Source organism: Bacillus sp. TCT6, assembly GCF_056033845.1.
Genome location: NZ_JBVYHX010000001.1, coordinates 325,172 through 440,514, shown reverse-complemented (window position 1 = coordinate 440,514; position 115,343 = coordinate 325,172). Strand labels below are relative to the sequence as shown.

The window sequence follows — 115,343 nt, the reverse complement described above, 5'->3', positions numbered from 1 at the left end:
TCAGCGATACAACTAGAAAGAGAACAACAAAGAAAAAAGAAACATCCTCCAGGTTTATACTTACTCTTCTTTACAGAAATGTGGGAAAGATTTAGTTACTATGGATTACGAGGATTATTAACATTATATTTAACGACAGCTTTAGTAAGCGGTGGTCTTGGGTTTAGTCCCGCATGGGCACTCTCTATTTACGGATTTTATACTGGAGCCTGTTATTTCACACCAATGATTGGTGGATACTTAACAGACCGTTTTCTAGGTAGACGAAAAGCAATCACAATTGGTGGTATAACAATGGCAATCGGTAACCTTACACTATTTGCCTTGCAAAACCAATTAGGCCTATACCTCGGATTAGCGCTTATTATTATCGGTAACGGATTCTTCAAACCGAACATCTCTACACTGGTTGGAGAATTATACGAAGAGAACGATCCAAAACGTGATAGTGCATTTACCATTTTCTATATGGGTATTAACGTCGGGTCATTTTTAGCTCCACTCGTTTGCGGGTTTTTATCAGAAAATTTATTCAAAACAACAGTTGATGGCGTTGTACATTACGGATTCCGTTACGGTTTCTTAGCCGCTTCAATCGGAATGATTATTGGACAAATTTTATTTACAACATTATCAAATCGCTTCCTTGGTGATATCGGTAAAAAACCAACTCGCGCTTTACAAACAACAGATGGACAACCATCAGTAGGAGATACACCGTTAACAAAAAAAGAAAAACAACGTACCGCAGTTATCGTCATTTTAACATGCTTCGTTGTCTTCTTCTGGGCTGGCTTTGAACAAGCTGGTAGCTCGTTAACATTATATACAAACAAATTTGTAGACCGCTCTGTGTTCGGATGGGAAGTTCCAACATCTTGGTTCCAATCGGTCAATCCATTATTTATTATTTTACTTGCTCCAGTCATTTCTGCATTATGGGCAAAACTTGCAACTCGCAAGCGCGGTGATTTAAAAATCCCAACTAAAATGGGACTTGGTATGATCTTGCTTGGTATCGGTTATATCATTCTCGTTATCGCTACATTAAAAACAGGTAGTGATGAACATAACATTACAGAAAAAGCAAACTTACTATTTATCGTCTTTACGTATCTTTTCCATACGTTAGGTGAGCTATTCTTATCACCTGTCGGACTATCAATGGTTAGTGCGCTTGCTCCGGTAAAATTAGCATCTTTACTAATGGGTGTATGGCTAGCAAGTTCAGGTATCGCCAACATTTTAGGCGGACAACTTGCAAGCTTCACAACCTCACTTGGATACGCTGAAGTATTCACAGTTATTGGCGCTGTGGCAATTGTATTAGGTTGTGTTTTATTACTAATTTCTAAGAAATTAGTGAAATGGATGGATTAAAAAAGATGAGGAATTTCTCCTCATCTTTTTTTATGCCGTTTTACCTTTTTCTATTGCTTGTTCGTACAGCTCTTTATGTTCTTTATATTCACTTGGTACGAAACTCTTATAGAAGAATGAGAACCAGCTGTCTCCCTTTTTATACCCTTCTTCTCGAATTTCTGCTGCTTTTTTATTCAATTTAAACCCTTCAGTAAACCATTTCTTTAACAATTCATTTCTTTCATACTTAGCAGGAACTTTTAAATTATAGTTTTCAAATGCATACTTATAGCCAGCCTTTTCTACTGCCTTTTTTGTAGACTTATAGCCTTTTTCATACGCTGTTTCATATGCCTTCACGTATACTTCTTTCTCTCTATTTCCAGGATTCTTTTCAGCAAGTTCTTTCCCTGTCTTTTCTCCTAATTCAGCTTGTTCTTTTTCAATTTTTTCTGTTCTTTCTTTATTCCCTACTTTGAACCCGTCTACAAAGTTTACCTTAAACTCTGGAGCAACTTGACTATCGTCCATCGTCTCTTGTGCTAAACCTTGTTCTTTTCCTTTTTCAAAATGCGTTTTCTTCTGCTCTTCTAAAGACCATGCGGCTGCATAAGTCGCTTTAAACGCTTGTTTATATGCATCAGATTTTCCAGCTACATGCACTTCTGCATCATTTTTTCCTGCTTTAAAATCAGTTTCTCCATTCTTTTGACCTTCAAGTTGACCTTTTTCCATATCAGCTTGGCGCTGCGCTTCCTCTTGCTTACGTGCCTCTTCAGCTTTTCTTTGTTCTTCAGCTACACGTTGTCTCTCTTCTTCAGTTTTACGCTGTGCTTCTGCATTACGTTGTTTTTCAGCCTCAGCGTTGCGCTGTGCTTCTGCAGCACGTTGTTTTTCAGCCTCAGTATTGCGCTGTGCTTCTGCTTGTCTCTCAGCTTCTACAGCACTATTATTATTCTGGCTAGGAGCTGGGCTCGTTGCACCACTACTAGAAGCTGGTTTATTGTGATAATGATATTCCCCGTACTGTAATCCCCATTTCTCACAATTTGTACGACACGTATGTCCGCCGTTAGCATCTGTACGCCCTGGATGCCCATAAGCTGAAATTGGAGCTACCAATAACGCTATACTCGTTGTTAAAAGAAGTTTCTTCACCTGTTGTCTCACTCTTGTTCCTCCCAAAATATAGAATTATAACTTTATTATACATAAATAGAAGAATACTTAAATACAAACCAAAACATTCTATTTTTTCTCAACATTAGTAAAAAAGAAGGTGAACTCTTTAAAGAGTTCACCTTCTTTTTTACTTCTTCGCCTTCGTTCCTACTAAATCACCAGCAACAACATAACGCTTAGAATTATCCTTTACAGATACACATGTAATAAGCGTTATCTCATCTTTCCCATGATCCTCCACAACTTCCCACTTATCAGGAGTTACTTCAGATACACCAGTAACCGCATACTCATATTCATTTTCATTGTCATACAAATAAATTTTATCGCCTTTTTTCAAAGAAGCTATATCACTAAATAAAACACCTTTTTTAGACATGTTATGTCCTGCTAGTGCGTAATTTCCTTTTCCCATAACTTGATTCTCTTTTACTGTCGCTGCACCTGTTAATAAGTTTTTTTCAGTAGAAGCTTTCAAAACAGGCAGTTCTACTGAAACACTTGGAATCGAAATACGACCAATTACTTGTTTCTTATCTAATGATGCATTCGCTACTTCCGCCAAGTCTGGTTGATTAATTTTGGAAGCATCTACAAATTCCGTCTCATGCTTTTCATAATCCATCTTTTGAACAGCCTGCACATTTTCAGTCTGTTTCTTTTCAGCCTGATATCCATCATAAAATGGCTTTCCAATTAACACCCCACCTACAACAAATAGCAGGATTGCTACTATACTATAAATTCTTTGCTTATTCATATACAATTCCTTTCCCTTACAAAATCTTACTCTATATAAAATGATAAAATAATATCGCCATATGTACAAGTATTAGCTGAAAAGAAACCTTCTTGCCGGTGCAAGAAGGTTTCTTTTCAAGCTAATTTATTTCGGTATAGTGATACGTGAAAGATCGTCATCTGAATAAAGAAGATACTAAATGCAATATATATCGGATATGCAGGAACATATAGAATAACAATTGGAGAAAGAGTTAAAAAACCAACTGCACAAGGCAACACATACCATAATGACATAAATGTAGTACGACAAGCCTTTTCTGTAATTGCCTTTTCACGCTCATCTTCTTGAGGAAATAATAGTGGAAACATCCAATACGAGAGCTCTTTATATTTTTTCTTTTGAATTTTATAAATAACGGTCGATACAATACCAAATGTTAAAAGTAACCCGAGCGGTATTAAACTTATTGAAATTTCGAATGGTACTCTCTTCGTTTGAATAAAATTAGCGACTTCAATAGTAAAATAATATAACTCAATAAAAGCCCAGCCTGCTAATACCATTAAAAGTACATTTAGCATATAGGAAAATACGAGTCTATTCATCCTCTTCCCCCTCCTTATTTAAAACAAACACATCTTCCATCTTTAACTGGAACACATCACAAATCATAAGCGCTAATAACAACGAAGGGACGTAATCCCCTTTTTCAATTGCTGCAATTGTTTGTCTCGTTACTCCAACCTTTTCTGCTAATACACTTTGCGAAAAATTAAATCTTGCTCTTAATTCTTTTACTCTATTTAAAATGGTCAAATTTACCACCTCTCACCATTATTGTATGCTTCCCTTAACAAAATGTAAACTCAACTTAACATTAATATTATAAAAAAATCCAACTTTACATTGTAAAGTTGGATTTTATGTTAGTTTAAAATTGTCACTTTAACATTTTTTCTGCCCCAATTACTAGATGAAGCTTTATCTGGCATTAAAACATCGATTTTGTGACCTTTAATTGCGCCACCAGTATCTGCTGCAATTGCTTGCCCATAACCTTCAACATATACAATAGAACCTAATGGAATAACACTTGGATCTACAGCAATTAATTTCATTCCTGGGTTTGCAGTTAAATTATAAGGTTTACCACCTGGTCCCCATGCAGAGTATACTTGTTGACCTGATCCATAACCATTTTCAGATGGATCTGCTGTATAAGCTGTTGCGTGTACATAAAGTTCTTTCCCACCAGCAGCTGGTTTCGAAGGTTGTTCAGGCTCTACCTTCGAATTATTACTAACAACAGGTTCAGCTGGTTTAGCTGGTTTACTAGCTTTTTCTTGCTTTTGCTTTTCAGCAATTTCCGCTTGTGCTTTCGCTAAAGCTTCTTGCTCAGCCTTTGCAGCCGCTTCTGCTTTTGCACGCTCTTCCGCTGCGATTCTTGCTGCTTCTTGCTCACGAGCAATCGTTTCTTGTACTGCCTTCATATTTGACTCAATTTTAGCTTTCTCTTCCGTAGCTAAATTAAGTTGACTTGCAACCTCATTATATTTAGCTTGAACTGCTTGTAAGTTATCTTGACGTTTTTTCAAGTTATCTTGCAGTTCAGCTTGTGCTTTTGCTAATTTTTGTTTGTCTACTACTAAAGATGCTTCTTTTTCGTCAATTGTTTTCTTATCTTCTTCAATTTGACGAAGATCTTGTTCTTGTAGACGTAAAATTTCTTTATCAGCTTCTAGAATAGTAGAAACTGCATTCATACGTTGTAAGAAGTCTGCAAAGTTTTTTGACTCTACCACAACTTCTACTACTAAACTTGTATTTGAACTGTTTTGAACAGAAACCATACGTTTTCTCATAATATCTTTACGAGCAAGGACTTTATCCTCTAAAACGACAATTTCTTGCTTTTTTTGCTCAATCTGCTTATGTGTTTCATCGATTTTACGTTGAATAGCAGCTTGATCCTCTTTATTTTTTGCAATTGTATTATTTAAATTATGTAGTTCGTTTTCAATACCTTTAATTTCTTTACTAACAGCTTGCTTCTCTTGCTCTTTCTTTTGCATTTCTGCATCGTTTTGTTGCAATTGCTGTTGCATGTTGTTAAGTTTCTCGTCGTTTGACTCTGCTTTTACAGCGACTGTACTAGAAAGAACGATAATTCCTGCTAATACTAGACTACTGATTCGCTTAAAATAGTTCATAATCCGACTCCCTTCTTATACAGTTATACATGATTTATTTTACAGTTTGTTTACAAAACGATTAAATACAGTTTATTTTTCGTGACGAAAAAAAGAGAATTATGAATAAAATGTAATAGATTCTTAAATATTTAACAATTCCTATATTTAAAAAATACAAAAGATGCTAAAATCCAAATATAGAGAAAATATAACTTTTGAAGGCGGTTGAAATAAATATATGTTTACTCAAAAGAAATCACTCCAACATACAATTGCTCAATTAGAAGAGCGTATACAAGAATTAGAAGCAGAATTGAAACAAAAAGATATTGAAAAACAAGAGACTATTTCGACTATCCACGATCGTGTACAAAGCGTTGTACAAGAGCATCAACTTGTAAATAACCAACACAATACACTCCAAAATTTAGTTCAACAATTAAGTTCATGTTTCGAAAATGTTTCAACACGTACGACACATTCCAATGAGTTAAATAATGAAATGTTGCAAAAGGAACAAAGCTTAATTCAGTCTATTGCAGAAATTATTGACTGCTCTAATGAAGGAAAAGAATCCGTTCACCGCTTACTTATTGTAATTAATAAATTAGGTGAACAATCTCAACGCACGTCTAATAGTATGAATCATCTAAGCGAACGCTCAAAGGAAATCGAGCAAATTGTAGAAGTCATTCAAAACATTGCAGCACAAACAAATTTACTTGCCTTAAATGCGAGTATTGAAGCCGCACGTGCTGGAGAGCACGGTAAAGGATTCGCTGTCGTTGCCAATGAAGTAAGAAAACTAGCGGAAAGTACAGCAGAAAGCACAAAAAACATCGGCAACTTAACGAAAAAAATTCAAGAAGAAATTGAAAAAGCATACGATAATACAAAAGATAATTTACATTTAGTCGATGAAGGTGTAGAAATGAGCGCCGATACAAACGCTAGAATTGAAAATATTTTAGTTATGATTCAAACGTTACAAAATGGCGCTACAAATGTTATTAAGGCTATTGAAAACCAAAAGTCTTGTAATGATGACATATTACGAGAATTCGCTAACACACAACAAATGTTCCAAAAATTAAATACTACTATTATGAATCATATTCATGATGCTGAAAAAGTCGATGTTCAATTGTCTAAAAGTCTTCAAGGAACAGTAACTTCTTAATTAAAAATAAAAATCCCTTATACTGCTATAAGGGATTTTTATTTTATTTCGAATATTTATTTCTTTTCAATATTCATCCATATCTTTGTTATAATGGAAAAGTTGTTTCTTTCAACTAATAAACAAGGAGGTTATTATGGAACAATTTTACTACGTTTTAAAATATTTAATTCTCGGTCTGTTCCAAGGACTAACAGAACCAATTCCGATTTCTTCAAGTGGTCACCTCGTTTTAGCACAACATTTGCTAGAACTAAAAATAGAAGGATTTAGCTTCGAACTACTTGTTAATTCAGCTTCATTATTAGCTGTATTACTTATTTATAGAAATGATTTAATTCGTCTGACGAAGAATGGTCTCTCTTATATATTTACAAGAGCAGAAGACGCGAAATCAGATTTCTTCTTTATTATTTATCTTGTTATTGCAACCATTCCAGCAGGTGTTATTGGTGTTTTATTTAAAGATTACATCGATCAGTACTTAAAAGGTGTGAAGATGGTTGGGATTTCCCTTCTTATTACTGCTGTCGGCCTTTGGATTATTAGAAATTTACGCGGTCGTAAAAATGATGGCGACCTTTCTATGAAAGATGCAATCATCGTCGGATTAGCACAAGCTTGCGCACTGATTCCTGGAATAAGCCGATCTGGTGCCACAATCGTAGCAGCAATGTTACTTGGTATGAAGCAAGAAACAGCTCTTCGCTTCTCATTCTTACTATACATTCCTGTTAGCTTAGGTGGCTTATTGTTAAGCATTACAGACATTGCAAATGATCCAAATCTAGACACATTATTCGTACCATATGTCGTTGCATTCATCGCAACATTTATCATGACGTATATTTCACTAAAATGGTTTATGAACATTATGGCAAAAGGAAATTTAAAGTATTTCTCTTTCTATTGTATTATCGTAGGTGTACTTACTCTTATTTTCTTATAAAGTGAAACTTACAAATCGAAAGCGAGTCATTCTGTTACACTAGATGACTCGCTTTTTTATACCTTTATTAAGTTAAAACCTATCATTTACTTCGAATTTACAGAATAGTATAATAACTATCAAGTTCACTATTATAGTAATTCTATCTTTCCTACTATTATCGTAAAAGAGGTGTTTATATGCTTATAGTTACTAAACTCATTCACATTAAGTACGGATATGAAAGTGAGCTACTTTGTGAGCTTAAACAATATTATCCTTCCCCTGGAACGAACGGTTTTATTAACATAGAGTTTTCACATGTTCATCGTACAAATGATAAGACAGAATATATGTTTCGTATGTTATGGAAAACACAACAAGATTACCATACATGGCTTTCTCAAAGAGAAGGCCATGTAACTTTGAAGTACAAAATACAAGGCTATATCCTTTCTTCCAAATCAAATGCTACCTATGTGCATTAACTCTTCTCTTTTTATTCCTTGCGAGGAGAAAAATGATAAAGTGAAACTTTAATCCTCACCAATCGTGCTTCCCACAAATAGCGGGATAAAGAGCCCTCTTACTTTTCATACTGTAAGAGGGCTTCTCTTATGCATACACTTTCTTTTCTTGACAATACAAACGAATAACATGTTTATTTTGTTGAAATACATCATGCGTCAGACGAATAATAATAAAGTTTCGTTTTGTTTGATCATCATGAACAAAAATCTGTTCTCCCTCCTGAAAACGCCATGCACTTTCAAAAGTCGTAATATGATCCCCACTTACAGAAAAAAGTTCATATCGCATCTCTTGTACCCTCTCTCAACTTACATAATCATAATATCCTTATATTAAATTTATTATAACTTAATTCCTATAAAATTAGTAATTATTTCTATTTCGAAAGATTTTAACTTTGTATTTAAATATTTTTAGCGCTATAATGATAAACGAATTTTTATTGAAAGGAGTTTCACTTTGACTGCATATTTATTTCCAGTAAAAACAGCATTTATTTTATTTCCTTTTTTAGCAATGTTTCTTTTAATCCCTTTTCTAATATTTAATTATCGAAAATACGGTTATTTAAATAAATGGCGCTCATTTATTTTATACTCATTATTACTTTACTTATTAAATGCCTATTTTCTTGTTATTTTGCCGTTGCCACAAACGTTTGATACTTGTAGCCTACAATCGGCTAATACACAACACATGCAACTCTCACCATTTTATTTCATACAAGAGATTAGTAGTCATACATCGGCAGTTTTAACGAAACCGGCTACTTATTTCTACTTATTAAAAGAGTCTGCTTTTTTACAAGTTGCATTTAATGTTCTATTAACTGTTCCATTCGGTATTTACTTACGTTATTATTTCCGACGTAGTTTCCTACAAACAATTTGCATTTCCTTTTTCCTTTCACTATTTTTCGAGCTAACACAAGTGACTGGATTATACGGTATATACAATTGTGCATACCGATTATTTGATATCGATGATTTGTTTTTAAATACATTAGGTGGCGTAATTGGTTTTATCATTGCACCAATATTTACGTACTTCCTTCCAAAAACAAACGAGTTAGATAGTCATATTGATTTGGAAACGAAACCAGTCGGATTCATTCGTCGTCTTATCGCGATGCAAATTGATTGGATTTTCTTATCTATCGTTGTACCTGTCATTAAAAACAAAGGAAATTCTTTCTTCGTTTCTAATATGCAATCTTACACCAATATGTATGAACTCATTTTCATTACGTGTTCAATCCTTATTTACTTTATTATTATTCCATACTTTACGAATGGAAAAACAATTGGGAAAGCATTGCTTCGCATTCACCTGAAAGGAAAATCAGATCGTATTACATTAAAAGAACTATTTATTCGATACGGTATATTTTATTTTGCGTTAGGCGGAATCAATTATATTCTTTCTAGTAGTTCTATGTTAAATCATACAGAACCTTTAGTATTACTCGTTACATTGTTATTCCTATTCATCATTAACGGCCTGTTTATTATTCATGTTTTACTGCATGTATTTAGCCGTGATAAACTACTATTTTATGAGCATATTAGTCATACAAGAAATGCAATTACACTAAAAAAAGCTGACAAATAATTATTTGTCAGCTTTTTCATATACATAATGTGAAACTTTAATCAACCCTCCCAAAACGAGCGGTTATCTCCCACCGAATTTTGAGATGGGAGTATTACTGCCCGTTAATGCGGGATAAATAACTTTTCTCCATAAGGATTAAAAAACATTCCAAGTTCATCTAGAGACTTCCTCGCCTGTAAAAACGAATGAAACTCTGGATATATATCTTGTAATTGCTCATACGATAATGTATGCATTTTCCCCCAATGCGGACGCCCTTCATACTTCAGAAAAATTTTTTCCACTTCGCCAAAGTAAGCAGCATATTTCATACCTTTATACATATGAACAGCGATATACGCTGAATCTCTTCCATAGGCTGGACTAAGCCATATATCATCACCTTTCACATAGCGGCATTCGATCGGGAAGTGCACCTTATACTTTTTCTTTTCAATAAGATTTGAGATTTCTTCTACCACAGTCCTCATATACTTTGAAGGAATGCTATACTCCATTTCATAAAATGGTACCGTACGTGATGTAGCAAATACTTCATAGCTCGGGCCAATTATTTTTGTGTTTGGTACAGCCTTAGCTGATAATCGACTCACTCCTTTACTTATAGAAGGAAACCATTTACACCCTTTAGATAGTAAAGAGAACATCCTATTTTCAAGTAACTCCACCTTTAGTTTATGCCATTTCAAATCACTGCCTGTATTCGTTGTTTCGTTCGTAAGTTTTACTTGTACTTCATCAGAATAAGGAAAAACGAAAAATTCAAAGTGACGATGCTTCTTATACTCTTCTAGTTTGTTCATTACAGTAGATAATGACTGTTTTTCACTTTCATAAACGAGTGAATACGCTGGAATAACCTTCAATTTTATCTTTACAATGATACCTAACATTCCAAGTGACAACTGAAACGCTCTCCAATATTTTACGTTCTCAGCTTCCGAACAAACTATACTCTCACCATTAGATAAAACTGCCGTAATCTCTATAACTTGTGTTGATAAGCTCCCAAAGGTAATACCCGTTCCATGAGTCCCCGTACTAATCGCTCCTGCAATAGATTGCGAATCAATATCCCCTAAATTTTCTTGCGCATAACCTTTTTCCTCAAGTAACTTCCCTAAATCATATAACTTTGTTCCTGCCCACACTTCAGCGACCATCTTCTCTTCATCAATATTCACAATGCCCTTCAATTCATCTAAAGAAACTAAAACTTCTTCCGTTTGCACAAGGGGTGTAAACGAGTGTCCTGAACCAACAACACGAATTTTCTGCCCCTTTTTTCGTGCAACCCCCACTACTTCTACTACATCTTGTATACTTTCTGGATACATCGTATAATGCGGCGTTCCTTCTACATTCCCTGTCCAATTCCTCCACCTTTGTCCCTTTATAGAAAGCATTGGCCATCCCCCCGATATGTTGAATACTCCCCAACAATCTCTCCTTGTTTAACACGATACAAAAAAGGAAAGCGTTCACATAATTCACCAGCCTTACTATGACGAAACAAAATGGACTCTCCTATGTCCACTCGTTCCTCGCCGTTATAAAAAATTGGCGTTTGTACCTCGCCAGCACCTTCTAAAGCTAATAGTTTTGCACCCTTTGGTCTCCAAACTTCAGGCTCTTTATCTTTTCCAACTGCTCCTGAAGCAATATATCCACCACCTAGGCAAGTGTAAATAAACGGGACTGGTTTACGCACAACTGATAAGGCAAATCCGATCGCTGGATGAAATTTCACCTCTTTATAATAATCAAACAGCTTCGGAGAATAAAAAGCAGAACCTATTGTAATCTCTGAAACTGAATTATCTTTCTCAGTTGTTTTTATGCTTCCTGTTCCGCCTCCATTTACAAACCTTAGCTCAATACCAAGGTTTTGTATTGCTTTTACAATATGTTCTCTTCTTTCTTTAACTTCTAACACTGATTTCTTCTTTAAATACGAAATCACCTTACTTTTCAGCCATTGATTTGGTATACGATCGCCTACCCCAGCAATTTGAGCTTCATAACCCATCACACCATCTAACATTAAATATGATGACCTTCTCACCTTTTCTACTACTTTCAACGCATCCTGCACATTTTTTACTGGGGATCTTTGTACACCAAAATGAAATTGAAAGAAACGACTACTCATATCAATATCCAAACAAACACGAAAACATCCTTTAGATTTCTCAGCAATTTTTTCTAAATACACAATATGCTCTTCACAATCCACCATACAAGTTATAATGAAACCTTTCTTTGTTAGCAAACTAATTTCATACAAAGCTCTTTCATCATAAGCAGGATATCCAAGCAATAAATCATTAAATCCTTGTTCTATTAAAAATAAAGTCTCTCTAGGTGAAAAGCACATAATACCTTGAAATCGATCATTTGCAGCTAAAATCTTTTGCATAATCGGAACAGAACGTAACGATTTACTCGCTATACGAATCTTCTTATTTCCACTTAACTCTATAATTGATTGAATATTTCTATCTAAAGCCACTTCATCCAAAAATGCACACGGTAATGGAACTTCTTTAAAAATTCCTCGATCCACATTTTTCTCTCCTCTTCTCAATATGTCTTATACATATTGGAAAGAAAGTGTGATTTTCCTGTTTGCAAATAAAAAAAGTTTCTTCTTTACGAAGAAACTTTTTGAAACTACTTCATAGAAATAGTCGCCTCTACTGGATAATGATCAGAGTAATCATTATACGTATATTTTTGGAACCATGATGTAACAGTCCATTGTGGAGATTTCGGCTGTAACACCTTATTCTCTATATACGGTGGGTTCGCATGGTCTTTACTTGCAATAATATAATCTAAATACTCAGCAGGACTATCAGGGAAATTATATTTTGCAATACTGTTTGTCGTTGCATCCCAAGTCGCTGTATGTCCAGTATAAGATGGTACAGAAGCGTTCAATGTTTTAAACATAGATGCATACTCTGAATCATTCTTGTTCTCTGTATTTATTTTATTTACGTTCATATCACCACCAATTAACACATACTCATTATTTGGTATATTTTTATTTTTAATAAAATCTTGAATTTCTTTTAATTGGTTCGTACGTACAGATGCTGGTGAAGTTTTTCCGCACATACTATCTTCCGCCTGCAAATGCGTCCCAATTACGTGAACGAAGCGATCATTTTTCTTAATTTTCGTATATACAAATCCTTTATTCGATAAATTATCTGGCCCGCATCCTTTTGCAAATACATATTGAATCTTTTCAGCGATTGGCCATTTGCTGACAATCGCAACGCCACCATCTTCAGGAGTTGAAGATGAATAGTTCCCTAACGTTTTATCCCATTCGCTTCCACTACTACGACCTAATACTGCTGTTTGATTTGGATATTCTTTCTTCAAATTGCCTAATAAACGATCTGATGCGCTATTATCAAACACTTCATTTAATATAACAACATCTTGATTCTTTATATAATCTGCCGCCCCAATTAAATCAGCACGCTCAGTTTGTCCCCAGTTTGGATATAAGTTTGTTGATAGCATATATACATTATGCGTCATCACTTTTAATGTATCATTTTGATTTGTAGATGCTTCTGCTTGAGCTGACGTTCCGCTATATAAAGCTCCTAAACCAACACCTAAGCTAAGTACACCTTTTAGCAATTTACCTTTCACGTTTCATACCTCCATGTATTGTATAGTGATAAAAAGGCCAAATACTCTATTCTGAGATTTGACCTTCTTCAAATACTTAACGATTTCCGTACGTATCAAACCAAAGCTGAATATATCCAGCAGTAACACGTTGTGCATCCATTAAACGCTTACCTGTCATTGGTGTAACTTCAGCGCGCCATTTATCTGCATATTCTTGTGATACAGCTGCTCTTACGAACCAATCTTTCGTATTATCATTTACAATGCCAGCATAATCTTGCTTCGCAACTACTGCCGCTCCATGAATCCAATCTTCTGGATTCGTACCTTTCCAGTTCCAATACCCATTTCCATCCGTTACTTTATAATTATCTTTTATCGTATCTACAAAGTTTTCATATTTAGAATGGAATCCTTGTGGATACGAAAGATTCGTAAAGTTTGCCGCATGCATCGGTTGGTTTACATCACCTAAATAATGAAGAGATAATCCTAAATAGAAGAATGCTTGTTTCATATCTTTATTTTTGTAAGACTCACCAGCTAATTTAAAATATTTAGCTCCAGTTTCCTTTGCCTGCTTTGCATACGGAATATAAGTTTTCCCATTGTCAGGGTCATAGAAATGTGAAGCAAATGTGCTATTATCATAATAAGGATTTTCATAGTCAGCAGCATAAATACCGTTCTCTAACTCAGTACGCCATTCATTTAATAGTGCAACTCGATCTTGTTTTACAAGTGTTGTATTACGAGACATAATATCAATTGCACGATTTACAATCCATAAATGAGAATTCACGCCTTCTTTATGTTTATCTTCAGCAGACCAGCGCGGAATAACTCCAAATCTCTGTCCCCCATCATTTTCATGAGCAAATGCAACACTTTGTAATGGAGCAACTAATGTAATAGCTGCCGCTAAAGCAAGTACTTTCTTTTTCATATAAAATCCTCCATTTTATAATTGAATTATTGTAAACATTTTGTTAGGATCCTATGATGTCATCCGGTTAACCTATGACTAGAATATCCCACCTTTCATGAAAATTCTATCACTAAATCAAAATATGCAAATGTTCATATCATTATAACTTTATACACAGTGAATATAATGAATGAATACACTTTCATTTTAATAAACTATTATTAAGGCTTGTCTAAACTAATGTAAAAAAAGAGTAAAGCATCTGAATGCTTTACTCTTTTTTTCTATTTGATAATATCGTTGGTAATTGTACATTAGTTGCCAGCTTACGAATAAATCCAAACACTAATCCCATTCCAATAAATATATATAATATCGTGAAAACCTTTCCAAAATCTGTCTGAGGACTAAAATCTTTATCTCCTACAGTTGTCAATGTCACAACACTAAAATATAACGCATCTAAAGGACGTAACCCTTCAACCGTACTATAAAAAATCGTACCCGATATTAAAGTCAAAATTGTTAATACGAATAATACTTGAAATTCTTTATCTTTCCACGCTCGTAAACAGGCTCTTAACATTCGCTTTAAAGTTAACAAAAATGAAAGCATTAGATTCTCCCTTCCAAACAAAAATACATTTAGTCAAAGGAAAGTCTATCACCTTTCAGTATAGAAAAAAAGTAGCCCTCTTCTATTTCTAGAAAAGGGCTACTCTTTTCGATTCTATCTTATTTAGGTGAAACAAGAATTTTCACTTGTGTTTTATCTTTTACAAGTGCTTCAAATCCTTCTTCAACAACTTGATCCACTGTAATTTTTTTCGTAATTAATTTCTCTGCTTGAATTTGACCAGAGCTAATTAATTTAATAACAGCTGGGAAGATGTGACGGTATCCTAAAATACCAATAACTTCTTTTTCTTTTAATACTAAATTATTCGGAGTAATTGTTGCGTCTTTTTCCCATACACTAACAATTACAGTTTGTCCTTCGAAGCTTGTACTTTCAATCGCTTGGCGTAATACAACTTCAACACCTGTTACTTCAAAGCTAACATTTACACCTAAACCATTTGTTAAGTTACGAATTTCAGCTAGCACATCTTGAGTTGCTGGATTTAATACATAGTCTGCACCTGCTAATTTCGCTAACTCTTGACGTTCTTTAGAAAGTTCAACTGCAATAACAGGAGTTGCTCCTGCTGCTTTAGCTGCTTGGATAACAAGAAGTCCAATTGGACCGCAACCAAATACTGCTACAGCTTCCCCTTCTTTTAATTTACTTTGACGTACTGCATGAACTGCTACTGCTGCTGGTTCTACAAGCGCACCTTGTTCATACGTCATTTCATCTGGAATGTGATGAACCATATCTTCTGGTACTACTGTATATTCAGAGAAACCGCCGCCTTCTCCGCCAAGACCGTGGAAAACAAGTTGTTCACAAACATTGTAATGTCCATGTTTACAAGCTTCACATTTACCACAAGAATAAATTGGTTCTACAACAACGCGGTCTCCCACTTTATGAGATGTAACTCCTTCACCAATCTCTATTACCTCACCACTAAACTCATGACCTAAAATAACAGGTGCTTTCACATGTGTTAATGGATGTTCTTCTGTTGGAATAAAAATAGGCCCTGCTAAATATTCATGCAAGTCTGTCCCACAAATACCACACCATTTAACTTTGATTTTCACTGTTCCTGGTTTTACTGTTGGTTCTGGTACTTCTTCTACTCGTACATCACGTTGATTATGCCAAAGTAGTGCTTTCATTTTATACATCCCTCTCTATGTATATACTTAACCTGGTGAAGTTTACAAATCTATTATAATACTTCTATCCATATATTTCAAAAAAACAATCACATTCCTACTAATTTTTTACAAATAACGTTCAATATTTTGTCACTTTGTACTTTTTTCCACATCTGTTAATTCAATTTCATTGCAGGTGAAATTAGCATTGTGCCATAATAGCATTGGAGAGGTGAATATCGCTTGAAATATTTTATTTACTTTATCGTTATCGTGGCATTTTTAGATACATTTTCACAATTACCTATTATGAGTACTTTCGCTCAAAGCCTTGGAGGAACTCCTCTTATTATCGGGCTAGTTGTCGGTATGTACTCATTCGCTAATATGATTGGTAATATTATTGCTGGAGCCGCTGTCGATAAATTTGGTGCAAAAAAAATCCTTTATATAAGCATGGGAATTACGAGTTTCATAGTCTTGTTATACACCGTTGTTCAAAGTGGTGAACAACTATTAGTTGTGCGCTTTATGCATGGATTTAGTGATGGCTTTTTAATTCCTGCTGCCTTTACATTTTTATCAAAACAAACAAATGCAAAAAGACAAGGAAAAGCAATGGCTCTATCTGGTGCTGCTGTTGGAACAGCGGCAATCGTAGGACCTGCTTTCAGCGGTATTATGAAAGCAACAGCTGGCGTAGAATGGGTCTTCATTACTATTTCTATTTTAATGGCTCTTGGTACGATCGTATCTCTATTCTTCTTACCAAATAACGTATCAAGAAAAGATACATCAAGAACGCAAATGATGAACAAAGAAGATATGATTGAACTGTTAAAATCAGAACCGTTATTACAAGCATATATTGGTGCTTTCACATTAATGTTTTCACAAGGAATTGTCACTTATATGTTACCAGTAAAAGTTGAGGCATTAGCGCTTAAAGCATCTACAACAGGCATGATGTTAAGTGTATTTGGTATTACTGCTATCCTCTTCTTCTTGCTTCCAACAAATCGTATTTACGATCGATTTAATCGTTCGAAACTAATGCTAATCGGAATTGCAGTTATGGCATTCGCATTATCTTTACTCGGATTATTTGCTACAAAAGGTATGCTCTTTATTGTAATGATGATTTATGGAATTGGATTCGCAATCCTCTTTCCGTCTATTAACGCTTTACTCGTTGAAAATACTACAGACGATAATCGCGGAAAGGCATTCGGATTATTTTATGCCTTCTTCTCATTAGGAGTTGTTGCTGGCTCCTTTACAGTCGGCGCAATCGGAGCATCACCTAGCATCAGCTTCATTATCGGGACAGCATTTTTATTAACATTTGCTGGGATGATTTATGTAAGAAGCAAAGTAAAAAAGACAATGATGGGATAATCCATCGTTGTCTTTTTTAAAATGCATATTGATATAATCCGTAATATAATGGAAGCGTTGGAATAATGCCAATTAATTTAAATATAAAAGGTAATGGCTCATCTCGCTCTTCATATAAACGAAAAACAAAAACTGCAGTTAAAGTCCAAATGACGCTAAACAAGAAGATACATTTCCAAACAATCGAGGTTAATATTTGTATATCAAATACAAAACCAAAGAGCCCTATCCACGTAATAATAGATACTACAAAGTCAAACTTTTGAATTGGTGTTTGAAACATACCCCTTACTAACGAAATAATAGCTAACATTGCTACAATAACTAAATATATTTTCCAAAGCATAATGATAATCTCCTATTCAATTCAACTTTTAACTTTCAGCAAACCATATTTAATAAACAATATAGCATTATATTTTTCATAGAAATAATACAATGGATAACAAAATAAAAAGAAAATAAGTACAGTTGGTACATTGTCTACAATAGAAAAATATTTTACTAGTAATTCCTTAATACTCTCTCCAATAATAATAAACAATGGAATTATACAAATCATCGCTAATATTAAACATGACGTTACCCTTATTTCTTTCAACTTCACCTTACAATGTGGACACCTTAATGAAAAAGGATGTGGGAGATCAATAATATGTTGTACAGTAATATCCCCTTCACACTGTGGACATCCAATAACTTCTTTCATTTATCGCTTACTCCTTTCTATCTATAAAAAGAGCCCTATTGAATAGAACTCTTTTTTGCCCAATATATTACTTTTGTGTATAACCAAATAACAATGTAAATAAATTGAGCCGTAAAGGCAATAATACATTACTTCTTTTAAAAAGAAAGTTTATAAATAACGACGATACTTCGACAATTTCCTCGGAAATATTTCCTTTCCCCACATAATTTGATACACTACACATGAATAAACACTTGTATTACATAAACTAAAATAATAACTTACTGTACAAATTAAAAAGCACACTCTTCATATGAAGAATGTGCTTTTATGTTATTAACGTTTAATCCAAACAGCGCCTGCCGATTTATCTTCTGCCTGTCCAACAACTTGGAATTTAAGTCCAAGGTTTGGAACTTTTCTTCCTGCGTCTGCAATTTGCTTGTTACTATATACTTTTGAATCATCAAAAGTTGTAACACCTTGTAATCCAGAATAGTTAAACTGACCACGTGTTAATGAATTTACACTCCATGCTGGTGTTTTATCAAATGAAAATGCAGCATCTGCAATTTGCATGCCCGTATTACCGTATGCTGGTTTTCCGTTTAAATTACCAACTAGCGCTTCTGGATGAGAATCTACAACACCAAGGAATCCTTCACCTGGATGCACCCCCACCCAGTTATCTTTAAAGCTATCATCTGCATACCAAACGACAAGACCTGTATTATACACTGGACCTTTTCCTGCTTTTAAACCATTATCTGATCCCGCATAGTTTCTCCATTCTAAGTAGTAATAATGAGCTTTCTTCTCTGTCCCATCAGAAACAACAAAACCATTTAAATTCATTTTAGACTGTCCTTCTGCATCATCAGAAAATACAACTTGTCCATCAACAGTTACATTTACATCGTCCATCGCAAAACCTTTATATGTTACAGCCGGATCTGTAATATAGTCGAATTGTAGTTTCACTTTTTTGCCTTTAAATTGACTTAAATCATATGATTTATCAATCCATTTCCCATCTGTTGTATCTTTATCTCCTTGGACTACTTTTTCTCCAAGTCTATCAATTAACGTCTTCGTTCCATCTTCTGTTACTGCATGTACTTCGACGAAATCGCACTCTGCTTCTAACTCATAATTTGCTTTATAATCGAATTTTGCATTTGTTCCTTTTGTTAAATCAAAGAAAGGTGTCTCTAACGTTGTATGCATATCATCGCCTCTTGTACTATAATATGCATGCTTTCCAAACTCCGGTTTAATCGTTTCAACACTTTTACCTGGTAAGTTAACACGTACAACGCCTGGACGATTTGATTTCGTAACACTTTGATCAATATAGGTAGGAACTCCCACACCACTCTTAATTTTATCGTAATCTACTTCTAATATTTTTGCCCAGTTGCCACCCATATTCTTTTGTAAGAAGTCTTTATTTTGTGGTGAAAAACTTGTCGGCTCCGTTCCTGCGATTTTTCCTGTCCAACTACCTCCACTCATTAATGACCAAGCTTCGACAGGTGAACCATTTCCAGTATATTTCGTGTCATATTCATCTGGTAATCCAAGATCATGTCCAAATTCATGCGCAAACACACCTACAGCTCCATCTTCTGGTTCAATTGTGTAATCATGTGCTGCTACTTTTCCACCAAAGTAATCTACTTTTGATTTTGTACCTTCAATCGCTACTGGATCTACTGCTAATTTTGAACGATGTGACCAGATCGCATCATCACCTAATTTACCACCACCTGCTTCTTGACCAACACCAGCATGGATTACCATTAAATGATCAATTACACCGTCAGGTTCATTTTGATTCCCATCCCCGTTTGTATCATACCTATCAAACTGATCAAACTGAGATAAATCTAGTCCTTTCTCAGCAGCTGCATGCAAAGCTTCTTTCACTAAATCACGTGCACCTTTCGGACCTTTATTATCGTGACCACTGCTACCATCAGCTCCATAATCAGATGCTTTTCCTGGAACTGTTAGCCACTCCGTTACATATCCGTCTGTCGTATAACTACCACCAGACTGCTCTTCATAGTATTGTTTAAACGTTTTTACTTTTGAACCATCAAATAATGTATAAGGCTCCTTACCGAACAACATCTTTTGATAATGTTCTCTACTAAAGTCTTTCGAATACATATAACCTGGTGTTTGATCAATATTATTATGTTTATAATCACTAAATTCAACGAGTAGCACTAATACTTTATCTGATCGAACAGATCCTTTATATGGAGCTTGCTTTGCTTTTGAAGTTGGAACTTGCCCATTCAATTGCTTTTTATTTGGTTCTGGCTTTTGCTCAAGATTAATATTTTTTTCAGTCTTTTTTACATTTTCCTTTTCTTCCATCTTTTTCTCTTTTACTTTTTTTGTGAAATCAGACGTTTCTTGTGAGTGAGCATCTGGAAGAATTTCTTTGTTCGCCTGATCTCCTTGTTTCTTTTCAATATATTGCTCGACAGCCTTTTTCGTCTCTTCTTTAGAAGATGCTGGATTAATTGTTCCTCTTTCTTTCAAAGCTTCCGCTAAACGATCTTCTTGAATTAAATTGTAATCAATTGGCGTTGTAGACACATTCTCTTTCTCTTTTGCTGGCGTTTCTGCATATGCTAACGGCGCACTCATTACAGATGTGCATCCGATAATTGCTGCAATTGCTAATGATGACAACACTTTAAATGGGGCTTTTCTTCTCATTCCATTTCTCTCCTTTTATAAAACTTAAAATTCAGATAAATCGGTGCGTTTTTGTCGAAATCTCTGTTTACTACCCTCCCTATATAAAAAGACATAATTCTATAAACATTAAACTTTCTGTTATAGAATCATGCCCTCCAGTTTTCTGGTCAGACCCTCTATCTGTTTATCCCTTGGTTCAACTAATAATCAGTGTGCTGATGAACAAAGCCCCCACTTATTAACGTTTCACTTTATATCGAAATATGAAAAATAAAGAGTTATGTGATATATATTAAATATCTTATATAACAAATTTAAAAGACAATATGCAAAATTGCATGAAAATTCTTTTAAATAAAAAAGAATCCTAGTCAATTAAACTAGGATTCTTGATTTTCTATTATTTCTCTTGTGTTTTTTCCCAATCAGCTAAGAATTTCTCAATTCCTTGATCTGTTAATGGGTGCTTCACTAATGAAGCAATTACGTTTGCTGGGATTGTTGCAATATGTGCACCGTTTAATGCTGCATCAGTTACGTGAACGCTGTGACGTACAGATGCTGCAATGATTTCTGTTTCGATGCCATGAATTGCAAAGATTTCTGCGATTTGACGAATTAAATCCATACCGTTATGACCGATATCATCTAAACGACCTAAGAATGGTGAAACATATGTTGCACCAGCGCGAGCTGCAAGTAATGCTTGCACTGCTGAGAATACTAATGTAACGTTTGTACGAATTCCTAAATCAGAGAACGCTTTTACTGCTTTTAAACCTTCTGTTGTCATTGGAACTTTTACAACAACGTTTGGAGCAATCTTCGCTAATTCTTTTCCTTCTTCAATCATTTTATCAGCTTCTAAGCTAATTACTTCTGCACTTACAGGTCCTTCTATAAAGCTGCAAATTTCACGAATACGCTCATGGAAATCTACGCCTTCTTTTGCTACAAGTGATGGGTTTGTCGTTACTCCAGCTACTACGCCTAATGCATTTGCCTCTTTAATTTCGTTAATGTTTGCTGTATCAATAAAAAATTTCATTTGTTATTCTTCCTTCCTAATTTTCATTTTATATTTATTTATTTTTCTTAATAAGCTCTAATTCAATCGGAATAGATTTGTCCACTTTTTTACCTTGTGTTATCTCTTTTGCTGTTTGCATCGCCTTCTCTCCGATTAATTCCGGTTTTTGAGCGACTGTTGCAGCCATACGCCCATCGTTAACCGCTTTCACAGCATCTTCAGTTGCATCAAATCCAACAACGACTACATCTGTTTTTCCAGCAGACTTCAATGCTTCAAGTGCACCTAATGCCATCTCGTCGTTATGCGCAAACACGGCTTTAATATCGCTATTTGCTTGCAAAATGTTTTCCATAACAGATAATCCTTTCGCTCTATCAAAATCAGCCGCTTGTTTGGCAACTACTTTTAAAGACTTATCGGCTACGTTATGGAATCCTTTCCCACGTTCACGAGCAGCAGACGATCCAGGGATTCCTTCTAACTCAGCAACGTTTGCTCCTTCGCCGACTAATTCACGAATGTAATCACTAGCCATTTGACCACCTTCGATATTGTTAGAAGCAATGTGAGAAACAACCTTACCTGAATTTGCAACGCGGTCTACTGTAATAACAGGAACATTTGCTGCATTTGCCGCACTTACCGCTGAAGCAACAGCATCTGAATCGGTCGGATTAATAACAACTACATCGACACCCTTTTGAATTAAATCTTCAACATCGTTCGTTTGCTTTGCTGCATCATTTTGCGCATCAACAGCAATCAATTCGATGCCGCTATCTTTCGCTTTCTTTTCTGCACCCTTTTTCAAAGTTACAAAGAAGGGATTATTTAAAGTTGAAACAGAGAATCCAACTTTAATAGTTTTATTTCGACCTTTATCGCTAGAATCCTTTGCCCATTCTGGTGGTTCCATTGAACAACCAGCAGTAATGACCATAATACATGCAACGAGTATAAGTAACCATTTCTTCATGAACTGTCCCTCCATTATGCTTCTTTTCGGCGATCAATTAATACAGCTAGTAAGATTACAAGTCCTTTTACAACTTGTTGGAAGAAAGAAGATACACCTAATAAATTTAAACCGTTATTTAGTACACCGATAATTAGTACACCGATGAATGTACCAACAATCCATCCTCTTCCCCCAGAAAGACTTGTTCCACCTAATACAACTGCTGCAATTGCATCTAATTCGTAAGAAGTACCTGCAGTCGGCTGTGCAGAATCTAGTCGTGATGTTAAGACAATACCTGCAAGCGCTGCCAAAATTCCAGAAAGACCGTAAATCATTACTTTAATTCTCGTAACATTAATACCTGATAGTGCTGCTGCTTCTTCATTTCCACCAATTGCAAATGTACGACGGCCAAATGTCGTTTTCTTCAAAATGAAGTACAGTACTGCGAAAGCGATCATCATTGTAACAGCTGGTACCGGAATACCAAGAAAATAACCGCGGCCAAACATTTGGAACATTAAATGATCACCAAGACCGGTGATCGGACGTCCGTCCATATAAACAAGCGTCAACCCACGAAAAATAGTCATTGTTGCTAAAGTTGCAATAAATGGAGCTACTTTTCCTTTCGCAATGATAATACCGTTTACAATTCCCATTACAAGACCTGCTAATAGTCCAACTGCCATTGCAAGGAACGGATCCATGCCACTTGCCATCATTCCAGCAACAAGTGCACTTGATAATGCTAAAATAGAACCTACCGATAAGTCAATACCCCCTGTTAAAATTACGAAGGTCATTCCGAATGCAATAAGCGCATTAATCGATACTTGACGCAGTATATTAAATAAATTTGGAATTTCAATGAATGCTGGATTTAAAGCTGTAATTACGACGATAATTAATACTAAACCGATTAAAGAACCGAGTTGTTGTAATACATTCCCCTTCTTAGCCATCCTTACTCTCCCCCTGTAGCTAGTGCCATAATAGACTCTTGTGATGTCTCATCTTTCCCTAAAATGCCGCCGACTTTTCCTTCATGAATGACAAGAACTCGATCACTCATCCCTAAAACTTCCGGAAGCTCAGATGATACCATAATAACGGCATCGCCTTGCTCTGTAAGCTTATTCATGATAGAGTAAATTTCTTTTTTCGCTCCAACATCTACACCTCTTGTTGGCTCATCTAAAATAAGTAATTGCGGATGAATGCCTAGCCATTTTGCGATTACAATCTTTTGCTGATTTCCACCAGAAAGAGATTTCACTGCCTGCTCCCCGCTAGATGCTTTCACATTAAGAAGCTTCATCATATCTTCTGTAAACTGCTGTTCTAGCTCGTTGCTCAGAACACTTCCTTTTGAAAGACTTTCTAAATTCGGTAACGATAAGTTTTCGCGAATAGAGAAATCTAACACTAATCCTTCAGATTTTCTATCTTCTGTAATGAAAGCAATTCTCTGTCTAATTGCATCTATCGGACTATCAATTTTTACTTCTTGTCCATTTATAAAAATTTGTCCAGAATCTAAAGGTTCATAACCAAATATCGCTTTCATAATATCAGTGCGTCCAGCTCCCATCAAACCAGCAACACCAAGGATTTCACCTTTTCTTACTTGAAACGAAACATTTTCAAATTTCCCTTTCTTCGTTCCGTTACGCATTTCAAAAATGACATCACCAATTTGACTATTTCGCTCTGGGTAACGTTCACCAATGCTGCGCCCCACCATCATACTCACTACTTCATCAAATGATGTTTCTGGAATTAATCTCTTTCCGACGTATTCTCCATCACGCAAAATCGTAATGGCATCACATATCGAGAAAATCTCTTCCATACGATGCGAAATGTACACGAATGAAACACCTTCTTTACGTAACTTATTGATTACTATAAAGAGCGTTTCGATTTCACGATCCGTCAGTGCCGCAGTAGGTTCATCCATAATAATAACGCTCGCGTTTGTCATTAATGCTTTCGCAATTTCGATAATTTGCTGTTGTCCAACCGATAGTTCCTCTGCTAACATAGCGCCTCTTACATGCAATCCTAGCTCTGCTAGTTGCTGCTGCGCAATCGCGTTCATTTGTCGAGTGCGTAAAATACCTGTTTTCCCATACATTAACTCTTTACCGAGAAACATATTTTCAGCTACTGTTAAATTCGGCAATATGTTTAGTTCTTGATGTATAAATGCTATGCCGTACTCTTCAGCTTCTTTCGCATTTTTAAAGGTGCGCTCTTGCCCATCAATCGTGATTGTCCCACCATCTTTTTTGTATACACCTGTTAAAATCTTCATGAGCGTTGATTTACCCGCTCCATTTTCCCCCATCAATGCATGGACTTCTCCTGTTTCAATCATAAACTGTGCATTCTTCAAAACAGAATTGCCATTGAACGCTTTTGAAATGTTTTTCATTTCAATATGCATTCCCATCACTTCCCTTTATTAAAAAATCACGCCTGCATGTAAAATTACATTTGCATAAGGCGTAGCCTCGCCTGTACGAATAATCGCCTTCGCTTTCTTTGTATGCTCTTTAAATTGTTCATGAGATACATACTCAAATGCTGGCTCTATTAATTTCTGCTCGATCTCTTTATTTACTTCCGCATTATTTATAATGACTTCTTCTGCTAACGTCACTTTTTCGATTGCCATATCATCAGCTACAACTTGTAACACCTCTAAAAAACTCGGTTTTCCAATCTCAACAGCTAAATCAATTCGTTTTACTCCATACGGAATCGGTAACCCGCAATCAGCAATTACAACCGTATCTGTATGCCCAAGTGAAGCAAGGACTGCCGCGATTTCACTGTTTAATACACCATGCTTTTTCATCCAACAATCACCTGCACTTCACGTACTCGATCTCTCGTTGGCATACCGCCCTGTGCTCCAAGTTTCGTTACAGAAAGACCACCGGCAATATTCGCGAAACGAATTGCTTTTTGAAGTGTCTCTCCTTCAGAAAGTGCAACTGCTAACGCACCATTAAATGTATCACCAGCTCCAGTTGTATCCACTACATCAACAGCAATGCTAGGAACATGTACAATCTCCGTGCCATTGTGGAAACGAACACCGTTAGAACCTTCTGTCATCAATAGTTTATTTGGATATTTAGCCAGTAAATCTTCAATTGGTGATTTAAAATCATCTAATACGATGCGGCACTCATGTTCATTTGGCGTAATATAAGTTGCTTTTTCTAAAATTTCTTCTGATAAAACTTGTGCTGGCGCTGGATTCAACATAACAGGAATATTATGTTCCTCACAAATAGCCAATACATATTTTACTGTTTCAAGTGGAATTTCTAGTTGAAGAACAACCATATCCGCTTTTACAAGAAGGTCTTTGGAGCGATCTACAACTGACTTATTTACAAGAGCATTTGCCCCTTGTACGACAACAATACTGTTATCTTCTTCTGCTAAAACGATATGAGCAATTCCTGTCGTTCTATCTGTAACCGGTACCACATAATCGATAAAAATGCGTTCGTTCTCTAAATTTTTTCTAACTACTGTTCCATAATCATCATTTCCTACCGCTCCAACCATTGCTACATTTGCTCCTAACCTAGCTGCAGCAACTGCTTGGTTTGCCCCTTTCCCTCCTGGGATTGTATGAAACGCTTCACCAATTACTGTTTCTCCTGCTTTCGGCCGTTTTTTTGAAACAGCCACTAAGTCCATTGAAATGCTTCCTACTACTGCAATATTTGGCATCTGTTTCATCTCCTTACTTCGTTGTATTTCGTTCTATAATTTCAATCGGCAAACGATAGTGTTTCTCTTCTAATGTATTTCCTTCCATTTGTTCTAACAACAACTCTGTTGCAATTTTCCCCATTTCATATATCGGTTGTGCAACTGTTGTAATAGATGGATACATCATTTCTGTTAAAGAAATTCCATCAAATCCAATAATTTGTAAATCATCTGGAATGGCAATCCCCTTTTGAAGTGCAGCCTTTACAATACCAATCGCAATTAAATCATTCCCAGCAACAATACCATCAATATGCGGGTATTCTTCTAATAATTCCATCGCTACACGCTCACTATTTGCTGGATCAAACGTACTCTCTGCAATCATATACGAAAGATTATTTTGCGTAATAACGTCTACAAAACCTTCAAAACGTTCATTTGCAGTACTCACATCACGTGGACCGCGAATATGTGCAATATGTTTACATCCTTTATCTAGTAACAACTTTGTCGCAGCCTGACTTCCTGCATAGTTATCTGCATATACAGTAGGAATACGCTCATTAAACATACGGTCAATCGCAACAACCGGGACAGATAAATTCATGTAATTAACACTATTTTGTGGATTCGTTGCTACAATAAATCCATCTACATTATTTTGTCTAAGTACATCAATGTATTGTTTCTCTTTTTCTAAACTTTCATCAGAGTTACAAAGGACAACTGTGTAACCTTGTTTATGTGCTACATCTTCTACGGCACGTGCAACTTCTGGAAAGAACGGATTCACGATATTTGGAACAACTAAGCCAATTAAACGAGACTTTTTATTATACAGTGAACGCGCTACTGTACTAGGCTTATAATCTAACATCTCAATTGCACGCTCTACCTTTTTTAATGTATCTTCGTGAACATATCCATTTTTATTTAAAACTCTGGAAACGGTCGCAACAGATACTCCCGCTAATTTCGCAACGTCTTTAATCGTACTCATTCTCTTTTCTCCTCATTTCATGTAACCGTTTACAGAAAATAATATAACGTATTTCTAAAAATACGTCAATCATTTCTCACTAAAAAGCTTTTAAGGTTATACTCAAAAAAAACACCACCATAAGGCGATGCTTCTTCATTACGAGTATGATACAGTTTTTTCTTTTTCTTCTACAGCAGGCTCTTTAGCATCTTTTTTACGATCTGATAATTTAATTTTTTGTAAGAAAATCGTAAAGATGGCACCTACTACGATAAATACTAATCCTGTTAAGAATACAGTATGAAGCGAGTCTACTAAAGAGTTTTTCAAAATAGGTACAATGCTGTTAGCGAACGCTTCTGGCATTTGTTTTAATGCCTCTGGGCTAAATAGCATCGAATATAAACCTTGTGGATCTGTGTGAATCATATCTTTAAATTTCGTTACCATTTGTCCCGCTTCTTTCGGGAATGTATCTAATACAGGTACTAATTTATTTGTTAACGTTGTACCTGAAGTGTTATTCATAATTGATCCTAAAATTGTAATACCAAATGTTCCACCAATTTGACGGAAGAACTGACTTGATGACGTTACGACACCAAGGTCTTTTTTCGGGAAGCTTTCTTGTAACGCTAATGTTAATGTCGGCATTACAAGACCCATTCCTAAACCGATAACCATCATATAAGAAGTAGCTGTAAGCTTCGTTGTGTGCATATCCATCGTTGTTAATAACCAGAAACCACCCGCCATAATAAGCATACCTGCGATAATTTGTGGTTTTACACCAACTTTTAATACAAGTTGCCCACCGATAATACTCATTACAATCATTGTAATCATCATTGGAGTCATAATTGTTCCTGATTCAGCAGCACTTACTCCTACAATACCTTGCATGAAGAATGGTACGAACATAATCGCGCCGAACATTCCAATACTCATAAAGAATCCAATCGCATTCAGTATTGTAAATGTGTGATTTTTAAAGAAATGCATTGGTAAAATCGGCTCTTCAGCTTTCGTTTCAACAATAACAAAGCTAACGATACCAATTACAGCTAGTGCAAATAAACCGATAATTTGCCAAGAGTCCCATGCATAATCTTTTCCGCCAAACGTTAGCGCAAGTAATAAACTTACAACACCTAGAATCATCGTAAAGATTCCAGCGATATCAATTTTAATTGGTCCTGTTTGTTTATGTGATTTTAATCCCATTGCAATAAAGATTGTTGCTAAAATACCAACCGGTAAGTTAATGTAGAATACCCATCTCCAGTTCACTGCATCTACAATCCACCCACCAACTTGTGGTCCAATTACAGAAGCAAGACCGTATAACGCACCAAAAATACCTTGCCATTTCGCACGTTCTTTTCCCGTGAACATATCTCCAATAATAATCATAGCCATTGGCATCATAATACCGCCACCAAGACCTTGAATACCACGGAAAATAATTAATTCTGTCATACCATTCGCCATACCACATAACGCCGAACCAATCATGAAAATAACTAGCCCTGTTATATATACGTTACGACGACCAAGTAAATCCGCTAATTTACCTGCAATTGGTACAACTGTCGTTGATGTTAACATATAAGCTGTCGTTAACCATGTCATTAAACTTAATCCGCCTAGGTCACCGACGATACGTGGCATTGCTGTACCAACAATTGTTCCATCTAATGCAGCAAATAGCATCGCTATTACTAAACCGATTAACAACAACTTTCTATTTTGATTTTCTTGTTGCTCCATGTAATCTCCTCAATTCCTCTTAGTTATTCTCTTTTTTCTCTTGTGTCCCGCAAATAATGGTTTCTAACTTCTCAAAGAGACGTAATAAATCTTCTCTTTCTTGCAACTCTAAATGTGAAAAGTATTTTGCAATATGCTCGTTGCGAGCTGTCATTGCCTCTTCTACTCTAGCTTTCCCCTTTTTCGTTAACTCGATGATGACAACACGACGGTCATCTTTGTCGTGATAGCGTTCTACAAGTTCTTGATCGATTAGACGATCAATCATCACTGTAATCGCGCTAGGCTTCACATACATCTTTTTTGCTAATGTTGTCGCTCTTGAAGCCCCATAATGATCTAGAATCTTTAAAATATAAAACTGCGGTGGTGTAAGTCCTGTTGCTTGCATTTGTTCTAATAACTCCGTCTGCATTTTCTTTCCAATCGAAAAGGCTAGAGCTTGAATTTTATCGATATGCGTCATATCATTTGGCATGTTATCCACCTCTTATTTAAACAATAAAATATTTAACGTATTTAAATATTAATCCCACGAACAAAATCCGTCAATACTTTTATTCATAAAAACGTTTACATTTTTGTCACAAAGTTGTATAATTTTCGACGAAGTTAATATTGACAGTCACGGAGAAACGGAGTACACGGCTATGAATCATAAAAAAGGAAACTTTTTTATATTTCATGGCCTTTTTATATTCTCTGTCTTAAAACGCTTCGAATTAATTAGGGGAGGATTTTCATTTTATGTTTTTCACACAATTATTTAAACCTGCGCCCCACGCGGAACGCTTACCAGCTGATCGCGTTGATAGCGAATACCGTAAATTACGTTTACAAGTATTCTTAGGTATCTTCATTGGTTATGCAGGTTACTACTTTGTTCGAAAAAACTTTTCACTAGCAATGCCATACTTAATCGAGCAAGGATTTAGTAAAGGGGAACTTGGGGTTATCCTTTCAGCAGTATCTATCGCTTACGGATTAAGTAAATTTCTTATGGGTATCGTATCCGACCGTTGTAATCCTCGCTACTTTTTAGCAGCTGGGCTATTTTTATCAGGTATCATTAATATTATTTTCGGCTCATTTTCTTTCATTACAACGAGCATTATACTTATGTTTGTACTTCAGTTTTTAAATGGATGGGTACAAGGCATGGGATGGCCTCCTTGTGGTCGTACGATGGTTCACTGGTTCTCTATTAGCGAACGTGGTACAAAAATGTCTATTTGGAACGTCGCTCATAATGTCGGCGGCGCGCTGATGCCTTCTCTTGTAACATTAGGCTTATACTTCTTTGCAAATGACTGGCATAGTATTTTTTACTTCCCAGGTATTCTTTCAATTTTAGTTGGTATTTATGTACTAATTACAATGAAAGATACACCTCAATCTTGTGGACTACCTTCTATTGAAGAGCATACTGGAGAATATCCACCAGATGAGAAAATAAAAGATCGCGAACGCGAACTTTCGGCAAAGGAAATTTTATTTAAATACGTACTAAACAATAAATTTTTATGGTACATCGCTATTGCGAACGTTTTCGTGTATTTCGTACGTTACGGCGTTGTAGACTGGGCTCCTACTTATTTAGTAGAAGAAAAAAGCTTTACTCATAGTAGCTCACGTACTGCTTACGCTCTATATGAATGGGCTGGTATTCCAGGTACACTTCTTTGCGGATGGATGAGTGATAAACTATTTAAAGGACGTCGTGCACCTGCTGGTATTTTATTTATGATTGGTGTATTTATCGCAGTTCTTGTTTACTGGTTAAATCCTCCTGGTAATCCAATGGTTGATAGTATCGCTCTTGTCGCAATTGGATTTTTAATTTACGGACCGGTTATGTTAATTGGTCTACACGCTCTTGACTTAGCACCAAAGAAAGCTGCTGGAACTGCAGCAGGCTTAACTGGATTCTTCGGTTACTTAGGCGGAGCTGCTTTCGCTAGTGCCGCTATGGGCTTTATCGTAGATGCATTCGGGTGGGATGGCGGATTCATCTTATTACTTGCATCTTGCATACTTGCAATGTTCTTCCTTGCCCTTACTTTAAATACAGGGTCAGTAAAATCAAAACAAGCTTAAATAACATATAAAAATCATAAAAATAGCTCTTAGCATCTACATACATGCTAAGAGCTATTTTTTATTTTCATTGCTGTTCCTACTAATGATAACAACCAATTCCTTCCCTACTCTAATATTAAAAAATTTGATGAAACACCTTTATTAAAACAGCTAACGTAACAGATGCAGCAAATCCCCCTAGACAAATTAAGCTTACCCCTTGACTATATGACAAATTTTGAAATGATTTCATTGCTTCCATCCTCCCTATCTCCCCTGTGATACTTTTATTTTACCAATGGGAAAAATTTCATAACATCGATTTCTCTAACAACTAACTTACAAATTTGTAAGTTAACATCTTTTCAACTTATATATCTAGTATTTCCACAAATAAGAGTTATTTATACATAAAAAAGACCTCAGTTATACTAAGGTCTTCATTACATTCTATTTTATTTTATAATCATCACCGGACATTTCACTCGTTTTGCTATTTTATGACTGACACTACCAAGCACCATTTCTTGCAGTGTATTTAGCCCTCTGCTTCCAGCGATAACAAGATCTATATCTCCTGTATTTACATATTGAACAATTGTATCTCCAGGATCACCATGTAATATCGTAATTGTATAAGAAATGTTCTCTTTCTTTAATAGACCTTCAATCTCTTTTAATTTATCTTTTCGACTAGCTGATATTGTTTCTAAGTCTGTTTGACCTTGTATAATATCTGATTTTGCCGTTCTATTATCTACTACGTACACAACTTCAACATTTGTTTCTTCGCTACATTTCGCAATATATGTTGCATGTTCCGCTGCTCGAAGTGCATGTTCAGAACCGTCACATGCTAATATAATTTGTTTGTACATATGCTGAATCCCCTTTTCGTTATCCTACTCGTATTATATAATAAAGCCCCCTAAAAAGGAGGCTTTTAACTAGCAATTCTTTTATTATAAGTAGCCAAATTTGCAACAAGTTTTGAGCTACGTTCATTTAATCCTGTTATACTTACTTTCACACCACTTTGCTCATACTTCATGATAACTTTATCAATTGATGCCACTGCTGAATCATCCCATACGTGCGCATGAGTAAAATTCATTTCAATTTCTTTTACATCTTCATTAAATGAAAAATTATTTATGAAATCGGCTGTAGATGCAAAGAAAAGTTGACCGTGAATTTCGTATATTTTCTTATTTTCAATATATAAATGTTTCACGTGAATCTTTGCCATATTGAATGCAAATAACACCGCACTAATTACTGTTCCGATAATTACACCTAATGCTAAATTATGTGTAATTAAGACAATCACAACTGTTACAATCATAACAAATGCGTTTCCTTTTGGTACTTTATGAATCGTTGTTACAGAGTTCCAATCAAACGTTCCGATTGAAACCATAATCATAACCGCAACTAAAGCTGCCATCGGAATATGAACGACATAATTCCCTAAAACGAATAGTAATACGATTAAAAATCCGCCCGCTACAAATGTTGATAGGCGACCTCGTCCACCTGATTTAATATTAATAACAGATTGACCGATCATTGCACATCCTGCCATTCCTCCGAAAAATCCAGCAACGATGTTTGCGATCCCTTGTCCGCGTGCCTCTTTATGCTTATTACTTTCTGTATGCGTCATATCATCTAAAACTGAAGCTGTTAATAAAGACTCTAGTAAACCAATGATTGCAAGCATAACTGCATAAGGTAAAATAATCCCTAATGTTTCTAATGTAAATGGCACATCAGGAATACTAAAGAACGGTAATTCTTTCGGTAGGCTTCCCATATCCCCTACTGTTTTCAACTGTAATCCGCTCATAAGTGCAATACTCGTCACAATAATAATTGAAATAAGCGTAGAAGGTACAGCCGTTGTAATACGTGGAAATAAATATATAATTGCAAGTCCTAATACAACGAGTGCATACATTTGCCAAGTTGCATTTTTAAAATGCGGTAATTGCGCTGTAAAAACTAAAATTCCAAGTGAATTTAAAAAACCACTCATAACAGATTTCGGAACAAACTTCATAAATGAGCTCAGTTTGAACACGCCAAAAATAATTTGGACGATACCTGTTAATATTGTTGTAGCAAATAAATATTGCAAACCATGATCTTTAACAAGCGTTACCATTAATAATGCCATTGCACCTGTTGCAGCTGAAATCATTCCAGTTCTTCCGCCAACAAATGAAATGGTAACCGCAATACAAAAGGCTGCGTATAGTCCAACTGTCGGATCCACGCCTGCAATAACAGAGAAGGCTATCGCTTCAGGGATTAATGCTAAAGCAACGACAATTCCTGATAACACGTCCCCTCTCACATTAGAAAACCAGTCATTTTTTATCGTTTGAAACAAAATACCACTCCTCTACTCCTTTATAATTTGATTTTCTCCATAAGAAAATCTAGCCGACTGCACGAAAGCTATTATATAACGAGTAGAAGATTTTTTGCTATGTAAAAGTTTCCTAAAAAAGATGTTACCTTCGTAGCTTCTTTTCCTAGAATATCAGGAAGACTTTAAATATACTATCACCTATTGTTGATTTAACGTACAACGATTTCGGATTCTACCGTATGTCAAATGAAGAGAACTTTGTTTGGATGGATGAAAAATGCACATGTAATTCAGCTCATTTAATTGAGTAGTCCAAGGATCAAGATATTAGCTACTCAAGGAATTCATTTACATTTCTATGGATATTTCCACTTCATATATGAGGTTTAGGATTAGAGGAGTTTATGCTAATTTAATGAAATTAGTAAAAGCACTCTTTCGAGTGCTCATTTTATGCAGATACAGTTGCTTTATCCTTACGGAATATGCCCATTAATCCACCGATTAATAATAATACGCCTGGTAATAAGTAAATTATAGAAATACAAATAAATCCACCGATAGCAGCCACAGTCATCATAATACCGCCAACCTTCGCTTTACTTCTTACCATAACAGATCCAACAATTCCTAAGATTGATAGAGCCACAGCTCCCCAACCTAAGCCAATAACAGTATTTGCTCCATCAGCTTCAAAAGCAGCTCCCATACCGCCGATTAATAAAGCAACAAATGCACAAATAATACCAAAAATACCTCCAATAAGACCTAATACAAATTCAGCTGTTCTTTTCATCTTAATCTCTCCTTATTTAGCAACTTCAAATTCAAATTTCACTGATTTCTCGTCAAATGTAAATGTAGGTTTAAATGTACCAACAAACTTATCGCCTTCTGGTACATCAAATAACATTTTGTTTGTAATTTGGTTACCTGGCGCAATATTTTCGTTTATAAACGTATTTTCCCCACCAAAGTACTCTTTGAATTGGTTGCCGTTAGTATCAGCAATTTTTAATTCAGAAGTTCCAAAATATATATCTTTTTTGCCATTATTTTTAGCATTAAAAGCGATTTCTAGTACTTTCCCTTTTTCAGCTTTTACGTATTCGTTAGGCTCAACGAATTTAGCTGAACTGAAAGTAAGTTGTAGGCCATTAACTTCTACCGTATCTCCAATTTTATAAATCTTGCTTTCAGCTTTTTCCTTTTTATCTTTCTTTTCAGCCTGTTTAGGAGCATCGTTTTTACTCACTTCTTTAACTTCAGTTTCACCACAAGCAGCTAAACTAAAAGCAAGTGCACCTGTTAAAGCGATAGTACCCAATTTTTTATACATTTCTTTTCCTCCGATTATGTAAAATGTAAGATTTCCGAAACTATCATAACAGAAACAGTTACAACTTTTTTGTCATATTTTGTCGAGGGAAATAAAAAAAGACGCTATATCAGTAGCGTCTTTTCTCATTTTATTAATGTCCACCGTGTCCTTGACCACTTTCCTGAACAATTTCTAACCTCTCATCTAGTATTCCTTGTGTTTCAAATGAAATATCACTCGTACTTCCTAATAAGAAGCCATGATTATATGGTCCAAGTGTTGGATCATCTTTAAACTTCGGCTGAATAGTAGCAAGGAAGTCATACACTGGTTGTGAAGCTTTCCCTTCTTCTAACAAGACAACAGGTGCGTGTTTACCCATATGTGAAAAAGGTGCTCCAGCAACTGCTAAATCTGGTGTTTTGCTTGAAACAAATGATAAACCGTGACCAGGTTTTGTGAATCCCCAGCCAAATTTTGTTTTTTCATCTTTAAATTTAGCGAACGCAATCGAGTTTTCTGTAGGGGTCTCTCCACTAATACGCGTTACTTTCCCGTATTTGCTTAACTCTTTTTCTACTTCTTTTGAAACAATTTTTTCTGGCCCTAATACATATATATTTGCTTTATCTTTTCTCATTTTTAATGCCTCTATTGTCGCTTCTGGCACTTTATTCTTTTCTGTATAGAGTAGTGGTTCCGGCATATGAGAAATCCAATTTACAGCGGGTGTTGTATATAAACGTCCTTCTTCTGCAGACGAACCGATAATAACACTATTTGGGTAGCTTCCTGTTATATCGGCATACTCCTTATCAACATCCTTCGCAAATATAGCTGGGTCCGTTTCTTTTATTTGTTTTACTTTATAACCTTTCAATTGTTCAAGCGCGCTAGTACCTACATCTCCCATCACCATAATTTGTGTTCCATCTTTCGTTCCGATTGGATTTAATCGTTTTATTTCTTTTAACGTCATTTCCGGTATCTTTTCTTTTTCTATAAATAAAATCGGCCCGTTATTCGGATGATGAATAAGGTCTGCACTCGCAATACCTAATTGCCACTCGCTTGCTGGTACTAAAATAACAGCACCTGGCTGGTTCTCTTTATGGGTTGCTGGCCATATCGTTTGCGAAGTTAACACTGCCATTTTTAGGGGGTCATTTGTATTTAACCTCGTTACATTTTTTAGACTTGTCGTTAATAAATCATTCGATGCCCCTTCGTTCATTTCTTTTGGCGCGGTTACTTCCTGATTCATTTTCATTTCCTTTTGCTCTGTTTTCTTCTCTTTTGTAGATTCATGATTTTTATGGTCTGTATTCGTTTGCCCACATGCAGCAAGACCAACTGCTGTAATTATTGTTATCCCAAAAATTCGGGTCATTTTTTTCACTATACCGCCTCCGTATTAATCATTTTTGAGCCAATATGATTACCTAAAATGTAATTTCAACTCCACAATAACAAGCAATTCTGAAGAAATTATGCAGACACATCATAATCTGCACCATTTCTTCATGATTTTGCATTACACTTTAAGTAACGATTATAAATATGGAGGGCTCTCTATGATTGATATACTGCTCGTAGACGATGAACCGAGAATGCTTGAATTATTAACGCTTTATCTTACTCCAATTGGATATAACTGCGTATGTGCGACTTCCGGAGAAGAAGCTATTTTACATATAGAAAATCGAAACTTTAAATTTGTTTTACTCGATATTATGATGCCAAAGATGGACGGATGGGAAACGTGCAAAAGAATCCGTTCATTTAGTAACGTTCCTATTATTATGGTTACCGCTCGTGATCAAACAGTAGATGTCATCCAAGGATTAAAACTCGGAGCGGATGATTACGTAACGAAACCTTTCCATGAAGAAGAACTTTTCGCAAGAATTGAAGCCGTTTTAAGACGTACAAATGAACATAAACAAATCCAATATCACGGTATTGTATGGGATGAAACAAAACACTTCGCTTCTGTACATAATGAAGAACTTCTTCTCACACCGATCGAATTCTCTTTACTCGGGTTATTTTTACGCCATGTGAATTATGTATTAAGCCGTGATCAGCTCATTGAACGAATTTGGGGATTAAACACAAATACAGAAGATCGCACAGTCGATTCACATATTCGTAATTTGCGTGATAAATTGCGAAAAGCAAATTTCCCTATTGATCATCATTTAAAAACCGTGTATGGAGTAGGTTATCGATGGATTGATACCGAACATTAAGGAGCAAAGTGATGAAACGAATCTCTATTCAATTCGGATTTTATTTTTTAATTGTCACACTTTTAATTGAAAGTGTTCTATTTGTATTGCTCTATTATAGTCTCGTAAACACTAGAGTAAATGAAGAAATGACTGCTTTATTAAAACGTGGAAACAGTCATCGTGATGTACTTGAAAAATATTATGATAAGCAAACAATCTCTCACGTAGCACTAATGGAATCTGAAGCTGAAACAACTGTCGTTATTACAAATACAAATAAAGAAATACTAGCTAAATCTAACGAAATAAACACGACTATAAACGATCATATTAGTAAAATGCAAACTCGAACAGACCATAATGGAGCGATTATAGAAAATCATTGGAAAACATCTAATTATATATGTACAGTTAGCCCTATTGTAGTCGATGGAAAACATGAAGGCTATGTGTACATGTTTCTTGGAACAGAATCAATTGAAAAGTTGGTTAATGGATTAACGAAACAATTCATTATTGCTGGTGCCATCACGTTTCTACTCACAGTCATCACAATTTTCCTATTATCACGTTTATTAACAAAGCCATTGTTACACATGAAACATGCAACTGAAAAAATGAGTAAAGGCGATTTGTCCGTTTCATTAACGACTACTCGAAATGATGAAATTGGTGAACTAGCATCATCTATTCAAACGCTCGCAAATGATTTACATTATATGAAAACAGAGCGAAGTGAATTTCTAGCAAGTGTTGCTCACGAATTACGAACACCGTTAACATACGTACGAGGTTATGCTGACATTGCTTTAAAAGAAAGCACCCCTCCTGAACAACGTTTGCGATATTTATCAATTATAAAAGACGAGTCTGATTACATTACAAACTTAGTTCAAGATTTATTTTCACTTGCACAAATAGAACAACATAGCTTTTCTATTCAAGTAAAGGAAGTGCATTTACACACCTTCCTTACTCGCATAGCTGAAAAAGTAAACGCCATGTATAAAGAAAGATACATTAAAGTTTCTTTCTCTTGTTCTCCTACATTGCTAGTAAACTTAGATGAACAGCGATTCGAACAAGTGATAGTGAACATTTTAAATAACGCTTATAGACATTCAAAAGAACATTCTCATATAAACATTTCTATTACAGACGAACATAAACGTATCTCCATTACAATTGAAGATGAAGGCGAAGGTATTCCACCTGAAGACCTCCCTCACATTTTTGACCGCTTTTACCGTGTCGATAAAGCAAGATCACGATCTACAGGCGGAACTGGTTTAGGACTCTCTATCGTGAAGGAAATTGTAGAACTACACGGCGGAAATATTACTGTAACGAGCGAAGTCGATTACGGGTCTTGCTTTATAGTTTCATTACCATCCATAAAGAAACACGACTATCATCAATAGTCGTGTTTTTTTATCCCGCATTAACGGGCAGTAAGACCCCTACATCAAAATTCAGCGGAAGCAAAGAAGTTAGGTGGAGGATCAACTGCCCGTAAAAGCCCGATTGGTTCAACTAATAATCAGTGGGAGATGAACAAAACCCCCACTGATTAAAGTTTCACTTTATCATTTTACTTTATAATATAAATTTACAAATTGCCCAAAACGTTTCGTATCCGTTAAAGTTAAATTAATTTCTGGATTCTTGTCTTGAAATAACGGAACTCCAGAACCTAATATATGCGGTGTAATTGTAACAACATATTCATCAATTAAATTATTCTTAAAGAACTCTCTCAGTAGACTCCCTCCACCGACCATCCATATTTTAGATCCTTCTTGCTCTTTCAACCTTTTCGTAAACTCCACTACCTCTTCATTTACAAAATCCACGTGTTCATTTGAACCTTTTTGTGAGTTAGAAAAAACATAACATTTTTTATCTAAATACGGGAATGTTTCCATATGCTCTACTACATAATCGTACGTTCTTTTTCCCATAATTATTGTATCAATCGTTTCGTACATTTCTGTATAACCGTTATCTCCCTCTCCTTCGGTTTCCATTAACCACTGTAAATCATCATCTTCTTTCGCAATATATCCATCCAAGCTAGCGGCTATAAATAAAACTATTTCACGTGACATATTTTTTCCTCCTTACATCTCATCTTGATAACATTATGCTGTAAACAATATACTAACAATAAAACACGACAATTTATGTCATGTTTAAAAAGAAAAAAGGTGATACATTTGTCAAAAGCTAAACGCTTATTAGATATTCTTATATTTGCTTCTGCAAAAAAAGCATTTACAGCTCAAGAAATAGCCGATGAATTTAATATTTCCGTTCGTACTGTCCATAGATATATTTTAGATTTAAGTGATATGGGATTACCCATTTACGCTGAACAAGGTCGCAACGGAGGATATAAAGTATTAACGAATAGAGTAATTCCGCCTATTTTATTTACCGAAGAAGAAGCAGTCTCCATCTTTTTTGCCTTTCAATCTTTAAGCTACTACAGAGACTTACCTTTTAACACAGCAATAAATTCCGTTACACATAAACTATATAGCTCCCTACAACATGATGCGAAAGCGAAAGTTGATAAAATACGTTCTTATATCGCTTTTTGGAATCCGAAGAGAACAATTGATACACCTCTATTAAACGCAGTGTTAAGTGCGGCTATTGAAAATAAAAATTTACACTTTCAATACGAATCTAAATCGGGGATAAAAACAAAACATGTTCATCCTATCGGTGTATACGCTCATGATGGGCTATGGTACTTACCATCCTATGACTTCAGGAGAAAAAAAGTATTACTGTATCGTGTTGATCGTATTCTTTCTATATTATCAACAGAAAAAAATGAAAGTACGTTCATGAATTTAGAAGAATGGTTTACCTCTAGCTCTAACGTAGTGCACATTCCTACCCAATTACATGTTTTACTAACGACAGAAGGCGTGCGCCAATGTAAAAGTGTTCCTTACCTTGAAGAATTCGTGGTAATAAACGAAGACGGGACAGGATATATACATTCAACAATTGATAAAGGCGAAATCAACTTTATTACCCCTTTATTTTATAGACTTGGAAAAGATGCACGAATTTTAGAACCGAAAGAATTGATAGATGGTTTACTTATGCGTGCGAAAGAAGTTTTACATATGTATGAAGACGAAAAAAGCTGCTAAATATAAGCAGCTTTTTTCGTCCCGTTGTTCCTATTGTTTTATTATTGACGAATGTCAAACCACCAACGATTTTTCGAATTCATATTCTCAGTTCCACTAAAACCACTGTAACGGAAAGCATCAAGGAAAATTGAATCTAGTTTATCCTCATCCACAAAATAACCTAAATTAACTTTCATCGTTTGGCCAGGTAGGATACTGCCAATATTGTAAAAGCTTTTTCCATCTCCGTGAGGTTCTAAATAATCGACTTCGCCCGTCATAATATTTTTTTCCGCAATTCCATCTCTTTCAGCGTAATTCCATACATTACCTTTACCTTTAAGCACTTGTATGGATGGAGTCATATAGATTTCTTCTGTCGCCTGTTTACCAATATTTTTCACTGTTGTTGTCAGGTAGACAAATTTAGGACGAATTAATTTTGACTCTACTAATGTATCAATTGAATCTTTACCATTTCCAACTTTATATTCATCCCGTCTATATGGTATCAATTGTCCCGCTTGATCCAAAGCTTGATTCTCGCTTAGTCTTCCTAATCCCATTTCATTAAAGTTTTCTTGCTTAAAATCTTTGATTGAATCAAAAGTTTCAACTTTTTCTATCACATATTCAATTTGGCTCTGATCCATAGATATCTTTACTGGAACCTTTTGCCCTATATGAAATAGTCGTTTGCTATCTTTTTTCAAAGGAATCACCTTAGTTGTTTTACCTTCTTGGCTAAAATACTTTTTATCATAATCGCTTATATGTGATGACTTTTCTTTTGACGTGGGCTCAAGTGAAATGCTCCCTAACACATCTATCATTTGCTCTTCGTTTATATCGTTTCCAATATAACTTTGTAACATAATTCCCTCTTCCTCAAAATAGAGAAAAATCACTCTATTAAACATTAAATCTTTATTACCAGTTTCTCTATGGACAATTACTGCCTTCTTACCATTTATCTCTTTTTCTTCATAACTTTTCGAGTACAGAGTTGGAAAATCTGAATTCTCCCCTACTCTCCAAAGTGCGAATGAAAATCCACCCATTGCGTAGTTATCTTTAAACGAATATTTCATAGCAGAGTCATCAATTGCCTCCATATTTTCTGGTAATTTATCAATTTTCAGCTTATACCACTTATCAGCCTTTTTCGTGTCCTTATTTGTTACCGACACATTTACTTCATAATTTTGTTTTTGAACAATCATATTATAGACTTTTACTGCACCAAAAACGGTTGTCGGCATACCAATCAATAAGCAGGCAGCAGCGATTAACATACGATGTCTTTTACTCTTTTTCTGTGGTCGCTCGCCCTTCAGCTTCATTTCCTCCATAAACAGTTTCTTTTTGCGCGTATATGTATGTGAAAATTCATGTTGTTCTTCGGATTTATCAAAATCATCTAAAGCAATTTTTTCAGCAAGTTCATATATTTCTTTGGAGTTCTTTGAATTCGTCATGTTGTATACCTCCTATCATATTTTGGACTCGTTTTCGAGCGCGTTCAAACTGCTTGCGGACATTAGCCTCCGTAATCCCCATTACACTTGAAATTTCTTGATACGTTAAGTTATAGAAGACTTTGTACTTAAACACCTGTCTGTTAGATTCATTTAACTCTTTTAGCAATGTATCAATTTGAACCTCAGACATTTTACGTTTTTCCCACTCTTCAATATTTTCATCCACTGCTTCTATTGATTCTCTTTCATATTCTTCTAAAAATGTTTCATGTCGTTTATTTTTCCGGTAACTATCAATCGCCTTGTTTTTCGCGATCCTCAAAATATAGCGTTTAAGCTCTTCAGTGCTCAAGCTATGGAGCTTTTCCAAGTTCTTATAAAGAGTAATAAACGTCTCTTGAACCGCATCTTCAGCCTGTTGAATATTATTTAAAATAGAATACGCTACATAATAAATTTTTTGTTCGTACAACTCGTATAGCTCTTCCATCTTTTCATAATCGTTATTTGTAACTTTCATATAATTCCTCCTCTCACTCTATATAACGAATGAGCACTGTACTTTGTGACACTGCAAAATCTTTTTATAGATAAAATTTAATAATAGAATAAACAAAAGCCCAATTTCTCTATTGTAACTGAGAAATTGGGCTTTTTAATATTAGAATTTTCCTGACTGTATCTCTAAGAAAAATTCTTTTACACCTTTTCAATATGCAGTATTTGCTCTATCGCTTCTTTTAACAAATTCTTTGTCTCTTCAAAGTTATGATTCTTCTTTTCCTCCGGTTGCACCGTATAAAACTCAGCAAACGAACGCTCTTTATATCTTGGTACGACATGCATATGGTAATGTGTTAACTCGTTAAATACTCCACCATTTTGACAAACTGTAATTCCATCTGGTTTATATAATGCCTTAATCGCTTTTGCAATCAGCTTAGAAGCATCCATAATTGATCTTGCTACAACGTCATCTAATTCTTCTACTTCTACAACATGTTGCTTTGGCACAATTAAAGTATGTCCTGGGTAGAAAGGCGCATGATCTAAAAAGCAAGTTACATAATCATCTTCATATACTTTATATATTTTTTCCTCTTCGTTTGCTAATTTACAACCTAAACAGTCCACTACACTTTCCCCTCTTTCTAAAAACATAAAAACGTGAGAATACGGCTCTCACGTTTTTATGTTTCATTTTATTAGTTCAATTGTTTCCGTAACCTTTATACTATCTTTTACAGATTGAACAATCGTACAATTTTTCACTGCAAGCTGCAATGCTTTGTCCAACTGCTCTTCTGTAATGTTTTCCGCTTTAATTTTATATTGCAAATGAACACTTTCAACTGGTTTGGATAAAGCTTCACTTCTACCAATTTCAGTTTCGATCGTAAACGTATCGTATGTAATACGTTTCTTTTCTAAAATTGTTCGAAAGACAATTGCACTACATCCTGCGATAGAAGAAACGAGTAATTGTAACGGTGAATACCCGTTTTCTTTTCCAATCGCTAATTGAGCGTACGATAAATCTGCCTTTATATCATCGTGTTTGATTGTTAGTTTCATTTGTTTTGTCCATCTCCACTTTCATCGGTTTCTGCTGTTTCTTACTCATATAATAATAATATATATAGCAGAAAATGATAAATGGAATACCGCAGTATAACGCCATTCTTTGTTCAGGAATAAACGCTAAACTAATAACAACGATGCTATTTGTAATTAAAGCTAAAATTGGAACAATCGGATATAGTGGTGTTCTATACTTTAAGTCCTCTAACTTTCCTCCGCCTTTTATATACTGACTTCTAAAGCGAAGTTGCGATAGAGCAATAATGATCCAACTTGAAACAGCCGATAAACCAGCTATCGATAATAAGTACATGTATACTGTATCTTCTGCAAGGAAACTTGTGAATAGGGATAATCCAGCTACCGCAATCGTTACGACTAGCGCTGTAATTGGAATACCACGTTTATTTACTTTCTTGAAAGAAGTTGGTGCCATTCCTTCATTTGCAAGTGACCATAATATACGTGTCGCTGCATATAATCCAGAGTTCGCTACAGATAATAACGCAGTAATAATAACAAAGTTCATAATATCAGCTGCATATGGAATACCGATTTTATCAAATACAACTACGAATGGACTTTCAATTACGCCTGCTTCCTTCCAAGAAATTAATCCTACTAAAATTGTCATTGTTAAAATGAAGAATAACATAATGCGCCATACTGTATTACGGATCGCACGTGGAATTGTTTTTTCTGGATTTTCACTTTCTCCCGCTGCAATCCCGATTAACTCTGTTCCTTGGAACGAGAAGTTAACTGTAATCATTGTAAGTAATACGGCAGCTAGTCCATTCGGGAAAAGTCCACCATCGCTTACAAAGTTAGAGAAAAGAGGTGCTGCTTCTTTTCCGTCATATGATATAAATCCTAATAATGCACTACCACCAAGAACAACAAATGCAAGGATTGTAATTACTTTAATACTAGAAAACCAAAATTCTAATTCAGCGTAGCTTTTCGCTGAGATAGCATTTGACGCATATAGAATAACGCCGAATACAAGGCACCATACCCAAACATCAACATTTGGAAACCATCTTTTCATCATTAAACCTATTGACGTTAATTCTAGACCCACTGTTACTGCCCAGCCGAGCCAGTATAACCAACCAATCATAAAGCCTGTTCCTGGTCCAATAAACTTCGTTGCATACTTTTGGAAAGATCCCGAAACCGGCATTGCTACCGTTAACTCTCCAAGACAAAGCATTGTTAAATACATAATAAATCCGCCTACTAAATATGAAAGGATGGCCCCCCCTGGTCCAGCCTGATTAATGGTGTAACCCGAACCTAAGAAAAAACCAGTTCCAATTACACCACCAAGTGCGATCATAAATAAATGTCTACTCTTCATCGTACGATGTAATTTCTCATTCGTTGGTTGCTGCATCTAAATCCTCCCCCTACAAATACCCCTATATCTTGTTAAAATTTTCTGATAATAAAAATATACACGAAAGCGATTACATTTTCTATATAAAATTAAAACTTTTCTGATAAAATAATATAAAAAATCTAATTATAGCTAGATTTAGATTCTATTTAGAGGAAAATAAGGAGAAACAAGGAAAAACCCTTACATATATTGTAAGGGTTAACGAAGTTCTAATCTTCTGGATAAAATTGATAAACTATAATTTACGATAAAGTACATACAAGCTACTACCATAAACGTTGGAATCATATAATTCACATTTTGCCCGCTAATAATTTGAGCATTATGCATAAGCTCTGGCAGTGATATAACAACTGCTAATGCTGTATCTTTCAGCAATGAAATAAATTGACTGACAAGCGGTGGAACCATTCTTCTTAATGCTTGTGGTAAAATGATATGCCAAAGCGCTTGCACATACGTTAATCCTGAAGATCTTGCGGCCTCAATTTGTCCTTTTTCAATCGATAATAGACCACTTCGAACAATTTCAGATATCATTGCTGCTTCAAATATTGTTAAAGCAACAATTACAGCTGTTATAATTTCTAATTTCAAGCCTGCTTCTGGTAGTGCAAAATACGTGAAAAATATAATCAAAAGTAGTGGTAAATTTCGAATTACTTCAACGATAATTCCTAATACTTGTGAGACGACAGGTATTTTCATGTAGCGCAATATCCCTATTACACTACCAATAATAAAGCTAAGTACAATTGCTACGAGCGCTACCTCTAACGTTATAAGTAATCCTTTTAATAAAAATAGAATATGATCCCCTGTAATTGCTCCCTTAAAATCCATTTACACCGCCTCCTTTGCTAAGCGTTTTTCTAAATAACGCACTAGCATACTGAGCGGAATTGTTAATATTAAATAAAACATCCCGACAAATATATATACATCAAACGTAACAAACGTCTTCGTTGAAATTAAATCTCCTTGATACATTAAATCAGTACCAGCAATAATTCCAAGTATTGAGGAGTTTTTAACTAAATTGAGAAACTGGTTTCCTAAAGGGGGAATTACAATTTTCATAGCTTGAGGTAAAACGACATGGTACATTGCTTGCGTATAAGTCAATCCTGAGGAACGTGCTGCTTCCATCTGACCTTTCTCGACTGATAGAATACCAGCGCGAATAACTTCCGCAATAAACGCTGCTGTATATACGGTAAGCGTAACTGTTCCTGCTACAAAACCATTTAAAGTAATTCCTATTACAGGTAACGCGAAATAAAATATAAATGCAATTAATACGAGTGGAATATTTCTTACAAACTCTACAAAAGCTGAACCTACCCAATTTAAAATACGAATCGGTGCGATGCGCATTACTGCCAAAATTACTCCTAAAATAAAACTGCCTATCAATGCAATTACACTAGACATAACTGTATATTTAAATCCTTCTAAATACATATCAATGTTATTCGTTAATATAGAAAAATCAGGCACATATTCTCCCCTCTTTCTTTACAAGAAGAGGATGAGCACTCTCATCCTCTCACTTTTACTATTTATCAAGAAAAATAAAGTTTCACTTTACTTCTCTTGTTTTTGACCGATCCATTTTTCATACAATTTATCGTATTCCCCGCTCGCCTTCATATCTTTTAGTAAGTTATTAATCTCTTTCGTTAAATCGTCTGCACCTTTTTGCACTGCAATTCCGTACGGTTCATCTGTAAAAATTTTTCCTACTACTTCATAATTAGAATCTTGTTTTGCCATTCCGTAAAGGATTGCATTATCTGTCGTTAACACATCACCTTTACCTGCCTTTAACGCTGTAAATGCCTCACTATAATTTTCAAATTCTAATACAGTCGCTTCTGGTGACTTTTGACGAATGTTATTTGTAGATGTTGATCCTTTTACAGCTAATACTTTAACGCCTTGTTTTATATCATCGATGCTCTTAATATTGCTTCCTTTTTTCACAAGTAACGATTGTCCGGCTTTAAAATATACATCTGAGAAATCCACTTCTTTTTTGCGCTCTTCCGTAATTGTCATTGTCGCAATAATTGCATCAATATCACCATTTTTCAGCATTGGAATACGTGTTTTAGACGTTACTTCTTTCAGCTCTAGCTTCTTTTCATCTCCAAGAATTTTTTTCGCAAGTGCCTTCGCAACATCAACATCGAATCCTTCTACTTGCCCTGTTGAAGGATTTTTTAATCCAAATAAATTCGTATCATTCTTCACCCCGACTACTAATTTTCCTCGTTTCTTAATTTGCTCAACAGCCCCGCCTTGCTTCGTATTTGTTTCCTTTGCCTCATCTTTCTTACTTCCGCATCCAGCAACAACAAGCACGAATAAACATGAAAATACGATTAAAGTAAATAACTTTTTCATTTTAAGCATGAAATTCCTCCTCTAATGATTTAGCACCCGACTTAAAAATAAACGAGCTCTTTCTTGTTCAGGATTTGCAAAAAATTGCGCCGGTGTCGTATCTTCAATAATTTGACCATCATCCATAAATAAAATCCGATCTGCTACTTCTCGCGCAAATCCCATTTCATGCGTGACAACGACCATTGTCATCCCTTCTTTAGCTAGCGTTTTCATAACATCAAGTACTTCCCCGATCATCTCCGGATCAAGAGCAGACGTAGGCTCATCGAACAGCATAATTTCCGGCTGCATCGTAAGTCCTCTAGCAATTGCTACTCTTTGCTGTTGTCCTCCGGATAATTGATGCGGATATACATTAGCCTTCTCCGGGATTCCTACTTTCTCTAAATAAAACATCGCTGTTTTCTCTGCTTCTTCTTTGGAAACTTTATTTACTTTAATCGGTGCTAGTGTAATATTTTGCAGAACTGTTTTATGTGGGTATAAATAAAAATGTTGAAAGACCATCCCAATATTTCGCCGCAATTCATTCATGTCCGTCTTTTTATTGTGTACCTCTGTATTTTGTACAATTAATTCTCCATCTGTAATTGCCTCTAATTGATTTATACATCGAAGCAATGTACTTTTTCCTGATCCTGAAGGCCCGACAACTACTACCACTTCTCCTTTTTTCACTTGCACATTAATATTTTTCAAAACTTGAAAATTACCATAATATTTATTTACATTACGAAATTCTATCAACATACTCCCCCTTCCCCTAACAACGCATGTACATTCTTTTTATATTCAAAAATAGTCCCAAAAATAACTTTCAGCTTCAATTTGTCCATAAAAAAAGCAAAGGGTTTCCCCTTTGCTTCTTCATTTCTATTCTATTAAGATACTTCTTCTTTCTTATCTTTCCCGTATTCATGCTCCCAAAAATCAGCATTTTTAATTCCTAATGGCTGCGGATCGAATACTGGATCTTTTCCTTCTTTTTTCTGTTTTTCATAATCCTTTAATGCGACTAATGCAGGTTTTTGTAATAATAAAATCGCAATGATATTTACCCATGCCATAATTCCTACACCGATATCACCTAAAGCCCACGCCGTTGCTGCTGTTTTAATACAGCCGTAGAATACAGCTCCTAAAAAAACAAATTTTAGTACAATAGACAACCAAGGACGGTCTTTATCACGATTTAAGTACGCGATATTCGTTTCTGCAATGTAGTAATACGCCATAATTGTTGTAAACGCGAAGAATAATAACGAGATTGCAACGAAACCGTTTCCAAATCCAGGGAAAACAGATTCTACCGCCGCCTGTGTATATCCTGGTCCTGGCTGAGCGCCATTTAATTTATTAACGATAAAGTTTTTTCCGCTTGCATCAAATACGTTATACATGCCTGTAATAATCATCATAAATGCTGTTGCTGAACAAACAAATAATGTATCAATGTAAACGGAAAATGCTTGCACTAAACCTTGCTTAGCTGGATGTGATACTTCAGCTGCTGCTGCTGCATGTGGTCCAGTTCCTTGCCCTGCTTCATTGGAATAAATACCTCGTTTTACTCCCCAAGAAATTGCTAAACCGATAATACCACCGAAAGCCGCTTCTAATGCAAAAGCACTTCTTATAATTAGCATAAATGCTTCTGGCAACTTTTCAATATTCATAGCAACAATAACGCAAGCTACTAAAATATAACCAACTGCCATAAACGGTACGACAACTTGTGCAACGTTAACAATTCGCTTTACTCCACCGAAGATGATAATAGCTAGTACAACAACTAATAAAGCCCCTGATACGGTAGTGTTAATTCCAAAAGCTGTTTCTAAACTTACAGCAATACTATTTGCCTGCACACCTGGCAGTAAAAGCCCCGTTGCAAGAATTGTCGCTGCAACGAATACTAATGCATACCATTTCACACCTAAACCTTTTTCAATGTAATAAGCAGGTCCACCACGAAACTGTCCTTGATGTTTCGTCTTATATATTTGCGCTAATGTAGATTCTATATAAGCTGATCCTGCTCCTAAAAAGGCCACTGCCCACATCCAAAATACAGCTCCTGGTCCACCGAAGGCAACCGCTGTTGCTACCCCAGCTATATTCCCCGTCCCAACGCGTCCTGATAACGAAAGTGCTAACGCTTGAAATGAAGAAACACCAGCCTCTGATTTTTCACCTTGAAATGTCAGCTTCACCATTTCTCCTACATGCCTTACTTGTAAAAACCTCGTTCGAATGGAAAAATATAAACCTACTCCTAAACATAAATAAACAAGTGCTGGACTCCAAACAATATTATTTAACCAATTCACGAAAGCTTCCAACATTCCCCCTCCTTCTTTATAAAGAATATTCAGAATATATATAAAATTATAAGTGTATACTGAATCTAGGACAATATTATTTTAATAAAGTAAACATATTTTTGTATAAAAAAACAAAGTATATATTTGTTTTATATACTTTGTTTCGAACTAAATGTATTATATATTCACAATTGCTTCTCTTTTTATAATTCTTTCATATAGCTCTTCTGATAATTCTCGGAAGTTATCTGGCATACCTTTCCCCTTAAACTTCTTTTGAAGTGTACCGTATAAACCAACATCACGTAGACGTAAAAACAACGGTAACGATTCATACCAACTATCCGCCAGTCTGTGCTCATGCTCATAGCCTTTTCGTAACACTTGTAGCTGTTTACGAGCAAAGTCTGTCTTCTCTTCCGCTGTCCATGGTGTAAATAAAATAGAGTAATAGAGAACCATCGCTAAATCATGTATAAAGTAATTATAAGCCGCATCATCAAAATCAAAGATTGTTAGCTCTTTACCATCATAATGAAAATTACCGGGATGGATATCACCGTGCATAAGACCGAACGTTTCTCTTTCAACTGGAAGGGCCTTAATCTCATCCATTAATACCGCTGCAATCTTTTTCACTTGATCATCTTCTAATTCATTAACAATTCCACTTTCGTCTTCTTCCCACGTATCACGATAGTCTGTTTTAGGATAGCTCATTGTTAGGCGATGCAGTTGTCCAATCGCTTTTCCCCATGCTTCAAAATAATCATCTCCCCAATAAGGCGATCCTTCCCCTTTTACTTGCTCACCTTTTGCATATGTAAATAAAGAAGCAAAAAAGAAAGTGCCATCTTCCGCTCCAATTTCTTCTACAAGATTTTGAGAAGTTGAGTTAAGAGGTCCTGCTACCTTTGCCCCATGCTCCGCAACATACCGTAAAAAATCTAGTTCAGCTTCGACTTCTTTTTTTGAACGATGAGAAGAGTGGGTTAAACGTAATACGTAATCTTCACCACGATCGCCCTTCGCCTTAAAAATATAATTTTCAAAATCTCCAAGTGGTTTTTCTTCCACTGCTACATGAAACAAACTCGCCGCTCTTTTTAAAATCTCTTTTGTAAAAACACGTTCTACAGCTATTTCCATATGTATCCCTCCTATATATCTTCTTAATTCGACACAAATGTTAAAAGTACTGCTATGAAATTAAATAGTGCGTGGGCAATTATAGCTGATAAAATAGAATTTGTTTTCTCATATAACCACGCAAATACTACTCCACTAAAAAAATTCACTGGTAATGTGTTATATGTTGGAATATGAACAACGGTAAATATTATAGAACTTATAAGCACTCCACCCCATATACCATATCTATCACGAAAAAATGTATAAAAAACACCTCGATATAAAATCTCTTCATAAATTGGTGATATAACTGCTGCTCCAATTACCGCGATACAGAACGAATATATTGATTTATCATTTTGAACCGTCTCCGTTTTACTATTTTCAAAAGAAATACCCATTTTCTCCATTATCATTAATACAGCAACACTAACTACAATTAAGGTAATCAATGCTATAACTGTCCATAAAAAATCTTTCCATGAAAGCTTTCGAATTCCAATATCTTTCCAAGACAGTTGATATCTTTTTATACAAAAAAGATAAACTACAGTAGTAAATATCACCGCCATTATAAATCCCATTAATACTCCCGCATATAATGAGTTCCCTATTATTTTTAAAGCATATTCATAAAAAAGAGATTCAACTGTTATTGGGACAATAAGAAATACGAAAACTAATAAATATAAAATTTCTTTCCATCCCCACATATGCCTCAAAGTCATCTATATCATCCCCTATATCCTATTTTCTACAGTATAAAAGATGACGTAACGTAACTTTCAAGCTACTTTTTTAAAAATAATCCAAGCATAAATTTCTCACAAAAAGAAAAAATTAACAGAAGTAACTTTATTCTAAAAGAGGTGGAAATTATGACAGAGCAAAAAGAACAACAAGAGAGTAAAAACCAAAAGCATATGTTTCCATCACTTCCGGAAAACATTAATTACATTGAAAATAAGCTCTGTCACTCAGATGATATAAAAAAATTAGATATCCCTTTTCAAAATGGAAAAGGGACAATCTTATATATCGAATCTTTAGCAGACCCAAATTTAATTCATCAATTAGCTCTTGAGCCATTATTAACGCGGTCAGATTTGTCTTTAGATAAAGCTTTTTCCACATTAAATATGAAAAAAGAAACAAATTTAAATTATGGTGTACAGCTCTTATTACAAGGTAAATCATTATATTTCCATGAACATGTCGACAGTTTTTGTATTTTCGAAACAGCTTTATCTTTAAAAAGAGATATAACCGAACCTGATAATGAGGGAGTTGTCCGTGGACCGCATAACGGTTTTGTAGAAGATTTAGCAACTAATTTAACCTCTATTCGCAAACTCATTAAGAGTCCAAATTTAGTTGTTAAGTATTTTACAATCGGTGAAGAAATGCACACGAAAGTGGCAATTGCTTATATGCAAAATATAGCGAATGACGATTTAGTTACAGAAGTGAAAAGAAGATTAGAAACGATTAAAACGGATGCACTTATGTCACCAGGATACATACAAGAATTTATAGAAGATACGTCTTTCTCGCCATTTCCGCAGCAATTAAATACAGAGCGTCCAGATAGAGTCGCAGCAAATTTAATGGAAGGACGAGTTGCTATTTTATCTGACGGAGATCCAACAGCACTTATCGTACCTGTTACGTTATTCGCTTTCTATCAATCACCAGATGATTATAATAACCGCTGGATTGTCGGTTCTTTCGTCCGAATGATTCGTTTAGTAAGTTTTTTAATTGCCTTTCTCTTACCAGCTTTCTATATTGCAACTGTCGCTTTTCATCCTGATGTGTTGCCGCTCGAACTTGTGTACACAATTAAAGCTTCATTAGAGAAAGTACCACTCCCACCTATTTTTGAAGCTCTCTTAATGGAGTTAATTTTCGAATTATTACGGGAAGCTGGTATTCGTCTACCGAGCCGCGTTGGACAAACAATCGGTATTGTAGGTGGTTTAGTAATTGGTGATGCAATTGTAAAAGCCGGCCTCGTTTCTTATACAATGATTATCGTTGTAGCTTTAACTGCAATCTCATCTTTTCTCGTTCCATCAAATGATATGAGTTCCGCCGTTCGGATTCTTCGTTTTCCGTTAATGCTCCTTGCTGCTATATTCGGATATGTAGGAATATCATTCGGTCTAATTATAACTTTCGTTCACTTATGTCAGCTTCATTCTTTTCATACACCATATCTTTCTCCCCTTGCACCAATGCGGATAAAGGATATGAAAGATTCTTTCGTAAGACTTCCAATTTGGTCATTTTGGGAACGACCACATGATCCAAAACCGAAAAAAATGCAGCGCCAACATGTAACGAGAGAGGATGAGGACGGTGACAAACACGCAAAGTAAAATCTCGCTAGTTCAATTTACCTTTTTCGTTATTCAATGCCAAATCGGTGTCGGCATACTTTCTCTACCAAACCGTCTTCACCCAATTGCTAAAGGTGGTGGATGGATTTCTGCACTCATCGCTGGATTGGCAATTCAACTTATCATTTTACTTATGTGGCTTTTCTTAAAACGATTTCCTGATGCTGATATGTATGAAAGTGTTTGTATGCTATTTGGTAATAAGTTTGGAAAACTATTAGGTTTTGCTTATGTTTTTTATTTTACCCTTATCGGTATGACGGTTATGTTAAATGTTTGTAATGTCATTAAAGTGTGGATATTACAAGCAACTCCGTGGTATGCCATTCTTATGCTATTTACAATAGCTTGTTGTTATGTAGCTTATAATACGTTTAAAGTCATCGTACGATTTTATGTCATGGCCTCTATTCTCATTTTACCTATGGCGCTTTTAATTGCCCTAGGGCTTACACGAGCTGATTTTTCTTATATTTTTCCCATTACAGAGGCTGGATGGTGGAATATTATTCAAGCATCCAAAGAAACAATTACAGCCATGTATGGTTTTGAAATTATTCTTATCGCTTTCCCAAAAGTAAATGGGAATTCTGTGGAAAAACTAAAGGCCATTTCTATCGCTAATGGATTTGTAACTCTTTTTTATACTTTTACTGTTTGGATTTGCTTTATCGTATTTAGTCCAAAACAAATTGAACTTATTCCAGAACCAGTTGCTTACTTATTACGCTCCTTGCATATCGGGATTATAGACCGGACTGATTTACTATTCATTCCAATATGGATGATAACAGTTGTGGCTTCTATTGCTAGTTATTATTATGCTGCTTCAATCGGAATTGGCCATATATTCAACCTTGCTAATCATAAAAAGGCTGTTCCAATCGTTGGTATTATTGCTTTTAGTGTAGCCTTATTTATAGATACACCTGAAGAATTAAAAGTAATTGCAACTTTCACTGATAAGTTCACCTATATTTTCATCGTTGTCCTCCCTTTTTTATTTCTACTTTATTCAGTAATAAGAAAGAAGAAAGGAGAACAGTATGTTCAAAAAAAGAGTTAAATTACTTTTTATATTATGTACTAGTTCCCTCCTTTCTGGCTGTTGGGATCAAGAACCATTAAGAGAAGCAAGGTTAGCTTATAGTATTGGATCTGATATTACGGAAGAGAATAAACTCCAGCAAACAATCGAGCTCGTAAAAAGTTCGAGCGGAGAGCAATCTTCATTCGAAAATGAAATACATTCAGCAACCGGGCATAATATAAGGGATACAAGCGATGCCATAAAAAAAAATGTGACTGGAAACATTCGCTATTTCAAATATGGTGTTCAATTACTAGGAACCAAAATTCTAAAAAAAGGTATGCTACCCTATTTAGATGTCAGCTTTCGTGACCCAACAAACCCAACTGCTTTAGTAAAACTTATTGCAGTAGATGGTGAAACATCCGAGATACTAGAAAAAAAGAAAGTAGGAAATTTACTAATTGGAGATTTTCTAAAGAAAAAAGTGAAAAGCTTAGAAGATATGAGTGTATTTCCAAAAGAAACTTTAGAAACAGCCGCTACAAAAATGTTAGATCCTGGTAAAGATTTCACCCTCCCTTCTATAAAAATAAAAGGAAAAGAAGTAATTACAAACGGATTAGCTTTATTTAACGATGATAAATTAACTGGGCATTTACCTTTGAAACACTCTGTTTTATTCGTGTTATTAACCGGAAAAATGGGAACAAGTGCCCGTATAACCCAAAAACTTACTAGCGATGAATCAGAGAAGACATCTGATTATTTAACGATGGAAATTAGCAATCGAAAGTTAAAACGAGACTTAAAAATAACAACGGATAAAAAAGGAAATGTTTATGCTCACATTAAGCTTCAATTAAAAGTTATAGCGCTTGAAGCTCCGAGAGATAATCTTTACAAAATGGATGAAAGAGCCAAACTAAACAAAGAATTGTCTAAACAGCTTACGAAAGAAGCTAAAAAGATAACGAAAAAGTTACAAAAAGCAAATTGTGATGCTTTCGGTATTGGAAGACATCTTATCGCTTATCATCCTGACTTATGGAAGAAAAAAAATTGGAATAAAGATTATGCAAAAGTAAAATTCAAACCTGAGGTAGAAGTAAGCATTTTGTATAGTGGTGTCTTAAAATAAAAGGTTGTATGCCACGTGGGCATACAACCTTTTATTTCGTATATCGATAGACAATTGATTCATATGGTCTTAAGTTAAGTTTTGTAATATCCTTGCTGGAATCTTTATAATTCGACAGTAGTATTTCTTGTTTCATTCCATCTAATTGAACTTGTGTTGGTACAGAGTACGTTATTTCTTCTCCATAGAAGTTATTTATAACAAGTAGTACTTCACTTTCTGTAGTACGAGTATATGCCCAAATTTTAGGATCATTTTTATCCAAAATAGCATATTCTCCTTCTGTAATTACATCATATGTTTTTCTAAGTTCTATTAACTTTTTATAATGATAAAATACGGACTCTTTATCTTCTAATGCCTTCTCTACGTTTATTTCTGTAAAGTTTTCAGCCACTGAAATCCAAGGTGTACTTGTTGTAAAACCACTGTTCATCTCTTCATTCCACTGCATCGGAGTGCGAGAGTTGTCACGAGATTTCTGCTTTAAAATCCCTATAATCTCTTCTTTTGATAGCCCTTCTTTTAGCTTTATATCATATATATTTAACGATTCCACATCACGATATTGCTCGATGGATTCAAATTTAGGATTCGTCATACCGATTTCTTCCCCTTGATAAATATAAGGCGTTCCTTGCAGCATGTGCATGGCTGTCGCTAACATTTTTGCAGATTCGTTTCGGTATTTTCCATCATCACCAAAGCGTGACACGATGCGAGGCTGGTCATGATTACACCAAAATAACGCATTCCATCCTCCGCCCTTTTGCATTTCAATTTGCCAGTTAGACATAATCTCTTTTAATTTAATAAAATCAAACTCTGCTTTCGTCCACTTATCACCATTCGGATAATCTACTTTTAAATGATGGAAACTAAACGTCATGCTCAGTTCATTACGCTCAGGATTAGAATATTTAATACAATTATCAATTGTCGTAGATGACATTTCTCCAACTGTAATTACATCTTTTCCTGCAAAAACTTTTCGGTTCATCTCTTGTAAATATTCATGAACACGCGGACCATCTGTATAATACTTGCGTCCATCACTTGTCGCAGTATTACCTTCATCGTTTAAGAAACATTGGTCTTTTGAAATTAAGTTAATGACATCTAATCGGAATCCTGTTACCCCTTTATCCAGCCAAAAACGCATCATATCATATACTTCTTCGCGAAGTTGTTCATTTTCCCAATTTAAATCAGCTTGTGTTTCATCAAATAAATGTAAATAATATTGCTCCGTCTTCTCATCATATTTCCAAGCAGATCCACCAAACTTAGACTGCCAATTATTTTTTTCATCACGCCAAATATAGTAATTACGATATGGACTATTTTTATCTTCCTTCGCTTCTTTAAACCACTTATGTTCAGTCGAACTATGATTTACAACAATATCAAGCATAATTTCAATGTTACGTACTTTCGCTTCTGCTAAAAGTTCCTCAAACTCTTCCATCGTTCCGTAAGATGGATCAATGCTGTAGTAATCACTTACATCATATCCATTATCATTTTGTGGTGATTGGTATATCGGTGTTAACCAAATATAATCCACTCCGAGTTCTTTTAAATAATCTAGTTTCTCTGTAACCCCTTTTATATCACCGGTTTCTTTATTGTAATAGCTATTAAAGCTCTTCGGATAAATTTGATAGACTACACTTTTATGCCAATCCTTCATGTTTAACTTCCTCCTACTTCTGTTTGACTCTTTTTGCAAATAACCATGTTAAAGTAAATGGGATTACAACTGCAATAATCATTCCTACAATAAACATTGGAATCGATTTCGGAATGATAGAAATAAATGCTGGCAATCCGCCAATTCCGATAGCAGGTGCTAATACACCATTTAATGTAATGAATATCGCTGCCACAGCAGACCCTATAATCGCTGCATAGAACGGGAACTTATTTCGTAAATTCACACCAAACATCGCTGGTTCTGTAATACCGAAGTATGCTGAAATGGCTGATGTTGATGCCATACTTTTATCATTTTGATTTTTAGAAATCCAGAACATTGCAAGTGCCGCACTACCTTGCGCAATGTTAGAAAGAGCAATCATTGGCCAAATGAATGTGCCACCGTGCTGTGCAATCAATTGTAAATCAATTGCAATAAACATATGATGCATACCTGTAATTACAAGCGGTGCATATAATGCTCCAAACAATACTGCTCCAACTACTGGTACTGTTTCATATACACCTACTAATCCTACTGTTAATAAATCTCCAATATGACGTGTAACCGGACCGATAATTCCTAATGCTAACACACCTGTCACAACGATTGTTGTAATTGGTACAACTAATAATTGAATTGCATTTGGTACATGTTTCTTTAAGAAAATTTCCACTTTACTTAATACAAAAGCTGCTACTAAAACAGGTAAAATTTGTCCTTGATATCCTACCTTCTCAATTTGGAACAGTCCTAAAATATTGAAGTACTCAATCTTTTGACCCTCTAAACCAGTCGCTGCTTTTCCATAGTCCCAAGCGTTTAATAAGGCCGGGTGCACAAGCATTAATCCCATAACAATCCCTAGTATTGGACTACCACCAAAACGCTTCGTTGCTGACCACCCGACAAGTGCTGGTAAGAATACGAATGCTGTATTGGCCATCATATTAATTAAATCCCAAAGCCCGCCTAAGTTCGGATAAACATCTAATAAATTTTTCCCATCAAAAAATAAGTCCTTTGCCCCTAATAGATTGTTAATACCCATTAGTAAACCAGCTGTTACGATCGCTGGTAATATCGGCATAAATACATCCGAAAATATTTTCACAAACTTTTGAGCTGGATTTAACTTCTGATTTCCAGAATCTTTTACGTCAGCTACAGTCGATTCTTCCATACCTGCAAGCGTTATCAATTCAGCATAAACACGATCTACATCCCCTGGACCAATTACAACTTGAAATATACCAGCGTTATGAAACGCTCCTTTCACTAATGAAACAGACTGTAATTTATCATTATCTATTTTACTTTCATCTTTTAAAGCGATACGGAGCCTCGTCACACAATGTGCAGCTTGTTCAATATTGTCTTTCCCACCAATATACTGCAACACTTCCTCTGCTGTTTTACGATAGTCTTTCCCCATATTCCCGTCCCTCTTTTCTTTTTTTGATACCGTTTACAATTACATATTAACTCGTATATATAAGTTAGTCAACACTCGTATATACGAGTTTGTGTTTTTTTTTTATAAAAAAAGAGATGAAACAATATTTTGTTCCACCTCTTTACTTCCTGCGTGCCACATCCGAAAAGTGAAAAATATCTAAACGGTGGCGTGATTCTGTGTATTCAAACTGACTTCCATCATACAAATGTGTAAAGTTTTTCACAACGACAACATAGTCTGTTCCATTTAAATCTAAATACTTTCTGTCATCCTCTGTACACGGCTGTACTTCAATTACCCTCTGCGAATAACTAATATGTAGCCCAAGCTCTTTCTCAATGTATTTATAAATCGATGCAGTTGCAATTTCTTTCGTTAATCCTGGAATAAACTCAGATACAAAATGATTTATATCTAAAATTACTTTTTCTCCATCAATATTTCGTACACGTTTAATATGATCAATCTCTGTTTTTTCTTTTACATTTAATAATTTCGCAATTTCTTTTGTGGCTTTTTCTTTGTCCATTTCCACAACTTCCGTAATACAATGACGTCCTAAACGTTCATTTTCTTCTTGGAAACTTACAATACCGCCAAAATTAAATTCAATATTTTTTCGCTTTAAAACAAAAACACCTTTTCCATGAATTTTTTGCACATATCCACGCTCTTGCAGTAAATCTACAGCTTTTCTTACCGTGCCTCGGCTTGCCTCATACTGCTTCATTAATTCTGTTTCTGATGGGATTTTGCATCCCTCTTTTAATTGTTTATTATCAATAGATTTACTGATTTCTGTATAAATTTGTTCATACTTACTCATCATCTACAATAGCCCCTTGTCACCTTCTAATTCTATATGTATTATAACATGCTTCACTCTTCTGCCAATCTCTCACTTATTTTCCAGTACAAGAAAAATATAGGTAAATATTTAATCTTTAAAACGTATTTTTATAAAAATTTTTATATTTTTCTTTTCATTCAAAAAAACATGTAGTATACTAACTTCAAAATCAGAGGAGAAAGGGAGCAAAGAACTATGCTTACTTATACAACAACTGTAGTTTCATTTGCACAAAAACATCATCATCATACGTAACCCTTGAAACCTAGCGGAAAAATTACGCGTAGGTACAAGGGTTATTCCCGTTGTACCTACGCTTTGGCGAAAGAGCCATGTAGGTATTTTTTTATCTACATGGCTCTTTTTTTATTGTCAAAAAGCTAGTAAAAAATGATGTTTAAGCAAAACTTACTACAAAGGAGTTAACAAAAATGGAAACGAAAAAATGGGGATTATGGGTTTTAACAGCATTTGTTATCGGGAATATGGTTGGCGGTGGCGTATTTATGCTTCCAGCAAATTTAGCACAAGTATCAGGGCCAATGGGTTCTACACTCGCATGGAGTATTACAGGCCTTGGCGTATTTATGATTGCACTTGTATTTGGAAATTTAGCGATTCGGAAACCAGAATTAAAAGCTGGACCACAAAGCTACGCTCAAGCGATGTTTCCTTCAAAAAAAGCTGGTAAAGTTGCGGGATATAGTATGGCATGGGGATATTGGGCTGCTAACTGGGCTGCAACAGCATCTGTTATTATTTCCTTTGCTGGATATTTATCAACATTCTTTCCAGTTTTACAAAGTAAGCAAATTCTTTTTTCAATAAACGGATTTTCACTAGAACTCGGAAAAGGATTAACTTTCCTCGTATGTAGCCTTATGCTGTGGGGAATTCAATATATTCTTTCTCAAAATATTGATCGAGCTGGAAATATGAATCTACTTGCTACCATTGCAAAAATTATCGGATTTACAATGTTTATTGTAATTACATTATTCATTTTCAATGCCTCTAATTTCGGAGACGGTCAAACCTTTATGAATGAAGCAGGACAATCCATCTCGTTAGGTGGACAAATCAATTCAGCTGCTATTGCAACACTCTGGGCATTTATCGGTATTGAATCAGCAGTTATGCTTTCTAATCGTGCAAAATCACAGCGCGATGTAAAAAAAGCTACGATTTTCGGATTAATTATCGCTCTTCTTATTTACATGTCAATTACTTTACTTACAATGGGAGCTCTTCCGCAAGATGCTTTAAAAGAGTCTCAAAAACCATTAGTAGACGCATTAAATTTAGCAATTGGAAATAAAGGCGCATATATCATGGCTTTACTCGCTCTTATATCTTTATTTGGATCTACAGTTGGTTGGATTGTTGTTAGTTCAGAAGTACCTTACCAGGCAGCAAAGAATGGACTTTTCCCTAAGTTTTTCGGGAAAACAAATAAAAAAGGTAGTCCTTCAAAATCATTATTGATTACAAATGTAATGACGCAAATTTTCTTATTTTCAACGATTTCTGGTACTGTTTCAGAAGCGTATAGTTTCGCTATTGTCGTAGCAACATTAGCCTATTTAATTCCATACCTAGTTTCTACTCTGTACCAATTCAAACTGGTTATTACAGGAGAAACGTATGATATAATGCCTGGTTCTCGAATAAAGGACGGGATCATCACTACATTAGCATTTGTATACTCAATTTGGGTTATCAAAACGGGAACTGCTGATTTAAAAACGTTCTTCTTAGGAATTGGATTGTTCGTATTAGGTCTTATTCTTTATCCAGTACTAATGAAAGACTCACAAAAAACGGATTAAATAAAGAGAAGCTGCTGGCTTCTCTTTTTTATTAAAAATCTGTAATTAACTTTTCTTTTAACTCTCCTACAGATAAAGGTTTCGCATAATAAAATCCCTGTACATAATCACAGCTCATTGATTGTAACAAACTCTCTTGCTCTACTGTTTCTACCCCTTCAGCAACTACTGCTAAATTTAAACTATGAGCAATTTCAATAACAGATTTTACAATTGTTCGTTCTGGTTGCGCGTGATCATAATGAAATTCACGAATAAAATTACGATCAATTTTCACAATATCCAGTGGTAGTTGTTTTAAATAATATAAGGAAGAATAGCCAGTTCCGAAATCATCCAAAGCAATTAAAACACCCATATTTCTTAATTCTTGTAATGTAGCAATAATATAATCAAAATGGCGGACTGCAATGCTTTCCGTTATTTCTAATATTAAACGGTTCGGAGGAAAACCAGTTCTCTTTAAAATGCTACGTACAGACAAAATAAAACGTTTCTGCATTAATTGTTGTATAGATAAATTCACAGATAACTTTAGTCCTTCTTGATAATTTGGCAATGTTTTAAACAATCGGCACGATTTTTCTAATACCCAGTCTCCTAGCTTTATAATAAGTCCAGACTCTTCAGCTACCGGGATAAATTCGCTTGGTGCAATGGGGCCGTCTTCTGTCATACAGCGTACTAAAGCTTCTATACCAGAATATCTCTTCGTTTTCAAATCAATAATAGGCTGCAATGCTACATCTAACTCTTCATCACGAATTGCCTTTTGCAAAGCAAACTCAACTTTCATTCTACGATTTATTTTCGCCCGTAGCTCATCTGTAAAGAAACATGCAGCGTTTCTACCTTGTTCTTTTGCACTATACATAGCTAAGTCAGAGTTTTTCAATAACGTTTCCACGTCTAGTCCGTCTTGTGGATAAGAACAAAGTCCTAGACTAGCTGAAATGTATACTTCATGGCCTTCCAACATAAATGGTGCCTGAAAACATGACAACACAGATGTCGCTAACTGACTCATATCATCTTGCCTATGATTTTTTGTTAACAGCACAAATTCGTCGCCACCTAGCCTAGCCAGAACATCTTTCTCTCCTAGTACATAATGCAACCGTGAAGCGACTTCGCTTAAAAGTAAGTCCCCTATCATATGACCTAACGTATCATTTACTAATTTAAAACGGTCCAAATCAAAGTAAATCATACCAAATTCTTTTTTATCTGCAATCAATTTATTAACGGTTGTTATTAATTGCAAACGGTTCGGCAAACTGGTTAAAGCATCATGATAGGCAAGTTCCCTATAACGACTTTCACTTAGCCGCAATCTATGTTCTGCTTCTTTTCTACTACTAATATCATTTCGAATTGCGATAAACTGGTATGGCTCTCCTTTTTCATTTAAAAATGGAACAATTGTTGTTTTGACCCAATAATATGTACCATCTTTTGCTCGATTCCGAATCTCACCTGTCCATACTTTCCCATTCAAAATACGTTTCCATAAGTTTTGAAAAAAGGTTTTCGGATGATGTCCTGAATTTAAAATACGGTGATCTTTTCCAATTAATTCTTCTCTTTTGTATTTAGAGATTTCACAAAATTTATCATTTACATATGTAATAAGACCTTTTCGATCTGTAATTGCAACAATTGAAGACTCATCTAATGCTAACTTTAAATCTCGCAATGAAGAGTCATATAATGCATGACCTCTCTGTTCTAGCATGCGCATCTCTCCTTGCTTCCTATCTGACTAAAACACAACCTGTTTCTCTTCATAGAAATAGAGATATTTCATTTTCTAATACTAGCCCATTACATAAATTATCTTTTTAAATAGACCGATTAAAATAACATAATATTATTTGTAATAAAAAGCAATATTATACCGTTTCAATTATAACTAGTAGCTTCTCATCTCCCTAATTATTTCGCACCTTATTATACTGCAATCCTTTTAAGTGGCTCTATCCAAGCCCTGTTTCTAACTAATACCATTCACATCTGATCTCTTTACTCTTTAATAACAAAATAGAAATTAGACCATACTACATAACTATTCACGAATAATAATATGAAAATCTACATTAATGTATATGTTTTTGAATTACAATAACAAAATATTAACATATTTTCACCTTAATTTTGGAAGTATTTTATAAATAAATACCGTATTAAACTAAAAAAGAGGGTAGCCTCTTTTTTAGTTTAATACGAATATGGTATTTGCTGATAACCTGGGTATGGCATTGGATACGTTACAGGGTATGGTGATGGATAAGTTACTGGATATGGCGCTGGATAATACCCTCCACTTGCTGCACCCGTTAATGCGCCAGCTGTCAGTCCACCTAACACTCCTCCTGCAAAGCTTCCAGGGAAAAATCCGCCTCCCCATGAACTACCCCCCCAGCCCCATCCGCCTCCGTGATGATGATGGTGATCATGGTGATTGTGTCCTCCATGGTGATGATGTCCGCCGTTATGATTGTGCCCACCATGATTGTGTCCTCCATGATGATGATTCCGATAATAAAATCCATTATTTTCTATATAATTCATGTTTCTCCGCTCCTTTTCGATTTTTTCATTTTCATATGCATTAAGAGTGGGATAAAAATGTGATAGTACACTGTATGTAGGACAAATGCGGAAAGTATAGGTGAAATGTCTATATTTTGTAAAAAAAGCAAAACACCTTATAATAAAGATGTCATATTACATCTTCTATTTAAGAAATCTATATTGAAAAAAGATTAGGGGAATTATATAGAAATGAAGAAGCCTATCGTTCAGTTACTATTAATATTTACAATTGTATCTATCGTTCTGTTCCTATTAAATACATCGTATATTTCGTTATATACATTTGTCGGTGCTCTATGGTCCATCACAATCGTAGGAATTTCATTCGTTATCTTTATAGAAAATAGATCTCCACAAAGCACATTGGCATGGTTTTTAGTATTAGCACTTCTTCCTATTATAGGTGTGCTTTTATACGCTATTTTCGGGCGCAGCCGCTGGAGAAGAAAAAAACATCTCCATCGTTCAGAAGAACAAAGAAAATTATTCCGTGAAATATTAGAAGGAAGAAGACTAGAGTTATTACTCACAGTCCCACTAAATGAACGTTCCATACATTTAACAGAAGTCATACAAAAATTTGGAGGCGGTCCTGCCGCAGATAAAACAACTACAAAACTTTTAACAAACGGAGATCAAACATTTTCAGAAATTTTGCGAGCTATAGAGCAGGCAAAACATCATATACATATTCAATACTACATTTATAAATCTGATGAAATTGGTACAAAAGTTCGAGATGCTTTAATACAAAAAGCAAAAGATGGTGTTATTGTACGCTTCCTTTATGATGGTCTTGGAAGTAACACGTTAAGAAGACGATTTTTGCAACCTATGAAAGAAGCTGGGATTGAAATTGTAGAATTTGACCCTATTTTTTCAGCTTGGTTACTTGAAACTGTCAATTATCGTAACCATCGAAAAATTGTTATTGTAGATGGAGAAATTGGTTTTACCGGAGGACTCAATGTCGGTGATGAATATCTTGGCCGTTCAAAGAAATTTCCTGTTTGGCGTGATAGTCATCTAAAAATAGAAGGAAAAGCATTATATAAATTACAAGCAATCTTTCTAGAAGACTGGCTCTATGCCTCTAGTGGTTTAAATACTTATTCCTGGGATCAATTCATGAATAGACAATACTTCCCAGGTAAAGAGATTTCACATGCAGAAGGTGCTGTTCAAATCGTAGCAAGCGGACCAAGCTCCGATGATAAAAGTATTCGTAATACATTATTAGCTGTTATGGGCTCTGCAAAAAAATCCATTTGGATCGCTACACCCTACTTTATTCCAGATCAAGAAACTTTAACATTATTACGCTTAAGTGCAATTGCCGGAATAGATGTACGGATTTTATATCCAGGTAAAAGTGATAGCATCATTAGTGATCAAGCATCTCAATCCTATTTCACTCCACTTTTAAAAGCTGGTGCTTCTATTTACAGTTATAAAGATGGTTTTATGCATGCAAAAATTGTACTCGTTGATGATACAATTGCAACTATCGGAACAGCGAACATGGATGTACGTAGCTTTGAATTGAATTACGAAATTATTAGCGTACTTTATGAATCAAAAACAGTTCACGATATTAAACGTGATTTTGAAAAAGATTTTAAACATTCAACTGAAATTAAATGGAACTCTTTCCAAAAAAGAAGTATAAAAAAACGCATATTGGAGTCTTTCATGAGGCTCATTTCTCCTTTACTGTAAGCAATCAACTTCATCTTGATTGCTTTTTCTTTTCCCTTTATCCTCCTTCCTTTTCTTTGCATACCATATTAAAACAAGTTATCATAAGATGTATTACTTTATGAAAATAATGTTAGGTGGGAAATACATGTTAGAACAATTTCATATACATTCTGATTTAAAACAGCAGCTTTCTACGATTCATGAAAAGAATAAACAAGAAGCTGGTGAAAATGCTCATTTAATCGGTACTAAAATATATAAAGCATCTGATAACAGCATTATCGAAGATGCGATTACAGCACTTCTTCTTGGCAAGAACATTCTATTAAAAGGACCGACTGGTAGTGGTAAAACAGTACTAGCGGAAACTCTTTCTTCTTTATTTCAAAAACCAATGCATAGCATTAACTGCTCTGTCGACTTAGATGTAGAAGGTATTTTAGGATACAACACACTACAAACGAAAGATGGTGCATCTGAAGTTTCATTCGTTAACGGTCCTCTTATGAAAGCAATGAAGAACGGTCACTTCCTATATATTGACGAAATCAATATGGCAAAACCTGAAACTTTACCGCTACTTCACGGCGCATTAGATTACCGTAAAATGATCACAAACCCATTTACACAAGAGGTTGTATACGGTGATGAAGAATACCGTGTAATTGCTGCGATTAACGAAGGTTACGTTGGAACAAGTGAACTAAATGAAGCATTAAAAAACCGTTTCGTTATTATTGAAGTTCCTTACATTCAAGGTGACACATTAAAAGAACTATTATTAGCAGAATCAAAATTAAATGATGTTGCAACAATTGAAAAGTTTGTTGCATTTGCAAGCGACCTTATGCCTTTAGCTCGCGATGGACGTGTAAGTGAAGAAGCAGCAAGTATTCGTGGTATTATCGACGCATGTGATTTAGGTGTATATATTCCTGTTATGCGCGCTATTGAACGAAGCATAATTGCAAAACTTAATGATGAAACAGAACAAATGACTGTCCGTGAATTAGCAGAAAGTTATTTCTTTGAGGGATAATTTATGAGACAAATTTTTAGTGACAAAAAAATTGATGCGTCGCTGTTTCTACAAATGGAAAACTTAATGTATGCCCTTCTAAAAGAAGACGATGCCTATCTTGAATATGGCTATAAAGCATACTACGACGAAATTGAAAAGAAAGTTGTCATTAGTCACTTTTGGGATGATCGAAAAGAAGAAGATACAGTAATCGGATTAAAAAGCGAAGTGTTCTTAAAAGCACTTGGTAATAAACATTACTCGGACATGACTTTAATTCGTTCTTATGCGATTGAATTGCAAGAATCGCCCCTAAAAAAGTTTTTAACACAATTATTTGTTCTATTAGAAGATTTACGCGTTGAGGAAATCGTAAAGAACTTACGTCCTGGCACGAAGCATATTTTTAAACGCCGAAAAGAAATGTACCGCAATTATTTCGGCTCTCAAAATGAAATAAACCGCGTTCGTAATTATCACGGTGATCGTTTGTTTTGCCTATGCTATCTTTCATTAACGAGCGATAAATATGAAATGTTTAATAATGAATATTTTGAGCAAATTGAAGCGATTTTACATGAAACATTCCAAGCACGTAATACAGAAGATATTATGTATGTCGTTGAGAAAATTCGCTATCGCTTAGAGGCGCTTCTTGAAAGTGATATGCTTAACAACTATTTCGGACATGCTCCACTTTACTTATCTGTTCTTGCAGACGAAAAGAACTGTCGCGTCGAAGATTTAGCAAATGATGATACACAGCTTATAGATGACGATGAAAATAAAAACAAAATGGATGAAAGTTTCTCCACATGGCATCGTGAAAATAAAAATAACGAAAACGAGAACTTTTTACGCTTTGAATTAGAAAGCGGAACAAAAACAAACATGATGGGCGATACTGCTCGTGAATCAGAAGATGGCGACCAAGCACTTGGTTCTGTACAAGGTACTTCTCAAAAAAGTACACAATCCAACTTTGATGGCGCTGATACAGAAGAAGCAAGAGCTTCACACGCTTCTAGCCAGCACGACGGTGCATACGGTAAGTATAATGTAGGTGCTTCTCATACATTTAAAGAAGCTCGCAAAGCAAATATCGATGAGAAAAAAGATTACCAAGCTATCAAATCAGTCGTCAATAAAGATGTAAAAGAATTAAAGAAAATTATCGAAAAAACGATTGAAAATAAAACGAATGCGAATAGTGATAAATATTACGGAAGGCTTCGCAAAAAATTCCTTCGTATTTATACCGAAAAACAACCGCGTATGTTTTATAAAAAAGGACAAGAGTCACAAGAACTCGATGTTGCATTCCAACTGTTAGTTGACTGTTCTGGTTCTATGTATAACAAAATGGAAGAGACGAAGAAGAGTGTTGTACTATTCCATGAAGCTTTAAAATCTTTAAAAATCCCGCACGCTATTAGCGGATTTTGGGAAGATGCCTCTAGCGCTAAACCTGAAGATAAGCCGAACGTTATCCATGAAGTTGTAAATTATAAAAACTCAACGTTACCAAACGTTGGTCCGGAAATTATGCAACTTCGTGAAGAAGAAGATAACCGCGACGGATATATTATTCGTATCGTTTCTGAAAAGCTTGCAAAAAGACCTGAGAAACATAAATTCTTACTAGTCTTCACAGATGGTGAGCCTTCTGCGCTAGACTATCAACAAGATGGAATTTTAGATACGCATGAAGCTGTTAAACTCGCGCGTAAAAGTGGCATGGAAGTAATCGGTATCTTCATCGAAGAAGGCGAGGCAAAAGAAGCAACTTATCAATTGATGAAGAACATTTATAACCATCACTTCTTAGTTGCAAATCATGCTGAAGATTTACGATTGAAGATTAAACCATTACTGAAAAAATTATTACTGAAGACGATTGAATAGAAGATAGGAGCCTTGTGGCTCCTGTTTTTTCATTCAATTACTTTGTTTCTGGTTGAAACTTATATGGAATGGCTACTTCTAATAAGGATTCAAATCCTCCGTCATAGTATGGGAAGCGCTCATTCGCAATTGTTCGATCCACCCACTCTATTGCAGAAATTTCACCTTCATCTTCCGCAATAAGTTCACCTTTTACTACATTCGCTCGGAATGTAAAAAATAGTGCATGATTCCCTGATTCCTCAAAGAATTTTTCATTGATCGCAACAAGTCCACCTAACGTAGCAATTAAACCTGTCTCTTCTTTCACTTCTCTTATTAGTGCTTCCTCTAATATTTCACCTTTTTCCACAGCCCCACCTGGCAATGACCAAACGTTTTGTTCTGCATTATGTACCATTAATATTTTATCTGTTTCCTCGTCATGTATTAGTGCGTATACGACATCTACTCTTTGCATAAGACTTCTCTCCTCCCAAAAATAATGAAGAGCCGATTCCTAAGAATCGACTCTTCCTATTAATTCATCACTAACTCAGCTGTGAGCTTTTTTTTTAACTTAGCCAACATGTCCGTTGTCATTTTGTCTAAATCGTATTCTGCTTTAAAGCCCCACTCTTTCATTGCTGCAGTTGCGTCAATAGAGTTTGGCCAACTATCAGCGATTGTTTGACGAGCTGAATCTACTGCATAATCCATTGTAAACGTCGGAATGTGTTTACGAATTGATGCTGCAATTTGCTCTGGCTCAAAACTCATTGCCGTAATGTTAAATGCATTTCTATGCACTAGCTTACTTGGATCAGCTTCCATTAATGAAATGATCGCTTGTAAAGCATCAGGCATATACATCATGTCCATGTACGTTCCTTCAGCAATGTATGAGGTGTATGCACCTTTTTTAATCGCCTCATAATAAATTTCAACTGCATAATCAGTCGTTCCGCCTCCTGGAGGAGCTACGTAAGAAATTAAACCTGGGAAACGGACACCGCGCGTATCTACGCCAAACTTTTGATGATAATAATCACATAGTAATTCTCCTGCTACTTTGTTTACCCCATACATCGTAGTAGGACGCTGAATTGTATCTTGCGGTGTATTATCTTTTGGCGTCGATGGACCGAATGCACCGATCGAACTTGGCGTGAAGAACTTACAGTTTAATTCACGAGCTGCTTCTAATGCATTTACAAGTCCGCCCATATTTAAGTTCCATGCGAATAACGGATTTTTTTCTGCTGTTGCTGAAAGTAAAGCTGCTAAATGAATAATTGTATCTACTTCATTATGCTTTGCAATATCATGTAATTTTTGTCCATCTGTTACATCTAACGTTTCAAACGGACCAGACTTTACTACTTCACTATCTGTTTCACGAATATCTGTTGCAATAACATTTGATGCGCCGTATACATCACGAAGTTTCATTACTAGTTCAGAACCAATTTGCCCTAAAGAACCGGTTACTAGAATTTTTTTCATTTTCCCCACTCCTCATTTGCAAGCTATCCAAAAGATGCCCTTACTTAAATGATGCCCATTTCTTTTCCTACTTTTTCATACTTACGAATTGCTTCATCTAACATTTCTTTCGTATGAGCTGCTGTAGGCATATTACGAACACGACCTTTTCCTTTTGCTACAGTTGGGAACACAATAGATTTTGCGTATACACCTTCTTCATTTAGACGCTTACTAAATTCTTGTGTTAACACTTCGTCCCCAATAATACAAGGTGTAATTGGCGTTTCACTTTCCCCAATGTTAAAGCCAAGTTCTTTTAATCCTTGTTTTAAGTAGCGGCCATTTTCCCATAAACGATCATGTAACTCTGTGCTTTCCATTAAGATTTCAATTGATCTCATGCAAGCTGCTGCATCAGCTGGTGTTAATGCTGTAGAGAATAAGAATGGACGTGAACGAACTTTTAACCAGTCAATTAAGTTTTGTTTCCCTGCTACATATCCACCAATTACCCCAATTGCTTTTGATAATGTACCAATTTGGAAATCAACTTTATCAGATAGACCGAAGTGCTTTACAGTTCCTGCACCTTTTCCAAGTACACCTGAACCGTGTGCATCGTCTACATATGTCATTAAATCTAATTCTTCTGCAATCTCAACAATTTCTGGTAGTTTTGCAACATCTCCATCCATTGAGAAGACACCGTCTGTAATTACCATTAATTTATTGTAAAGACCCGATTCTTTCGCCGCGATTGCTTTTTGGCGTAAATCTTCCATATCAGAATGTTTATAAACAATAATTTTTGCCTTTGATAGACGACTACCATCAATAATAGAAGCATGGTTTAATTCGTCTGAAAGAATTGCATCATTTTTATCCATAACAGCTGAAATCGCTGCCATATTACAGTTAAATCCTGATTGGTAAGCAATTGCCGCTTCTGTATGTTTAAACTTTGCAATTGTCTCTTCTAATTTAATATGCAAATCTAAAGTACCGTTAATTGTACGAACAGCTCCTGCCCCAACACCGTACTTATGAATTGCACCAATTGCTGCTTCTTGCAAACGGCTATCTGTTGCTAATCCAAGATAGTTGTTTGAAGATAAGTTAATATATTCTTTTCCGCCAATTGTAATGATTGGTCCATTTGAACTCTCAAGCGGATCAATTACGTTATAAAGCCCCTTTGATTTTAAATCCTCTAAATTTTCTTCTAAAAATTTTGCAAGTGTTTTACTAGACATCGTGAAGCCTCCCATCGTTCATGTAAGCAGATTATTGTCTTAATAGTTCTAATAATCCCTCTACTAGCTTAACACGTTTTCAGAATTTATTATAGAAAAATAGTTTAAAGTAACCGCTTACAATTTTAGATTATATATGATTCATTATAATAAATCTATCATTTACTTTTCATATTTGATAGAATTAAAAAAATATTTTGGGAGGTTTCAAACATGGCATTTACAGAATCTGATGTATACAATAACACAGCATTTTTCGAACAATATATGAAACGAAGATACCGAGAAAATAGCCCAAATGAATCCATTGAAAAACCAGTATTCTTTCAGCTCATTGGTCATGTGCAAGGAAAACAAATTCTCGATTTAGGCTGTGGTGACGCTAAGTTTGGTGCGGAATTATTAGAAAAGGGATGCTACTCTTACACTGGCATTGAAGGCTCCGAACTTATGTATGAAAAAGCTAAAAATCAACTAGAAAATAAAAATGGATCTGTTCATTTTTTAAACCTCAAAGATTATACCTATCCCTCTTCCACTTTTGATTTAGTAACATCTAGACTCGCCTTACATTATATTGAACATCTTGATACCATTTTTCAAAATGTGTTTCAAACTTTAAAAACAAATGGCACCTTTACCTTTAGCGTTCAACATCCCGTTATTACTTCTTCATTTGAAAGCTTACAAACAAGTGGTAAAAGAACGAGTTGGCTCGTCGATGATTATTTTAAACTAGGCAAACGGGTTGAACCATGGATTGACCAAGAAGTTATTAAATATCATCGTACAACGGAAGAGTATTTCACATTATTACAGCAAGCTGGATTTACCATTACATCATTAAAAGAAGCTACACCAAATCCAATCTATTTTCAAAATGAAGAAGAGTATAAACGTCGCTTACGAATTCCTCTCTTCCTCTTATTTTCTTGTACCAAATAAAAAAAAAAACGATGAATCACTCATCGTTTTTTTATCTTATCGCCTGAGCAACTTCTTTAACTACACGTCTTCCTCTTCCATGCGGGATACAAAGCGGTGTTCCAAACAACGGATCCGTACTAATTTGACACTCCATTCGGAATACATCACGTACTAGTTTCTCATCTACCACTTCTTCAGGTTTACCTTGTGCATATATTTGTTTATCTTGAATTGCTACAATGTTATCTGCATAGCGGCATGCTAAATTTAGATCATGTAATACCATAACAATTGTTCTTTGTTCTGTTTCATTTAATTCGAATAATAAATCCAGCACTTCAATTTGGTGAGTCATATCTAAGTATGTAGTGGGCTCATCCAGTAAAATGATATCTGTATCTTGTGCAAGTGTCATTGCGATCCAAGCACGTTGACGTTGCCCACCTGAAAGAGCATGCACATCACGCTCAGCAAATTCTGTCATACCTGTCGCTGCAAGTGCTTTCTGTACCATTTCCTCGTCTTTTTCTGACCATTGCTTCAGCCATGTTTGGTATGGATAACGCCCTTGCTTTACAAGTTGTAATACTGTAAGTCCTTCTGGTGCTTGTGGTCCTTGCGGTAAAATCGCCATTTGACGAGCGATTTGCTTCGTTTGCATACTTTGAATGGCTTGATTATCTAACAAAATATCACCAGTTGTTGGTTTTAATAATCTAGCTAGTGAACGTAATAAAGTTGATTTCCCGCAACCGTTAGAGCCGATAAAGATTGTAATTTCGCCTTTTGGAATTTCTAAATTCAACTCATCAATAATACTTGTTTCACCATAAGACAACGTCAAGCGTTTCGTCTCCAATGCTTTTTGCATATTCATCTCCCTTTATGAATTCCGACTTTTATAAAGTAAATAAATAAAATAAGGTGCACCAATTGCTGATGTAAATACCCCTGCTGGAATTTCAAGTGGCGTGAAAATTGTACGCCCTATTAAATCTGCAGCAAGTACTAGAATTGCACCGACAATAGCTGCAACTGGGAGTAATGCACCGTATAAAGAACCAACCAATCTTCGTGAAATATGAGGTGCCATTAAACCGACAAATCCAATCCCTCCGGCAAAAGCTACCGCACCACCAATTAAAGCTGTACTAAGTAATAGCATAAATACACGCGACTTCGTTAAAGGAACCCCAAGTCCTACCGCTATATCATCCCCTAGCTCTTGTGCATTTAAATGCCTAGCTGCGATAAATGATATTACTGTTAAAATGAGAACCCAAGGCGCAAGTACCATAACATTTTGCCAAGAAGAGCCGTAAACGGTACCCGTAATCCATACATTTGCTTGGCTCGCTTGATAAATTGGTGCTAGCAACATAAATAATGTTGTCGCAGCCTTCGTTAATGCCCAGAATCCAACACCAATTAAAACGAGACTAATTGGTGATAATCCATCATTTTGCCATGCAAATAAGTATACAAAAACCGCTACAATCGTTGCTCCTGCAAAAGCTGCGAGCGGCATATAATGAATACTTACCGTTAGTGCATTATTTTTATCACTAAATAGCGCTAAAAATAATACAACTGCAACACTTGCCCCGCCCGTAATCCCGATGATATCAGGAGAAGCAAGTGGATTTCGAACAAGCCCTTGTAAAATACAGCCCGCTACCGCGAGCGCAATTCCTACGAGGATAGCAATTAAAATACGCGGCATACGAAACTTATTTACAACCATGTTTGACATCGCATCGCCATTTCCGGTAATTGCTTGCCATACGTCATAAGGAGCAATTTTCATGTCTCCCATACCTGCGCTCGCAAAGAATAATCCTATTAAAACAAGTAGTAAACTTAACAAGACGAGACAAGCTCGTTTATACATTAAAAACGAGAGCTCGCCTTTTCCTATACGAAACGGAATATATTTCTTCATTTGCTAAGCCCTCTCTTACGTGCAATATAAATAAAGAACGGTGCTCCAATAAATGCTGTCATAACTCCTACTGGTACTTCTTGTGGCATAATGACATATCTTGCTGCTATATCAGCCAATATTAGTAGTATTGCACCTAACAATCCGCTATAAGGCACTCTCCATCTGTGGTCAACTCCAACAAGAAATCTAGCAAAATGCGGAGTAATAATCCCAATAAATCCAATTGGGCCAGCAACCGCAACTGAACCACCAGACAACAGTACAATAATAAGTAACACGAATGATTTCATTAAAATTGTTCGTTGTCCAAGTCCTTTCGCGACGTCTTCTCCCATCATCAATGTATTTACTTTTCCTGCCATAATAAGAGATGCAATCCATCCTATTAATAAATATGGGAATACAGATTGTAAAATTTCTAACTTTCGCCCTTGCACAGATCCAGCAAGCCAAAATAATACCTCTTCAAGTGCTTTTTCATTTAACACAAGTAATCCTTGTGTTAATGATGAAAATAACGCACTAATTGCGACCCCTGCTAACGTTAACTTAAGAGGAGTAGTCCCTTCTTTTCCTAAAGAACTAGAAGCAAATACAAGTACAGCTGCAACCGCCGCTCCTAAAAAGGCGATCCATGTGAAAGCTGATAATGATGTTACTGAAAAGATTACAATTGCTACAACTATGAAGAACGCAGCACCTGAATTTAATCCAATAAAATCTGGAGAAGCAAGTGGATTCTTAGTTAAAGTTTGCATAAGACAACCAGCAATGGCTAAACTAGCACCAACACTAGCTGCAATTAACGCCCTAGGCAGACGTACATTTTGAATAATAATATGTTCATTGGAACCGTTAAAATGGAAAAAAGCATCCAATGCTAGTTTCCAACTCGTATTTGTATATCCGAAAATAATACTTCCCCAAATACAAATAACGACTGCAATGATTCCAACAAATAATCCAATCCCTTTTGCTCGATTTGTTTTTAATAACATGCAGCGTTTCCCCTTCAATGTATAATGATACGTTGTTAGTGTATTTCAACTTAATTCTTATTGTCAACGGAAATGAGAATTATTTTCACCCATATATATTGACAATTAAAAGATAAAGGCTTAATATCATGCTTGCTATTGAAAAATATTCTCAACATTTAGGGGGTACATAATGAATTTCATGCGGAAGAAATCGTTTACAGTATTTGTATTTTTACTAGCATTTTCAATGCTTTTAAGCGCTTGTGGAAAATCAAGTAACAAAGAAGAATCTACAAAAGAAGATAATAAAAAAGAAGTGGTTACTGTAGAACATGCAATGGGTAAAACAGAAGTTCCTGCTAATCCAAAACGTGTAGTTATCTTAACAAATGAAGGAACTGAAGCTTTACTTGAATTAGGTGTGAAACCAGTTGGTGCTGTAAAGTCTTGGACTGGTGACCCATGGTATCCACATATTAAGGATAAAATGAAAGATGTAAAAGTTGTTGGTGATGAAGGACAAGTTAACGTTGAAACAATTGCTTCTTTAAAACCAGACTTAATTATCGGTAACAAAATGCGTCACGAAAAAGTATACGAACAACTAAAAGCAATTGCACCTACTGTGTTCTCAGAAACATTACGTGGTGAATGGAAAGATAACTTCAAATTTTATGCAAAAGCATTAAATAAAGAAAAAGAAGGTCAAAAAGTTGTAGCTGATTACGAATCACGTATGAAAGATTTAAAAGGCAAACTTGGCGATAAAGTAAATCAAGAAATCTCTATGGTTCGTTTCATGCCTGGTGATGTTCGTATTTATCATGGTGATACATTCTCTGGTGTTATTTTAAAAGAACTTGGATTTAAACGTCCTGGAGATCAAAACAAAGATGATTTTGCAGAGCGTAACGTATCTAAAGAGCGTATTTCTGCAATGGATGGTGACGTATTATTCTACTTCACATTCGATAAAGGAAATGAGAAAAAAGGATCTGAATTAGAAAAAGAATATATTAATGATCCGCTATTTAAAAATTTAAATGCAGTAAAAAATGGTAAAGCATACAAAGTTGATGACGTTATTTGGAATACAGCTGGTGGCGTAATGGCCGCTAACCTACTATTAGATGACATCGAAAAACGCTTTGTTAAATAATATTTCCTTAACCAGCTCCCTTCTATGGAGCTGGTTATTTTTCAATTCACTTAAATGTCACATTATTTCGTTTTGTATTTTTATTCCCAATATGTTATATTGAGAAAGTAAATAGAATATATTTTCTTTATATCAGAATAAATATTTTAATCTAAATTTTCTGATTAATCACTATTTTATTTTCTTTTAGAATTCAATTATTACATTTGAAAACGCTTATCATCTTGTTTTCAGGGCAAAATACAGTAACGGTCGAAGAAAAATAGAACTTTTTCAGAAATTTTCTTTCTATTTCCATATAATTCTATTGACTTCTAAATATTTTGTAAATTAAAATGATTACATAAATATCCGTTATACAGGATTAGGGGGAAACAAACATGGATGCAGCTTTAAAATTAGACAAAGCTGGAGAGCAACAATCACCAAAAAAACATCCACCAGGGTTATACTTGTTGTTCTTTACAGAGGCATGGGAAAGATTTAGTTATTACGGAATGCGTGGCTTATTAGTTCTTTATTTAACAACGAGCTTAGTAAGCGGCGGTTTAGGATTTGATAAAGCAGTTGCAGTTCAAATTTACGGTATTTTCACAATGCTTGTATATTTCACACCTATTATTGGTGGTTGGTTAACTGACCATTTCATTACGAAGCGACATGCCATTACTATTGGTGGTATCATCATGGCAATTGGTAACTTCGTACTATTTTCAATGAATACGAAAACTGGACTATTTTTAGGATTAGGATTATTAGTTATCGGTAACGGATTCTTCAAACCGAATATTTCGACTTTATTAGGTCAATTATATAGTGACAACGATTCTCGTCGTGATAGTGCCTTCACTATCTTCTACATGGGGATTAACTTAGGAGCTCTTATCGCTCCATTCATTTGCGGTTACTTCGCAGATTATAGATACGGTTTCTTAACAGCTTGTATCGGTATGATTATTGGACAAATTGCATTTAACTTATTAGCACCTCGTTACTTAGGATCAGCTGGAACAACAGTTGTGGGTAAAAAATCTAAAGAACAAAATGCAAAAGCTGTTGAGAAAAAACCTTTAACACCACAAGAGAAAAAACGTACTGTTGCAATTTTAATTTTAACTTGTTTCGTTGTATTCTTCTGGGCAGGATTTGAACAAGCTGGTAGCTCTTTAACACTTTACACAGATAAGTTCGTAGATCGTACAATTGGTGGATTTACAATTCCAACACCTTGGTTCCAATCTGTAAACCCACTATTCATTATCTTACTAGCATTACCTGTTTCTGCGTTATGGATTAAGCTTTCAAAAACAAAAAATGGTGATTTGAAAATCCCAACAAAAATGGCATTAGGTATGATTTTACTAGGGATTGGATATTTAGTTCTAACTTTAGCTGTTTTAAAAACTGGTAGCGATGAAGGTAACATTACAATGAAAGCAAACTTACTATTCATTGTATTCACTTACATGTTCCACACAATCGGTGAGTTATTCTTATCACCAATCGGATTATCTATGGTAAGTGCAATCGCTCCTGTTAAACTAGCATCATTATTAATGGGTGTATGGTTAGCTGGTACTGGCTTCGCAAACTTATTAGCAGGACAATTAGCCGCTTTCACTCAATCTTTAGGATATTTAGAAGTATTCGCAAGCATCGGTATTATCGTAATTGTACTGGGATTAGTACTTCTTATGTTCTCTAAGAAAATTGCACATATGATGGAATAACAAAAAGACGCTTCTAAAATTAGAAGCGTCTTTTTTATTATTTCTCCTCTAAAGCTGTCACGTCCACATGAACGCTCTCACCAGGATTAGATACATCATACACTTGAGCACTCCCCTTCTGCTCATCACAGCTCTCAATCCATACTGGTACGCCCTCATATGTAACGTCAATTCTACTTGAAGAAGATAAGATTTGTTTCACACGTTTCACATCCATACTACTATCCCTCCTTTTGCTTACTACACTCCTTTCTATTTTTTCTTTTCCTTTTAGAATATATTCGGTAAGGCAGCATATTGATTAATAGTCATTTCTACCTCACATGCTAATATTTACTCTCTCGCTACCTTTCTGACAAATAAAAAAAGACGTATATTCTACACGTCTTTTTCCATAATATTCAAATTTTAAGAAAATAATGTTTTTACTACCGCACTTACTTTATCATTATGGATTTGATAATACACTTCTAATCCTCGTCTTTCAAAGCGCACTACTTTATTTTGCTTTAACTTCGTTAAATGTTGTGAAACCGTTGATTGCGGAATTTCTAACACTTCCTGTAGTTGTGTTACATTACATGTTCCTCTTTGCATAAGTTCCATTACTAGACGTAGGCGAAGTGGGTGAGCTAACGCTCTTAACATTTGTACATCTTCTTCTGAAATACGACATTCGAATTGATTTTGGTTCATAAAGTTCCCCTCATTTTCGTTTTTATTTGCGTTTTTATGTTCTTTTTATTTATTTATATATCTGTTCTTATATTTCCTGTTACGACATAACTTTATCAACCTATAAAGCCGAAAATTTTTTCCATCTTCATCAGCAAAAATTCAGGAAAAAATCCTTGCTGATTTTGAATATTATACTATATGATATAACGAAAAAGCAAAATAATGGCCTACGAATACTTTGCTTACAAACGTTGTTTTATCAGGCTTTTTGTTATATTTTCACCTCATTGAAATGCACAGTAACGGTATTGTAAAATATCGTCTATAATTGATAACCTATCGTAATGTAGTTGAACTATACTTAACCTCTTTGTTACGCTAAAAGGAATTTTCAGTAAAAAGAGATGATATGGTATTAAAAATTTGTTTCTTATTTTTTATTCGTATTGCAAGCGGTTGAATTGTTGTGAAAAACTTCCTATTAAATCCACTCACCGTTCCTCTCTCACTAAATCAAACAGGACAGATAAGTGCATATATCAAACTTTAATCAGTAGGGTTTTTGTTCATCCCCACTGATTATCAGCCCTCACCAACCGGGCGTTTACTGGCAGCCCGATCCCCACCTAACTTCTTTGCTTCCGCTGAATTTTGAGGTGTGGGTCTTACTGCCCGTTAATGCGGGATAAGAGACGGCATCTAATATACACCTATAGGGAACATGCCATCTGAATAAGCAAAATAATATGCAAATAATTTATACAGCACACTTAAATTCATTTGAGTGTGTTTTTTGTCTACTTTATGAACAAAGCTTTTCTTTTAACACTATTATGGAATAATTATACTTTTTTACGTTGACAATAGTGTTGAAGGAGAATATACTAAGCATGTAAGTTGATTGTGAATAGTTTCACAAATAATGTGAATTTCTTCACATATAATAGATAGGAGTTGTCATTATTATGAGTACTTGGACACAAATTTATGATCCATTAAACAATATTTGGTTATCTGCACTAATCGCAGCACTTCCAATTTTCTGCTTCATCATTTGTTTAATGGGACTGAAAATGAAAAGTTATATCGCTGGTCTTTACAGTGTGATTGTCGCTATTATTCTTGCAATATTTGTTTATAAAATGCCAGCAACAGTAGCTGTAGCATCTGCTGGATTCGGTGTTTTATCTGGATTTTATCCAATTTGTACTATCGTTATCGCCGCAATTTTCCTTTACAAATTAACTGTTAAAACAGAGCAGTTCAATATTATTCGCGATAGTATTTCAAGCATTACAAATGATCAACGTTTACAAGTATTATTAATTGCTTATTCTTTCGGTGCTTTCTTAGAAGGCGCAGCTGGTCTAGGGGTTCCAGTTGCTATTACAGCTGCACTACTTGTGGGTATGGGCTTTAATCCATTAAAAGCAGCAGGTATTTGTTTAGTAGCTAATATTGCTGGTGGTGCTATGGGTGCTATGGGTATTCCAGTTACAGTACCGGCACAATTAACTGAACTTGACGCATTAACAATTGGTCGTCAAACTGTTCTTATTTTACCTTTCATTAGTATTATCTTACCTTTCTTACTTGTTTCAATGGTCGATGGAGTTAAAGGTATTAAAGAAACTTGGCAAGGTATTCTTGTAAGTGGTGTTTCTTTCGCTATTACTCAATTCGCTGTAACTTACTTCTTAGGTGCAGAACTTACTAATATTTTCGCAGCCGTTGTAAGTATGATTGCTCTTGCATTATTCTTACGTGTTTGGCAACCAAAATCTTCTACTAAAGAAGAAAAACAAGAAACTAAAGTATCACATACATTCAATCAAATTTTATATGCTTGGTCTCCATTCGTATTCTTAACTGCATTTGTAACAATCTTTAATTTAAAACCAATTAAAGCTTTATTTGCTCCAGATGGTGCGTTAGCAAACTTAGTATTTAACATTCAGTTCCCTGGTCTTCATAATGCTGTTATGAAAACTACACCAATTACAAAAGCTGATACACCTTTCGCAGCTGTTTTCAAATTTGATGTATTTTCTTCTACAACTACTGCGATTGTACTAGCAATTATCGTTTCACTTATCGTTTACCGCGTAAAAGGTAAAATGGTTAAAGAATTAATGATTGAAACAATGAAAGAATTAAAAGCTCCAGTATATACAATTTGTAGCGTTATCGCTTTAGCTTACGTAGAGAACTACTCTGGTATGTCATCTACACTTGGACTTGCATTCTCATCTACTGGTAATGCATTCCCAATTCTTTCTCCAATCTTAGGATGGATTGGCGTATTCATTACAGGTTCAGTAGTTTCAAGTGGTTCTTTATTCGCACCACTGCAAGCAGTAACAGCAGACCAATTAAACATCGTTCCTTCTACACTCGTTGCCTTAAACGTGGTAGGTGGTACAATGGCAAAAATGGTTTCACCACAATCTGTAGCAGTTGCTTGTGCCGCAGTTGGACTAGTTGGTAAAGAATCTGCTCTATTTAAAACAGCAATGAAATACAGTTTAATCTTCTTAGCTGTTATTAGCTTACTTCAATTAAACGCTGTGTTTAATATCTTTTAAAAATAAAACACCGATCCAAATGGATCGGTGTTTTTCACATTATATTTTTTTATTTTTTAATAAAGAAGCTCCAGCAATTTCAGGGTGAGTCATTTCGAATGGATCTAAAATAATATCCAATTCCTCTTCTGTCAGTACACCATGTTCTAAACATAACTCCCTAACAGATTTTCCTGTTTCAATTGCTTCACGTGCAATACGAGATGCTGCTTCATAACCAATATGAGGATTAACTGCTGTAATAATTCCAACACTTTTCTCAACATATTGCTTCAGCAATTCTTCATTTGCTGTAATTCCTTCAATACAATATTCACGGAATACACGGAATCCATTATTCATAATGCTTATAGATTGAATTAAATTAAATACAAGCACAGGCTCCATTACGTTTAACTCTAATTGTCCTGCTTCTGATGCTAAGCAAATTGTATGATCGTTTCCGATTACTTGGAATGCGACTTGGTTAATTACTTCTGCCATAACTGGATTTACTTTTCCTGGCATAATGGATGAACCTGGCTGACGTGCTGGCAATTGAATTTCAGCTAACCCAACACGTGGACCAGACGCCATAATACGAAGATCGTTTGCAATTTTAGACATGTTCATCATACATACTTTAAGCGCTGCAGATACTTCTGTGTATGCATCTGTATTTTGCGTTGCATCAACTAAATGCTCTGCACCAACAAGTGGGAATCCACTAAACGTTCTTAAATGTTTTACCACTTGTTCAATATACGTAGGATTTGCATTTAATCCTGTACCAACAGCTGTCGCCCCCATATTCACTTCATATAAATGTTGACGAGACTGTTTAATTCTTTTTATATCACGCTCAAGCACTCGGCTATACGCTTCAAATTCTTGTCCAAGGCGAATTGGAACTGCATCTTGTAAATGTGTGCGTCCCATTTTAATAACATGATCAAACTCTTTTGCTTTTTTACGAAAAGCAGAATGAAGTTCTTCCATTGTAATAAGAAGCTCTTCTAACATCATAAGAGTTGCAATATGAATCCCTGTTGGAAACGCATCGTTCGTTGATTGGGCCATGTTCACATGAGTGTTTGGGCTAATTTTCGCATATTCCCCTTTTTCATATCCCATACGCTCTAACGCTCTATTCGCAATTACTTCATTTGTATTCATATTAATAGAAGTTCCGGCTCCACCTTGAATAGGATCCACGATAAATTGATCATGAAACTTTCCATCAACAATTTCTTGCGCTGCTTCTGCAATTTCATGTCCAATGTCTTTAGCTAAATAACCAGTATCTATATTCGCAAGTGCCGCTGCTTTTTTCACAATTGCCATTGCTGTAATGAGTGATGGATGAATGCGGTATCCTGTAATTGGGAAGTTTTCTACGGCACGTAATGTTTGTACACCATAATAAGCTGCACTTGGTACTTCTTTTTCACCTAAAAAATCTTTTTCTATACGTATATCCTTCGTTGCTATCATTTTTATCACCTATACTTTTTCATTCTAAATCCTTATCCAAAAAATCCGCCCTCTAAAAACACGAGTATCATTCAGAAGAATTTTTCAGTATCCACCTTCACTATATAGCACCTTTTTTGAAAGCGCAAACATTTATTTTTCTGTATATCCTTTTTATTAAAGTTTATAGAAAATCATTCTTCTACTTTCCTTATTTCCACTCGTTTAATTTGATGCATATCCTTTTCAAGGACTTTAAAATAAAAACCGTGTTTCTCAATAACATCTCCTTCAGCAACGATTTGTTTTTGTACCATAATCCAGCCACCAATTGTATCTACATCATCAGCAATTAAATGTATGCCAAGCAAATCATTTACTTCACTAATAAGCACTTTTCCCTCTACGATTTTATATCCTTCACTTACATGCTCTATAGGTGGATTCTCATCTTCATCGTATTCATCTCGAATTTCTCCAACAATTTCTTCTAAAATATCTTCTAGTGTAACAATCCCTGCTGTACCACCATATTCATCATATAATACAGCTAATGGAATGTGTTTTCTTTGCATTTGTAACAGTAAATCATGAATTGGAATATTTTCTAGCACTTCAATAACTGGCCTTGTATATGGCATAATTGAGCACTCCTCGTCCCGATTACCATCCATATAACGAATAAATAAATCTTTTACATTTACCATCCCAATAATTTCATCTTTATCTTCACCAAATACAGGATATCTCGTGTACTTTTCTTGTGCGATGACTTTAATATGTGTTTCAAATGGTTCGTCCTCATATAAGCCTACAACTTCCGTACGAGGTACCATAATTTCTTTTGCTACTCTATTATCAAATTCAAAAATATTATTTACATATTTAAATTCCCTTTGGTTAATCTCTCCGCTCTCATAGCTCTCAGATAAGATTAACCTTAATTCTTCTTCTGAATGAGCTACTTCATGTTCAGAAGCTGGATGTAATCCGAATAAACCAGTTACAACCCTCGCTGAACCATTTAAAGCCCAAATAAACGGGTACATAACTCGGTAAAAATAAATAAGTGGTTTCGATAACAATAAGCTAACTTGTTCTGCTTTTTGTATAGCAAATGTCTTTGGAGCAAGTTCCCCAATGACAACATGTAAAAATGTAATTACTGCAAAGGCAATAATAAATGAAACTGTACTGGAAATTGCAGGTGAGAATTGTAATTTTAAAAACAACGGCTCGAGTAAATGTTTAATAGTTGGTTCCCCTAACCACCCGAGCCCTAAAGCAGTAATTGTAATACCTAGCTGACAGGCCGATAAATACTCGTCTAAATTTGAAGTTACCTTTTTAGCTGCCAGTGCACCTCGTCTTTTTTCACTAACGAGTTGATCAATACGACTGCTACGTACCTTAATAATTGCAAATTCAACAGCCACAAAAAATGCTGTTAACCCAATAAGAATGACTACCATCAATAATTTTAAAATATCCACATATGCTCTTTAGCTCTCTTAGCTAAAGTTACACCTCCTTTTAAAAAGAAGTTTCACTTTAGTTTCTTCAATTATTGGAAAGCAACTCTATATAAAATCCACCAATTTTCAAACCTCATACAATTCTAAAGGTAAACCATCAGGGTCTTGGAAAAAGACGAATTTCTTCCCCGTTATTTCATCAATACGGATTGGTTCTGTCTTAACACCACATTGGTTTAAATGCTTCACAGCTTCTTCTATATTTGTAACAGCAAATGCTAAATGTCTAAGACCGGCTGCTTCTGGACAACTTTTGCGCTCAGGCGGATTTGGAAATGAAAATAATTCGATTTGATACTCTTCTCCTACACATAAATCTAATTTATAAGAATCTCGTTCCTTTCTATATACTTCATTTATCTCTTTAAACCCTAATATTCTAGTATAAAAATTCTTTGACCTCTCATAATTCGAACAAATAATTGCAACGTGATGCACTCTACATATATTCATACTCTCTCTATTCCTTTCTTTACCAAAGATGCATATTCTCCCTTGAAATGAAAAACATATATAGCAGAATATCTCTTTTAGGGGGCTTATCATGAAATTCATTACTTTTTTCGTCGGACTAATTGTTGTTTTCTTACTCGCTTATATTGCTAGCAACAATAAGAAACATATTAAGTTTAAACCAATTTTCATCATGCTTATTATACAGTTAATTTTAACCTACCTATTATTAAATACAGAAATCGGTCTCATACTTATTCGTGTCATTTCCAGTCTGTTTACAAAGCTACTCGAGTATGCTGCTGATGGAATAAATTTCGTATTTGGTGGTATTGCAAATAAAGGTGAAATGCCATTTTTCCTTACTGTATTATTACCAATCGTCTTTATTTCTGTTTTAATTGGTATATTACAACATTTCAAAATACTACCATTTTTTATTCATTGGATCGGGTACTTTCTTAGTAAAATAAATGGTCTTGGGAAATTAGAATCTTACAATGCTATTGCCTCTGCCATTGTCGGTCAATCAGAAGTTTTTATTACAGTGAAAAAGCAATTAGCTCAAATTCCAAAACACCGTCTTTATACACTTTGTGCCTCTGCTATGTCAACCGTATCTATGTCTATCGTAGGTGCCTATATGACAATGATTGAACCTAAATATGTAGTAACTGCACTCGTTCTCAATTTATTTAGCGGTTTTATTATCGTACTCATCATTAACCCTTACGACGTTAAAGATGACGAAGATATTTTAGAAATCAAAGGTGAAAAACAAAGCTTTTTTGAAATGCTTGGAGAATACATTCTTGATGGTTTTCGTGTAGCCATTGTTGTCGGCGCTATGCTCATCGGATTTGTCGCATTAATTAGTTGTATTAATGACCTGTTCCTCATTATATTCGGTATTACGTTCCAACAATTAATCGGCTATGTATTTGCGCCTATCGCATTCCTTATCGGTGTACCAAGTTCTGAAATTGTCGCAGCTGGCAGCATTATGGCAACGAAGCTTGTAACGAATGAATTTGTCGCAATGATGGACCTTAGTAAAATTTCTAATAGCCTTTCTCCCCGTACAGTTGGGATTATTTCTGTTTTCCTTGTGTCTTTTGCCAATTTTTCTTCCATTGGTATTATTTCAGGTGCGGTAAAAGGACTAAACGAAGAACAAGGAAACGTTGTTGCGAGGTTTGGCCTTAAATTACTATATGGAGCTACTCTCGTTAGCATTTTATCCGCAATTATCGTAAGCATTATGTTGTAATTAGGTAAAATTTTATCATTTTCTTATCCCTATCTTTTGTATACAATAACGAATAGATGTCTTATAAAGTGAAACTTTACTCAGAGGGGCTATCCCCCTCTGAGTATTAGCCTTCACCAATCGGGCTTTTACGGGCAGTTAACTCCCACCTAACTTCCTTGCGTTCGCTGGACTTTGAGGTGGGAGTTTTACTGCCCGTTAATGCGGGATAAATAATCAAGACATCTATTTTTTATACATGTACAATCGCTTTTATTTAGCGTAAAATATTTTTTATGTGTTTGAATACACTTCTAAATGTATATACTTCGATAGTTTTAAAGGAGAAAAAATGATGAAATCCGACCCGAACAACAATACGCGAGCCAGAAAAGGACGCTCAAAGAAAAAACGCCTACTTTGGTTCCTTCTTATTCCATTACTAATTGTAGCACTTGGAGCAGGAGGCTACTCCTTCCATATATACAGTAAAGCAAAGTCCGTCTTAAATAATGCTTATGCTGAACTAGGTCGAGGAGATAAGTCCAGTAAACGTGAAAAAGCTGTTAAACCTATGACCGACAACATTTCTGTACTAATTATGGGTGTTGATGAAAGTGATATTAGGGAAAAAGGTTATGGAAAAGCAACTCGAACAGATGCGTTATTACTTGCAACAATTAATAAAAACGATAAATCCGTTAAACTTGTAAGCATTCCACGTGACTCACGCGTCTACATTAAATCACGTGATAAATACGATAAAATCACACATGCGCACGTATTCGGTGGTGTAGACAGCACAATTGATACGGTAGAGAACTTTTTAGATGTTCCAGTTGACTACTATGTAAAATTCAACTTTAAATCATTTATTAAAATTGTTGATTCCCTTGGTGGTATTACTGTAGACGTTCCAGTTGAGTTCACAGAGCAAAATAGTAAAGATGAAGCAGATGCAATTCATCTAAAAAAAGGACGTCAACATTTAAATGGAGAAGAGGCACTGGCACTGGCTAGAACTCGTCATATCGATAGTGATTATATGCGTGGTCAACGCCAACAGCTTGTATTAGAGGCCATTGCTGAAAAGGCACTATCTCTTAATTCCATTAATAAAATCGGAGGCCTACTAGACGCTGTCGATAAAGACTTAAAAACCAATTTAACTTTTGATGATATGATGACAATTACAAAAAATTCAATGGATTCAAATTTAAAGATGGAAAAAATGCAAGTAGAAGGTACAGATAAATATATAGGCGGTATTTATTATTACGTTCCAAATGAAAAAAGCGTCAATAATATTTCGACAAAACTACAAGAACATCTCGGTGTTACGAATAAAAATGAGCATAAAAAATTATAATAAAAAGGCTGCTAGATTTCTCTAGACAGCCTTTTTATTATATTTTTCAACATATTTTTCATACACATTGTGACAAGAAGTGACAATTATTACAGCGGTGTAACATTTTTTATGAAAACATTACACACACAGTGAAAATAATAGTATACTAGTACGTACATAATGTTATTTTCATCATTTTTATACAAAAAATGTAATACATATATTTATACATAAATTTCTGGGGGGAAATAAATGAAGCTAAGTAAAATACTGATCGGTTCTGCAATTGCTGGGGGCATATTACTTTGTGTAGGCGGTGTTGGGGGATATCAATATGTCTCCAAATTAAATAATCAATTAGATACTACTGCATTACCGAATACTACATTTGAAGGTATTTCTCTCGATGGAAAAAATAAGAAAGATATTCAAGCAATTATTAATCAAAAGGTAACTGAATTAGATCAAAAATCCCTTACCTACATATTCCAAAACGAAAAACAAACTTACACATGGAAAGATTTAGGGATAAATTATAAAGAGAAAGATATTATTGACAAAATCTTTAAAGAACAAGAAGGAAACGTAATGAATCGTTACAAAATGCGTAAGCAAGCTGAAAACGGTGAATTAAAACGTGACTATAAATTAACACCACAATTAAATGCAACAGCTTATGAAACCTTTATAAAAGATAAATATAATGAAACATTAAAAAATCCTATTAATGCAGAATTCAGTATTGAAGGCTCAACAGTAAATGTTAGTCAAAGCCAAAACGGAGAAAAAATTGATAAAGGGAAACTAAACGGTTTAACAAACGAAGCTATTACTACCGGTAAATCAGATGTTACATTGCCAGTCACATTCATAAAACCAGAACGCTCTACAGAAGACATACAGAAAATGGGGATTAAAGAAGTCATCGCTGAATATTCTACTCCAATGGCCGGCCGTAACGGAAATCAATCATTTAACGTAAATAAGTCAGCCAATACTTTAAGTGGGGTTATTGTCGCACCTGATGAAACGTTTAGTTTTAACGGCCGCGTTGGCGTAACTGATGCTGCACATGGTTACAAATCTGCAGCAGTATATTCACAAGGTAAAGTAATACAAAGTGCAGGCGGAGGAGTTTGCCAAGTCAGTAGTACATTATACAGCGCAGCTTTAAGGGCAGATTTAGGCATTGTTTCTCGAAGCAATCATTCTATGCCGGTAAATTATTTACCACTTGGGCAAGATGCAGCAGTAGCAGATTATGGTCCAGATTTAAAATTTAAAAATAATACGGGCAATCATATTTATATTCAAGCATTTTCAAATGGAGGTAGTATTACTACACGCATTTTCGGTACAAATACTGGTAAAAATGTTGAAGTTTCTTCTCAAGTAATTAGTAGGACTAGTGATAAAATCACAGCGGTTACGTATAAAAAAGTAACACAAAACGGGGAAGTAATATCAAATGGACAAATTTCAAAAAGCGTATATAAAAGCGCTCCAAAAGAATAGCTAATATCCACCGAATAGCATAAAGAAAAAGGCGTGATTATATCACGCCTTTTTCTTTTGCAGTAATAGTAAAAAAGTTTCAAGATGGTCTTTCGTTTCTTCTAAAGACCACATACGATTGCCTTGCTTCGCAGCTAATACACACGCCTCTTCCCACGCGTTCTTTTTCTTCATATTTATTAATTCATCACGTAATTTCAAAACAATTTCTTCGTCTTCTTGTTCAATAAACTCTTCCATCACGCTTACTATTTCATCCTCATGAATACTTAACGTACAGTACGATTTAAGAAAGTATTGTAATGTCGTATACATAATGTACTCCCCCTTCTTATTTATCAGATGGATAAGAAGTAATAATCTTAAACCCTAATTCTCCTGACTTATCTCTTGCTAAAACAGTAACAGTTTTTACCAACTTGTCTTTTAAACTCATATTTTTCTTTATTACCGTTTTTCCAACCGGGAATGAATGTGTTGTATTTAATACGAGACGAGCCTCTTTAGAATTTTTTAACCAGTCTTGAATTTCCTTATCATGCTGCTTCAAACTATCTTTTACAGCTTTCGTTGCTATTTCCTTGTCATAGTATGTACTTGCTGCTGATACTTTATCTGTCTTCAAGCGATTCTTCAAATCTTCTTCTGATTTGCCTACATGTCTTTCAATCGTATGACCATTTTTAGGTGGCCCTTCCATTTCATCTAAAATATTATCACTAATTTTTTCTACTGATGTCGATTGATTCCCTGTTTGTTTCTCTGTTTTTTGTTCTTTTCCTGCACATCCACTTAAGATCAGCATTAGTGCCAATAAACCACTCAAGAAAAGACTACTTATTCGTTTCATCATATCACCTCTTTCATGATTATTATCGCAACTTCACTAAAAGTCAATTTCACAACGAAAAAATCTATCAGTTTTCATTTTTTTCATCTATTTTTCCATATTTACCCGCGCAATTTCATCAACCCTCTATTTTTCGACTTTTATAATATATACCCCCTATATTTTATGATTATTCCCCAGATTAAAACACTGATAACATAACTATAAAACTCTTTTATACAAAGGTTTTTATAGTGTTTTAAAAAATATTTTAAAATACCCCCATTTTTATATACCTAATACCCATATAAGGTATAAAGCCCCCTTCTTATCAACGTTTTTCTACATTATGTAAATTTACCCTTGCCTATACAAACGAAATATGGTGTAATGCAAAAAAAGATAAAGGATTTTAAACAATGGCTGAAACGATTCAAAATTTCTTAACAGAATACTATTCAATCGCAATTCCACTTAGTATCTTAATTAACATCATCATTAGTCTTTTAGGTGTTATTCCTAGCATCTTTTTAACCGCCATTAATATACAGCTCTTCGGTGTAACAAATGGCACAATCATTTCGATCGCAGGTGAGGCCTTAGGGGCTATTATCTCGTTTTATATTTATCGCATAGGCCTTCAAAAGTTCACTCACGATAAAGTAAATAAGTACCCAAAGGTAGAGCGTCTTCTTTATGTAGAAGGTATAGAGGCCTTTCTACTCGTTCTATCGTTTCGATTGATACCTTTCATCCCATCAAGTATCGTGACTTTATTTGCAGCTCTAGGGAAAATGTCATTACTCTCCTTCAGTATTGCCAGTACAATAGGTAAAATACCGGCCTTATTGATTGAAGTATATTCGGCATATCATGTTATGAACGGAACAAATGAAGCGAAGTGGATTGTAACAATCGCAGGCGCTATTGGATTGTTTTATTTGTGGAAAAAATGGAGAAAAAAATAAAGAAGGAGCCTATGCTCCTTCTTTATTTTTGAAGTATTTTATTAATAGCTATCCTTTAAATCCTTAGTTAATACCAACAGCACTAAATGATTGCTTAACTGCTGCTACTTCCGCAGAAGTCGCACCATATAAATCAGCTGCCGCTTGCACTGCACCAGCACGAGCTTGGCTAAATGTAGTAGATTGCGTGAAATATTGTGTGTTTGCACGGTAATAAATTGCACCTAACTTATCTTTACCAATGCCCGTTACAGTTACACCCGAATGCGTACCACCATTTGCTAATAAATAAGCTTGTTTGTTAATGATACCACTGTTTGTATGAACCCCACCGTTATCACTAGTACCAGTGTAACGCTTAGAATAGTGGTCTGGATCACCATATTTCGTTGGATCACTCATAGAGCGAAGCGCATCTCCTGCTTTGCCAGGCGTATAAATATCTTCCCCAATTTCCCAATCTGGGTTACGGTTATCATAATACTCTACTAATGTACCAAAAACATCTGAAATAGCTTCATTTAATGCTCCTGATTCATTTTGATAAATTAAATCTGAGCTATACTCTGTAACAGCATGCGTTAATTCGTGACCAATTACATCAATACCACCAGATAATGAAGTGAACGTTACACCATCACCATCTCCGTATACCATTTGTGAGCCGTTCCAGAATGCATTATTATACTTACTTCCGTAATGAACTGTTGATTTTAATGGTGCTCCTGCATCATTAATAGAGTTTCTATTAAATGTAGCTTTATAGTAATCATATGTTTTACCTGCATAGTAATGAGCATCTACTGCTGCTGCATCATACGCTGCATTGAAAACATTATCTGCATCTACCCATAATGTTCCTGGTAATGTTGAGCGGTTTTTCGCATCATATGTGAAAATCGTTGCTCCGCGCGTATTATCTTGTAAATAGTAAGATGATGCAGATAACGTTGTATTAAGCGATTTCGTATCTCCTAATACACCTTTACCAGTACCCACTGCATTTGTTCCTGTTACAGGCTTTACAGCTGGTTTCGCTTCCTGTTTAGGTGCCTCTTGCTTAACTGGTGATTTATCTTCATTTGCTACATGATCAAGCTTATTATATTTATTTAATACTTTACCGCTACCTGCTTCAATGAAATAGTAGTAGTTTCCTGGGCTCGGCTCTAAGAAGTTTAAATTTACAACGTATGCATATGTTGTTTCTTCACCATTTTGATATACATATAAGTCCGCTTTTGGTTCTACCTCATATTTAGGTGTAACACCTAAATCTTTTTGCGCAATTTCAATTGCTTTTGCGCCTTCGATCTTATTTTTATTTTTCAACTTTTCTTTTTTGTCTAAATCAGGTGCAACTGTTCCAGACAATACTTTTAAAGAACCATCTTTACTTACGTGAGCTACTTGCGTAGAACCCCATACAGGTACTCCTTCGTATACTTGTTGTAAACGTAATACTGTTGAATCAGTTACAGCATCTTTCTTCGCTTGTTTCACTTTGAAAGAATCTTGCGCACTCTTTTCCCCTAACTTATAATCACCTTTTGCTGCGTTTAAGTAATCAAACACAACAGATTCTGCTTTCTTACCAGTTGCTCCAGTTAAATCCCCAGAAACAAACTCCGGTGACTGTACTGTCTCATTGTACTTCTTCGTAGAGAGCACATTTTTAGAATCTGCAAATGCAGAGCCTGTCCCTCCAAACGTTGTAACTGCCATTCCTGTCGCTAACACTAACGCTAAACTTTTCTTTTTCATGAACCTTCCCCCTAATAAATTATTTTTTGAAAAAGAGTAGTTTCATATTAGCATTATGTTTTCACTATTAATATACTAAAAATTCAATTAATTTATTTCTCAAGTTTTGTAGAATTTTGAGGAACAAATATTGAAAAACCCCCTTCCGATTGGAAAGGGGTTTCTGTTAAGAATTTATTAATTCTACTACTTTTTCTCCTTGACCATAAATATCCGATGTCCAAGCATATTGCGGTTCCAATACCACTAATACAGCTACCAAAGCCAAAGCACCAATAATTATTTTTTTCATATTATTTTCCTCCCTTTTCTTCTAATAAATTAATTGCTAATTTATAGTAGTTATTACTTTCCTTAAATTCTAGTAATTCCTCGTGATATCCTGCTAGTTCTAAATACACCATTTTTAATTCCTTTTTATTTTCTTCGCCTCTAAAAAATGGGATTGCCTCAACTTCTAAAAATCTTTTATAAACATCTTTCGTTTCAAAGTATTTATTCTTAAGCATTGAAAGTATATATAGCATACTTTTATACTTTTCATCCCTCTTGGCAACATCTATTCCTTTATTAATCCAATCTTTCGCTTCTTCAAATTCTTTTAATTCAATACACTGCAAAGCGATCTCATACACTGCATCAATATAATTTAAATCCTCTTCCTTTTTGTACTTTAGGCATTGTAAATAATAATCTTTTGCTTTTGAATAATCTTTTAAGTTATAGTACAAGAAGCCTAAATTATTTAAAGCAATAGCTGTTATACTTTCTTTATCAGCAAAAGAATTTGCTTCCCTCAAAATATTATTATAAATAGATAGTGCTTCATTATATTGCTTTTTTTGTATATAACTCAACGCAATAAGTAACTGGCAATTTATCACATAACGGAATTTATATTCATTCTTAAATCCTTCCATTGCTACATTAGCAAAATGTAAAGTCATATGTTCAACTTCTAATTCATTATAAACAAGAGCCAAATTGAAATATATTCCATTCTCATGATAACCTTGTTCCTTTGCCATTACTTCTGTTCGAGTCAAATACTCCAATGCCTTCTTATATCTATGTTGTAAAAAATAATATAACCCTTTGCTATACGTATATAATAATTTTTGGAATGGTGAATACTTTTTGTACATCTTCTTTAAGCTCTCTAACTCTTTTTCGACAGCAGGAAAATCCCTTTTCATAATTAAATAACGTGTATACAGCAGTTTATAATAATTTATAATTTCAAAATCCAACACATGCTTCATTTCACCTTGTAACTCTTCATATATACGTTCTACTTGTGGCTTGTCCAAATGAACTAGTGCATTCAGCCATTCATCCAACTTCCCCTTCACATCTTCTTCTACATCCCTCAAATCCGTCACGGCAATTTCTAACCTTGTGCAGAGCAATTGTAGAATTTCTTCTGATGCTTCGATCTTTCCATTTTCGATTTTACTTAAGTATGAGACAGAACAAATGCCCTGACATAATTCTTCTTGTGTCATTTTTTGCTGAAGCCGTTTGTAAAAGACTTGTTTGCCTATTTTTTCTAATGTTTGTTGCATTGTCCTCCTCCATTCTCATTACCCCATTACTCTAATAATACATAAAATCTGGAGAAATATAAATTGATAAATATAAATTTTCTAAAAAATATGCATAATTTCATTTTTTTCTCTCTTGACTTCACTTCAATATCTCTTCTTTGCTACGAATGGTGAAAAGTTGGTATACTATAACCAAATTATGGAGGTGTTCTCGCGATGACTCATTATAAAGACGATAGTTATGCCTTACATACAGACCTATATCAAATCAACATGGCTTATACATATTGGAAAGATGGTATTCATAATCGCCGTTCCGTTTTTGATTTATACTTTCGAAAGCTTCCATTCGAGAACGGTTATGCTGTTTTTGCTGGACTGGAGAAAATTGTAGAGTACATAGAAAATTTCAGCTTTACTGAAAGCGATATCGCTTATTTAGCAGAATTACAATTTGAAGAAGAATTCCTTCATTATTTACAAAATATGAAATTCACTGGGACGATTCGTAGTATGCAAGAAGGTGAAGTTGTATTTAATAACGAGCCTTTATTACGTGTTGATGCACCACTTGGTGAAGCACAAATTATTGAAACCGCCCTCTTAAATATTGTGAATTACCAAACATTAATTGCAACAAAAGCTGCTCGTATGAAACATGCTGCAAGTAATGATGAGCTTTTAGAGTTCGGCACAAGACGTGCCCATGAGTTCGATGCTGCCCTTTGGGGGACACGCGCTGCCTTTATTGGTGGTTTCTCCTCTACAAGCAACGTTCGTGCTGGGAAACGCTTCGGGATCCCTGTAGCTGGCACACACGCTCACTCTTTCGTTCAAGCATATCGCGATGAATACGTCGCGTTTAAGAAATACGCTGAAACTCATAAGAAGTGCGTCTTTCTCGTTGATACATATGACACATTGAAATCTGGTGTTCCAAATGCAATTCGTGTTGCAAAAGAATTTGGGGATCGTATTGATTTCTATGGTATACGTCTTGATAGTGGTGATATGGCTTATTTATCGAAAAAGGCACGAAAACTACTAGATGAATCAGGATTTACAAATACAAAAATTATCGCTTCTAGCGATTTAGATGAATACACAATTATGCACCTTAAATCTCAAGGGGCGAAAATTGACGTATGGGGTGTTGGGACAAAATTAATTACGTCCTTTGAGCAACCTGCATTAGGGGCTGTTTACAAACTAGTTGCGATTGAAGATACTGACGGAAAATTAAATGATACGATTAAAATTTCATCTAATCCTGAAAAAATTACCACTCCAGGACTGAAACGAATTTATCGTATTATCAATCGGGTTAACGATCATGCAGAAGGCGATTATATTGCGTTAGATTCTGAAGAACCTGGAAAAGAAGAGCGCTTAAAAATGTTCCATCCAGTTCACACATATATAAGTAAATTCGTAACAAACTTTGAAGCCCGTGAACTCCATAAAGACATTTTCGTTAACGGTGAAAGAACATATGAACTACCAAGTATATTAGATATTCAACAATATAATGAACAGAGTCTCGCTCTATTTTGGGAAGAATACATGCGAACTTTAAATCCCGAAGAGTATCCTGTCGATTTAAGCCAAGAATGTTGGGATCATAAAATGAATTACATTCAAACTGTTCGAGAACAAGTTGAAAAAAACATACAAAAGTAAACAGAGAAGTTTCTCCTTCTCTGTTTTTTCAATACTATATGGATATTTGTAAAAAATATATTAAAATAATACGACGAATGTTTTTTATTTGTAAATTTTAATATCATATTATTCAAAAGTAAAATAATATTTGATATTATTTTATTAAATCAATTTCAACAAAATAACCAATAAAAAAGGGGACGCAGGTTGCGTCCTCTTTTTTATAAATCTTTCACTCGTAATACACGCATTGCATTTAACACTGCAAGTAGTGTCACACCAACATCTGAGAAAACAGCTTCCCACATTGTTGCAATACCAAAGGCACCAAGTAATAGAACGATCCCTTTTACACCTAAAGCAAAGATGATATTTTGCCACACTATACTTCTTGTGCGTTTTGCAATTTTTACAGCTGTCGCAATTTTTGAAGGCTCATCAGTCATAATAACGATGTCTGCCGCTTCAATTGCTGCATCTGATCCTAAACCACCCATCGCAATACCAACGTCTGCACGGGCTAATACTGGTGTATCGTTAATACCGTCACCAACGAAGGCAATTTTTTCTTTTCCATGCTTCGCTGCATCAATTTTTTCAATCTCTTCTACTTTTTGTTGCGGTAGTAATTCCGCATGAACTTCATCTAAGCCTAATTCTTTACCGACAGCTTCACCAACTGTTTTTGCATCACCAGTTAACATTACTGTCTTTTTAATACCTAGTTCTTTTAACTTTTGAATCGCTTGTTTCGAATCCTCTTTTACCTCATCAGAAATAACAATATAACCTGCATATTTTCCATCTATAGCAACGTGAACTAATGTACCTACTGTTTCTGGTTGTTTAAATTCAATATTTTCTTTTCTCATTAATTTTGCATTACCTGCAAAAATTTCTTTTCCTTGTACTTTTACGACTGTACCGTGACCAGAAATTTCGTTATAATCATCGATTATTTTTTCATCAATTGATTTTCCATATGCCTTTCGAATAGATTGGGCAATTGGATGGTTAGAATACACTTCAGCAAATGCCGCATACTCTAATAACTCTTCGCTTGTAGTACCTTCGCTCGGTTCCATTTTTGTAACTTTGAAAACACCTTTTGTTAATGTTCCTGTTTTGTCAAAAACAATATATTTTACATCATTTAAAGCTTCTAAATAGTTACTACCTTTTACTAACACACCACTTTTAGATGCACCACCGATACCTCCAAAGAATCCAAGAGGAATGGATACAACTAACGCACATGGACAAGAGATTACTAAGAACACTAAAGCTCTATAAATCCACTCAGAGAATGTAGCCCCTTCTAAAATAAGCGGTGGAATAAACGCCATGATCGCCGCTGTAATAACTACAACTGGAGTGTAGTAACGCGCAAACTTCGTAATAAAGTTTTCTGTTGGTGCTTTTTTACTGCTTGCATTTTGAACTAAATCTAAAATTTTCGATACAGTTGATTCACCAAATTCTTTTGTAACTTCAATTGTCAACACGCCGTTTTGGTTCACAAAGCCACTTAATACATCATTTCCAACTTCAACTTCACGTGGTACAGATTCACCAGTTAATGCTGAAGTATCTACCATTGATGTTCCTTCAATTACTTTTCCGTCTAATGGTACTTTCTCACCTGGCTTAACGATAATATAATCGCCAATTTGTACATCTTCTGGTGATACTTGTTTCGTTTCATTTCCAACCTTTACATTCGCATAATCAGGACGAATATCCATTAATGAAGTAATTGATTTTCGAGAGCGGTTTACCGCAATGCTTTGGAATAGTTCTCCTACTTGATAAAATAGCATTACTGCTACAGCTTCTGAATATTGCTGAATTGCAAAAGCTCCTACAGTTGCAATTGCCATTAAGAAGTTTTCATCAAATACTTGGCCACGAGTTATGTTTTTTACCGCTCTCCAAACGATATCTCCACCTATTAATAAATAAGCAAGGACGAATAACGGAATTGTTACCATTTGTGGTAAGCCCGCTAATGCAGCAATTGCCGTCAAAATTCCGCCAACCACTAATCTCCCTACCATCTTTTTCACATTTGCTTCACCATGATCGTGACTATGTCCGTGGTCATGACCGTTCTTCTCTTCACGAACAACTTTCACATCTGGCTCTAACTTTTGAACGACATTTGTTATATTTGCTACAGTCGCTTCTAGTTCTCTTTTATTCGCAATTTCTACTCGTAGTTTCTTCGATACGAAATCAACAGTTGCTTCTGAGACAGCTGGCATTTCCTTAACTTTATTTTCAATTTTCATTGCACAGTTCGCGCAATCTAAACCTTCTAATATAAATACTTCTTTAGCAATTTTATTTTTTTGTTCTTCTTGCACTTTAATATGCGGTTCTAATTTTGTAACGAGTTGTTTTGCTTCCGTAACAACTTCGTTTTCTTTATTTTGTGCTGTTTCTAAGATCATTGTCTTTGTTGCGAAGTTTACAGAGCAAGAATTTACTCCTTCTATATTCCCAACACCTTTTTCAATTTTCATTGCACAGTTCGCACAATCTAAACCTTCTAACATCAATTTCTTTTTCACTAATGCTTCAGCCATCGTTCTCCCTCCTCGCGTTCTTTTTATTCTTCTTCGTTTACGTGCTCAAACGCTTGCTCGAAGATATGAATTACGTGCTGATCAGCTAACGAATAATAAACAACCTTTCCTTCTTTACGATTCTTTACAAGTTTCGCTTGCTTTAACACACGAAGCTGATGCGAAATAGATGATTGTGTCATTCCTAATAAATAAGCTAAATCACAAACGCACATCTCAGCTTCAAATAGCGCATGTAATATTCTCGTACGTGTACGGTCACCTAATACTTTAAATAGTTCTGCTACTTTACTTAAACTTTCATCAGTTGGAATTGTTTGTTTTACTTGCTCAACAACTTCTTCATGAATTATCGTTTGAGAACATGTCTCTTGTGGTGTTTCTACTTTATTTCCAGCCATTATAGCTCACCTCTTTAATTGAACATATGAACAATCATTCATATATTTTATACTCTTATTATATGAGCACCTGCTCATATGTGTCAATGAAATCTGAATTTTTTTATGAACATTTTAATAAGGCATATACATATTTTCCGCATCCTCTATATTCTCATACAAAAAAGGATGCACAAGTCGCACACCCCTTTTTTTCATATTCCGACATAAAAATTCAACAAAGTAATATATGTTCCCTTTATTTCAACAAAAGAAAAAGCCTTGCGCGCTCCCTAGACGCACAAGGCTTACTGTGTTATATCCCTTTAATTAGCTTGATCTAAATTATCCTGCGAACTGCTATCGTCTTTTAAATGACTATGTTTTTTCGAATAAACAAAGTATACAACTACTCCAATTGCTAACCAAATACCAAAGTATATCCATGTTGTTAACGGTAAATTTACCATTAAGAATAGACAACATGCAATTGAAATAATCGGTAAGATCGGTACAAGTGGTACCATAAATCCACGTTGTAATTTCGGATGCGTTTTACGAAGAATGATAACAGTTACACCAACCATGGCGAATGTTAATAACGCTCCAATATTCGCTAAATTCGACAATTCTTTTAAATCGATAAATCCAGCAATTAAAGCACTACCAATTCCTGTTAACCAAACTGAAAATGTTGGCGCTTCAGTCTTCTTGTTAATTTTCGCAAAAGATTTTGGTAATAAACCATCACGGCTCATTGCGAAGAATACACGTGTTGTCGCATAAATGTAAGCGAAAATTACAGCCATAATACCAATTACAGCTCCAATTGCAATTACACCAGCCACTTTATCTTGTCCTACAACTTCTAACACATACGCCATAGCTTCAGGTACATCTAATTCCTTATAAGAAACCATACCTGTCATAACGAGACAAACTACAACATAAATAATTGTACAAATAACTAACGAAGCAATAATACCAATTGGTAGATCACGTTGCGGATTTTTTACTTCTTCAGCAGAAGTTGCTAATGCATCAAATCCTAAGAAAGCAAAGAATACTGCTGCTCCCCCTGCGAACACTCCACTTAAACCGTAAGGTGCAAATGGTATCCAGTTTTCTGGTTTCACGTAGAATACACCAACTGCAATGAATAAAACAACAATACCAATTTTAATTAATACCATTATGTTATTCACACGCTTACTTTCTTTCGTACCTCGTGATAATAACCAAGTTATCACTAACGTAACAATAACTGCTGGTAAGTTTACCATACCACCTTGCGCTGGAATCGTTAGCAACGCTTTCGGAATTTCTAGTCCCAGCCCACTCACTAAATTATTGAAATAACCCGTCCATCCGCCAGCTACTGCGGCAGTCGTTACGACATATACGGATAACAATGTCCATCCCATTAAATGAGCAACAAACTCACCAATTGTTGCATACGAATATGTGTACACACTACCTGAAACAGGAAGTGTAGATGCAACTTCTGCATAACATAATGCTGCAAATCCACAAACAATTGCTGCAATCATAAATGAAAAAATAACTGCTGGACCAGCATCTCTTGCTGCTACTAATCCAGTTAATACTAGAACTCCTGTACCAATTATCGCACCAATCCCTAGCATTGTTAGGTCAAATGCCCCTAGCGTTTTCGTCAAAGTTTTACTTTTACTTTCCCCTAACAATTGCGTAACGGATTTCTTTTTAAATAGGTTGGCCACGATGTATGCCCCCTTTTGCCAAGAAGAGCTAAGAGATCTTCACTCTTAGCTCTTATCATGTTGTTTTATATATTGTTCGATTTTGTTTTGTATAATGCTTCTATTAGCAAGATACTGTCTTTGCTTCTAATAATTCTTTAGCACCTTTGTACTCTACACCGTGAGCTTCTGCAACTGCTTCGAATGTTACATAGCCATCTAATGTGTTAATACCTTTTAGTAATGCAGAGTTACCTAGGCAAGCTTCTTTGTAGCCTTTGTTAGCAATTTGTACTGCATATGGTACTGTTACGTTTGTTAATGCAAGAGTTGATGTACGTGGAACCGCACCTGGCATGTTTGCAACTGCATAATGAACAACGCCGTGTTTTTCGTAAGTTGGGTTATCATGAGTTGTAATACGGTCAGTTGTTTCGAAAATACCACCTTGGTCAATCGCGATATCTACAACAACAGAACCTGGTTCCATTGATTTAATCATTTCTTCTGTTACAAGTTTTGGAGCTTTTGCACCTGGGATTAATACTGCACCGATTACAAGATCAGACTCTTTAACAGCTTCTGCAATATTGTAAGGATTAGACATTAAAGTTTTTACTTGGTTTCCGAAAATGTCATCTAATTGACGAAGACGTTCTGCGCTTAAGTCGATGATTGTTACATCCGCACCTAGTCCAACTGCAATTTTAGCAGCATTTGTACCAGCTTGTCCACCACCGATGATTGTTACTTTACCACGTTTAACCCCTGGAACACCTGCAAGTAAGATACCTTTACCGCCTTTGTTTTTCTCAAGGAATTGTGCACCAATTTGTGCAGCCATACGACCAGCTACTTCACTCATAGGTGCAAGTAATGGTAATGAACGGTTTTCTAATTGTACTGTTTCATATGCGATAGAAACAACTTTTTTCTCGATTAAAGCTTTTGTTAATTCTGGCTCTGGAGCTAAGTGTAAGTATGTGAACAAGATTAAGCCTTCACTGAAGTGTTTGTATTCGCTTTCAATTGGTTCCTTAACTTTCATAACCATTTCCATGTTCCAAGCTTCTTCAGCTGTATCAACAATTTTTGCTCCCGCTTCAACATACTGAGCGTCTGTGAAACCAGATCCTAAACCTGCACCCTTTTGAATGAATACTTCGTGATTGTTACGAATTAAATGTACAACACCTGCTGGTGTCATTGCCACACGGTTTTCGTTGTTTTTAATTTCTGCTGGTACCCCAATACGCATAATGAAATGCCCCCTTATAATTAACAGAAAAAAGAGATTCTTTTTTCTTTTTGTAATAATTAATAACTTATGTCCTTATTCTAGCATAACTTAAAAGTTATGAAAACGCTAACATACCATTTTCCTAAAGTTTTTATATTTAGAATAGTGTAAATATAAAAAACATTGATTCTATTAGGGGTTTTGTGTCATTCCATTATCTTTCACTCTATTTTTATTATACTATTTCAAAATAAACAGCAATCATTTATTATTTGACAATAATGTAACAATGTAAGAAACCTAAGCGATAACGTATACATATACAGTTATTACTTTACTCAATACTTTAGAGATATATTCTTTTCACAAAAAAACAGCTGCTAGCATTTAGCTAGCAGCTGGGTAACTTATAAATAACTTAGAAAATAAATCATCTGTCGTTTCAGTAATTTTATCAAACAGATCACTTTCTTCCGCTTCTTGCTCTTTTAACATCTTAATTGTTTCACGTGCATCTTCAGGATAATCGGTTATGATACCATCTACGTTTAACTTATAATATGCCTTTAAATTTTCCATATCATTTACTGTCCATACGTAAATTGGTTTGTTTAACTTCCTTGCTTCTTTTACTAATTTCTTATTTAACATATATTCTTCTGCTACGTAAAAGTCAGCCTTCACATTCTTTAAGTTAGCTCTACTTGCATACAATATATACCCTACTTTTATATCTGGATTTGCACGTTTAAACTCTTTAATAAGTGGATAGTGTAACGTTTGAATTACACATTGCTTCTCAAATTCATTATCTTTAATCGTTTTTAAGACTTTGTTTACAAAATCTTTTTCGCCCCCATGAAGCTTCACTTCTATATTAAGTTTGATTTTGCCATTTGCTAGCTTAATGATTTCATCAAGTGTACTTATTTGTCCTGAAAGTCCATCTTGACTAAGGGTAAGCTGCCTTAACTCAGCCATCGTTAAATCTGACACATGCACATTGGCATTGGCAAGACGCTTCAGCTTCAAATCATGTATAACCGCTAGTTCACCGTCTTTCGTTTGTAATACATCTATTTCAGCGTAGTCTGCTTTTGCATCAATAGCACCTTGCACAGCTTCTTTCGTATTTTCTACGCCTTTTGATATATACCCGCGGTGCGCCATAATAATTGGTTCTTTATACGAATTTGAAATAAACGTTACAATGAAGGCAACAACCATTCCAGCAGTAATAATCCCCACAATATATACGCCAATAAATTTCCAACGATGTTTTTGGAAGAAACATTTATCTGCTTTCGTTTTCGAATAATCTAATCCTTCTTCTAATAAAACATCTTCAACCGGTACCTTTTGTAAGTATAATCGCGTAATCGCCATAATATAAAATGGCGTCACGATAAAACTAAATAAATACAATGTACTCGTTAAAAATACAGAAATCGTTGATTCTGCTAATAATGCAAATGTTCCTTTCGGATTTGTAAATTCATAAACACCCCATAGGCACAATAAATATATTCCCAAAAATACGACATATACAATTCCAATTGAAATAAAAAATCCTACTAAAAAGAGCAGTACTTTAAAAAAGCTTTCCTTTACTAAAGTTGCACTTTTACGTGCTGCCACGCGAAATGATTTTTGCTCTAAAACAACAATAGGTAGAACGAAAATCCATCGAAGATTTATATACGCGACTACAGCAAAGAACGTGTAATAACCAACTTGTCCCATCGTTGTCTTAAACAGTTCTCCTGTAATGAAGTTAGGAATTTGAATTTGCGGGATTAATGCCGTTTCATATCCCATATTTAAAAGAGGCAACAATACGACAGCATATAAAATAAATCCTGGTAAGCAATATGTGAAAAGAGTAGGTAAATACGTTACCGTTTTATATAAAATCGGACGTAATTTCACCTTCTGTCTTTTATGAGCGAAATACGAAATAATAATAAGCACCGCAAATTCTGTAAAGATAAGAAACAGTGCTAACAATGACAAAATTACGATTGCTAAGATGCCATAAGGCGTCTTTAAAAACGCTAATAATTCATCATTTGTCGCATTTGCATAACCACCAAAATACAATAATTTATTAAAAATGATTCCAAATAGTGGAACAAACACAATCGCTGCTAATAATTTATAAGCAAGTTGAAAAGTTAATACATTCCAAAAAGCAAATTTAACTGTTTGAAAGGAATGTCTCATTACTCCTGGTATAGATAGTTTTTTACGGTGTTGCATATACTCCTCCAAATTCTAAAACGGTATTTGAGATGGATTCCATATTTCCAGTTCTAATCCATCTTTTTAATAATAATATATTCCGCTTAACATGAACACTCTTATACATATAATGAAAAAAGTGATGGCTACTTCCCATCACTTTTTCATTTATTCTATTTTTTCTCTAGCCCTTGTCCAAATGCTTTCAAGAAGCTAAAACCGAATGTAATAGCTCTATTGATATCTGGATCTTTTAATACTTTAAAGAAATCCATCACTTTTGTTTTTTTACCACAATTTAATTCATCTGTTGCAAATTGCAATCCTGTAACTAAACTTGACGTAATTTGCTTCGTTATTTCTGGGTCAACTGAAGATAACGCTTCTCCTGCCCCCATCATATTATTTAACGCATTTTTAACGGGTTCACGATTTAATTGCTCCACAGCGATTTTTGAAACATCTTCCTTCGCAGCAAGTAAACTAATTGCCGCATCTAATATACCAGCCTTCTGCAACTGTGCTAAAAGCTGCATCGTTTCTTCTACTGCTTCACGATTATTAGATAGCTCATTTAGAAGTTCATCTGCTACTTGCTGTTTCTGTTCTTCCTCTGTTACAACTTTCTTTTTAATTACAGTAATTTCTTTCGCCACTATCTCCGCCCCCTAGTCCACAAGTGATACGTATTGTTTTCTTTGCCATTTTTGCTCGATTTCAACACCGTTTTGCGGATTACGCTTTTTATCTCTCGGGTTTGAAGATGGTAACGGACGATTCCCTTTTTCACGTAGTACACGCATCTTTACCATCGTTTGTTTGTACGCTGGTGTACATGTATAAAGATCTGTCGCCGTTCCAGTTAAAATATTGATTGCCTCTTCATTTACCGTTGCATGCATCGGTAAATATAGCTCTTTCCCCGTTACACGATCTGTAACAAGTGCCTGTACTTTAATTTTCCCAAATGGTGATGCTAATTCTACAAGACCACCATCTTTCACATTGCGCTCTAGGGCAAGTTCAGGCGAGATTTCAACGAACACTTCAGATACTTTAGATAAAATACCAGCCGATTTATTCGTCATATTCCCTTCATGGAAATGTTCTAACATACGACCATTATTTAAAAGTAAATCATACTCATCTGGTGCTACAACTGGTGGTACCCATTCATCTAATGATAGACGAGCTAGTTTATCCGGGAAGTTAAATCCGTCCACATATAATAGCGGTGTATCACTGCCATCATGGCTACCCCAACATAAACTATTCCATCCTTCTAAACGATCGTATGTTGCCTGAGAATATAAAGGTGCAAGCGATGCGATTTCATCCATGATTTCACTTGGACTTTCATAATTCCAGTCCCCGCCAAGTGCACGAGCTACTTTTTGTAAAATCCACCAGTCTGGCTTTGAATCACCAAGCGGCTTCAATACTTCATATAATCTTTGAATACGGCGCTCTGTATTCGTAAATGTTCCCTCTTTTTCTAAGCTTGGTGCTGCTGGTAAAATAACATCAGCAAAACGAGCTGTTTTCGATAAGAACATATCTTGAACAACAAGGAAATCTAAATTCGCTAAAATATGTTGTACATGGTTGGCATTCGAATCTACTAAAGCCATTTCTTCACCCATAACATACATACCACGCAGTTTCCCTTCATCTGCCGCCAGTAACATTGCAATATTATTTAAGCCTGGTGCTTTCGGAATTGTAGTACCGTATGCTTTTTCAAATTTCGCACGGAGCGCATCATCTGAAACTGCTTGGTAACCTGGAAGCCAGTTTGGTAATGTTGCCATATCACAAGCGCCTTGTACGTTATTATGTCCGCGTAATGGATATGCTCCTGCACCAGGACGACGATAGTTACCCGTAACAAGCAATAGATTTGAAATTGCTGCTGAAGTTGTACTTCCTCCAGTATTTTGAGTTACACCCATTCCCCAAAGTACACAAGTACCATCTGCTTCATATACCATACGAGCCATTTCTTTCAGATTTTCTTTCGAAATCCCCGTAATTTCTTCTGTATAATCAAGCGTATACTTTTCTACCATTTTGCTATATTCATCAAAATTCTTCACATTTTCAGCTATGAACTTTTTATCGTGCCAATCTTGATCAATAATATATTTCGTAATACCAGCGAGCCATACGTAATCAGTTCCTTGGCGCGGATGAATGAATAAATCCGCACGCTCTGCCATTTCATGTTTACGAAGGTCTGCCACAATTAATTTTTGGTCATGTAATTTATGAGCACGTTTTACACGCGTTGCAAGTACAGGATGTCCTTCTGTTGGATTTGCTCCAACGATAATGACAAGGCCTGCTTCCGCAATATCTTTCACTGTTCCAGCGTCCCCGCCCATACCGACAGTTTTAAATAAACCGTCTGTTGCTGGAGATTGACAATAACGGGAACAGTTGTCTACATTATTCGTTCCATATATTTGACGGGCTAGTTTTTGCATAAGATAATTTTCTTCATTCGTTACTTTCGAAGAAGAAATAAACCCAAATGCATCACTTCCATATTCTGATTTAATATGCTGCATATTGGATGCAACAACTTCCAGAGCCTCTTCCCATGAAGCTTCAACAAACATATCTCCTTGGCGAATTAATGGCTTTGTAATACGATCTTCACTGTTTACAAAATCCCATCCAAATTTGCCTTTTACACATGTGGAAATACCGTTAACCGGCGCATCTGAAACAGGCTGCACTTTCAAAATGTGGCGGTCTTTCGTCCATACTTCAAATGAACAACCTACACCACAAAATGTACAAACTGTTTTTGTTTTATTCACTTTCGTCTTACGCATCGCAGCCTCTACTTCTGAAACTGCTAAAATACTACTATATCCCGGCTCTACATCCTTTACAAAATCAATCATCGGATCTAACACATCCGGTTTCAATCCTGTCATGAATCCAGCTTCACCCAGCATTGTTTTTTCCATTAACGCATTACATGGACATACTGTTACACACTGCCCACAACTTACACAAGATGAGTCATTTATACTTACACCATTGTCCCATATAACACGTGGACGGTCTAAGCTCCAATCAATTGATATAGTTTCATTCACTTGTAAGTTTTGACATACTTCTACACACTGCCCACAAGCAATACATTGATTTGGATCATATCGATAAAATGGATGTGACATATCCACTTCACACGCACTTACTTTTGGCTCATACGGATATTTCTGTTCCTCAATTCCCATCATATGTACTGTATTATGGACTTTACAGTTACCATTATTGTTATCACAAACGGTACAATACAATAGATGATTCTCTAATATTCGATCCATTGCCTCAGTCTGTGCCTCTTTTGCACGCTGGGACTGTCTTTCGATATGCATACCGTTCTCTAATTTCGTTGAACAAGCACGCAATAACTTTCCATTTACTTCTACAATACACGTATCACAAGTTTGAATTGGATCTACTTCTGGTACATGACAAATTTGAGGATGTTCCAAATTACTCTCGTTAAATAATTGTAGTATCGTCTTTTCACCTGATGCAGAAAATTCTTTACCATCGACGGTTACACGGACTGTCTGTTCTGCCATAGTTTCCCCTCTCCTTACAACCAACTGTACAACACAATTATGAATCCGTTTTCAAAATCGCATTACTGTACATATTTTTGAAACGCTCTACCCAAATACTTTCTTATGAAGTCGATTCTAGATGTTATAAGGTATAACTACGAAAGCTTGAAAATATCACTATTCTACAGTTCTATTATATCGTACATATACAATAATAACCAAAATAATCTGTGATCTTCTTGTTAATAGGTGTTTTTATTTTTTCCATTGTTTTATGATAAATGTGGGAGAGAAATACATATAAAAGGGGAATTAAATATGGGGCCTACGCAAGAGACTTATACAATTGTACGTTATCAATCTGGTACATTTTCAAAACAACTTGATGAGATTGTCACAGAATCTCCTATTACTATTAAATTGAATGGTGAAGAATATGTAACAGTCGTATGCACACCAAATTATATTGAAGATATGGTAATTGGTTTTTTAATTTCTGAGGGGATTATTTCTTCCTATAAAGATGTTGAAGAACTATGGGTTCAAAAAGATAACGGAATTGTCCATGTAAAATCATCAAAAGTGAATCCGCTCTATCAAACTTTATATAATAAACGATACATCACTTCTTGCTGCGGAAAAGGTAGACAAGGTTTTATTTTCGTAAACGACGCAGCAAAAGCAAAAGACTTACATGATATACATGTAAAAATTACTCCTGAAGAATGCTTTCATTTAATGAATACCTTGCAACAATCTTCTACTACATTTCGCCAAACTGGCGGTGTTCACAATACCGCGCTATGTGATCGAAACAATATCCTCCTATCAAGAATGGATATTGGAAGACATAATGCATTAGATAAAATATATGGTCATTGTTTGCGTAACGATATATCCATTAAAGGAAAAATCATCGCATTTAGCGGACGTATTTCATCCGAAATTTTACTCAAAGTTTCAAAAATCGGATGTGAAATTGTTCTATCTAAATCCGCTCCAACAAAACTGGCATTGCAACTTGCCCATGATTTAGGCATTACAGTCGTAGGGTTTATTAGAAATGAATCTTGTAATATTTACACACATCCAAAACGAATTGATGGCTATCAATCCAATGTTTAAAAAATAAATCCTCAATCGAGGATTTATTTTAGTTATAAAAATGTAACATATTAAACACTTGAATAGTTAACAAAGTTAATATATAATTTCATTACATAATTAAAACAAAACATTGTAGCATATATCTTTTCATTCTTTTACAAATTAAAAGAGAATACTAACAAAACATATACTCAATCTTATAAAAGTAATGGATTTATTTGAAATCCACCAGGGAGGTTACAACTATGGAAATTCGCTTATTAACAACAGAGGACGCAGAAATATATTTAAAAGTTTGTATGGAAGGTTTAACGAAAAATCCGGAAGCTTTTAGCTCTTCTTATGAAGATGTTTTGAAACATGAGGATCCTGTAGCTGCTATGGCTAAACGATTAAGCAATCCGGATAAGTATACTCTAGGTGTCTTCAAAGATAATGATTTAATTGGTATCGCTACTTTAGAAACAAAACCATTTATTAAACAAGAACATAAAGCAAAAATTGGCTCCGTTTTTGTTTCTCCAAAAGCACGTGGTCTCGGAGCAGGACGAGCTCTCATTAAAGCCATTATTGAAAACGCCGATAAATTACATGTAGAACAACTTATGCTCGATGTTGTAGTTGGTAACGCTGGTGCCAAAAAATTATATGAATCATTAGGTTTCCAAACTTACGGCGTACAAGAACGTTCATTAAAACATAACGGTCAATATTGGGACGAGGAACATATGGTTCTGTTCTTAAATGATTAATACTTCAATATAAAGTGAAACTTTACTCAGTGGGGGATTTTTCCATCCCCCACTGAGTATTAGCTGAACCAATCGGGCTTTTACGGGGTAGTTTTCCAAAAACATCTTTCTTAATAAGAAAGATGTTTTTTTGCATTACAACAATGTAATCTTCATGTCACCTTTATCGATCGTACCAATCCTTACCATTCATTATACTAAAAATATAAAGTGAAACTTTAATTAGTAAAGCACCAATCACAAAATGAACGTATAGCATTCAATTGATATGTAGAGGAGAATGTGACATGAAACAAAACAAACGAGCTGTTCTTTTAATATTTACTACAGCAATTGTAACTTCTGGGTTAGCAATTTTACCTTGGTTTATTATATAAACACTCCCCCTAACAACGAAAAAAGCTTATCGCTTCTTAAGAAGCGATAAGCTTTTTTCGTTGTTATAAAATCCCCAAAATTTTATTTACACAACTTATAATAATAACCATAGATACGGCAATGCACATGACAACCGTATTACGATCTTGCTTTTCTTTTTTTGAAATTTCTTCTTTTGGATTCATGTGTATGATCTCCTTTTAAAAAAAGTGTGAGATAGGAAATTTTTCTTATCCGATGCGAGGTGAATACGAAAACCCTCTCTATCTCACATACACAATAGAATGGAATTGTCATTTTATAAATAAAATGACATGACGTTATGTCGCAACATAGGGTATTTTGTGTCGCTACGTTTTCTATTATAAAAAATAGTTGTGCAAAACTAGTGCATTTTTTATGTCAATTACTCTGAGCGAAAAAATCAGCCCTCCATTCAATCACATAAAAAGAGTTTTTATCCTTTTCGGCAAGAAGACTCCATCTGATTTGTGTTACGGGTGAAACCCAACAATTCAGGTGGAGATGAATTGCCGTCAGTCAATAAGGCTGAACTTTTTTGTTTCTTTTTGTCTTACGATACAATCTACTCTTAGATAAGGAGGGTATAGATCGTAAAACAACGAAATTGAATAATGATAATCATTCGGTTACTTGAGCCAAAAGGAATTACGATGAAGACTATATTCACATTTTGTTCCGTTTCATTTCAAATATTATCTTAGGGAAGAAATAATTTTAATGAACTCTCTGAGAAAGGTGGTGAAAACAATGGTTAAAAAGAAAGCAGTGAAAGTATTACGCAAACAAAAGAAAAGAGAAAACATGCAACGATTCACGCAGAAACAAAATATCGGACGAGCTAGTCTGACTGCAAAAGAATTCCGCTTACTGCAACGCATGTCACATAGTTCAAAAGCATTGCGAAATGTTGGATTGTACACGATGAAACAAAGTTATTTGAACCATAATAAAATGGCTACTGTAAAAGAAGTAGATACCGCCATGCAAGCCGATATGAACTACTGGGGCGTGCAATCAAACTCTGTGCAGGCTATTCGTAGAGCCTTATATGCAGAAGTGAAGAGCTTTTTTAAGGCATTGGAAAAGTGGAAGAAAAATCCTGAAGCATTCACAGGGCGTCCTAATTTTCCGAATTATTCTCATTCAACTGACAAACGAATCATTGAAATCTATCAAGTGCCAAAAGTGGATGATAACGGGTATTGGCTGATTCCGATGAGTGTTGCATTCAGAAAAAAATTCGGTTCCATTAAAATACGTATGCCGAAAAACTTAAGACATAAAAAAATCTCCTACATTGAGCTTGTACCGAAGCAAAAAGGTCGGTTCTTTGAGGTGCATTACACATATGAGATGCACGTTTCTCAAATGAAGAAAACATCCACGACTACGAATAACGCTTTGAGTTGCGATTTAGGTGTAGACAGATTAGTAAGTTGCGTAACCAATACAGGTGATACATTTTTAATTGATGGTAAAAAACTAAAAGCCATTAACCAATACTTCAATAAAATGATACGTAGTCTGCAACAGAAAAATGTTGAAAACGGAATTTCAAAACGAGTTGTAACGAACAAAATGGCTGCACTTTGGCATAAACGGGAAAGGCAAATAAATGGTTACATTTCACAAACTGTAGGCTTGTTGTTTAAAAAAGTGAAAGAATGTAGTGTAGATACGGTTGTAGTAGGTTATAACGCTGGTTGGAAACAAAAATCAGATATGGGAAAAAAGAATAATCAACAATTTGTTCAAATCCCGTTTCATAAACTGATTGCGGCAATTGAGAATAAATGTATAAAAGAAGGCATCCGGTTTTTCAAACAAGAAGAAAGCTATACTTCAAAAGCTAGTTTTCTTGATAAAGATCCGGTTCCAGTTTGGACTAAGGATGATAGGACACACTATCACTTTAGTGGCAAACGAATGACTCGTGGTCTGTACCAAAGTAAAGCAGGAACATGTATCCACGCTGATATTAATGGTGCGCTGAATACATTGCACAAATCAAAAGTGGTAGAATTGAAAGAGAATCTTAAAGTGAAAACGCCGATTCTATTAGAAGTGCAAAAACGTAAGGCTGTTGCTTCGCGCATAGCTTAGTGGGTGCGTCAACCATCCATATGTACTCGACTTGTCGGGGCTTGTAGCACACGCCAGATTCATCTGAGTGGTGGCTTCTTCCACAAGGGAGAATTGCTCTTTTTCGAAAGGGTGGTGCAAGTGGGAAAACAATCATTCGTTGCCAGTACCAACCAAAAACATACTTGGGGTGTTACCATAAGGTGGCATGAATGCTAGAGCGTCAAACTGTCTAGCGATGGACGAAAAGACCTAGCGTTCAAACTCAAGCCCCCACTGAAACGATTCATTTCAGTGGGGGTAGTTGACTATTTTCATGTAAACTATACAAGTAGAATGAACAGTTTGGGGTGCACAAGATTATGGTAAAAATTTTATTAGTAGACGATGAAGAACGTATGTTACGATTATTAGATCTGTTCTTAAGCCCTCGCGGCTATTTTTGTATGAAAGCTACCTCTGGCCTTGAAGCACTAAAATTAATCGAACAAAAAGAATTCGATATTATTTTATTAGATGTTATGATGCCAAGTATGGATGGATGGGATACTTGCTATCAAATTCGTCAAATTTCCAACGTTCCTATCATTATGTTAACAGCTCGCAACCAAAACTACGATATGGTGAAAGGCCTCACGATGGGCGCAGATGATTATATTACAAAACCATTTGATGAGCATGTATTAGTCGCACGAATCGAGGCTATATTACGCCGTACAAAGAAAGATGGCTTTGTTAGTTTCAATGGTATTGAGTGGGATAAAACGAAACATACTGTCACAGTTTATGATGAAAAAATCTCATTAACTCCTATCGAATTTTCGTTACTCGGACTATTTTTGCAAAATACAAACCGTGCTTATAGCCGAGATGATTTAATCGAAAAAATTTGGGGCTATGAAACAGATATCGAATATAGAACAATTGATTCACACATTCGTAATATCCGTGATAAACTACGCAAAAAAGGATTTCCAATTGAAGATTACCTAGAAACGGTCTATAAAGTCGGATATAAATGGAAAAGTGAATAATTACTTCGGTCAGTGGGAAATCGTATACCACTGACTCTTTATTATGAATAAGGTATGGTGAAAAAATGAGTAAACTTTCCCTTAAAATTGGGACATACTTTTTAATATTAGCTTTATGTATTGAAACAATTGCTTTCGTATCTTTTTATAAAAGCCTTTCAAAAATGCGTATTGTAGAGGAAACAGATGCTCTTTTAGAGAAAGGTAATCGCTATAGTAAAAAAATTAAAAGCCGCGAGAGACGGGATGAATATTATAAAGAAATGAAACACGCTGAACATAATAAAAATCCTAAACGTCCTGTGTATCCTGAGTTCGATATTACGAATGAGGCTGCACACTTAGTTGAATCGGAATCAATTTCTAACTCCGATATAGCTATCATTATTACTGACCATAACGGCAAAATTATTTCCACCTCAGAACCCGTAACAAAAGATATGCAAAAACAACTTACTTGTAAAACAGAAACTGTCCCAGACGGCGGATTGGTCGTTGAAAGAAACTGGAAAAAATCAAAGTTCATCACAACAGTAAGCCCACTTAACACAACAAAGTTTCAAGGAAAGCTATATATGCTATTAAAAACATCTTTCCTAGAAAATATGTTACTTAAACTCATGAACCAATTTCTTATCATTAGCGTTTTAACAATTATTTTAACAACAATTTCTGTCTTTGTTTTTTCACGCGTTATTACAGAACCACTTGTAAAAATGAAGAGAGCGACAGAAAAAATGTCAAAATTAAATAAACCAATTCAATTAGGTATTAAACGGAATGATGAACTCGGAAGTTTAGCAAAAACAATTGAAGATTTATCGAGTGAACTTACGTATATGAAAAAAGAGCGCAATGAATTTCTCGCTAGTGTCGCTCATGAACTATTAACTCCATTGACCTATATGAAGGGTTATGCAAAGGTAGCAAAGAGAGACTCTTTAACAAAAGAGGAGCGAGAAGAATACTTACAAATCATTGAGGATGAAACGGATAGTGTAACCGATCTCGTCCAAGATTTATTTATGCTTGTACAATTAGAACAACACCAATTTGTTATAAAAAAACAAAAAGTGCTTCTTCAGCCATTTTTAGAACGAATGGTTGAAAAAACAAAAACAACATTAACGAATAAGCAAATGCAACTTCATGTATATTGCAAAGATGATTTAGAAGTTTGTATAGACGAAAGACGTATGGAACAAGTTATGTTAAATTTATTACACAACGCTTATCAACATTCGCCAGAAAACACATCTATTACGATACGTGTACTCATGGAAACAGATTCTTTTACAATAAGTGTACAAGATGAAGGTGAAGGTATTCCTGAAGAAGATATCCCGCATATTTTTGACCGCTTTTATCGTGTCGATAAATCTAGAACACGAGCTACAGGCGGAAAAGGTATCGGGCTAGCTGTTGCAAAGGAAATTGTAGAATTGCATAACGGTTCTATTCTAGTAACAAGCCAATTAGGAGCGGGAACAAACTTTATAATCGAGCTACCTTTTGAATAATATGCGTGTGAAAACACCAGTAGTAGTAAACACTACTGGTGTTATTTTGTTCATAAAAACAGCTCATATAAGCTAAGCTTTTGAAATTATTCTTATTTCAATATAAAATAAAGGTACATTTGCAAAGATTTGGAGGGTGATATAATTGGATATCCATGTATTAACAAAAGACGAAGCAGAAATTTACTTAGAACTTCGCGTAGAAGGATTAAAGCAAAACCCCGAAGCATTCAGCTCTTCTTATGAAGATATTATTAATAAAGAGTGTGCGATTGAATATAAAGCACAAAAATTAGCACAAGATGAAAACTATACGCTAGGTGCATTTAAAGATGGAAAATTAATCGGGGTTGCAACACTGGAAACGAAACCATATGTAAAACAAGAACATAAAGCTAAAATCGGTTCTGTATATGTATCTCCAAAAGCACGTGGACTTGGAGCAGGAAAAGCACTTATTAAAGAATGTCTTGAGCTTGCTAAATCTTTAGAAGTAGAACAAGTTATGCTTGATGTTGTTGTTGGCAACGATGGAGCGAAAAAACTTTATGAATCATTAGGTTTTAAAACATTCGGTGTACAAGAACGTTCATTAAAATATAACGGACAATATTGGGACGAAGAGCATATGGTCTTATTCTTAGATGAAAATAAATAATAAAAAACATCCTCATGTTTGGAGGATGTTTTTTACTTTCTGGTAAACCATGCCGTGTGTAATAATTGAATCGCTTTCGCAATTTCTTCCTCTGATAATATCGCAAACCCAAGTAAAACTACACTCTCAGGCGCCGTACCGTCTTTATAGTACGTAGACACAGGATATATTTTGATACTATGTTTCGCAGCTTCTTGAATTAATTCTTCTTCCCGCATTCCGTTATGCACTTTTAATAAAATGTGTAATCCCGAATCTTCTCCTATCACTTCAACACGATTAGAGAAATACTTCTCTATTTCAAAAACAAGTCGATCTCTCTTCTTTCGGTAGACGACACGCATTTTATGAATATGTTTTTCCCAATAGCCTTCATTTAAAAATCTTCTAATCACTTCTTGGTCCATTCTTGAAACACTTTGTGTATAAAATAAATATTGCTGTTGATACTTTTTAATTAATTTCTT

General features: G+C 35.2%; 104 protein-coding genes and 1 pseudogene (2 of these 105 running past the window's edge). 32 read left to right on the top strand and 73 right to left on the bottom strand.

Features of this window, described 5'->3' with window-relative positions; all coding sequences use genetic code 11:
- On the top strand, positions 1–1,380 hold the 3' portion of the coding sequence (locus AC0ONG_RS02040; RefSeq protein ID WP_000443139.1) for a peptide MFS transporter. The gene continues 6 nt to the left of window position 1, outside the view; the window shows 1,380 of its 1,386 coding nt (coding positions 7–1,386); the start codon falls outside the window, past its left edge; it ends in the stop codon at positions 1,378–1,380.
- Positions 1,381–1,410: 30 nt separating this feature from the next.
- Here the strand turns inward: AC0ONG_RS02040 and AC0ONG_RS02035 are convergent, their stop codons facing one another.
- The 5 genes from AC0ONG_RS02035 to AC0ONG_RS02015 form a co-directional block, all read right to left on the bottom strand.
- Positions 1,411–2,532 (bottom strand): YHYH domain-containing protein, encoded by a 1,122-nt coding sequence (locus AC0ONG_RS02035; RefSeq protein ID WP_001249826.1) that lies wholly within the window; start codon positions 2,530–2,532, stop codon positions 1,411–1,413.
- Between the two features lie 139 nt (positions 2,533–2,671).
- Complete coding sequence (locus AC0ONG_RS02030) at positions 2,672–3,304, bottom strand: class A sortase (RefSeq protein ID WP_001041729.1); 633 nt, start codon at positions 3,302–3,304, stop codon at positions 2,672–2,674.
- Between the two features lie 116 nt (positions 3,305–3,420).
- On the bottom strand, positions 3,421–3,894 hold the full coding sequence (locus tag AC0ONG_RS02025; protein WP_001081104.1) for a hypothetical protein: 474 nt from the start codon (positions 3,892–3,894) through the stop codon (positions 3,421–3,423).
- On the bottom strand, positions 3,887–4,105 hold the full coding sequence (locus AC0ONG_RS02020; protein WP_000154007.1) for a helix-turn-helix transcriptional regulator: 219 nt from the start codon (positions 4,103–4,105) through the stop codon (positions 3,887–3,889). The genes AC0ONG_RS02025 and AC0ONG_RS02020 overlap by 8 nt, the downstream gene beginning before the upstream one ends.
- A gap of 110 nt (positions 4,106–4,215) precedes the next feature.
- Positions 4,216–5,499 (bottom strand): 3D domain-containing protein, encoded by a 1,284-nt coding sequence (locus AC0ONG_RS02015; protein ID WP_016078611.1) that lies wholly within the window; start codon positions 5,497–5,499, stop codon positions 4,216–4,218.
- Positions 5,500–6,130: 631 nt separating this feature from the next.
- Between AC0ONG_RS02015 and AC0ONG_RS02010 the strand changes: the two are divergent.
- The 3 genes and pseudogenes from AC0ONG_RS02010 to AC0ONG_RS02000 form a co-directional block, all read left to right on the top strand.
- Positions 6,131–6,661: pseudogene (locus AC0ONG_RS02010) on the top strand (methyl-accepting chemotaxis protein); the annotation flags it as partial.
- Between the two features lie 136 nt (positions 6,662–6,797).
- The gene (locus AC0ONG_RS02005; RefSeq protein WP_000434788.1) at positions 6,798–7,610 is read left to right on the top strand and encodes an undecaprenyl-diphosphate phosphatase; all 813 of its coding nucleotides are present in this window, start codon (positions 6,798–6,800) and stop codon (positions 7,608–7,610) included.
- 179 nt (positions 7,611–7,789) lie between these two features.
- Positions 7,790–8,077, top strand: coding sequence for an antibiotic biosynthesis monooxygenase family protein (locus AC0ONG_RS02000; protein WP_000909751.1), 288 nt, complete (start codon positions 7,790–7,792; stop codon positions 8,075–8,077).
- Positions 8,078–8,204: 127 nt separating this feature from the next.
- Here AC0ONG_RS02000 and AC0ONG_RS01995 read toward each other — a convergent pair whose 3' ends face one another.
- Positions 8,205–8,408, bottom strand: coding sequence for a hypothetical protein (locus AC0ONG_RS01995; protein ID WP_001268332.1), 204 nt, complete (start codon positions 8,406–8,408; stop codon positions 8,205–8,207).
- Between the two features lie 171 nt (positions 8,409–8,579).
- On the opposite strand from AC0ONG_RS01995, the gene AC0ONG_RS01990 reads away from it, so the two are divergent.
- The gene (locus AC0ONG_RS01990; RefSeq protein WP_000128030.1) at positions 8,580–9,731 is read left to right on the top strand and encodes a VanZ family protein; all 1,152 of its coding nucleotides are present in this window, start codon (positions 8,580–8,582) and stop codon (positions 9,729–9,731) included.
- 104 nt (positions 9,732–9,835) lie between these two features.
- Here the strand turns inward: AC0ONG_RS01990 and AC0ONG_RS01985 are convergent, their stop codons facing one another.
- From AC0ONG_RS01985 to bdhA, 6 genes are all read right to left on the bottom strand, one after another.
- Entirely contained in the window at positions 9,836–11,140 is a 1,305-nt protein-coding gene (locus AC0ONG_RS01985) for a D-arabinono-1,4-lactone oxidase (protein ID WP_000948965.1), read from the bottom strand.
- Positions 11,128–12,300: an amino acid deaminase/aldolase gene (locus tag AC0ONG_RS01980; RefSeq protein WP_000373751.1), complete on the bottom strand. Its 1,173-nt coding sequence runs from the start codon at positions 12,298–12,300 to the stop codon at positions 11,128–11,130. The genes AC0ONG_RS01985 and AC0ONG_RS01980 overlap by 13 nt, the downstream gene beginning before the upstream one ends.
- Positions 12,301–12,407: 107 nt before the next feature.
- Positions 12,408–13,409: a sphingomyelinase C gene (sph, locus tag AC0ONG_RS01975; protein ID WP_000676800.1), complete on the bottom strand. Its 1,002-nt coding sequence runs from the start codon at positions 13,407–13,409 to the stop codon at positions 12,408–12,410.
- 76 nt (positions 13,410–13,485) lie between these two features.
- Positions 13,486–14,337 carry a phospholipase CerA gene (gene cerA, locus AC0ONG_RS01970; protein ID WP_000730997.1) on the bottom strand — a complete coding sequence of 284 codons (852 nt, stop codon included), beginning with the start codon at positions 14,335–14,337 and terminating at the stop codon, positions 13,486–13,488.
- Between the two features lie 253 nt (positions 14,338–14,590).
- A complete protein-coding gene (locus AC0ONG_RS01965) occupies positions 14,591–14,935 on the bottom strand; it encodes a potassium channel family protein (protein WP_000948213.1) in 345 nt (114 codons plus the stop codon).
- A gap of 119 nt (positions 14,936–15,054) precedes the next feature.
- The gene (gene bdhA, locus AC0ONG_RS01960) at positions 15,055–16,107 is read right to left on the bottom strand and encodes a (R,R)-butanediol dehydrogenase (protein ID WP_000645827.1); all 1,053 of its coding nucleotides are present in this window, start codon (positions 16,105–16,107) and stop codon (positions 15,055–15,057) included.
- Positions 16,108–16,332: 225 nt separating this feature from the next.
- Here bdhA and AC0ONG_RS01955 point away from each other — a divergent pair, with 225 nt between their 5' ends.
- Positions 16,333–17,487: an MFS transporter gene (locus tag AC0ONG_RS01955; protein WP_000873268.1), complete on the top strand. Its 1,155-nt coding sequence runs from the start codon at positions 16,333–16,335 to the stop codon at positions 17,485–17,487.
- A 16-nt stretch (positions 17,488–17,503) separates the two neighbouring features.
- Here AC0ONG_RS01955 and AC0ONG_RS01950 read toward each other — a convergent pair whose 3' ends face one another.
- From AC0ONG_RS01950 to AC0ONG_RS01895, 12 genes are all read right to left on the bottom strand, one after another.
- Positions 17,504–17,833, bottom strand: coding sequence for a hypothetical protein (locus tag AC0ONG_RS01950; protein ID WP_000964465.1), 330 nt, complete (start codon positions 17,831–17,833; stop codon positions 17,504–17,506).
- 21 nt (positions 17,834–17,854) lie between these two features.
- On the bottom strand, positions 17,855–18,196 hold the full coding sequence (locus tag AC0ONG_RS01945; protein WP_000665762.1) for a hypothetical protein: 342 nt from the start codon (positions 18,194–18,196) through the stop codon (positions 17,855–17,857).
- Positions 18,197–18,514: 318 nt separating this feature from the next.
- Positions 18,515–20,914, bottom strand: a complete 2,400-nt coding sequence (inhA2, locus tag AC0ONG_RS01940; RefSeq protein ID WP_001252974.1) for a M6 family metalloprotease immune inhibitor InhA2 — start codon at positions 20,912–20,914, stop codon at positions 18,515–18,517.
- A gap of 382 nt (positions 20,915–21,296) precedes the next feature.
- On the bottom strand, positions 21,297–21,944 hold the full coding sequence (gene fsa / locus AC0ONG_RS01935) for a fructose-6-phosphate aldolase (protein WP_000667666.1): 648 nt from the start codon (positions 21,942–21,944) through the stop codon (positions 21,297–21,299).
- Between the two features lie 34 nt (positions 21,945–21,978).
- Positions 21,979–22,905, bottom strand: coding sequence for a ribose ABC transporter substrate-binding protein RbsB (rbsB, locus tag AC0ONG_RS01930; protein ID WP_000758976.1), 927 nt, complete (start codon positions 22,903–22,905; stop codon positions 21,979–21,981).
- A 14-nt stretch (positions 22,906–22,919) separates the two neighbouring features.
- Positions 22,920–23,855 carry an ABC transporter permease subunit gene (locus AC0ONG_RS01925; protein WP_001074641.1) on the bottom strand — a complete coding sequence of 312 codons (936 nt, stop codon included), beginning with the start codon at positions 23,853–23,855 and terminating at the stop codon, positions 22,920–22,922.
- 2 nt (positions 23,856–23,857) lie between these two features.
- Entirely contained in the window at positions 23,858–25,342 is a 1,485-nt protein-coding gene (gene rbsA, locus AC0ONG_RS01920; RefSeq protein ID WP_014894838.1) for a ribose ABC transporter ATP-binding protein RbsA, read from the bottom strand.
- A gap of 18 nt (positions 25,343–25,360) precedes the next feature.
- Positions 25,361–25,756, bottom strand: coding sequence for a D-ribose pyranase (gene rbsD / locus AC0ONG_RS01915; protein ID WP_000716153.1), 396 nt, complete (start codon positions 25,754–25,756; stop codon positions 25,361–25,363).
- On the bottom strand, positions 25,753–26,649 hold the full coding sequence (gene rbsK / locus AC0ONG_RS01910) for a ribokinase (RefSeq protein WP_001132863.1): 897 nt from the start codon (positions 26,647–26,649) through the stop codon (positions 25,753–25,755). Before rbsK ends, rbsD begins: the two co-directional genes overlap by 4 nt.
- A gap of 13 nt (positions 26,650–26,662) precedes the next feature.
- Positions 26,663–27,634, bottom strand: a complete 972-nt coding sequence (rbsR, locus tag AC0ONG_RS01905; protein ID WP_000104047.1) for a ribose operon transcriptional repressor RbsR — start codon at positions 27,632–27,634, stop codon at positions 26,663–26,665.
- 138 nt (positions 27,635–27,772) lie between these two features.
- Complete coding sequence (locus AC0ONG_RS01900; protein WP_000437644.1) at positions 27,773–29,386, bottom strand: MDR family MFS transporter; 1,614 nt, start codon at positions 29,384–29,386, stop codon at positions 27,773–27,775.
- A 19-nt stretch (positions 29,387–29,405) separates the two neighbouring features.
- Positions 29,406–29,864 (bottom strand): MarR family winged helix-turn-helix transcriptional regulator, encoded by a 459-nt coding sequence (locus AC0ONG_RS01895; protein WP_001132365.1) that lies wholly within the window; start codon positions 29,862–29,864, stop codon positions 29,406–29,408.
- Between the two features lie 269 nt (positions 29,865–30,133).
- Between AC0ONG_RS01895 and glpT the strand changes: the two genes are divergently transcribed.
- Complete coding sequence (gene glpT / locus AC0ONG_RS01890) at positions 30,134–31,483, top strand: glycerol-3-phosphate transporter (RefSeq protein ID WP_000466386.1); 1,350 nt, start codon at positions 30,134–30,136, stop codon at positions 31,481–31,483.
- Between the two features lie 118 nt (positions 31,484–31,601).
- On the opposite strand, the gene AC0ONG_RS01885 is transcribed toward glpT, so the two are convergent.
- From AC0ONG_RS01885 to AC0ONG_RS01860, 6 genes are all read right to left on the bottom strand, one after another.
- Positions 31,602–31,718 (bottom strand): DUF4027 family protein, encoded by a 117-nt coding sequence (locus AC0ONG_RS01885; protein ID WP_000834733.1) that lies wholly within the window; start codon positions 31,716–31,718, stop codon positions 31,602–31,604.
- Positions 31,719–31,920: 202 nt separating this feature from the next.
- Positions 31,921–32,343, bottom strand: a complete 423-nt coding sequence (locus AC0ONG_RS01880) for a universal stress protein (RefSeq protein ID WP_000277998.1) — start codon at positions 32,341–32,343, stop codon at positions 31,921–31,923.
- Between the two features lie 65 nt (positions 32,344–32,408).
- Positions 32,409–33,860, bottom strand: coding sequence for a SulP family inorganic anion transporter (locus AC0ONG_RS01875; protein WP_000487912.1), 1,452 nt, complete (start codon positions 33,858–33,860; stop codon positions 32,409–32,411).
- Between the two features lie 433 nt (positions 33,861–34,293).
- Positions 34,294–34,638, bottom strand: a complete 345-nt coding sequence (locus AC0ONG_RS01870) for a DUF4064 domain-containing protein (protein WP_000831286.1) — start codon at positions 34,636–34,638, stop codon at positions 34,294–34,296.
- 12 nt (positions 34,639–34,650) lie between these two features.
- A complete protein-coding gene (locus AC0ONG_RS01865) occupies positions 34,651–35,181 on the bottom strand; it encodes a DUF4352 domain-containing protein (RefSeq protein WP_000277056.1) in 531 nt (176 codons plus the stop codon).
- Positions 35,182–35,314: 133 nt separating this feature from the next.
- A complete protein-coding gene (locus AC0ONG_RS01860; protein ID WP_000738865.1) occupies positions 35,315–36,562 on the bottom strand; it encodes a hypothetical protein in 1,248 nt (415 codons plus the stop codon).
- A gap of 175 nt (positions 36,563–36,737) precedes the next feature.
- On the opposite strand from AC0ONG_RS01860, the gene AC0ONG_RS01855 reads away from it, so the two are divergent.
- The gene (locus tag AC0ONG_RS01855) at positions 36,738–37,415 is read left to right on the top strand and encodes a response regulator transcription factor (protein ID WP_000565487.1); all 678 of its coding nucleotides are present in this window, start codon (positions 36,738–36,740) and stop codon (positions 37,413–37,415) included.
- Positions 37,416–37,426: 11 nt separating this feature from the next.
- A complete protein-coding gene (locus tag AC0ONG_RS01850; RefSeq protein ID WP_000822549.1) occupies positions 37,427–38,818 on the top strand; it encodes a sensor histidine kinase in 1,392 nt (463 codons plus the stop codon).
- A gap of 165 nt (positions 38,819–38,983) precedes the next feature.
- Here AC0ONG_RS01850 and AC0ONG_RS01845 read toward each other — a convergent pair whose 3' ends face one another.
- The gene (locus AC0ONG_RS01845) at positions 38,984–39,505 is read right to left on the bottom strand and encodes a dihydrofolate reductase family protein (protein WP_000085772.1); all 522 of its coding nucleotides are present in this window, start codon (positions 39,503–39,505) and stop codon (positions 38,984–38,986) included.
- 75 nt (positions 39,506–39,580) lie between these two features.
- Between AC0ONG_RS01845 and AC0ONG_RS01840 the strand changes: the two genes are divergently transcribed.
- Positions 39,581–40,567 carry a helix-turn-helix transcriptional regulator gene (locus AC0ONG_RS01840; RefSeq protein WP_003276662.1) on the top strand — a complete coding sequence of 329 codons (987 nt, stop codon included), beginning with the start codon at positions 39,581–39,583 and terminating at the stop codon, positions 40,565–40,567.
- 41 nt (positions 40,568–40,608) lie between these two features.
- Here the strand turns inward: AC0ONG_RS01840 and AC0ONG_RS01835 are convergent, their stop codons facing one another.
- The 12 genes from AC0ONG_RS01835 to AC0ONG_RS01780 form a co-directional block, all read right to left on the bottom strand.
- Positions 40,609–42,027, bottom strand: coding sequence for a hypothetical protein (locus tag AC0ONG_RS01835; protein ID WP_000185132.1), 1,419 nt, complete (start codon positions 42,025–42,027; stop codon positions 40,609–40,611).
- Positions 41,993–42,550: an RNA polymerase sigma factor gene (locus tag AC0ONG_RS01830; RefSeq protein WP_000869275.1), complete on the bottom strand. Its 558-nt coding sequence runs from the start codon at positions 42,548–42,550 to the stop codon at positions 41,993–41,995. Before AC0ONG_RS01830 ends, AC0ONG_RS01835 begins: the two co-directional genes overlap by 35 nt.
- 179 nt (positions 42,551–42,729) lie before the next feature.
- Entirely contained in the window at positions 42,730–43,164 is a 435-nt protein-coding gene (locus AC0ONG_RS01825) for an HIT family protein (RefSeq protein WP_000340518.1), read from the bottom strand.
- A 63-nt stretch (positions 43,165–43,227) separates the two neighbouring features.
- Positions 43,228–43,605: an OsmC family protein gene (locus AC0ONG_RS01820; protein WP_000778854.1), complete on the bottom strand. Its 378-nt coding sequence runs from the start codon at positions 43,603–43,605 to the stop codon at positions 43,228–43,230.
- A complete protein-coding gene (locus tag AC0ONG_RS01815) occupies positions 43,580–45,010 on the bottom strand; it encodes an amino acid permease (RefSeq protein WP_001187093.1) in 1,431 nt (476 codons plus the stop codon). The genes AC0ONG_RS01820 and AC0ONG_RS01815 overlap by 26 nt, the downstream gene beginning before the upstream one ends.
- Positions 45,011–45,214: 204 nt before the next feature.
- Positions 45,215–45,859: an amino acid ABC transporter permease gene (locus tag AC0ONG_RS01810; RefSeq protein ID WP_000345975.1), complete on the bottom strand. Its 645-nt coding sequence runs from the start codon at positions 45,857–45,859 to the stop codon at positions 45,215–45,217.
- Positions 45,860–46,516 carry an amino acid ABC transporter permease gene (locus AC0ONG_RS01805; RefSeq protein WP_474203508.1) on the bottom strand — a complete coding sequence of 219 codons (657 nt, stop codon included), beginning with the start codon at positions 46,514–46,516 and terminating at the stop codon, positions 45,860–45,862.
- Positions 46,517–46,603: 87 nt separating this feature from the next.
- On the bottom strand, positions 46,604–47,434 hold the full coding sequence (glnH, locus tag AC0ONG_RS01800) for a glutamine ABC transporter substrate-binding protein GlnH (RefSeq protein ID WP_000916489.1): 831 nt from the start codon (positions 47,432–47,434) through the stop codon (positions 46,604–46,606).
- A gap of 12 nt (positions 47,435–47,446) precedes the next feature.
- A complete protein-coding gene (locus AC0ONG_RS01795; protein WP_003276651.1) occupies positions 47,447–48,178 on the bottom strand; it encodes an amino acid ABC transporter ATP-binding protein in 732 nt (243 codons plus the stop codon).
- Between the two features lie 131 nt (positions 48,179–48,309).
- A complete protein-coding gene (locus tag AC0ONG_RS01790) occupies positions 48,310–49,770 on the bottom strand; it encodes an alanine/glycine:cation symporter family protein (RefSeq protein WP_000387172.1) in 1,461 nt (486 codons plus the stop codon).
- Between the two features lie 159 nt (positions 49,771–49,929).
- The gene (locus AC0ONG_RS01785; RefSeq protein WP_000401652.1) at positions 49,930–50,901 is read right to left on the bottom strand and encodes a phosphotransferase enzyme family protein; all 972 of its coding nucleotides are present in this window, start codon (positions 50,899–50,901) and stop codon (positions 49,930–49,932) included.
- 23 nt (positions 50,902–50,924) lie between these two features.
- Positions 50,925–51,611 carry a CPBP family intramembrane glutamic endopeptidase gene (locus tag AC0ONG_RS01780; protein WP_017762785.1) on the bottom strand — a complete coding sequence of 229 codons (687 nt, stop codon included), beginning with the start codon at positions 51,609–51,611 and terminating at the stop codon, positions 50,925–50,927.
- A gap of 150 nt (positions 51,612–51,761) precedes the next feature.
- On the opposite strand from AC0ONG_RS01780, the gene gerKA reads away from it, so the two are divergent.
- The 3 genes from gerKA to gerKC are packed head-to-tail and all read left to right on the top strand — an operon-like array spanning position 51,762 to position 55,456.
- A complete protein-coding gene (gerKA, locus tag AC0ONG_RS01775; protein ID WP_000139245.1) occupies positions 51,762–53,264 on the top strand; it encodes a spore germination protein GerKA in 1,503 nt (500 codons plus the stop codon).
- Positions 53,245–54,351, top strand: a complete 1,107-nt coding sequence (locus AC0ONG_RS01770; RefSeq protein WP_074789907.1) for a GerAB/ArcD/ProY family transporter — start codon at positions 53,245–53,247, stop codon at positions 54,349–54,351. The genes gerKA and AC0ONG_RS01770 overlap by 20 nt, the downstream gene beginning before the upstream one ends.
- Complete coding sequence (gene gerKC, locus AC0ONG_RS01765; protein WP_017762783.1) at positions 54,332–55,456, top strand: spore germination protein GerKC; 1,125 nt, start codon at positions 54,332–54,334, stop codon at positions 55,454–55,456. Before AC0ONG_RS01770 ends, gerKC begins: the two co-directional genes overlap by 20 nt.
- 31 nt (positions 55,457–55,487) lie before the next feature.
- Here gerKC and treC read toward each other — a convergent pair whose 3' ends face one another.
- The 3 genes from treC to treR all read right to left on the bottom strand — a co-directional run bounded on the left by treC (position 55,488) and on the right by treR (position 59,443).
- Complete coding sequence (gene treC, locus AC0ONG_RS01760; RefSeq protein WP_000656107.1) at positions 55,488–57,149, bottom strand: alpha,alpha-phosphotrehalase; 1,662 nt, start codon at positions 57,147–57,149, stop codon at positions 55,488–55,490.
- 13 nt (positions 57,150–57,162) lie between these two features.
- Positions 57,163–58,590, bottom strand: coding sequence for a PTS system trehalose-specific EIIBC component (gene treP, locus AC0ONG_RS01755; protein WP_000513939.1), 1,428 nt, complete (start codon positions 58,588–58,590; stop codon positions 57,163–57,165).
- Positions 58,591–58,732: 142 nt separating this feature from the next.
- Positions 58,733–59,443: a trehalose operon repressor gene (gene treR, locus AC0ONG_RS01750; protein ID WP_000987242.1), complete on the bottom strand. Its 711-nt coding sequence runs from the start codon at positions 59,441–59,443 to the stop codon at positions 58,733–58,735.
- 452 nt (positions 59,444–59,895) lie between these two features.
- On the opposite strand from treR, the gene AC0ONG_RS01745 reads away from it, so the two are divergent.
- On the top strand, positions 59,896–61,293 hold the full coding sequence (locus tag AC0ONG_RS01745) for an amino acid permease (RefSeq protein ID WP_000448446.1): 1,398 nt from the start codon (positions 59,896–59,898) through the stop codon (positions 61,291–61,293).
- A 31-nt stretch (positions 61,294–61,324) separates the two neighbouring features.
- Here AC0ONG_RS01745 and AC0ONG_RS01740 read toward each other — a convergent pair whose 3' ends face one another.
- Positions 61,325–63,028 (bottom strand): putative bifunctional diguanylate cyclase/phosphodiesterase, encoded by a 1,704-nt coding sequence (locus AC0ONG_RS01740; RefSeq protein WP_000893348.1) that lies wholly within the window; start codon positions 63,026–63,028, stop codon positions 61,325–61,327.
- Between the two features lie 482 nt (positions 63,029–63,510).
- Positions 63,511–63,864 (bottom strand): hypothetical protein, encoded by a 354-nt coding sequence (locus AC0ONG_RS01735; RefSeq protein ID WP_001106369.1) that lies wholly within the window; start codon positions 63,862–63,864, stop codon positions 63,511–63,513.
- Between the two features lie 213 nt (positions 63,865–64,077).
- Here AC0ONG_RS01735 and AC0ONG_RS01730 point away from each other — a divergent pair, with 213 nt between their 5' ends.
- From AC0ONG_RS01730 to AC0ONG_RS01720, 3 genes are all read left to right on the top strand, one after another.
- Positions 64,078–65,607: a cardiolipin synthase gene (locus tag AC0ONG_RS01730; protein ID WP_000743027.1), complete on the top strand. Its 1,530-nt coding sequence runs from the start codon at positions 64,078–64,080 to the stop codon at positions 65,605–65,607.
- A 127-nt stretch (positions 65,608–65,734) separates the two neighbouring features.
- Positions 65,735–66,628 carry an ATP-binding protein gene (locus AC0ONG_RS01725; RefSeq protein ID WP_000892989.1) on the top strand — a complete coding sequence of 298 codons (894 nt, stop codon included), beginning with the start codon at positions 65,735–65,737 and terminating at the stop codon, positions 66,626–66,628.
- A 3-nt stretch (positions 66,629–66,631) separates the two neighbouring features.
- Entirely contained in the window at positions 66,632–68,515 is a 1,884-nt protein-coding gene (locus tag AC0ONG_RS01720; RefSeq protein ID WP_001248845.1) for a vWA domain-containing protein, read from the top strand.
- 37 nt (positions 68,516–68,552) lie between these two features.
- On the opposite strand, the gene AC0ONG_RS01715 is transcribed toward AC0ONG_RS01720, so the two are convergent.
- From AC0ONG_RS01715 to AC0ONG_RS01705, 3 genes are read right to left on the bottom strand one after another with little or no spacing between them, the layout of a single operon-like run.
- On the bottom strand, positions 68,553–68,975 hold the full coding sequence (locus tag AC0ONG_RS01715; protein WP_001189930.1) for an NUDIX hydrolase: 423 nt from the start codon (positions 68,973–68,975) through the stop codon (positions 68,553–68,555).
- Positions 68,976–69,034: 59 nt separating this feature from the next.
- On the bottom strand, positions 69,035–70,000 hold the full coding sequence (locus tag AC0ONG_RS01710) for an L-threonine 3-dehydrogenase (RefSeq protein WP_000723120.1): 966 nt from the start codon (positions 69,998–70,000) through the stop codon (positions 69,035–69,037).
- A 44-nt stretch (positions 70,001–70,044) separates the two neighbouring features.
- Positions 70,045–71,235 carry a glycine C-acetyltransferase gene (locus tag AC0ONG_RS01705; RefSeq protein ID WP_000095903.1) on the bottom strand — a complete coding sequence of 397 codons (1,191 nt, stop codon included), beginning with the start codon at positions 71,233–71,235 and terminating at the stop codon, positions 70,045–70,047.
- A gap of 213 nt (positions 71,236–71,448) precedes the next feature.
- Between AC0ONG_RS01705 and AC0ONG_RS01700 the strand changes: the two genes are divergently transcribed.
- A complete protein-coding gene (locus AC0ONG_RS01700) occupies positions 71,449–72,180 on the top strand; it encodes a class I SAM-dependent DNA methyltransferase (RefSeq protein ID WP_000885973.1) in 732 nt (243 codons plus the stop codon).
- A 31-nt stretch (positions 72,181–72,211) separates the two neighbouring features.
- On the opposite strand, the gene AC0ONG_RS01695 is transcribed toward AC0ONG_RS01700, so the two are convergent.
- From AC0ONG_RS01695 to AC0ONG_RS01685, 3 genes are read right to left on the bottom strand one after another with little or no spacing between them, the layout of a single operon-like run.
- Positions 72,212–73,033, bottom strand: a complete 822-nt coding sequence (locus AC0ONG_RS01695) for an ABC transporter ATP-binding protein (RefSeq protein ID WP_001167972.1) — start codon at positions 73,031–73,033, stop codon at positions 72,212–72,214.
- 12 nt (positions 73,034–73,045) lie between these two features.
- A complete protein-coding gene (locus AC0ONG_RS01690) occupies positions 73,046–74,104 on the bottom strand; it encodes a FecCD family ABC transporter permease (protein WP_000760052.1) in 1,059 nt (352 codons plus the stop codon).
- Positions 74,101–75,105: a FecCD family ABC transporter permease gene (locus tag AC0ONG_RS01685; RefSeq protein WP_000925213.1), complete on the bottom strand. Its 1,005-nt coding sequence runs from the start codon at positions 75,103–75,105 to the stop codon at positions 74,101–74,103. The genes AC0ONG_RS01690 and AC0ONG_RS01685 overlap by 4 nt, the downstream gene beginning before the upstream one ends.
- Before the next feature lie 172 nt (positions 75,106–75,277).
- On the opposite strand from AC0ONG_RS01685, the gene AC0ONG_RS01680 reads away from it, so the two are divergent.
- A complete protein-coding gene (locus tag AC0ONG_RS01680; RefSeq protein ID WP_001010281.1) occupies positions 75,278–76,246 on the top strand; it encodes an ABC transporter substrate-binding protein in 969 nt (322 codons plus the stop codon).
- 380 nt (positions 76,247–76,626) lie between these two features.
- Positions 76,627–77,976: a peptide MFS transporter gene (locus AC0ONG_RS01675; RefSeq protein WP_000338303.1), complete on the top strand. Its 1,350-nt coding sequence runs from the start codon at positions 76,627–76,629 to the stop codon at positions 77,974–77,976.
- Positions 77,977–78,013: 37 nt separating this feature from the next.
- On the opposite strand, the gene AC0ONG_RS01670 is transcribed toward AC0ONG_RS01675, so the two are convergent.
- Together AC0ONG_RS01670 and AC0ONG_RS01665 are read right to left on the bottom strand one after the other, a co-directional pair.
- Positions 78,014–78,193 carry an acid-soluble spore protein H gene (locus AC0ONG_RS01670; protein WP_000382679.1) on the bottom strand — a complete coding sequence of 60 codons (180 nt, stop codon included), beginning with the start codon at positions 78,191–78,193 and terminating at the stop codon, positions 78,014–78,016.
- Positions 78,194–78,384: 191 nt separating this feature from the next.
- The gene (locus tag AC0ONG_RS01665; RefSeq protein WP_001075219.1) at positions 78,385–78,672 is read right to left on the bottom strand and encodes an ArsR/SmtB family transcription factor; all 288 of its coding nucleotides are present in this window, start codon (positions 78,670–78,672) and stop codon (positions 78,385–78,387) included.
- A gap of 947 nt (positions 78,673–79,619) precedes the next feature.
- Between AC0ONG_RS01665 and AC0ONG_RS01660 the strand changes: the two genes are divergently transcribed.
- Positions 79,620–81,239, top strand: a complete 1,620-nt coding sequence (locus tag AC0ONG_RS01660; protein WP_000109120.1) for an L-lactate permease — start codon at positions 79,620–79,622, stop codon at positions 81,237–81,239.
- Positions 81,240–81,278: 39 nt separating this feature from the next.
- Here AC0ONG_RS01660 and aspA read toward each other — a convergent pair whose 3' ends face one another.
- The 3 genes from aspA to gloA2 form a co-directional block, all read right to left on the bottom strand.
- Positions 81,279–82,712: an aspartate ammonia-lyase gene (gene aspA / locus AC0ONG_RS01655; RefSeq protein WP_000562136.1), complete on the bottom strand. Its 1,434-nt coding sequence runs from the start codon at positions 82,710–82,712 to the stop codon at positions 81,279–81,281.
- A gap of 173 nt (positions 82,713–82,885) precedes the next feature.
- The gene (locus AC0ONG_RS01650) at positions 82,886–84,184 is read right to left on the bottom strand and encodes a hemolysin family protein (protein WP_000353320.1); all 1,299 of its coding nucleotides are present in this window, start codon (positions 84,182–84,184) and stop codon (positions 82,886–82,888) included.
- Between the two features lie 108 nt (positions 84,185–84,292).
- On the bottom strand, positions 84,293–84,679 hold the full coding sequence (gene gloA2 / locus AC0ONG_RS01645; RefSeq protein ID WP_001017672.1) for an SMU1112c/YaeR family gloxylase I-like metalloprotein: 387 nt from the start codon (positions 84,677–84,679) through the stop codon (positions 84,293–84,295).
- A 91-nt stretch (positions 84,680–84,770) separates the two neighbouring features.
- Between gloA2 and AC0ONG_RS01640 the strand changes: the two genes are divergently transcribed.
- The 3 genes from AC0ONG_RS01640 to AC0ONG_RS01630 all read left to right on the top strand — a co-directional run bounded on the left by AC0ONG_RS01640 (position 84,771) and on the right by AC0ONG_RS01630 (position 88,794).
- Complete coding sequence (locus tag AC0ONG_RS01640; RefSeq protein WP_000668872.1) at positions 84,771–85,949, top strand: NupC/NupG family nucleoside CNT transporter; 1,179 nt, start codon at positions 84,771–84,773, stop codon at positions 85,947–85,949.
- A 331-nt stretch (positions 85,950–86,280) separates the two neighbouring features.
- Positions 86,281–87,297, top strand: a complete 1,017-nt coding sequence (locus AC0ONG_RS01635; RefSeq protein ID WP_002083775.1) for an LCP family protein — start codon at positions 86,281–86,283, stop codon at positions 87,295–87,297.
- Positions 87,298–87,531: 234 nt separating this feature from the next.
- Positions 87,532–88,794 (top strand): VanW family protein, encoded by a 1,263-nt coding sequence (locus AC0ONG_RS01630; protein WP_000777359.1) that lies wholly within the window; start codon positions 87,532–87,534, stop codon positions 88,792–88,794.
- A 42-nt stretch (positions 88,795–88,836) separates the two neighbouring features.
- On the opposite strand, the gene AC0ONG_RS01625 is transcribed toward AC0ONG_RS01630, so the two are convergent.
- Together AC0ONG_RS01625 and AC0ONG_RS01620 are read right to left on the bottom strand one after the other, a co-directional pair.
- Positions 88,837–89,109, bottom strand: coding sequence for a hypothetical protein (locus tag AC0ONG_RS01625; protein ID WP_000288803.1), 273 nt, complete (start codon positions 89,107–89,109; stop codon positions 88,837–88,839).
- 16 nt (positions 89,110–89,125) lie between these two features.
- Positions 89,126–89,644 (bottom strand): RNase A-like domain-containing lipoprotein, encoded by a 519-nt coding sequence (locus AC0ONG_RS01620; RefSeq protein WP_000822702.1) that lies wholly within the window; start codon positions 89,642–89,644, stop codon positions 89,126–89,128.
- A gap of 398 nt (positions 89,645–90,042) precedes the next feature.
- Here AC0ONG_RS01620 and AC0ONG_RS01615 point away from each other — a divergent pair, with 398 nt between their 5' ends.
- Positions 90,043–90,591 (top strand): TVP38/TMEM64 family protein, encoded by a 549-nt coding sequence (locus AC0ONG_RS01615; protein WP_000852229.1) that lies wholly within the window; start codon positions 90,043–90,045, stop codon positions 90,589–90,591.
- 63 nt (positions 90,592–90,654) lie between these two features.
- Here the strand turns inward: AC0ONG_RS01615 and AC0ONG_RS01610 are convergent, their stop codons facing one another.
- The 3 genes from AC0ONG_RS01610 to AC0ONG_RS01600 form a co-directional block, all read right to left on the bottom strand.
- On the bottom strand, positions 90,655–92,355 hold the full coding sequence (locus AC0ONG_RS01610) for a M4 family metallopeptidase (RefSeq protein ID WP_000730396.1): 1,701 nt from the start codon (positions 92,353–92,355) through the stop codon (positions 90,655–90,657).
- 166 nt (positions 92,356–92,521) lie between these two features.
- Positions 92,522–92,647, bottom strand: a complete 126-nt coding sequence (locus AC0ONG_RS01605) for an NprX family peptide pheromone (protein ID WP_000720172.1) — start codon at positions 92,645–92,647, stop codon at positions 92,522–92,524.
- Position 92,648: 1 nt separating this feature from the next.
- Positions 92,649–93,920 (bottom strand): helix-turn-helix domain-containing protein, encoded by a 1,272-nt coding sequence (locus AC0ONG_RS01600; RefSeq protein ID WP_001187951.1) that lies wholly within the window; start codon positions 93,918–93,920, stop codon positions 92,649–92,651.
- 198 nt (positions 93,921–94,118) lie between these two features.
- Between AC0ONG_RS01600 and AC0ONG_RS01595 the strand changes: the two genes are divergently transcribed.
- On the top strand, positions 94,119–95,582 hold the full coding sequence (locus AC0ONG_RS01595) for a nicotinate phosphoribosyltransferase (protein WP_000150191.1): 1,464 nt from the start codon (positions 94,119–94,121) through the stop codon (positions 95,580–95,582).
- Positions 95,583–95,785: 203 nt separating this feature from the next.
- Here AC0ONG_RS01595 and AC0ONG_RS01590 read toward each other — a convergent pair whose 3' ends face one another.
- The 7 genes from AC0ONG_RS01590 to fdhF form a co-directional block, all read right to left on the bottom strand.
- Positions 95,786–98,152: a heavy metal translocating P-type ATPase gene (locus AC0ONG_RS01590; protein WP_016078616.1), complete on the bottom strand. Its 2,367-nt coding sequence runs from the start codon at positions 98,150–98,152 to the stop codon at positions 95,786–95,788.
- A 23-nt stretch (positions 98,153–98,175) separates the two neighbouring features.
- Positions 98,176–98,553 carry an ArsR/SmtB family transcription factor gene (locus tag AC0ONG_RS01585; protein ID WP_000918378.1) on the bottom strand — a complete coding sequence of 126 codons (378 nt, stop codon included), beginning with the start codon at positions 98,551–98,553 and terminating at the stop codon, positions 98,176–98,178.
- A gap of 305 nt (positions 98,554–98,858) precedes the next feature.
- The gene (locus AC0ONG_RS01580) at positions 98,859–100,274 is read right to left on the bottom strand and encodes an amino acid permease (RefSeq protein WP_001284899.1); all 1,416 of its coding nucleotides are present in this window, start codon (positions 100,272–100,274) and stop codon (positions 98,859–98,861) included.
- A 103-nt stretch (positions 100,275–100,377) separates the two neighbouring features.
- Entirely contained in the window at positions 100,378–101,511 is a 1,134-nt protein-coding gene (gene ald, locus AC0ONG_RS01575) for an alanine dehydrogenase (RefSeq protein WP_001219743.1), read from the bottom strand.
- A 369-nt stretch (positions 101,512–101,880) separates the two neighbouring features.
- Positions 101,881–103,752: a glycerophosphodiester phosphodiesterase gene (locus tag AC0ONG_RS01570; protein WP_001164710.1), complete on the bottom strand. Its 1,872-nt coding sequence runs from the start codon at positions 103,750–103,752 to the stop codon at positions 101,881–101,883.
- Between the two features lie 155 nt (positions 103,753–103,907).
- Entirely contained in the window at positions 103,908–104,390 is a 483-nt protein-coding gene (locus tag AC0ONG_RS01565) for a helical membrane plugin domain-containing protein (RefSeq protein WP_001040538.1), read from the bottom strand.
- 12 nt (positions 104,391–104,402) lie between these two features.
- Positions 104,403–107,339, bottom strand: a complete 2,937-nt coding sequence (gene fdhF, locus AC0ONG_RS01560) for a formate dehydrogenase subunit alpha (protein WP_000840671.1) — start codon at positions 107,337–107,339, stop codon at positions 104,403–104,405.
- 300 nt (positions 107,340–107,639) lie between these two features.
- On the opposite strand from fdhF, the gene fdhD reads away from it, so the two are divergent.
- Together fdhD and AC0ONG_RS01550 are read left to right on the top strand one after the other, a co-directional pair.
- Complete coding sequence (gene fdhD, locus AC0ONG_RS01555) at positions 107,640–108,446, top strand: formate dehydrogenase accessory sulfurtransferase FdhD (protein WP_000529230.1); 807 nt, start codon at positions 107,640–107,642, stop codon at positions 108,444–108,446.
- 227 nt (positions 108,447–108,673) lie between these two features.
- The gene (locus AC0ONG_RS01550; protein ID WP_000405874.1) at positions 108,674–109,180 is read left to right on the top strand and encodes a GNAT family N-acetyltransferase; all 507 of its coding nucleotides are present in this window, start codon (positions 108,674–108,676) and stop codon (positions 109,178–109,180) included.
- A 440-nt stretch (positions 109,181–109,620) separates the two neighbouring features.
- On the opposite strand, the gene AC0ONG_RS01545 is transcribed toward AC0ONG_RS01550, so the two are convergent.
- Entirely contained in the window at positions 109,621–109,743 is a 123-nt protein-coding gene (locus tag AC0ONG_RS01545; RefSeq protein ID WP_001068388.1) for a hypothetical protein, read from the bottom strand.
- Positions 109,744–110,329: 586 nt separating this feature from the next.
- On the opposite strand from AC0ONG_RS01545, the gene AC0ONG_RS01540 reads away from it, so the two are divergent.
- From AC0ONG_RS01540 to AC0ONG_RS01525, 4 genes are all read left to right on the top strand, one after another.
- Positions 110,330–111,685, top strand: a complete 1,356-nt coding sequence (locus AC0ONG_RS01540; RefSeq protein ID WP_000239356.1) for an RNA-guided endonuclease TnpB family protein — start codon at positions 110,330–110,332, stop codon at positions 111,683–111,685.
- A 341-nt stretch (positions 111,686–112,026) separates the two neighbouring features.
- Positions 112,027–112,698, top strand: coding sequence for a response regulator transcription factor (locus AC0ONG_RS01535; RefSeq protein ID WP_000238957.1), 672 nt, complete (start codon positions 112,027–112,029; stop codon positions 112,696–112,698).
- 65 nt (positions 112,699–112,763) lie between these two features.
- Positions 112,764–114,218, top strand: a complete 1,455-nt coding sequence (locus AC0ONG_RS01530) for a HAMP domain-containing sensor histidine kinase (protein ID WP_000041024.1) — start codon at positions 112,764–112,766, stop codon at positions 114,216–114,218.
- Between the two features lie 145 nt (positions 114,219–114,363).
- Entirely contained in the window at positions 114,364–114,876 is a 513-nt protein-coding gene (locus AC0ONG_RS01525; RefSeq protein WP_000351212.1) for a GNAT family N-acetyltransferase, read from the top strand.
- 32 nt (positions 114,877–114,908) lie between these two features.
- Here AC0ONG_RS01525 and pdxR read toward each other — a convergent pair whose 3' ends face one another.
- Positions 114,909–115,343: the final stretch of a MocR-like pyridoxine biosynthesis transcription factor PdxR gene (gene pdxR / locus AC0ONG_RS01520; RefSeq protein WP_000891922.1), read on the bottom strand. The gene runs 966 nt beyond the window's last position; the window shows 435 of its 1,401 coding nt (coding positions 967–1,401); its start codon lies beyond the right edge, outside the window; the stop codon is at positions 114,909–114,911.

Coding starts and splice junctions, on each gene's coding strand:
- AC0ONG_RS02030 (WP_001041729.1), bottom strand. CDS start 3,304: ATGAATAAGCAAAGAATTTATAGTATAGTAGCAATCCTGCTATTTGTT.
- AC0ONG_RS02025 (WP_001081104.1), bottom strand. CDS start 3,894: ATGAATAGACTCGTATTTTCCTATATGCTAAATGTACTTTTAATGGTA.
- AC0ONG_RS02015 (WP_016078611.1), bottom strand. CDS start 5,499: ATGAACTATTTTAAGCGAATCAGTAGTCTAGTATTAGCAGGAATTATC.
- AC0ONG_RS02005 (WP_000434788.1), top strand. CDS start 6,798: ATGGAACAATTTTACTACGTTTTAAAATATTTAATTCTCGGTCTGTTC.
- AC0ONG_RS02000 (WP_000909751.1), top strand. CDS start 7,790: ATGCTTATAGTTACTAAACTCATTCACATTAAGTACGGATATGAAAGT.
- AC0ONG_RS01995 (WP_001268332.1), bottom strand. CDS start 8,408: ATGCGATATGAACTTTTTTCTGTAAGTGGGGATCATATTACGACTTTT.
- AC0ONG_RS01985 (WP_000948965.1), bottom strand. CDS start 11,140: ATGCTTTCTATAAAGGGACAAAGGTGGAGGAATTGGACAGGGAATGTA.
- cerA (WP_000730997.1), bottom strand. CDS start 14,337: ATGAAAAAGAAAGTACTTGCTTTAGCGGCAGCTATTACATTAGTTGCT.
- AC0ONG_RS01965 (WP_000948213.1), bottom strand. CDS start 14,935: ATGCTTTCATTTTTGTTAACTTTAAAGCGAATGTTAAGAGCCTGTTTA.
- bdhA (WP_000645827.1), bottom strand. CDS start 16,107: ATGAAAGCACTACTTTGGCATAATCAACGTGATGTACGAGTAGAAGAA.
- AC0ONG_RS01950 (WP_000964465.1), bottom strand. CDS start 17,833: ATGCTTTGGAAAATATATTTAGTTATTGTAGCAATGTTAGCTATTATT.
- AC0ONG_RS01945 (WP_000665762.1), bottom strand. CDS start 18,196: ATGAAAGAAGTTATTGGATGTCCACAGTGTGAAGGGGATATTACTGTA.
- inhA2 (WP_001252974.1), bottom strand. CDS start 20,914: ATGAGAAGAAAAGCCCCATTTAAAGTGTTGTCATCATTAGCAATTGCA.
- fsa (WP_000667666.1), bottom strand. CDS start 21,944: ATGAAATTTTTTATTGATACAGCAAACATTAACGAAATTAAAGAGGCA.
- rbsB (WP_000758976.1), bottom strand. CDS start 22,905: ATGAAGAAATGGTTACTTATACTCGTTGCATGTATTATGGTCATTACT.
- AC0ONG_RS01925 (WP_001074641.1), bottom strand. CDS start 23,855: ATGGCTAAGAAGGGGAATGTATTACAACAACTCGGTTCTTTAATCGGT.
- rbsA (WP_014894838.1), bottom strand. CDS start 25,342: ATGCATATTGAAATGAAAAACATTTCAAAAGCGTTCAATGGCAATTCT.
- rbsD (WP_000716153.1), bottom strand. CDS start 25,756: ATGAAAAAGCATGGTGTATTAAACAGTGAAATCGCGGCAGTCCTTGCT.
- rbsK (WP_001132863.1), bottom strand. CDS start 26,649: ATGCCAAATATTGCAGTAGTAGGAAGCATTTCAATGGACTTAGTGGCT.
- rbsR (WP_000104047.1), bottom strand. CDS start 27,634: ATGAGTACGATTAAAGACGTTGCGAAATTAGCGGGAGTATCTGTTGCG.
- AC0ONG_RS01900 (WP_000437644.1), bottom strand. CDS start 29,386: ATGGAGCAACAAGAAAATCAAAATAGAAAGTTGTTGTTAATCGGTTTA.
- AC0ONG_RS01895 (WP_001132365.1), bottom strand. CDS start 29,864: ATGCCAAATGATATGACGCATATCGATAAAATTCAAGCTCTAGCCTTT.
- glpT (WP_000466386.1), top strand. CDS start 30,134: ATGTTTTTCACACAATTATTTAAACCTGCGCCCCACGCGGAACGCTTA.
- AC0ONG_RS01885 (WP_000834733.1), bottom strand. CDS start 31,718: ATGAAATCATTTCAAAATTTGTCATATAGTCAAGGGGTAAGCTTAATT.
- AC0ONG_RS01880 (WP_000277998.1), bottom strand. CDS start 32,343: ATGTACAAACAAATTATATTAGCATGTGACGGTTCTGAACATGCACTT.
- AC0ONG_RS01870 (WP_000831286.1), bottom strand. CDS start 34,638: ATGAAAAGAACAGCTGAATTTGTATTAGGTCTTATTGGAGGTATTTTT.
- AC0ONG_RS01865 (WP_000277056.1), bottom strand. CDS start 35,181: ATGTATAAAAAATTGGGTACTATCGCTTTAACAGGTGCACTTGCTTTT.
- AC0ONG_RS01855 (WP_000565487.1), top strand. CDS start 36,738: ATGATTGATATACTGCTCGTAGACGATGAACCGAGAATGCTTGAATTA.
- AC0ONG_RS01850 (WP_000822549.1), top strand. CDS start 37,427: ATGAAACGAATCTCTATTCAATTCGGATTTTATTTTTTAATTGTCACA.
- AC0ONG_RS01845 (WP_000085772.1), bottom strand. CDS start 39,505: ATGTCACGTGAAATAGTTTTATTTATAGCCGCTAGCTTGGATGGATAT.
- AC0ONG_RS01840 (WP_003276662.1), top strand. CDS start 39,581: ATGTCATGTTTAAAAAGAAAAAAGGTGATACATTTGTCAAAAGCTAAA.
- AC0ONG_RS01835 (WP_000185132.1), bottom strand. CDS start 42,027: ATGACGAATTCAAAGAACTCCAAAGAAATATATGAACTTGCTGAAAAA.
- AC0ONG_RS01830 (WP_000869275.1), bottom strand. CDS start 42,550: ATGAAAGTTACAAATAACGATTATGAAAAGATGGAAGAGCTATACGAG.
- AC0ONG_RS01820 (WP_000778854.1), bottom strand. CDS start 43,605: ATGAAACTAACAATCAAACACGATGATATAAAGGCAGATTTATCGTAC.
- AC0ONG_RS01815 (WP_001187093.1), bottom strand. CDS start 45,010: ATGCAGCAACCAACGAATGAGAAATTACATCGTACGATGAAGAGTAGA.
- AC0ONG_RS01810 (WP_000345975.1), bottom strand. CDS start 45,859: ATGGATTTTAAGGGAGCAATTACAGGGGATCATATTCTATTTTTATTA.
- glnH (WP_000916489.1), bottom strand. CDS start 47,434: ATGCTTAAAATGAAAAAGTTATTTACTTTAATCGTATTTTCATGTTTA.
- AC0ONG_RS01795 (WP_003276651.1), bottom strand. CDS start 48,178: ATGTTGATAGAATTTCGTAATGTAAATAAATATTATGGTAATTTTCAA.
- AC0ONG_RS01785 (WP_000401652.1), bottom strand. CDS start 50,901: ATGGAAATAGCTGTAGAACGTGTTTTTACAAAAGAGATTTTAAAAAGA.
- AC0ONG_RS01780 (WP_017762785.1), bottom strand. CDS start 51,611: ATGACTTTGAGGCATATGTGGGGATGGAAAGAAATTTTATATTTATTA.
- gerKA (WP_000139245.1), top strand. CDS start 51,762: ATGACAGAGCAAAAAGAACAACAAGAGAGTAAAAACCAAAAGCATATG.
- gerKC (WP_017762783.1), top strand. CDS start 54,332: ATGTTCAAAAAAAGAGTTAAATTACTTTTTATATTATGTACTAGTTCC.
- treC (WP_000656107.1), bottom strand. CDS start 57,149: ATGAAGGATTGGCATAAAAGTGTAGTCTATCAAATTTATCCGAAGAGC.
- treP (WP_000513939.1), bottom strand. CDS start 58,590: ATGGGGAAAGACTATCGTAAAACAGCAGAGGAAGTGTTGCAGTATATT.
- treR (WP_000987242.1), bottom strand. CDS start 59,443: ATGATGAGTAAGTATGAACAAATTTATACAGAAATCAGTAAATCTATT.
- AC0ONG_RS01745 (WP_000448446.1), top strand. CDS start 59,896: ATGGAAACGAAAAAATGGGGATTATGGGTTTTAACAGCATTTGTTATC.
- AC0ONG_RS01740 (WP_000893348.1), bottom strand. CDS start 63,028: ATGCTAGAACAGAGAGGTCATGCATTATATGACTCTTCATTGCGAGAT.
- AC0ONG_RS01735 (WP_001106369.1), bottom strand. CDS start 63,864: ATGAATTATATAGAAAATAATGGATTTTATTATCGGAATCATCATCAT.
- AC0ONG_RS01730 (WP_000743027.1), top strand. CDS start 64,078: ATGAAGAAGCCTATCGTTCAGTTACTATTAATATTTACAATTGTATCT.
- AC0ONG_RS01725 (WP_000892989.1), top strand. CDS start 65,735: ATGTTAGAACAATTTCATATACATTCTGATTTAAAACAGCAGCTTTCT.
- AC0ONG_RS01720 (WP_001248845.1), top strand. CDS start 66,632: ATGAGACAAATTTTTAGTGACAAAAAAATTGATGCGTCGCTGTTTCTA.
- AC0ONG_RS01715 (WP_001189930.1), bottom strand. CDS start 68,975: ATGCAAAGAGTAGATGTCGTATACGCACTAATACATGACGAGGAAACA.
- AC0ONG_RS01710 (WP_000723120.1), bottom strand. CDS start 70,000: ATGAAAAAAATTCTAGTAACCGGTTCTTTAGGGCAAATTGGTTCTGAA.
- AC0ONG_RS01705 (WP_000095903.1), bottom strand. CDS start 71,235: ATGTCTAGTAAAACACTTGCAAAATTTTTAGAAGAAAATTTAGAGGAT.
- AC0ONG_RS01700 (WP_000885973.1), top strand. CDS start 71,449: ATGGCATTTACAGAATCTGATGTATACAATAACACAGCATTTTTCGAA.
- AC0ONG_RS01695 (WP_001167972.1), bottom strand. CDS start 73,033: ATGCAAAAAGCATTGGAGACGAAACGCTTGACGTTGTCTTATGGTGAA.
- AC0ONG_RS01690 (WP_000760052.1), bottom strand. CDS start 74,104: ATGAAGAAATATATTCCGTTTCGTATAGGAAAAGGCGAGCTCTCGTTT.
- AC0ONG_RS01685 (WP_000925213.1), bottom strand. CDS start 75,105: ATGTTATTAAAAACAAATCGAGCAAAAGGGATTGGATTATTTGTTGGA.
- AC0ONG_RS01680 (WP_001010281.1), top strand. CDS start 75,278: ATGAATTTCATGCGGAAGAAATCGTTTACAGTATTTGTATTTTTACTA.
- AC0ONG_RS01675 (WP_000338303.1), top strand. CDS start 76,627: ATGGATGCAGCTTTAAAATTAGACAAAGCTGGAGAGCAACAATCACCA.
- AC0ONG_RS01670 (WP_000382679.1), bottom strand. CDS start 78,193: ATGGATGTGAAACGTGTGAAACAAATCTTATCTTCTTCAAGTAGAATT.
- AC0ONG_RS01665 (WP_001075219.1), bottom strand. CDS start 78,672: ATGAACCAAAATCAATTCGAATGTCGTATTTCAGAAGAAGATGTACAA.
- AC0ONG_RS01660 (WP_000109120.1), top strand. CDS start 79,620: ATGAGTACTTGGACACAAATTTATGATCCATTAAACAATATTTGGTTA.
- aspA (WP_000562136.1), bottom strand. CDS start 82,712: ATGATAGCAACGAAGGATATACGTATAGAAAAAGATTTTTTAGGTGAA.
- gloA2 (WP_001017672.1), bottom strand. CDS start 84,679: ATGAATATATGTAGAGTGCATCACGTTGCAATTATTTGTTCGAATTAT.
- AC0ONG_RS01640 (WP_000668872.1), top strand. CDS start 84,771: ATGAAATTCATTACTTTTTTCGTCGGACTAATTGTTGTTTTCTTACTC.
- AC0ONG_RS01635 (WP_002083775.1), top strand. CDS start 86,281: ATGATGAAATCCGACCCGAACAACAATACGCGAGCCAGAAAAGGACGC.
- AC0ONG_RS01630 (WP_000777359.1), top strand. CDS start 87,532: ATGAAGCTAAGTAAAATACTGATCGGTTCTGCAATTGCTGGGGGCATA.
- AC0ONG_RS01625 (WP_000288803.1), bottom strand. CDS start 89,109: ATGTATACGACATTACAATACTTTCTTAAATCGTACTGTACGTTAAGT.
- AC0ONG_RS01620 (WP_000822702.1), bottom strand. CDS start 89,644: ATGAAACGAATAAGTAGTCTTTTCTTGAGTGGTTTATTGGCACTAATG.
- AC0ONG_RS01615 (WP_000852229.1), top strand. CDS start 90,043: ATGGCTGAAACGATTCAAAATTTCTTAACAGAATACTATTCAATCGCA.
- AC0ONG_RS01610 (WP_000730396.1), bottom strand. CDS start 92,355: ATGAAAAAGAAAAGTTTAGCGTTAGTGTTAGCGACAGGAATGGCAGTT.
- AC0ONG_RS01605 (WP_000720172.1), bottom strand. CDS start 92,647: ATGAAAAAAATAATTATTGGTGCTTTGGCTTTGGTAGCTGTATTAGTG.
- AC0ONG_RS01600 (WP_001187951.1), bottom strand. CDS start 93,920: ATGCAACAAACATTAGAAAAAATAGGCAAACAAGTCTTTTACAAACGG.
- AC0ONG_RS01595 (WP_000150191.1), top strand. CDS start 94,119: ATGACTCATTATAAAGACGATAGTTATGCCTTACATACAGACCTATAT.
- AC0ONG_RS01590 (WP_016078616.1), bottom strand. CDS start 98,152: ATGGCTGAAGCATTAGTGAAAAAGAAATTGATGTTAGAAGGTTTAGAT.
- AC0ONG_RS01585 (WP_000918378.1), bottom strand. CDS start 98,553: ATGGCTGGAAATAAAGTAGAAACACCACAAGAGACATGTTCTCAAACG.
- ald (WP_001219743.1), bottom strand. CDS start 101,511: ATGCGTATTGGGGTACCAGCAGAAATTAAAAACAACGAAAACCGTGTG.
- AC0ONG_RS01570 (WP_001164710.1), bottom strand. CDS start 103,752: ATGCAACACCGTAAAAAACTATCTATACCAGGAGTAATGAGACATTCC.
- fdhF (WP_000840671.1), bottom strand. CDS start 107,339: ATGGCAGAACAGACAGTCCGTGTAACCGTCGATGGTAAAGAATTTTCT.
- fdhD (WP_000529230.1), top strand. CDS start 107,640: ATGGGGCCTACGCAAGAGACTTATACAATTGTACGTTATCAATCTGGT.
- AC0ONG_RS01550 (WP_000405874.1), top strand. CDS start 108,674: ATGGAAATTCGCTTATTAACAACAGAGGACGCAGAAATATATTTAAAA.
- AC0ONG_RS01545 (WP_001068388.1), bottom strand. CDS start 109,743: ATGAATCCAAAAGAAGAAATTTCAAAAAAAGAAAAGCAAGATCGTAAT.
- AC0ONG_RS01540 (WP_000239356.1), top strand. CDS start 110,330: ATGGTTAAAAAGAAAGCAGTGAAAGTATTACGCAAACAAAAGAAAAGA.
- AC0ONG_RS01535 (WP_000238957.1), top strand. CDS start 112,027: ATGGTAAAAATTTTATTAGTAGACGATGAAGAACGTATGTTACGATTA.
- AC0ONG_RS01530 (WP_000041024.1), top strand. CDS start 112,764: ATGAGTAAACTTTCCCTTAAAATTGGGACATACTTTTTAATATTAGCT.